Here is a 113,934-nt window from a genome sequence, read left to right as displayed (position 1 = left end):
CTACACCGCCCGCGGCTTCGACATCACCAACTTCCAGTACGACGGCATCTCCGTGCCCTTCGTCTACGGCAACGTCGAGGGCGATCTGGACACCGCCATGTACGAGCGCGTGGAAGTGATCCGGGGTGCCAACGGCCTGATTTCCGGCACCGGCAACCCGTCGGCAACGGTCAACTTCGTGCGCAAGCGACCAACCCTGGCACCGCAGGCGCGCGTGGACCTGACGGCTGGCTCCTGGGATAAGCGCCGCATCGACACCGACCTGTCCGGCGCGCTCAACGATGCCGGTACAGTGCGTGGGCGCGTGGTGTACGCCAACGAAAACAAGAACTCCTACCTCGACCGTTACTCGCGTGAGAAGAACGTGTTCCATGGCGTACTGGAGTTCGACCTGGACGACCGCACCGTCTTCACCCTCGGTCATACCCTACAGACCAGCGACGCCAACTCGCCGATGTGGGGGGCTTTGCCACTGGTCTATCAGGACGGCGGCAAGACCAACTATTCGCGCTCTACCAGTACCGCCACCGATTGGGCCTACTGGGACAACAAGGAAAATCGCACCTTCGCCGAGCTGGCGCACACCTTCGACAACGGCTGGCAGGCCAAGACCGTGCTCACCCGTGTGGAGAAGAAGAGCGACGGTTCGATGTTCTACGTCTACGGCACGCCCAATCGAGAAACCGGCGCCGGCCTGTATTCCTACCCATCCGAGTACAGCGAGGAGAACAAGCAGCTGATCGTCGATGTGCAGGTCAGTGGCCCGTTCAACCTTGCCGGGCGCCAGCATGAGGCGGCCCTCGGTGGCAGCTGGTCGCGCTCCGAGCTGGAGGATCTGTCCTGGTACGACTCCAGCACCGGCACCATGCTGCCACCGCTGGAGCAGTGGACCGGCAATTATCCGAAGCCCCGTAACGACAACGGTAGCGCCGGCAGTGACTTCACCGATCGCATGAAGAGCGTCTACGGTGCTGCGCGCTGGAGTCTGACCGATGACTTGAGCCTGATTACCGGCGCTCGTGTGATCGACGTGAAGAGCGACGGCACCAACTACGGTCTGGCCAAGTCGTCGAAGAACAGTGGCAAGGTCGTACCTTACGCTGGTGTCGTTTACGACATCACCGATCAGTACTCGGTCTACGCCAGCTACACCGAAATCTTCACGCCGCAGACCAAGAACGATGTGACGGGTTCGCGCCTTGCACCATTGGAAGGTGTGAACTACGAAGCCGGGATCAAGGGCGAATTGTTCGACGACAAGGTCAACGTTTCCCTGGCGGTGTTTCGTACCGAGCAGGACAACTTCGCCGAGCAGGCCGGCATGAGAGGTTCGGTGGCCTACTACCGCGCCATCGAAGGCCTGACCAGCGAAGGCTACGAGCTGGAGTTCTCCGGTGAACCGCTGGAAGGCCTGCAGCTCAGCGCTGGTTATACCTTCGTCGACATCACCAATGCCGACGGTTCGCATGCCGTGACCTACTCGCCCAAGCACATGATCAAGACAGCCGCGACCTACCGTATCCCGGGTATGGAGAAGCTCAAGGTCGGCGCCGCGGTGCGTTGGCAGGACGATATCAAGATCGCCGTGCCATTGACTGCCGACGACGGGTTCACCTCTATCGGTACTGCCGACGCCAAGCAGAAGGCCTACGCCGTGGTCGACCTCATGGCCAGCTACGACATTGACCCGAACTGGAGCGTGTCGGCCAACCTCAACAACCTCACTGACGAGAAGTACCTGAGCAGCCTGTACTGGACTCAGGCCTACTACGGCGCTCCGCGTAATGCCAGCGTGAGCGTCAGCTGGAAGTACTGAGCCGCCGCCACGCCACGGGTCGACTCACAGCCCGTGGCGACGGCGAATTTCTCTCACCAATTCGGCCCGTTCTTCGAGAAAACGGTTGAACGCCTCGATCAGTTGCGGGTGGTGGATGCTCGACAGGTAGTAGTGATCTTCCACGTGCGGCAGCTCTGGGTCGAACACCAGGCTGTCGGCCGCCATGCGCATCTGCCTGAGTTGGTGGGCTACTACCCTGGGGTTGAGGTAGACCGCGTCGACGCGGTCACTGCTTGCCATGCGCAGCAACGAGTCGATCTGGTTGGCCTGGATCAGGCGGATTTTTCCGGCGCGGATGTCCGGCAGGTAGGGCCAGGGCGTGAAGCCATTCTGCGTGCCGAGCAGTTCGATGCGCTGCTGGCCCTGACCGAGGTGCTGCGGCTTTACCAGAATGCCGTCGACATAAGGCGCTGCCGGGGCGCTGTAGTTGATGTCATGGCCGGCTTTCTGGTCGGCGTTCCATTGCGGGTGATCGGGGAACTTGAGGTCGACCCGGCCGGACAGAAAATCACCGAGCAGGCGCCTGACCGGCAGCGGCATGTAGACGAAGCGATAGCCATGCTCGGCGGCGAAGGCGTCCAGCAGATCGCGTGCATAGCCACGGTATTCGCCGTTCTCCACATCCGAGTAAGGCTGATAGGGCTGCAGTTCGACACCGACGTGAATCTCCTCCTGTGCCAGAGCGGGCAGGACGAACAGGCAGAGCAGCAGGGCAAAGCACTTGGTCATGGCAGGCGGGTTCTCGCTGACAGCTAACAGCGGCTGGCATCCTAACCATAGCCGCGGCTCAGAGAATCGGCGAGATCAGCCGCGCTACGCGCATGCCCAGTTGCTGCAGGCGGTGCAGGTTGCGCCGGTCGGCGTTGACCAGCTCGCGTGAGCGGCTGAAGTCTTCCTCCAGCATGTTCGCTACCTGGGCGTTGAAGCCCTCGTCGAAGGTCAGCAGGTTGACCTCGAAATTCAGGCGGAAGGAACGGTTGTCCAGGTTGGCGCTGCCCAGCATGCTGACATCGTGGTCGATCAGCAGCGCCTTCTGGTGCAGGAACCCCGGTTGGTAACGGAAGATGCGCACGCCGGCGCGCAGCGCCTCGAAGGCGTAGAGGCTGGAGGCGGCATAGACAATGCGGTGATCGGGGCGTGACGGCAGCAGCAGGCGCACGTCCACGCCGCGCATCACCGCCAGACGCAGCGCGGCGAACAGCGCCTCGTCGGGCACGAAATAGGGGCTGCTCAGCCACACCCGCTCGCGCGCTGCGTGAATCGCTTCGACGAACAGCAGCGAGCAGGTTTCCTGCGGGTCGGCCGGGCCGCTGGCGACCACCTGGCAGAGCAGGCCGGGGTCATCCTGCTTGCTCGGCATCAGTAGCGGCGGCAGCTTCTGGCAGGCCCAGTACCAGTCTTCGGCGAAGGCTTCCTGCAGGCTGGCCACCACGGGGCCGCGCACTTCGACGTGGGTGTCGCGCCAGGGCGCTAGCGGCGGCTTCTGCCCGAGGTATTCGATGCCGACGTTGAGCCCGCCGAGAAAGCCGATCTCGCCGTCGACCACGACGATCTTGCGGTGATTGCGGAAATTCAGCTGAAAGCGATTGAACAGCCCGGCGCGTGTGGGGAAGGCGTGTATCTGCACGCCGCCGCGGCGCAGGCGATCGATGAAGGCGGCGGATAGCGAATGGCTGCCGACGCCGTCATACAGCACATGCACCTGTACGCCCGCGGAGGCGCGCTCCAGCAGTACGTCTTGCAGGCGCCGGCCGAGGCGGTCATCACGGATGATGAAGAATTGCAGCAGGATCACCTGCTGGGCGCTGGCCAGGGCTGCGAAGATGGCGGCGAAGGTGGCTTCGCCGTCGATCAGCAGTTCGACGCGGTTGCCGATCAGGCCAGGCAGATGCGACAGGCGCGGCAGCGCGCGCAGGCGGTCGTAGGCCGGCGACAGGTGCGCCGCCTTGGCTTCCTCGACCCAGGGGCGCCAATCCTGTTCGGCCATGGCGTGGTGCATTTCCTTGTCGGCCTGGCGCCGCGCCTTGACGTAGGCATCGAAGCGGCTGCGGCCGAACACCAGGTACGGCAGCAGCGTCAGGTAGGGCATGAAGAACAGCGACAGGCCCCAGGCCAGCGCGCCCTGGGCGGTGCGCACGGTCAGCACGGCGTGGATCGCGGCCAGTACACCAAGGGCGTGGATGGTGGCGATCAGATACGCGAACAGATGGGGAATGCCGAAATCCGCAGGCATGCAGGGTCTTCCTTTGCACAGGCTGTGTGCAGCTGACCACGGGGGTTATGCAGCGTTCGCGAGCATCCTGCCATGGCTATCTGGCGAATGGCAGTGTCGGGCAAATTGCCACCTTTCGAGGAATTATTCAGGACTTTCATGTGTCTGTGAGTCTGAGTGAGCGGAATTCATGTGTTACCCTTTCCGGTTCGACCCGCTTGCAGGTCGTCTTTAATTCGAGGAGGGCATCCGTCCTGTTCACGTTCGGCTTAGCGAGCCCAAAACACATCAAGGAGTACGCCTCGTATGGGAAACGTCCCTTCGCATGACACGTCCCCGCCATCCGCAGCGGAAACCCACGAAGGCATCCCGGCACCGACCGGTGAAGCCAACCTGATCGACACCGATTACGTCATCGGTCAGGACAACATCAAAGGGCAGTTCGTCTTCGCCCTCGACATTCACGGCAAGGTCTTCACCATCTCCGCACTGGTCGCGGTGATCTTCGTGATCCTCGCCCTGGCCCTGCAGAATCAGATCGAACCGCTGTTCAGTGGTGTGCGCGACTGGCTCACTCACCACATGGCCTGGTTCTTCATCGGCGCCGCCAACATCTTCGTCCTGCTCTGCCTAGGGCTGATCGTCTCGCCGCTGGGCAAGGTGCGCCTCGGTGGCAAGGACGCGACCCCCGACTACACCTACATGGGCTGGTTCTCCATGCTCTTCGCCGCCGGTATGGGCATCGGTCTGATGTTCTACGGTGTGTCCGAACCCATGTCGCACTACAGCTCGGCGATGGGTGGGATCACCGTCGGTGAAGATGGCGTGCGCACCGACTGGGCTCCGCTTGGCGGTGCCGCCGGTAATGCCGAGGAAGCCGTGCGCCTGGGCATGGCCGCGACCATCTTCCATTGGGGCCTGCACCCCTGGGCGATCTACGCCATCGTCGCCCTTGCACTTGCGCTGTTCTCGTTCAACAAGGGCCTGCCGCTGTCGATCCGCTCGATCTTCTACCCGATCTTGGGTGAGCGCGTCTGGGCTGGCCGGGGCATATCGTCGACATTCTCGCGGTGTTCGCCACCCTGTTCGGTCTGGTCACTTCGCTGGGATTGGGCGCGGAGCAGGCGGCTGCGGGTGTGGAGTACCTGTTCGGCATCCCGGCCACGGACACCACCAAGGTACTGCTGATCGTCGCCATCACTCTGATCGCCCTGGCCTCGGTGGTCGCCGGCCTCGACAAGGGGGTCAAGCGCCTGTCGGAGATCAACATGGGCCTGGCCATGGCCCTGCTGCTGTTCATCATCATCGCCGGGCCGACCCTGGTGATCTTCACCGACTTCTTCAAGAACCTCGGCGCCTACCTGCAGTACCTGCCGGCGTTGTCCAACCCGGTCGGCCGTGAAGATGCCAACTTCAGCCAGGGCTGGACCGCCTTCTACTGGGCCTGGTGGATCAGCTGGTCGCCGTTTGTGGGCATGTTCATCGCCCGCGTCAGCCGTGGTCGCAGCGTGCGTGAGTTCCTCATCGCCGTGTTGCTGGTGCCGTCGCTGGTCTCGGTGCTGTGGATGACCGCCTTCGGTGGCACCGCCATCAACCAGCTGTTGGTCGATGGTTTCACCGGTGCGCAGGAAGCCGGCCTGGAGCTGAAGCTGTTCAGCATGCTCGGTGAAATGCCGCTGACCGGCATCACTTCGTTCATCGGCATCGTGCTGGTGGTGGTGTTCTTCATCACCTCGTCGGACTCGGGCTCCTTGGTGATCGACACCATCACCGCGGGCGGCAAGGTCAATGCACCGGTACCGCAGCGCGTGTTCTGGGCCAGCATCGAAGGCGTGATCGCCATCGCTCTGCTGCTCGGTGGCGGTCTGGTGGCGCTGCAGGCCATGGCCGTGTCGACGGGCCTGCCGTTCACCATCGTGCTGCTGGTGGGCTGTATTTCCATCGTCAAAGGCCTGATGAGCGAGCCGCGTTAGGGATGTTCTGAAAAAGCTATTTATCGTCACTCCCGCGCAGGCGGGAGCCCAGATGATTCGTAGGTTCTGGATGCCCGCCTGCGCGGGCATGACGGCTTTTTCAGTGTTTACGCAGCTCGTTCCCCTCTCCTATTGATTGATGGGGAGGGGCTGGGCGAGAGGGCGCTTTCAATGCCGCATCATCGCCAACGGCCACAAACAAAAACGCCGCGGATCTGTCAGGGTCCGCGGCGTTTTTGTATCTAGTGGTGGTGCATCAGCACTCGATGATGTTCACCGCCAGGCCGCCACGGGCGGTTTCCTTGTATTTGGTCAGCATGTCCGCGCCGGTCTCGCGCATGGTCTTGATCACCTTGTCCAGGCTCACGTAGTGCGAGCCGTCGCCGTACAGCGCCATGCGCGCGGCGTTGATGGCTTTGACCGAAGCGATGGCGTTGCGCTCGATACAGGGGATCTGCACCAGGCCGCCGACCGGGTCGCAGGTCAGGCCCAGGTGGTGCTCCATGCCGATTTCCGCCGCGTTCTCGACCTGCTCCGGAGTGCCGCCCAGAACAGCACACAACGCACCGGCCGCCATCGAACAGGCCACGCCGACTTCACCCTGGCAGCCGACTTCGGCGCCGCTGATCGAGGCGTTTTCCTTGTAGAGGATGCCGATGGCGCCGGCGGTCAGCAGAAAGTCGATGATGCCGCGCTCGCTGGCGCCGGAAATGGCGTTGGCGTAGTAATGCAGCACCGCCGGGATGATGCCGGCGGCGCCGTTGGTCGGCGCGGTGACCACGCGGCCACCGGCGGCGTTCTCCTCGTTCACCGCCAGGGCCCAGAGGTTGACCCAGTCGAGCATGCGCAGCGGGTCTTCCAGGTAGCTGCGCTGGAAGCCGCCCAGCTTGCGCGCCAGGATCGCCGCGCGGCGACGTACCTTGAAGCCGCCCGGCAGAATGCCCTCGGTGCGGCAGCCACGGTCGACGCAGGCCTGCATCACCTTCCAGATTTCCAGCAGGCCGGCGTCGGTTTCTTCGTCGCTGCGCCAGTGACGTTCATTGCGGCGCATCACCTCGGCAATGCCGATGCCGTTCTCGCGCGCCAGGCGCAGCAGGTCGGCGCCGCTGCTGAACGGCAGCGGCAGGCTGGTGGCATCCGGGGCGATGACCTTGTGCTTGGAACCGTCGGCGAGGATCGCCTCGCTGACCACGAAGCCGCCGCCCACCGAGTAGTAGGTGGCCTCGTGCACCTGAATGCCGGCGGCGTCGAAGGCGGCGAAACGCAGGCCGTTGGCATGCAGCGGCAGAGCCTTGCGGAACATCTTCAGGTCGGCCTTCTCGTCGAAGGCGACGGCGTGCTTGCCGGCCAGGACGATGCGCTTGTCGCGGCGGATGGCCTCGATGTAGCCGGGCACCTGATCCACGTCGACGGTGTCCGGCTCGTAGCCGCTGAGGCCGAGCAGCACCGCCTTGTCACTGCCGTGGCCCTTGCCGGTGGCGCCCAGCGAGCCATACAGCTCGGCGGCGACACGGGTCACCTGCGGCATGTGGCCGTGGTTTTCCAGGGCGTGGGTGAACAGCGCGGCCGCGCGCATCGGGCCGACGGTGTGGGAGCTGGAGGGGCCGATACCGACTTTGAACAGGTCGAAAACGCTGATAGCCATGGCGAGATTCTTCTTCTGTGGGCACGGCTGAAAACCGGGTTTTCAGCGATGCCTGTATGTGGGTGAACCACGCGCCCGGTTCAGCGCGTGTGGATATCTCTATCTAAGGCCGGCGATATCATTATGTATACTGATTTATTTTTAACCTATTCGTTAGCGACCCTTAACTATTGAGATCGCGCCATGGACATCACCCGTCTGCGCACCCTGCGTGAACTGGCCCGCTGCCGCACCATGGCGGCCGCCGCCGAGTCGCTGCACCTGACGCCTTCGGCGGTTTCGCAGCAAGTGTCCCAGCTCGAACGCGAGGTGGACATGGCGCTAATCGAACGGCGCGGGCGCGGCGTGGTGCTGACCCCGGCCGGCGAGCGCCTGGTGGCACATGCCGAACGCATTCTCATGGTGCTCGACGAAGCGCGCTCGGAGCTGGCGCTGCTGCGCGGCGAAATCGCCGGTGAATTGCGCGTGGCAGCCTTCCCCTCGATTGCCGTGGCGGTAATCGCGGAAACCGTGCGCGCGCTGCGTAGCGCCTACCCGCGGCTGAACGTGGTGGTGCTGGAGCTGGAGCCGCAGGAAAGCCTCAGCGCCCTCGGCGCCTGGCAGATCGACGTGGCGGTGATCGACGACCTGGCCGTGCAGCCCGACGAGAACCGCGAGAACTACGCGCTGATTCCCCTGACCCAGGACCAGTTGCACGTGTTGCTGCCCATCGACCATGCCCTGGCCAGACGCGACAGCCTGACCATCGCCGAGCTACGCGACGAAGCCTGGGCGCTGGACTCCACCGGCAGTTCGTTCGGCGAATTCATCACCAACCTGTGCCGCCGCTCGGGCTACGCGCCGCGCATCAACGCCCACTGCGCCGGCTTCGAGATGGTCGCGGCCATGGTCGCCTCGGGCAACTCCATCTCCATCGTCTCCGGCCTGCGCCTGGTGCGAACGCTACCCGGCGTCACCGCCGTGCCGCTGCTGCCGGCGATCCAACGCGGTGTGTTCCTCGCTTACCGCAAGGGCGAGCGTGATCACCCGGCGGTAAACGTGTTTCTTGATGAGGCGGTTTATACGGCGGACAAGGTGCTGGGTTAGCCCGTTCGTGTGGGAGAGGCTTTAGCCTCGATGCTCTTGGCTTTTCGATGGGGCCGACGCACATCGTGGGCATCATCCGTTTATCCGATTTTTACTCAGCGGGCGTGACAAGCTCTTGAGCAGCTTCAGCCTCCAACTTCGCCCTGTCAGCTTTGCTGATGTACTTGGGTTTATTGCTTTTAGGCGCGAGCTTGGCATTGGCCTTCTTGGCGTGGGCTTCGAGCAGTTGTTTGATCTTTTTGCGGCGATTCATGGGCGTGTCTGCGCTATCTTGATTCGAGAGTGCCCACGCATTGCGTGGGGGCTGGAGTTTAGCTCCAGAGTGCGCTGATCGGCGTAGGCGCCGGGTAATGCCTCGCCACCTGGGCCTGCAGCAGTTCGCCACAGGCCAGCGCGTCGGTCAGCGCATGGTGCGCCGAGTACAGCGGCAGGCCGTAGCGCAGGCGGCTGTCGGCCAGGCGGATGGAGGTGGGCTCACGACCGCGCAGGCGATCCCACCAGCTTACGGTGCGTTTGGGATGCAGACGGGCTTCCAGTTCCATGGTGTCGATGATGGGGAAGATCAGCCCTTCGCCCAGGTGCTGGCGCACGGCCTGGTCGAGGAAGCTGCGCTCGATATTACGGTAGTGCGCCACCACCACCTTGCCGGCCAGGGCTTCGAGCAGTTCGTCGAGCACACTGGCCAGGCGTGGGGCGTGGCGGATGTCGCTGTGGGTGATGTGGTGGAAGGTGACCGATTCGGCGTTCAACTCGCCGGTGGGCTTGACCACCCAATAGCGCGCCTCGCTGCAGCGTATGCGTTGCAGGCTCAGCGGTACCAGACCAAGGCTGACGATGGCGTGCTCACGCGGGTCGAGGCCGGTGGTTTCCACGTCCAGTGCCACCAGCGGGACATCCTGCAGCGGCGTATCGGCCGCGACGCAGCCGGCGCCGTAGTAGGCGCGCAGGCGCGGGTCGCGGCTGCTGTCGGCGAGGTTGGCGAACAGTTGCGGCCAGTCCTGGGCCGCGCGCTCACTCATCGCGGACGGCTCGCCGGTTGCGCCGGGTAGCGAAAACGCAGGAATTTCTGCGCGTTGCTGATCACCTGGAAGGCTTCCTTGAGGTGCTGGCGTTCGCTGGCGCTGAATTGTTCCGGCTCGATGTAGTTGCTCGGCGCGTTGCCGGCTTCGACTTCACGGGCCTGGTGACGCACGCGCACCAGGCTGAGGAACTCGAAGGCGTAACGCAGGTGCTCCAGCGCCTCCTTGGGCAGCAGCTTGGTGGCAGCGATGGCGTCGAGGCGATCCAGCGAGTTCTGCGCCTTGGAGCCACAGGCCAGGGCGTGCACGCGGATCAGGTCGGTGAGCGGGGCGGTGCCGCGGCCCTTGAGATTGATGATGTTGCGGTGGCGGCCGTCGGTTTCCATCACGAAGGTGCGGAAGAAGCCCAGCGGCGGCGTGCGGTTGAGCGCGTTACGCGCCAGCGCGGCGAGGAAGGCAGGGCTGGCGCTGGCTTTCTGTGCCAGCAGGTCCTTGAGGTTTTCCACCAGCTCGGTTTCGCCGTAGAGGCCGTCGAGGTCGAAGAAGATGCTGGCGTTGAGTAGGGTTTCCGGGTTGGGCCGCTCGATCCACTCGCTGAAGTACTGCCGCCATACCTTCAGCGGCTGCCGCCACTTGGGGTTGGTGGCCATGATGCCGCCCTTGCAGTAGCTGTAGCCGCAGGCGGCCAGGCCGTCGCTGACGAACTGCGCCAGTTCGGCGAAGTAGGCGTCGTGTTCGTCGGGGTCGAAGCTATCGTCGAGCACCAGGGCGTTGTCCTGGTCGGTGAGCAGCAGTTGCTCGTCGCGGGCCATGGAGCCGGCGACCATGAAGCAGTAGGGCACCGGCGGCGGGCCGAGCTTCTGTTCGGCCAACTCCAGCAGGCGCTGGCTGAAGGCGCGGCCGATGCCGCTCATGGCGCTGCCGACCATGTGTGCGCTGGCATCGTCGGCGACCATGCGCACGAAGGTGGCGCGCAGGTCCGGCAGCAGGCTCTTGAGCCCCTCCACCGAGGTCTTGTTGAAGATGCCGTTGACCAGATACAGGCTGCTGCGCGACTCGTAGCGGATGATGTCGGCCAGCGCCACCACGCCCACTGGGCGCCGGCGATGCAGCACCGGCAGGTGGTGGATGTTGTTGCGCAGCATGCACAGCATGGCCTCGAACACCGAGTCGTCGGCCTGCAGGGTGATGGGGTTGGGCGTCATGATCTGGCTGACCGGGGTATCGCTGGCCAGCCCGGCGGCGACCACGCGGGTGCGCAGGTCGCGGTCGGTGAGGATGCCGGCCATGACCTGGCTCTGCTGGTCGGCCACGTCCACCTGGCTCGGGTCGGGCCAGCGCGTGCCGGGGTCGACGACGATCACCGAGGACACGCTGTGTTCGGTCATCACCTGCGCCACCTGCTGGATCGGCGTATCCAGGGGCACGCTGATCGCACTGCGCGAGATCAGCTTGCGCACCTTGATCTTCATCAGCTCGCTGGCCTTGCCGTGGCTGTCTTCCAGGGCGGATTTCAGACGCGACTGGCCTTCGGCCTCGACGAAGTCGGCGAAGCTGTCGAACTGCTCGCAGAGCTGATGGAACAGCGCGCCGGGGATGAAGTAGATAAGGCTGTCTTCGATCGCGGTGGCACCCAGCCGTACCTTGTTGCCGCGCAGCAGGCCGGCCTGACCGAAGATGTCGCCCTCGGTGAGGCGGTTGTGCAGTTCGCCGCCACGCCGGTGGATTTCCACCGCGCCGCTGCGCACGTAATGCAGCTCGTGGATCGGCGCACCGACGGCGAGGATTTCGCTACCGGCCTTGAAGTAGCCCACCTGCACCTGGCGGGCGATCTCGTCGAGAGTTTGTTCCGGCAGGTTGTCGAAGGGGGCGTAGCGATTCAGGTGGTCGCGGATCTCGATCAGTTCGATCTGCATGCGGTGTCCTTTACAGCGTGAGCGTCTATCTAAGCACAGACGCCACAGGCTTTGCCCGGTTCCAGGCCGCTCAAGCAGCCGCTCCGGGAATGGCCGTTACCCGTTCAGGATAGCCACAGCGCCCACCGCATGCCTGTTCAACACCAATTCCAGCTGCTTTCGGCCACCGCGTCGTGGGCGTGCAGGCTTTCCGCGTGCACCACCCGCACGCGGAATGCGCTGGCTAGCGGCAACTGACGCAGGGCGCGGTGCAAACGGCGTGCGGCGTCCTCGCAGAACATCAGGTTCTGCCCGTTGGCGAGGGCGAAGGCCTGTTCGTCGGCGCGCTTCACTGCCGTCTGCACCGGTGTGCCGAGGGCCTGTTCGGCGCTGTCGATCAGTGCCAGCACGGGCAGGTCGATGCAGCCTGGCGCCAGGCGCAGTTGCAGGGTCGCCGTGCTGCGCTGGCTGTGCGGTGTGGCGAGGATGCCCTGGGTCGAGCCGAGCCAGTCGAGCACGCTCGAGTAATCCACCTGCTGGTCGGGAAAGTCCCAGGCGAAGCGTTGCTGGATCAGCTGCCGTGCCAGTGCGGCAGAGCAAGGGCAGGTGGACGAGTAGCTGACCTCGACCTGCAGCTCGATGTTCACGCCCCGGCCATTCTGCCGGGCGCGCAGTTCGAAGGGGTAGGTCTTCCAGCCGTGCAGCGGGCTGACCAGCGCCGGACGCTTGAGCGGCACTTCGCCGCGCAGAGTCAGGGTGGCGCTGTCGGACAGCTCCTGATGACTGCTCAGGCAGTCGTCCAGCACCTGCAACACCGCCGGCACGTTCAATGGCTGATGCACCAGGCGCTGCGCCGCCAGGTACAGGCGCGACATGTGGATGCCGCGCGCGCCGGCATCGTCGAGGCTCACGCCGATATCGACGCTGGCAGTCACGACGGCGTCCGCCAGACGAATGGGCAGGGCGATGCCGGCCATGCCGACCCAGTCCAGCGGCAGGTCATGGTGGGTGGCTTGGGCGGCTATGTCCGGCAGGGGCTGTTCGTTCATTGCAAATCCGTGGGTAGCTGTCAGAAATAAATGTTATGTTATAACAATTAAAACAAGCTAGCCGATTTGCCATGACCCTGACCGTGACTACCGAAGCCGAGCTGCTGGCTCAGCCAGCCGATGACTACATGAACGACGCCCAGCAGCAGTTCTTCCGCGAGCTGCTGCTGACTCAGCGTGCCGAGTTGCAGGCGCGTATCGAGGAGGAATTCACCGAGCTGCGCCAACCCGAGATCAGCAGCGATGTCGCCGACATCGGTGCCGCCGAGGAGCAACGCCAGTGGCAGCTGCGCCTGCTGGAGCGGGAAAAGAAGCTGCTGGACAAGATCGACCAGGCGCTCGAACGCCTGGCGCGTGGCGAATACGGCTGGTGCCCAGGGTCTGCCCCCCGTTTCGGCGCGAGCCGCGTTGCTGCGCCAAATGGCGCCAGGCAAGGCGCGGGACGCAGGGAATGGTGGTCCCTTGCCAAGTCCCGCAACGCCGCATGGCGCCATTTGCCGCGCAACCCGAAGGGCCGGGCCAGTTTTTGCGCGGTGCGTTGTTGCTCGACGGCTCATTTGGAGCACCAAACTTCGCGTCTCGCGCCTAGCCCCGCGCAAAAACTGGCGCCGGCGCGACCACGACGAAACGGGGGGCAGACCCTCAATCGGCGAACCCATCGGCCTCAAGCGCCTGCTGCTGCGCCCGACCGCGACCCTGTGCATCGAAGCCAAGGAGCGTCAGGAGCAGCGCGAAAAACATCAGCGTGACCGTGACTGAACGAGGAACACCCCATGAATCCGCGTCTACCCGTTACCGTGCTGTCCGGCTTTCTCGGCGCCGGCAAGAGCACCCTGCTCAACCATGTGCTGAAGAACCGCGAAGGCCGCAAGGTCGCGGTGATCGTCAACGACATGAGCGAGATCAACATTGACGGTGCCACCGTCCAGCAGGACGTCAGCCTCAACCGCGCCGAAGAGAAGCTGGTGGAGATGAGCAACGGCTGCATCTGCTGCACCCTGCGTGAAGACCTGCTGGAAGAGGTCGCCCGCCTGGCCAGCGACGGGCGCTTCGACTACCTGCTGATCGAGTCCACTGGGATCAGCGAGCCGCTGCCGGTGGCCGAAACCTTCACCTTCCGCGACGAGCAGGGCCGCAGCCTGTCCGACCTGGCGCGGCTCGACACCATGGTCACGGTGGTCGACGGGGTGAACTTCCTGCGCGATTTCCATGAGGCCGACAGTTTGGCCAGCCGTGGCGAAACCCTGGGCGAGGAGGACGAACGCTCGATCACCGACCTGCTGATCGAGCAGGTGGAGTTCGCTGATGTCATCCTCATCAGCAAGATCGACCTGATCAGCCAGGCCGAGCGCGAGGAGCTGATGGCCATCCTGCGCGGGCTCAACACCCACGCCGACATCCAGGCCATGAGCATGGGGCAGATCGCCCTGGACAAGATCCTCGACACCGGCCGCTTCGACTTCGACCGCGCCTCGCAGGCGCCGGGCTGGCTCAAGGAACTGCGCGGTGAGCACGTGCCGGAAACCGAGGAATACGGCATCGCCTCCAGCGCTTACCGCGCGCGCCGGCCGTTCCATCCGCAGCGCTTCTTCGACTTCCTCTCTCAGGAATGGCGCAATGGCCGCCTGCTGCGCTCCAAGGGCTTTTTCTGGCTGGCCAGCAAATATCAGGAGGCTGGCAGCTGGTCGCAGGCCGGCGGGCTGATGCGCCATGGTCTGGCCGGGCGCTGGTGGCGCTTCGTGCCCAAGCAGCACTGGCCGCAGGACGAGGAAGGCCTGCAGACGATCATGAAGCACTGGAGCGCCGAGGTTGGCGACTGCCGTCAGGAGCTGGTGTTCATTGGCCAGAACATCGACTTCGCGCGGCTGACCGCCGAGCTGGACGCCTGCCTGCTCAGCGACGAGGAAATGGCCGGTGGCCCGGAAGCCTGGCGCCTGCTCGCTGACCCCTTCGGGGCCTGGCAGCAGGAGGCCGCCTGATGTTCGCCCTGCAGTTGCCGAAAGTGTCCCGGCAGGTGCTGGACGGGGATATTCAGGTGCTCAGCGAGGTGCTGCATGACGGCGTCAATCTGGCCGTCTGGCAGCGCCGCCTGCCGGCGCAGATCGCCGACTTCGCCGACGGGCTACTGGCGCAAGGTGAACCGCTGGCGCAGTCCATGACCCTGGAGCTGCCGCGCGCGGACAGCGAGCCGAACCTCGATGGCCTGGTGGCGCAGTACGCCGATCTGCCGGGCCAGGCGGCCTTTCTCGCCGACGTGGCCTGGCTGGTGCGGGCCTACGCCTGTCTGCTCGATGCCGAGCGCATCGGCCTGCGCCTGCGTGCGCTGGACAAGGCCATGTGCCCGCGTTTTCACGTCGACCATGTGCCGCTGCGGCTGATCACCAGCTATGCCGGTGTCGGCAGCGACTGGCTGGAGGAGGGCGTGATGCCGCGCAGCAAGCTCGGTCAGCCGGATGAAGAGCCGCAGGACGAGGCGTTGATCCAGCGTCTCGACGCCGGCCATGTAGCGCTGGCCAAGGGCGAGAAGTGGCAGGGTAACGAGGGGCGTGGGTTGATTCACCGTTCGCCGCGACCGCCTGCCGGGCAGCGACGCTTGCTGTTAACCTTGGACTGGTTGGCCTGAGTCGAGCGAAGCCGCGTTGCGTAGGGTGCGCTGTGCGCACCGTGAATACCGAGGCGTTTGCTGGTGCGCACAGCGCACCCTACGGATAGCGGGGAACCACTAAAAAATAGGCCGGAGCGGCTGCCCCGGCCTTAAGCACCAAGAGATCATGTCGACGCGTGACTCGACATGAGGGTTACGTGAGGTACCCGCAGCCATTAGGCGCTCTTTGGATGACGCTTTGATGTCAGCAGTGGCCTGTTTTCTCGCTGGGCGAGCGTTCAGGGTTTGATCCATGTGCCCTGATACTGGCTGGTGCAGGCCGGCTCCAGGTACAACGCGTCGCTGGCCACGCCGTAGTAGTGGATGTCCTGCAGGTACATACCACTACCGGCGCGCGCGTTCTGGCAGACGCCGTGGGCACCCTTGGGGCACTGCTCGACGAATTCCACCTCGACCGTCTGGCCTTGCAACTGCGGCTGGCAGAAGCCCTCACGAAACAGCGTGGCGGGGATGTTGCGGTTCTCCTGGCAGACCTTCACATCCAGACGCTCGGCCTGACTATGCACCACGCAGGCTTCGGCCAGGGCCAGGCCCGGCAGCAGGGAAAACAGCAACAGCCATGCACGCATCGTTTCGACTCCCGAAAAACTGCCGGCGAATCTAACATGCCGTTTCTTTGCAGTCTGTGCTGGCACTTGTCTGGCGAACCACCGAACATACCTTCATGCTCAGTCAAATCCCTACCCACCTCATTGCCGGCCCGCTCGGTGCCGGCAAGACCACGTTGATCCGTCACCTGCTGGCGCAGAAAGCGGCGGGCGAGCGCTGGGCGGTGCTGATCAACGAATTCGGCCAGATAGGCCTGGACGCCGCCTTGCTCGAGCAGGGCGACGACGGCATTGCCATGGCCGAAGTGGCAGGTGGTTGCCTGTGCTGCATCAATGGCGCGCCGTTTCAGGTTGGCCTCGGGCGCCTGCTGCGCAAGGCCAGGCCCGACCGTCTGTTGATCGAGCCGTCCGGCTTGGGGCATCCGGCGCAGTTGCTGGCGCAATTGCGTCAGCCGCCCTGGCTCGGTGTGTTGGCCGTGCAACCGGCACTGATGGTGCTGGATGCTGCCGCGCTGGCTAGCGGTCAGCCGCTGCCGGACGTGCAGCGTCAGGCGCTGGATGAGACCGGCTTGCTGCTGTTGAACAAGAGCGAAGGCTTGGACGCCGAGGCGCGAGCGCGGATTGCTACCGATCTGCCATCCATGCCGCTGCACTGGACCGCGCAGGGTCGGCTCGACCTGGCCCTGTTGCCGGTACTGGCGGCGCAGGCCTCGCCCATCGAGGTGAGCGCCGAGTTACCCGCAGCTGCACCTGGCCTGGCGCAGATCTGGCGCAATGCCGCCGAGCCGATCTGCCTGGTGCAGGATCAGGTCGAGGGCTGGAGCATTGGCTGGCGCTGGCACCCCAGTCAACGTTTCGATCTCGCGCAGGTGAGCCAGTGGTTGCAGCATATGGATTGGCGCAGGGCCAAGGCCGTGCTGCATGGCGGCGAAGGCTGGCACTCGCTAAATGCCTTGCAGGGGCAAGGGCTACAGGCCTGGACCCCGAGCGAATGGCGCAAGGACTCGCGCCTGGAATTGATCTTCGATCAGGCGCAGGACGCCGAAACGCTAAGCGCCTCGTTCGCTGCGTGCCGAATCCCAGCGGTGGGCTGATAAACTCGCCGCGCTCTCGTCGCTGTGGATAACCTTCATGCAACTGCTGCCCTGGTCTCACGACACCTCTGCCGGCTTCACCCTGCGCGGCTGGCACACGCCGCCGTCGGGCAAGCCGTTGCTGCATTTCCTGCACGGCAATGGCTATTGCGGGCGCGTCTATACGCCGATGCTGGCCGCGTTGGCCGAGGACTTCGACCTCTGGCTGTGCGACGTGCAGGGCCACGGCGATAGCGACCATGGCGGTCGCTTCCATGGCTGGAACCGCAGCGCCGAGCTGGCGGTGGAGGCCTTCGAGACCTTGCGTGAACCATTCGGCGCGGTGCCGCGCTTCGCCCTGGGGCATAGTTTCGGCGGTGTGCTCACCAGTTTGATCCTGGCGCGTCATCCCGAGCTGTTCCGTCGCGCCGTACTGCTCGATCCGGTGTTGTTCAGCCCGGCGATGATCGGGGTGATGGCGTTGTCCGACGTAGTCGGCCTGGCGCAGCGCACCGGTTTGGCGAAGAAGGCGCAGAAGCGTCGCCGGCAATGGCCGGATCGTGCCAGCGCGCATGCCGCACTGCATGGCCGTGGCATGTTCCGTGGTTGGGACGAGGCAGCGTTCGACGCCTATATCGAGCATGCACTGAAGGATGTCGAGGGCGGTGTCGAGCTCAAGTGCCGGCCAAGCCGTGAGGCGGATATCTTCGGCTCCTTCCCGCGGCGCTTGTGGCCGTCGCTGGCCAAGGTGACGACGCCGACCGAGGTGATTCACGGTGTGCACACCTATCCCTTCGTTGCCAAGTCCGTGGCGCGCTGGTGCGCGAGCAACCCCCATGTGCGCAGTCAGGTGGTGCCGGGTGGGCACTGTTTCATGCAGGAGCAACCGGCAGACAGCGCCGAGCGCGTGGCCGCTTTCCTGCTGCAGCGCGGTTGAATCGGGCAGGCGCTATTGCGCCTTGCGCCGCCAGTCTTCCAGGCGGATGACATTGCCTGGCTGCTGCACCGCAACCGGTTCGGGCTGCGGCTCCAATATCGGGTGGGGCTGCAGTTCGATGCGGCCGAGGTGCGGGCCGAACATGCTGATATGCCCGCGCAGTCGTTGCTCGCCGGTGACGGTGAACTCGAAGTCATAGAGTCGCGCCAGGCGACGATGGCCTCTGGCATCACGCTGGATAGCCAGACGACGCAATGCCACGGCGCCATCGAGCAACTCCACGTCGAGCTTGGCGCAGTGCTGCTTGGCGAAGGCCAGCGCACGCTCACGAATACCGTGGCCGCGCCATAGCCAGGCGCAGGCAGCGGCGAACAGCATCAGCAGGAAGACATCGAACAGGTTGATCATGGCGACTCCAGCTTCGGGAGACAGAGCTTAGCTTATCTGCCACGTGCTTCTCAGCACAGTGGCTTGCCCATGCGTCGGCTCTGCATTAGCGTTCGCTCTCTTCAGATGAAAAGGACGTCACCATGCATTGCCCCGCCTGTCGTACCACCCGTCTGCAACCGGCAAAACTCGAAGATGGCCTGCTCGGCCATGGCTGCGCACAGTGCCAAGGCACGCTGGTCAGCCTGCTGCATTACCGTGACTGGGCCGAGCGTCAGCCAGCACAAGAGACATCAACCGAGCTGGCCGCCGAGGCCGAAGTGGGCGAAACCAGCCATGCCCTGAGCTGCCCCAAGTGCGCCAAGCTGATGAGCAAGTTTCAGATCAGCGGCACCCGCGCCAATCGTCTCGACCTGTGCGGCACGTGCGATGAAGCCTGGCTGGACAGCGGCGAATGGCAACTGCTCAAGGCCCTGGAGCTGAGCCAGCGCATGCCGGCGATCTTTACCGATGCCTGGCAGCGCCAGGTACGGCAGGAGGCCAGCGAACAGGCCCGGCGCGAGCGCTTTAGCCGCATCGCCGGCGAAGAAGCCATCGCTCGCGCCGACGAGATTCGTACTTGGCTCAAGGATCACCCGCAGCGCCGCGAGCTGTTGTTCTATATCGGTCACGATTGAGGCGCGAGGCGCCATCGGCGGCGGGTTGCACCCGTCCTACGCTTCGGCGTTCTTCTCTTCGCTCAACGCCTGGTAGCGCTGTTGCAACTCCTCGCGAATCTGCCGGCGCTGCTTGGCTTGGCGCTGTCGGCGCAGGCCGTCGGCGGTGTCCGGCTGCAGTTCCGGGATCGGCGCCGGGCGGCCATTGGCATCGACAGCGACCATGGTGAAGAAGCAGCTGTTGGTGTGGCGCACCGAGCGCTCGCGGATGTTCTCGGTGATCACCTTGATGCCGATTTCCATCGAAGTACGCCCGGTGTGGTTGACCGAGGCAAGGAAGGTGACCAGTTCGCCGACGTGCACCGGTTCACGGAACATCACCTGATCCACCGATAGGGTCACCACGTAGCAGCCGGCGTAGCGGCTGGCACAGGCGTAGGCGACTTCGTCGAGGTACTTGAGCAGCGTGCCACCGTGGACATTTCCGGAGAAATTGGCCATATCCGGTGTCATCAGTACGGTCATCGTCAGTTGCGCGGTTCCGGCTTCCATCGTCGCTCCGAGTACGTGTGGGGCTTATGAGAGTAAGGCCTGCTGGCTCTGGGGATGCAAGATACACACTCACTACTGCAAGGATGCCATCCATGCTGATTCGCTCGGAATTATTGCTCCTGCCGCTGCTGCTGGGGCTCGCGGGTGCCGTGCAGGCGACCGAAGAATGCGCCACAGCGGTGCAGTGCAACCAGGTCGGCAGCGCCGCCTATCAGGACGGCCGCTTCGAGCAGGCCATCGAAGCTTTCGAACGTCAGTTACGACGCGTCGAGGAGGGTGACACGGCACAGTTGGAGCTGGCGCTGAACAATCTCATCCTCGCCAATCTGCGCGCTGGCGATGCGGGCATGGCGCGTGCCTGGCTGGGCGTGGCGCTGGACAACAATCTCAGCGGCTCCTCGACCCGCCTGCACCTGCGCAAGGTGGCCGAGACACTTAATTATCCAGCGCTGAGCGCCAGCCCCGTCGGCCGCTACCTGCGCTACGGCGGCCAGGCGGTGTGGAGCGAGCTGCTGATCAGCGAGGACGGCAATGGCGGCTATCACGCCAGTTTCTCGCCCGTGCGTGCCGGTGCGCGGGTCGAGGAATATGGTCCAGCCGCCATCGGCGAGCTGGATGGCAAGCTGGTCGGCGACGGCGTGCAGATGCGCCTGGAGGATGCCAGCCTGGACAGCGGCTGTGCGGTGCAACTGCTGCGTGAGGGCATCGAGCTGCGCGTGCAGGAAGTGTTCGCCGAGGGTTGTCAGGACTATGGCGGCATGGGTATCAGTGTCGGTGGTCGTTACATCAAAGTGAGTCGATGATGCGCAGAGGGATCGTCGCGCTGCTCTTGGGCCTGCCAGTGCTGCTGGTCGCTGTCGGCTATGCCTGGATGCGGGATGAACCGCTGAGTGCCGACGCTCAAACCTGGCTGGAACAGGCTCAGGTCGATGAGGGGCAGAGTCGGGCCTATGTGTTTCTCAATGGACTGGATGCTGACCTTGAGCAGTCGCCAGAGGCACTGGGTGTCGAGCGGCTAAAGGCCTATCGTGCCTGGCGCAGCAGCCACGGCCCGATGGATGAGGGCTTTGCAGAGCCGGTGGTTGCCACGTTGGCTTTACCGCAGGGACCATTGTTCTGTGCGATAGAGAAAGATGGCTGTCTGACCACGCTGCTGAGTGGGGTGTCTGGCTGGGTCGAGACGGATGAGCAGCGTCTTCTGCGCGATCGCTACTGGCAGTTTCTCCAGCTCGATGACTACCGCAATCTTCTGGAGGCCAGCATCATTGCCCCGTTGCCGCCGCACCGTTACCTCGTGAGTGGCCAGCAGCTGCTGACTCTGCAACTGCTCAAGGCGGCTCAGGAGGGGGAAGGTGAGCAGGTTCGGGCGCGTCTCGATGAGGAGCTGCACCTGCTGCGAGGGCAACTGCGCCGCGCTGATACGCTGATCGCGAAGATGATTCTGGCGCGTATGGTCGAGCGCAACATGCGCTGGCAGGCCGTGCTCTATCGTGAGGGGTTGATGCCGGCGCCGAGCAGTGTGCCTGCCTTCGATGACGCTGAGCGCAGCCTACTGATGCCGCTGCAGCATGAGTTTCAGGGGATGGCGTTACTTTTCGAGGCGCTGCCCAAGGCGGAGAACAGCTTGGGCGAGTGGCTGATGCTGCGGTGGGGCCTGCGCCCACAGATGAGCACCAATGCCAGCTTGACGTTCTATCAGCCGATAGCCGAGCTGTCGCGGCGCCCGCCTGAATTGTTTGTCGGGGAGCTGCGGCAGTTGCCCGCAGCCCAATGGCAACGCAACTGGCGCAACCCAATGGGTAACGTGTTGCTTGAAATTGGGGCGCCTGACTATCGTCGTTATGCGGTAAGACTACAGGACCTTGAAGCTTATCGTCGCCTGCTGCAGGGGCTGTCCCAACTGCCTCAAGGTACGCCAAGTACCGAGCAGCTGCGCGCCTTCGATAACCCCTACTATCCGGGGCAGCCAGCACAGCTCGATGAGCAGGGCCGGCTGTGTTTTGCCGGTCCCATGCTGGAGGATGACGGCGCGCGCTGCCTGCTGCTGTGAGCTGAGCGTAGGGTGGATGACGCTTTTTCATCCACCTGTCCGACTCAGGCGTGACTCAGGTACCAGCGCCAATCCTGCTCACCCACTTCCCCCATGAATTGGCGGTACTCGGCCCATTTGATCGCCAGGAACACCTTGAGGAAGTCCTCGCCCAGCGCCTCGCGCGCCCAGTTCGAGCTTTGCAGATTGCGCAGGGCGGTGAGCCAGTCGGTGGGCAGGGTTTCGCGGGCCTGCTCGTAGCCGTTGCCAACAATGGCCGCGCCCGGGTCGATCTGCTCGCGGATGCCCTTGTGGATGCCGGCGAGGATCGCCGCCGCGGCCAGGTAGGGGTTGGCGTCGGCGCCGCAGATGCGGTGCTCGACGTGGCGGCTGTTGGCCGGCCCGCCCGGCACGCGGAAGGATACGGTGCGGTTGTTCACCCCCCAGCTCTTGGCCAGCGGCGCGTAGCTGTTGGCCTGGAAGCGGCGGAAGGAGTTGGCATTGGGGCAGAAGATCGCCAGGGCATCGTTGAGCGTGGCCATCATGCCGCCAATGGCATGGCGCAGCAGCGGCGTGCCGTACGGGTCTTCCGAGGCCATCAGGTTGTTGCCTTCGGCATCGGCCAGTGACACGTGCATATGCATGCCGCTGCCGGCCAGGTCGCCGAACGGCTTGGCCATGAAGCAGGCCTGCAGCCCGTGCTTGTTCGCCACGCCCTTGACCAGGCGCTTGTAGCGCACGCCTTCGTCCACCGCCTGCAGCGCATCGAAGCGGTGTTCCAGGGTCAGCTCGAGCTGGCCGGGGGCGTACTCGGAGATCGCCGTACGCACGGGCAAACCCTGTACTTCGCAGGCGGCGTAGAGGTCGTCGAGGAACGGCTGCATCTGCTCCAGCTCATACACGCCGTAGACCTGCGGCGCCTGCGGGCGCACACCGTTCATCTGCACGGCGGGCTGCGGGCGACCATTGGCGTCGCGCTGCTTGTCCAGCAGGTAGAACTCCAGCTCCACCGCCATTACCGGGTGATAGCCGTCGGCCTTGAGCGCGTCGATGGTGCGCGCCAGCACATGGCGTGGGTCGCCCGGCGTGGCCGGCAGGCCTTGAGTCGGATGCATGCTCACCTGCAGCTGGCCGGTGGGCACCGTGCGCCAGGGTTGCAGGGTCAGGCTGCCGGGTAGCGGGTAGGTCCAGCAGTCGGCGTCGGCCACTTCCCAGACCAGGCCGCTTTCCTCGACGTCCTCGCCCTGGATGGTCAGTGACAGGATCGAGCTGGGCAGCGGTCGGCCGTTCTCGTAGATGGCCAGCAGTTCGTCGCGGTGCAGCAGCTTGCCGCGCGGGATGCCGTTGGCGTCGATCAACATCAGCTCGATGCTGCGTACGTCGGGGTGGCGTTCGAGGAAGTCGCGGGCTTCCTGGGGATTGGCGAATTGCATGGCGGTTCTCGCAAAGGGTCGTGGGGCGCAGTTCATCCTGTGGGAGGGGCTTCAGCCGCGATTGTCGCCGCTGAAGCCCCTCCCACGGGTATCACTCACGGGCGCCGGGAATGGCCAGTAGCTCGGTGAGGGCCGTATCGAGCATGGCGATCAATTTGTCCACATCGGCCTCGGTGGTGCTTGGGCAGCACAGGGTCATGTTGTGGAACGGGGTGATCAGGATGCCGCGGTTGATCAGGTACAGGTGCAGGGCCATCTGCAGCTCGTCATGGAACGCCGCTTCGGCCTCGGCGCCGGTGCGCGGCGGGGTGGCGCAGAACTGGAATTCGCAGCGTGCGCCCAGCTCGGTCACCGACCAGTTCAGGTCGTGCTTGCCAATCAACTGGCGCAAGCCCTCGGCCAGGCGCGCCGCCAGCGGCAGCATGTGGTCATAGGCGGCCTGGGTCATCACCTGTTCCAGGTTGGCACGCATGCAGTGCATGGCCAGGGCGTTGGCCGACAGGGTGGTGCCCATGCCGCTGTGGCCGTGACCGTGGCTTTCTTCACTGGCGCGCTGACGCGCCTTAGTCATGGCGTCGGCCATCGCTGCGCTGCAACCGAAGATGCCGCAGGGCACGCCACCGGCGATGGGTTTACCGACCACGAAGAAGTCCGGGTCGAGGCCCCACAGCCGCGTGCAGCCGCCGATGTCGGTGGAGATGGTGTGGGTTTCGTCGATGATCAGCAGGCTGCCGTACTTGCGCGTCAGCTCGCGGCACTTCTGCATGAAGCCCGGATCGGGTAGGACCATGCCGATGTTGGTCATCGCCGGCTCGCAGAGCAGGGCGCAGACGTCGCCCTGAGCCAATGCGGCTTCCAGCGCTGCGACGTCGTTGAAGGGAATGGCGCGGCTGTGCTCGGTCAGGTCATAGGCCTGGCCGACCAAGCCGGAGCGGTGCACGGTCTGGCCATCGCGTTCGCGCACCATCACGTCGTCGACGGTGCCGTGGTAGCAGCCGTCGAACACCAGCAGGGTCTTGCGCTGAGTAATGGCACGCGCCCAGCGCAGCACGTAGCGGTTGGAATCGGTGGCGGTGGCGGTCACCTGCCAGTAGGGCAGGCCGAAGCGCTGGGCCAGCAGCTCGCCGCAAACCACAGCGTCCTCGCCCGGCAGCATGGTGGTCAGGCCATTGTTCGCTTGCTCGGCGAGGGCGCGCGCGACCGGGTCGGGCGAGTGGCCGAACATGGTGCCGGTGTCGCCCAGGCAGAAGTCGATGTGCTCGTGACCGTCCACATCGAAGAAACGTGCGCCCTTGGCACGTTCGACGAACAGTGGCACCGGCGTCGACCAATCGGCCATCCAGTGCATCGGTACGCCGCCGTACAGCGAGTGGCGGGCGCGTTCGGCCAGGGCCACGGACTTCGGATTGCGGGACAGGAACAGTTCGCGCTCGGCAGCGACGAAACGATCAACGGCGATTGGGCTGATACCACTGGCGGTGGTCATGGGTCTTACCTCGATTGGACGCTACAGGCATGATATTTTGTGATCACAAAATAGTAAATGGTCTTATAGAGCTCAGGATTTTTGCCATTAAAGATGTATTTGTGATCACGAAATATTTCATGTTCAGCCATTTTTCACACAAAATCAGTTCCTGACGTAGACTCGCCACATTTCTCACTGGAGCCTTTCATGCGTGACTGTAGCCTGACCCTTGCTCAACTGCCGGCGCCACCGAGGGAGGTAGCGCATGGCTGACAATCTGCAGGAACAGCTGTATCAGAACATCCGCTCGGGCCTGCTGGCAGGGCGCTTTCAACCTGGGGAGCGGTTGAAGATCCGTGACCTCGCGGCACAATGGGGCACCAGCCCGATGCCGGTTCGCGCGGCCCTGCAGCGGCTGGTGGCCGAGGGCGTGCTGGAGGGTGAGCAGCAGCGCTCCGTGCGGGTCCCGTCGATGACCCGCGAACGTTACGAGAACATCTTTCAGGTGCGCCTGGCGCTGGAAGGCCTGGCAGTGGAGTTGGCCACGCCAAGCCTGAGCCGCGACGACCTGGCCCTGCTGCGGGACTGCGTGCAACGCATGGATGTGGCCATCGAGACGCGCCAGGTGCAGGACTACCTCAACGCCAACAGCCAGTTTCACCTGCACCTGTACGGCGCCTGCGGCAACCCGGTGCTGATGCGTTCGATCGAGTCGCTATGGCTGCAGATCGGCCCCTTCTTCAACCGGCTTTTTACCGGCGCCGACCTGTCGCTACGGCTCAACGACTTTCATGAAGACGCCTTCGCCGCCATCGAGGCCGGCGACGCCAAGGGCGCACGTCAGGCCATGGAGCAGGATCTGCTGTATTTCGCGCGGTTTTTGCTCAACCTGCTGGCGTTGGAGCAGGGCGAGGTGTGAGCCGGGTTTGGCTGATGTGTTGTGCCGGTCGCGGCTGAAGTCCCTCCCACGGGGTCACGTGCGGCTGCCAACTGTGGGAGGCGCTTCAGCGGCGACAAGGCTTTGTCGTCAGCTCTCCAGCCAGACGTCGCGGCACCAGTGCCAGACCGAGTCCCAGCTTTCGTCGGTCAGCTCGCCTTCGTCGCCATCCCATAGCCAGACCTGCCCTTCCACATCCACGGCGTAGTAGTCGCGGCCGTCCTGGCACAGCGGCACCAGATCGCGTGGCAGGCCGAGGCTCCAGGCTTCGGCGGCGACTTCGGGCAGGTAGGTGTGCGATTGCGGATCACTGGCGGTCACTGGCTCCAGGCGGCCGTAGACCACATCACTGACCTTGAGCAGGTATTCGCGCAGCTCGAAGGGCAAGTGAATGAGGATCTGCTCCTGAATTTCCACCAGGGTCTCTTCTTCCGGCAGCTCCAGCGGTACCGGTACCGGCTCGTTGAGTTCGCGCAGCTGTTCGATGACTTCTTCCACGGCGTCGGCTCCTCATCAGGGGGGATCGGCTTTATACAGTAGCTGGCCGGCAGAATGAAAACATGTCGACGTCACGGCATACTGGCGCTTTTGCGGAGCCCTTTGATGTCACCTCTTGCCTGGTACTGCCTGCACCACAGCGAACTCGATACCGCCACCCTCTATGAGCTGCTGGCGCTGCGCACCCAGGTGTTCGTGGTCGAGCAGAACTGTCCCTATCTGGAAACCGATGGTCAGGACCTGGTCGGTGACACCTGCCACCTGCTGGCGCGTGACGAGTCGGGGCTGGTGGGCTATCTGCGCCTGCTCGATCCGCAGCGTATGGAAGGCGAGGTGGTGATCGGTCGGGTGGTGATCGCCGAGCGGGCGCGCGGCACCGGGCTGGGTCACCGGCTGATGGAGCAGGCGCTGCTCGAGTGTCACCAGCGTTGGCCGGGCGTGCCGGTGTATCTGTCGGCGCAGGCGCATCTGCAGGGTTACTACGGGCGTTACGGTTTCGCGGCGGTGAGCGAGGTGTACCTGGAGGATGACATCCCGCATATCGGCATGCGCCGGGCGGCTACCGATCCATCGTGATGGGCTGTAGGAGCGGCTTCAGCCGCGATAACCGGCAAATGCCGAAATAAAAAAACCCGGGCAAGCCCGGGTTTTCAGTGCGCCGTAGCGATCAGTTCTGGCGAATGCCGGCGATCAGCCAGGGCTGGTTGTCGCCCTGGGCGCGCTCCAGGCGCCAGCTTTCGCTGAACGGCTCGCCCTGGTCGAAGCGCGAAGTCTTCGACACACCGCTGAAGGTCAGGGTGGCGATGGTCTTCTCGGCGTTATCGTCGACACCATCGAGTTGCACGTCGAGGTTATCGACGTAAGTGGACTGGAAGCCGTCACCCAGTTCGGCGCGCTCGCGCTTGAGGAACTCCAGCAGTTGCGGGGTGACGAACTCGGAGATCTTGTCCATCTCGTCGGCGTCCCAGTGCTGCTGCAGGTTCATGAAGTGCTCGCGACCGGCGGCGATGAAGCTCTGCTCGTTGAACCAGGCCGGGGCGTTGATCACCGGAGCGGCCGAGGCCAGGCGACCACCGAAGATATTGCTGCCAGCGGCCGGCGCGTTGTCGGCGTTCGGCATTTCACGCTGGTACGGCGCACCGGCAGCAGCCATTTGTGGCTGTTGGCGGGCGCGACGAGCGGCGAGGAAACGGAACAGCAGGAAGGCGATCAGGCCGAAGATCAGCATGTCCATGATCTGCAGGCCTTCGAAACCATCACCCATGAACATCGAGGCCAGCAGGCCACCGGCGGCCAGACCGGCCAGCGGGCCGAGCCAGCGCGAAGCGCCGCTGGCGGCAGCGGCAGGCTGTTGACGACCGGGTGCCTGGGCAGCCGACTGCGCCGGCGGCGTGGCCTGGCGGGTCTGGTGGCTGGGCGCGGAGCCGAAGGATTTGCCACCGCCAAAACGTTTGGCGTGGGCTTCGAAGCTGAAGGTCAGTGCCAGGCACAGCACCATGGCGATACTGAGGAAACGCTGCATCACGGTTTTCTCTCTTGTGGAAAAGCTTGGTAGGCATCTTGCCCGTCATGGGTGGGCATGACCAGTGACAGAATGTTTCCGGCTTTTGCCTGTAGGGCGAGCACCCTGCGATTTGTCCGCGTAGCCCGGATGCAATCCGGGAAGGCCCGCAACCATGGCCCCGGATTTCATCCGTGCTACGGGCGTTGCAGCAGTAGAGGCAGCGGACCGCAGCGTAGTTGGCCACGCAGAAAGGCGCGGAAGGTTGCTGCGTCTTCTTCGGGATGGCGCAGCCAGTGCACGAAGCTGCGCAGGTAGGCGCCGGTGAGCAGGGTTTCCTCGGCGATGCGGCGCAGGTGCAGGCTTTGCCGGCCAGCGGCTTCGCGCCACCACTGCACGGTGCGGCTGATGCGCATCAGGCCGAGCACCTGCAGGTGGATATGCCCGGGTTCGAGCTTGTACAGCAGCATCTGTCCGGTGACGGCCCGGTGGGTAGCGAGGCTGTCGAGCCAGGCCAGCAGGCAGCTTTCCAGACGTTGTTCGGCGTTCAGACCTTGCAAATCGGGATTTCTGGCGTGGCCGAGCATGGCCAGGTCGGCGCGGTCGAACCAGGCCTCCACCAGATCGTCTTTGTCGCGGTAGTGACGGGCGATATCGTCCAGGCCGATGTCGAGCGCGGCGGCGACGTCGAACAGGTGCAGGCGCTCCCAGCCGCAGACGTCGGCCAGTTGCAGGGCGTTATCAAGAATGTGGGCGGGGTCGGTCGGCTTGTTTTTCATCCGTGAAGTATGGCCGCCAGGGCATGAGGCGCAGCCTGGAACGACAAACGGAGCCCGATAGGTCAGATGTGGCCGCGCCGAACGGGTAGGAGCGGCGCCCCGCCGCGAACCTGAGGTAATACAGCTTCGCCCCGGAGCGGGGCTCCCACAAGGGTAAGGGCTATAACCCTGAGCGGCTCAGCGCCAGTCGTACAGCTCCTTTTCCGACAGCGCCTGCATCGAGGTGGCCAGCGCCTGGAAGGCTTGCATCGAGGCCCAGATGCGGCCGTTGAGTTCGCTCTGCGCGGCTAGGTCGCCGAGCACCTGTTCGCTCTCGTTTTGCATGGCCCGCAGCACCTCGTCGGGGAATCGCTTGAGCAGCGTGCCGCTCTTCTTCAGTTCGTCCAGCGCCAGGGCGTTGTGGTAGACGTAGTCGTCCATCATGTCCTGGGTCGCTGCGCGTGCCGCTTCGGTGACGATGGCCTGCAGGTCGGCCGGCAGCGCATCGAATGCCTTCTGGTTGATCAAGAGTTCGAGCACCGATTGCGGCTCCTGCCAGCCGGGGTAGTAGTAATACTTGGCGGCCTTCTGCAGGCCGAAGGCCAGGTCGTTGTAGGGGCTGACCCAGTCGGTGGCGTCGATGGCGCCGGTCTGCAGTGCGGTGAAGATTTCGCCACCCGGCATCACCACGGTGGTCGCACCCAGGCGGCTCCAGACTTCGCCGCCGAGGCCCGGCATACGGATCTTCAGGCCTTTGATGTCAGCCAGGCTGTTGATTTCCTTGTTGAACCAGCCGCCCATCTGCATGGTGCTGTTGCCCGCCGTCAGCGGCTTGAGGCCGAACGGTGCATAGGCTTCGTCCCACAGCGCCTGGCCGCCGCCTTTGTTCAGCCAGGCGTTCATTTCCAGGGTGGACAGGCCGAAGGGCACCGCACCGAAGAACTGTGCGGCCGGCACCTTGCCCTTCCAGTAGTAGGGCGTGCCGTGGCCGAGTTCGGCCGTGCCGCGCGACACCGCGTCGAACACTTCCAGCGCCGGCACCAGCTCGCCAGCGGCATAGACCTTGATGGTCAGGCGCCCGGCGCTCATGGCGTTGACGCGCTCGGCCAGGCGTTCGGCTGCGGTGCCGGTGCCGGGTGCGTTCTTCGGCCAGGTGGTGACCATCTTCCAGTGGAAGGTCTGGGCGGGGGCTGCGGCCTGGTCGGCCGGCGCGGAGTCGTCCTTGCAGCCGATGAGGCCGAAGGCGAGCAGGGGCAGGAGGAGCAGCGAACGAAGATGCATCGGCAGTTATCCCTAAGAAAAACGGGGCTCTTGGCCCCGTTCAGTTGGCTCAACGCCAGTTGTACAGCTCTTTCTCGGTCAGCGCCTGCATGGCGCTGGCCTCTTCGAGGAAGGCTTTCTGCGAGGCCCAGATGCGGCCGTTGAGGTCGTTCTCGGCAGCCAGAGCTTCGAGCACCACGTTGGATTGCTCACGCATGGCTTGCAGCACCTCGTCCGGCAGACGCTTGAACTGCACGCCCTCGCTCTTCAGGCTTTGCAGCGCCTTGGCGTTGTTGAACACGTAGTCGTCCATCATATCCAGGGTCGCGGCGCGCGCGGCTTCGACGACGATGGCCTGCAGGTCGGCCGGCAGCGCGTCGAAGGCTTTCTGGTTGACCATGGATTCGACCACGGCCTGCGGCTCCTGCCAGCCCGGGAAGTAGTAGTACTTGGCCGCCTTGTGCAAGCCGAAGGCCAGGTCGTTGTACGGGCCGACCCAGTCGGTGGCATCGATGGCGCTGGTCTGCAGGGAGGTGAAGATTTCGCCTCCCGGCAGGTTGACGGTGATCGCGCCGAGCTTGCTCCAGACTTCGCCGCCGAGGCCCGGCATGCGGATCTTCAGGCCCTTGATGTCGTCCAGGCTGTTGATTTCCTTGTTGAACCAGCCGCCCATCTGCATGGTGGTGTTGCCGGCCGGCAGCGGCTTCACGCCGAAGGGTGCGTAGGTTTCGTCCCACAGCGCCTGGCCACCGCCGTGGCTGAGCCAGGCGTTCATTTCCAGAGTCGAAAGACCGAACGGCACGCTGCTGAAGAACTGCGCAGCCGGGACCTTGCCCTTCCAGTAGTACGGGGTGCCGTGGCCCATCTCGGCGGTGCCGCGGGAAACGGCATCGAATACTTCCAGCGCCGGCACCAGCTCACCGGCGGCGTAGACCTTGACGGTCAGGCGCCCGGCGCTCATGGCATTTATACGTTCGGCCAGACGTTCGGCAGAGGTGCCCAGGCCGGGGAAGTTCTTCGGCCAGGACGTGACCATCTTCCAGTGGATGATTTCTGCCGGCTTGGCAGCGGCTTGCTCGCTGGCAGCCTTGTCTTCTTTGCAGCCAACCAGGCCGATGGCGGCGATCAGCGCCAGAGCGGTGCCGAACAGATTGCGGCGATTCATCGATTATCTCCAGGTACGGTGTACTAACAGGCTTCGAGCTTGGCGTATGCCAGCATCAGCCACTTACTGCCTTCGTTTTCGAAATTCACTTGGACCCGCGCCTGGGCGCCAGCACCCTCGAAATTGAGGATGGTGCCCTCGCCGAACAGGCTGTGGTGTACGCGTTGGCCCAGACTGAAGGGCGTCTGCGGTACGGCGCTGCCGGCGAACAGACTGCCGCCACCCATCGAGCTGGTGCTCACCGGGCGGCTGACGCTGTTGCTCAGGCGCACTTCCTGAATCAGCGGTGCGGGGATTTCGCGGACGAAGCGCGACACCTTGTTGTAGGTCTCGCTACCGTAGAGACGCCGGGTTTCGGCGTAGCTGATCACCAGCTTCTGCATGGCACGGGTAATGCCGACATAGGCCAGGCGGCGTTCTTCTTCCAATCGGCCCGGTTCTTCCAGGCTCATCTTGTGCGGGAACAGACCCTCTTCCATGCCCACCAGGAACACCAGGGGGAATTCCAGGCCCTTGGCACTGTGCAGGGTCATCAGTTGAATGCTGTCTTCGTTCTCGGCGGCCTGGGTGTCGCCGGCCTCCAGCGAGGCGTGGGTGAGGAAGGCCTGCAGCGGGGTCAGCTCGTCGTCTTCGTCATTCTCGAAGGCGCGCGCGGCGCTGACCAGTTCCTCGAGGTTCTCTACCCGGGCCTGGCCCTTCTCGCCCTTTTCCGCCTCGTGATAGGCGAGCAGGCCACTCTTTTCGATGACCACCTGGGTCATCTGGTGCAGGGGCATGGCAGCGACTTTCTCGTCGAGGTTATTTATCAAATCGATGAATGCGGTCAGCGCCCCGGCGGCCTTACCGGACAATGTTTTTGTTGCGAGCATTCGGCGAATAGCCGCCCACATTGGTAGCTCATGCTCACGCGCAAATTGGCGAATGTTTTCTACCGTTTTTTCGCCGATACCACGTGCAGGCACGTTGATGATTCTTTCTAGCGCCGGATCGTTGTCTCGTGCGTCGAGCAGGCGCAGATAGGCCATGGCGTTCTTGATCTCCGCGCGCTCGAAGAAGCGCTGACCACCGTAGATGCGGTAGGGGATCTTCTCGCGCAGCAGCGCCTCTTCCAGCACGCGCGACTGGGCGTTGGAGCGATAGAGAATGGCGATCTCGCTGCGCTTGAGGCCGTCCTTGCGCAGGGCGTCCTCGATGCTCTCGACCACGTAGCGCGCTTCGTCGTGTTCGTTGAAGGCGGCGTACAGGGCCAGCGGCTCGCCGTCGCCGCCATCGGTCCACAGCTCCTTGCCGAGGCGCCCGTTGTTGTTGGCGATCAGCGCGTTGGCCGCCTTGAGGATGCCGGCGGTGGAGCGGTAGTTCTGCTCCAGGCGGATCAGCTGGGTGTCGGGGAAGTCGCTGGAGAACTGCTGGATGTTCTCGATGCGCGCGCCGCGCCAGCCGTAGATCGACTGGTCGTCGTCGCCCACCACCATCAGGCTGTCGCCGCCCTTGGCCAGCAGGCGCAGCCAGGCGTACTGCACGGCGTTGGTGTCCTGGAACTCGTCCACCAGGATATGGCGGAAACGCCGCTGGTAATGTTCGAGCAGGCCCGGCTTGTCGCGCCACAGGTCGAGGGCGCGCAGCAGCAGCTCGGAGAAGTCGATCACCCCGGTGCGTGCGCAGGCCGCTTCGTAGGCCTCGTAGATGCCGCGCATGGTGGCCAGGAACAGGTCGCCGCCGGCCTGGATGTGCTGGGGTCTGAACCCCTCATCTTTCTGCCCGTTGATGAACCACTGCGCCTGCTTGGCCGGCCAGCGCTGTTCGTCCAGGCCCAGTTCGCGGATCACCCGCTTGATCAGGCGCTGCTGATCGTCGGAGTCGAGAATCTGGAAGTTCTCGGCCAGCCCGGCTTCCTGCCAGTGCGCGCGCAGCAGGCGATGGGCCAGGCCGTGGAAGGTGCCGACCCACATGCCGGCCGGGTTGTGGCCGAGCATCTGCTCGATGCGGTGGCGCATCTCGGCGGCGGCCTTGTTGGTAAAGGTCACCGACAGGATCGAGTGAGGCGAGGCGCCCATCGCCTGGATCAGGAAGGCGATGCGGTGCACCAGCACGCGGGTCTTGCCCGAGCCGGCGCCGGCCAGCACCAGCTGGCGGCCGAGCGGGGCGGCCACGGCCTGGACCTGGGCGTCGTTGAGCGAAGCGAGGAGGAGTTCGGGGTCGTTTTGCATCGCGGCATTCTAGGGGGCGCGGCAGGGGAGGGCAAACCGTCGGCCAGGTGAGGCGAAACCGACCGGATCTAACCGACGACCGGCAGGTCAGCGCGCAGATGGGCGCAGGCAGGCGGCCAAGGGCCAGTACGATCTTGGGCGCTCGCCAAAAGTTGGCCATCACCCTGTGAAATGGTCCACATCTTTGTTGGGCGCAGCGTCTGTCTCGGGTATTCTCCCGCGACGTCAGGGCTGAGGGCGCCGATATTTACCCCGCAGACCCTTAGGCAACCATTACAAGAACATCGCCTATGACCGCCACGACTTGCGCCGTAATTCAAGAGGTGACGCTGGACCCGCATCAGGCTGAACGTCAGTTCGCCACGGATATTGCCGTCGAACGTACCCGTCTGCTGTTTCAGGGGTCGCGCTTGCCCACCTTGCTCATGCTGCTGGTCGGCCTGGCCTGCAGCCTGTTGCTATGGAGCCAGCAGAGCGCGCCGTTACTCGCGGCGTGGCTGGGTTGGGTGGTGTTGCTGGTGCTGCTGCGCCTGACTCAGGTGAATGCCTTCAACCAGGCGCTGCCCAGCCGTCAGGCCGAACCCTACTGGCGGCGCATCTTCCTGTTCGGTGCCGGAGCCTCCGGCCTGACCCTGGCCTTCGCCGTGATCGTCCTGGTGCCTACCGATGTGTTCTACCAGCAGGCGCTGGTCTACGGCCTGATCGCCGCAGCGATCCTCTCGGCCAGCGTGGCCTATGCCGTCAGCCTGCCCGCTTTCCTCACCTTCGCCTTGCCCTGCCTGCTGCCGTCGGCCGGCTTCCTGCTGCTCTCGGGCAGCGGCCTGCAACGTGGTTGGGGGTTGCTTAGCGTGATTCTGTTTCTTGCCCTGCTGGTGGTGGCCTGGCAGGTCAACCGCCTGGTGCAGCGCAGCCTGCAGCAGCGTTTCCACAACCTGGCGTTGATCAGTAACCTGGAGCGTGCCAAGCAGTGTGCCGAAGGGCTCAACGAAGAACTGGCGCGCGAAGTGGAACAGCGTCGTCGCGCCGAGCGCGAACTGCGCGGAGCTCATGGCGAACTGGAAATGCGTGTGGCCGAGCGCACCCTGGAGCTGGACGAAGCGACCCATGCCCTGGGCAAGAGCCAGGCGCGTCTTGCCCTGGCGCTGGAAGCCAGCGAGCTGGGGCTGTGGGACTGGGACCTGGACAGCGACCAGGTGCACCACTCGCACCTGCGCGAGCTGTTTGGCCTGGAGCCGGGCCAGGTACAAGTGATGCTGCGTGACCTGACGCCGCGCCTGCACCCGGATGACCTGCCGGGGCTGCGTCGGGCGCTGGTCCGGCACCTCAAGGGACGCAGCGAGGATTATCAGATCGAGTACCGCGTGCGCCATGTCGATGGTCACTGGGTCTGGGTCGAAGACCGAGGCCGTGCAGTCGAGCGCGACGCCGCCGGCCGTGTGCGGCGCATGCTCGGTACCCGACGCGATGTCAGCGCGCGACGTCAGCAGGAGCAGCAGCAGCGCCTGGCGGCGACCGTATTCGAGGCGGCCAGCGAAGGCATCTTCATTCTCGACCCCGACTACCGTGTGCTGGCAGTCAACCGCGCCTTCAGCTCGGTGACCGGCTACAGCAGTGAGGAAGTGGTCGGGCGCACGGTGACCAGCCTGATCGGCAGCCGTGAGATGCGCAGGCAGTACCAGATGATCCGTCAGGAGCTGGACAGTAGCGGCACCTGGCAGGGCGAACTGATCGAGACGCGCAAGAGCGGCGAACTCTACCCGCAATGGCTGCAGCTCAACCTGATACGCGACGCCAGCGGCCGGCCCAGCCAAATCGTCGGCTTCTTTGCCGACCTCAGCGCGCGACGCGAGGCCGAGGAGCGCCTGCGCTACCTGTCGCACTACGATGATCTGACCGGCCTGGCCAACCGCAGTCTGTTCAAGGAGCGTCTGCACGAGGCCAGCCAGCGTGCCCGCCAGAGCGGCCGCAGCATTGCCCTGGTGCACATCGACCTGGACCGTTTCAAACTGCTCAACGACCGCCTCGGCCATGAAGTGGCGGACCAGTTGCTGCGGCAGATGAGCCGTCGCCTGACCCAGGCCGTACCGGAAGCTGACTGCATTGCACGGCTGTCGGGTGATGAGTTCGCCATCATCCTTGATGCCTATGGCAGCCTTTCCAGCCTGGCACGGGTGGCCAGTCGGCTACTGGCCAAGTTGCGTGTGCCAATGACCGTTGGTGGCCACGAGCTGGTGGTCAGCGCCTCGCTGGGTATCAGCCTGATGCCGGACTATGCGCGCGAGATCAGCGCGCTGATCAGCCAGGCCAATATGGCCGTACAACATGCCAAACACCTGGGCGGCAACACCTTCCAGTTCTTCACCGATAACCTGCAGGCCTGCACCCTGGAGCGCCTGCAACTGGAGAACCAGCTGCGCAAGGCCATCGACGAAGGCCAGCTGGAGGTGTTCTACCAGCCCAAACTGAACCTCGCCGACGACCAGCTCAATGCTGCCGAGGCGCTGGTGCGCTGGCGCCATCCGCAACAGGGCATGGTGCCGCCGAGCGAGTTCATCGGTCTGGCCGAGGAAACCGGGCTGATCGCACCGATTGGCGAGTTCGTGCTGCGTCAGGCCTGCCAGCAGGCGTGTGAATGGCAGCGCCAGGGGCTGGCGCAGATACGAGTGTCAGTGAACATCTCGGTGTATCAGTTACGTCAGGGCAACCTCACCAGTCTGGTGCGCCAGGTGCTCGAAGAAACCGGCCTGGCGCCGCAGTACCTGGAGCTGGAACTGACCGAAAGCCAACTGCTGGATAACGTCGACAGCGTCATCGTCACCTTCCGCCAGTTACGGGAGCTGGGGGTCAAACTGGCCATCGACGACTTTGGCACCGGCTACTCCTCACTCAGCTACCTCAAGCGCTTCCCGGTGCATTACGTGAAGATCGACCAGACCTTCATCCGCGATCTCTCGCCCGGTGGCGAAGACGCGGCGATCACCCGTGCGATCATTGCCATGGCCCACAGCCTGGAGCTGAAAGTGGTGGCCGAGGGCGTGGAAACTCAGGCACAGATGGACTTTCTCAAGAGCCAGAACTGCGATGAGATCCAGGGTTTTCTGATCAGCCGCCCGGTGGAGGCAAGCGCCTTCGCCGAGCTGCTGCGTGCGCAGATCGATAATCCACTGGACTGAACAGCATTTGCTCGCTACCCAGGTAGCCTGCGTTCACTTGGCGAACAGCTGGCCGATGTCCTTGAACGCCTTGAACTCCAGCGCGTTGCCGCAGGGGTCGAGGAGGAACATGGTGGCCTGCTCGCCGACCTGGCCCTTGAAGCGTACATAGGGCTCGATGACGAACTTCGTCTCGCGGCTGCGCAGGCGCTCGGCCAACGCTTCCCAGTCGGCCCAGCCGAGCACCACGCCGAAGTGCGGCACCGGCACGTCGTGGCCGTCCACGGGGTTGCTGGCGGCCGACTCCTGGTAGGCCATCTTCGGCGCTTCATGGATCACCAACTGGTGGCCGAAGAAATCGAAGTCTATCCAGTGGTCGCTGCTGCGACCCTCGGCACAGCCGAATACCTCGCCGTAGAAATGTCGGGCTGCTGCCAGGTCATGAACGGGAATTGCCAGGTGGAAGGGCGCAAGGGACATCACGGAATACCTCTGGTTATTGTCTGTCGGGCTAGCCTAGCAACAGCCAAATCGATTGAAAGCGAATATCCTTACTCGCAAGCTCAAATACTTTTGATCAATCGAGGCGTCCATGCTGCGTGAGCTGAAAACCTTCGTCACCGTAGCCCGACATGGCACCTTCGCCGCTGCGGGGCAGCGCGTAGGGCTGACCCAGTCTGCCGTCAGCGCGCAGATGCGCGTGCTGGAGCAGAACCTTGGTGTGCGCCTGTTTGATCGCAGCGGTCGTAGCGCGGTGCTCAGTGCCGGTGGACGCCACGCCTTGCCGTTAGCAGAACAGATACTGGGTCTTTACGCGCAGATGGCGGTGCCGACGGCGCTGGCCGAATGGCAGGGCGAACTCAAAATTGGTGCCATCGCCAGTGTCCAGACAGGGCTGTTGCCCGAGGCCCTGGTGCGCTTTCGTACTCAGGCCGCACGGGTCGAGCTGAAGCTGGTGCCGGGTGTCTCGCTCGATCTGCTGGGGCAGGTGGATGCCGGTGAACTGGATCTGGCGGTACTGATCCGTCCGCCCTTCGAGTTGCCCAAGGAACTGATGCAGGTCCCCCTGGCTCGCGAACCCTTCGTGCTGATCGTACCGCCTGGCCTGCCGGGGGACGATCCGCTGCAACTGCTGCGCGAGCAGCCCTTCGTGCGTTATGACCGCCGTTCCTTCGGTGGTCGCCAGGTCGAGCGTTTCCTCCGCGAACAACGGCTGACGCCCCGCGAGGCGCTAGAGCTGGACGAGCTGGAGGCCATCGTGCGTATGGTCGAGTGTGGGCTGGGTGTATCGCTGATACCGCGTGCCGGCTTGTGGTGTAACCGGCCCCAGGCGCTACGCGTACTGGAACTGGGTGAGCTCACCTTCCACCGCGAGTTGGTCGCGACCCTGCGCCGCGCCCAGCGCCAGCCGGCGCTGGACTGGTTGCTGCAGTGCCTGGCTGATCCAACCTATGATGAGGTTTCCTGTCGAGCGGAGGTCTGACGGATGAACAAGGATATCGGCGAGATCAACGGCGCCTGCCATTGCGGCGGTGTGCGCTTTCACGTGACCTTGAGCGATGGCCTGCACAGCGCACGGCGCTGCAACTGCTCCTACTGCCGCATGCGCGGGGCGGTGGCGGTCTCGGCCGAGCTGGCCGGCTTTCGTCTTCTGCAGGGTGAAGACTTGCTCACCACCTATCGCTTCAACACCCAGAGCGCCGCGCATTTCTTCTGTTCACGCTGTGGCATCTACACCCACCACCAGCGCCGCTCCAACTCCCGCCAGTACGGTGTCAATGTCGCCTGCCTGGAGGGCATCAGCCCGTTCGACTTCGCTGAGGTGCCGGTCAGCGACGGCATCGCCCATCCCAGTGACGACCCTAGCGGCGCCGGGCCGCGGCAAGCCGGTGTACTGCGCTTTATCCCGTCGTGAGCACGCCGCTCATCGCGCAGACATGAAAATGCCGCGCGGCTTTGCAGCGGCGCGGCATCGGGTACAGCTCAGGGTGTCAGCGGCGATCAGAACGCCGGGACGACGGCGCCCTTGTACTTCTCTTCGATGAACTGCTTGACCTCGGCGCTGTGCAGGGCCTTGACCAGCTTCTGCACGGCGTCGCTGTCCTTGTTGTCGGCGCGGGTCACCAGGATGTTCACGTACGGCGAGTCGCTGCCTTCGATGGCCAGGGCGTCCTTGGTCGGGTTCAGCTTGGCTTCCAGGGCGTAGTTGGTATTGATCAGGGCGAGGTCGACCTGGCTCAGCACGCGCGGCAGGGTGGCCGCTTCCAGTTCACGCACCTTGATGCCTTTCGGGTTCTCGACGATGTCCTTCGGCGTGGCGAGGATGCCGGCTTCCGGCTTGAGCTTGATCACACCGGCCTTCTGCAGCAGCAGCAGGGCGCGGCCGCCGTTGGTGGCGTCGTTGGGGATGGCCACGGTGGCGCCTTGCGCCAGCTCGCTCAGGTTCTTGATCTTGCTGGAGTAGGCGCCGAAGGGCTCGACGTGCACGCCGGCAACGCTGACCAGTTCGGTCTTGCGGCTGGCGTTGAACTCGTCCAGGTACGGCTGGTGCTGGAAGAAGTTGGCGTCGAGGTTCTTCTGCTGCACCTGCAGGTTGGGCTGCACGTAGTCGGTGAATACACGCACCTTCAGCTCCACGCCTTCTTTGGCCAGGGCTGGTTTGACGAACTCGAGGATCTCCGCGTGCGGCACCGGGGTGGCGGCGACGTTGAGGGTTTCGGCCTGGGCCGAGAAGGCCGCGCAGGCGGCGATGGCAGTCAGCAGCTTCTTCATTTCAAGGTTCCTTTTGGGAAGGTTGGTGCGGGTCTCGCGGGTAGCGAGTCGCCGCTTTTCATCATTTACGGGAAAAATGCACCACCAGGCGATCCCCGACCATCTGCAGCACCTGCACCAGAATCAGCAGCAGGATCACGGTCACGGCCATCACGTCCGGTTGGTAGCGCTGGTAGCCGTAGCGCACGGCCAGGTCGCCGAGGCCGCCGCCGCCGATCAGGCCGCTCATGGCGGTGTACGACACCAGGGTAATCGCGGTGACGGTGGTGGCCGCTAGCAGGCCGGGCAACGCCTCGGGCAGCAGCGCGCGGGTGATGATCTGCCAGGTAGTGGCGCCCATGGCCTGGGTCGCCTCGATGATGCCGCGTTCCACCTCGCGCAGGGCGGTTTCCACCAGGCGCGCGAAGAACGGCGTGGCACCCACCACCAGCGGCGGAATGGCGCCAGCCACGCCCAGCGAGGTGCCGACCAGCAGCTCGGTGAAGGGGATCATCAGGATCAAGAGGATGACGAAGGGCACCGAGCGCAGGATGTTCACCACCAGCGACAGCGCGCCATACAGAGCCTTCTGCTCGAACAGCTGGCGCGGGCCGGTGAGGAACAGCAGCACGCCAAGTGGCAGGCCGAGCAGCACGGTGAACAGCATCGAGCCGAGCAGCATGTTCAGGGTGTCGAGGCTGGCCTGCCAGATTTCCGGCCAGAACACGTTGGGCAGCAGTTGTTCGAGCATCAGCGCAGTACCTCCAGATGCACGTCGGCGGCTTCGAAGCGCGCCAGCGCGGCGTCGATGTCGCCACCGGTCAGGGCCAGGGTGAGCTGGCCGTAGGGGGTGTCCTTGATGCGGTCGATGCGCCCGGCGAGGATGCTGTAGTCCACACCGGTCTCGCGGGCCACGGTGCCCAGCAGCGGTGCGTAGGTGGCTTCGCCCTGGAAGGTCAGGCGCAGGATGCGGCCTTCGACATGAGCGAAGTCATCGCGCTGTTCGGCTTCGTCGACATGCTCGGACTCCTGCACGAAACGCTTGGTGGTCGGGTGCTGCGGGTGCAGGAACACCTCGGCCACCGGGCCTTCTTCGACGATGACGCCGGCATCCATCACCGCCACGCGGTCGCAGACGCGGCGGATCACGTCCATCTCGTGGGTGATCAGCACGATGGTCAGGCCCAGTTCGCGGTTGATCTCGGCCAGCAGGTGCAGCACGGCGGTGGTGGTCTGCGGGTCGAGGGCGCTGGTGGCCTCGTCGCACAGCAAGATCTTCGGTCGCGTGCTCAGCGCACGGGCGATGCCGACGCGCTGCTTCTGCCCACCGGAGAGCTGCGCGGGGTATTTGTTGGCGTGATCCTGCAGGCCGACGCGGGCCAGCAGCTCGGCGACGCGGGCGTCGATCTCGGCGCGGCTCAGCTCGCCGGCCAGGCGCAGCGGCATGGCGATGTTGTCGGCGACGGTCTTCGACGACAGCAGGTTGAAGTGCTGGAAGATCATCCCGACCTGCTGGCGGAAGCGACGCAGGCCATTGGCATCGAGGGCGGTGACATCGACGCCGTCGATCTCGATGCGACCGCCGGAGGGTTCCTCCAGGCGGTTGATCAGGCGCAGCAGGGTGCTCTTGCCGGCGCCGGAATGGCCGATGATGCCGAACACCTGGCCGCTGCCGACCTGCAGCGTGGTGGGCTGCAGCGCCGGAATCTCGCGACCGGCGACGCGGTAGGCTTTGTGGACGGATTGAAACTGGATCACGCGAACGACCTTTTGGGTGTGTTCAAGGGCGGGCCCCCAGGTGGAAGGGGCCGGCCATCGGGCGCCGGGTGGGGCGCAAAAGGGCGCTAGTTTACCCGGCGGTGTTTAGGCCGAGAAAATCTTTGTTGGCCTATGGTTATTACAAAATTGCATTACCGATAAGCGAAGGCATCAGTTGCGCTTTGGGCTCAACAGCAGGCGTGGCACCTGTTGCGGAGCGATCTTCTGGCTCAACTGCGGACGAAAGCTTGGGTCGAGTTTCTTGATCCGCGCCGACAGCAGCGCCGCAACCCAGGGATAATCCTTGGCCTCGCGTACTTCGATGCGCACGGCGCAGCGAAAGGTCACGACATCCGCCGCCACGCTGTCGAGCAGGCGGCGCAGGTTTTCGTTGTCCTGGTTGTCCAGCATAGGCATGGCCACACTGCTGGTGATGGCGTTCGGATCGATCAGGCGCGCTGTGGGCTCGCTCTCGACCACTGGCGCTGGCTGGCTTGCGGCTACTGGCGCGGTTGCTGCCTTGGCCGCTGCCTGGCGCTCGCTGGCCAGACGCTGCTGACGCAGTTGCTCCTGGCGCTCGGCATCGAGCTTGGCTGCTGCATCGCGTGCCTGTTGCTCGGCAGCCGCCTGGCGTGCCGTACGGGCGCTGTCGATGGCCTGGTTGAGATCGTGACTCAGGGCCGGCGCCTGCGGCATCAGGCTGCGGGCCTGGCCCAGTGCCTGCGCGGCGCGATCCAGATCGCCCTGCTGCAGCGCTTCGCGGCCTTGCTCCATATAGGCCTCGGCCAGCTGGCGCTGGTACTGCTCCAGACGCGTGTCGCGGCTGGCGCGCTGCTGCAGTGTGCTGAGCTGGCTGCGCGCGTCGTCGAGGCGTTCTTCGGCCAGGCTCAGGTCGAGCTGACGGAAGGCGACGACCAGATCGTCGACCGGCGGGAGGCTGTGCTGCTGGCTGCTCTGGCAACCGGCCAGAAGTAGAACCAGAAAAAGCGGAAGACCACGAAAAGCGAACGACTTCATAACTACGCGTCTCGAATTGTGCAAAAAACGCGCAATCATACAGGTTTACGGCCTCGATTTCACGCTGTTCGGGGTCCCGGGCTCATTCATGGGAAAGGGCTGGGGGGAGGTTACAAGGATGAGCCGTAGCCCGGATGCAATCCGGGAACAACATGGCGCAGCTGTCCCGGATTGCATCCGGGCTACGCGCGATGCGCCGTCAACCGCTGCGCTTGGGCAGGGCGAAACTGGCCAGGAACAACGCAGCGGCACTGACCACGATGGATGGCCCGGCCGGCGTGTCCTGATACCAGGACAGCGCCAGGCCGCAGCACACCGCCAGCAGCCCGAGCAGACTGGCGCCCACGGCCATCTGCTCCGGCGTGCGCGCGTGGCGCTGGGCAGCGGCCGCGGGGATGATCAACAGCGAGGTGATCAGCAGTACGCCGACGATCTTCATCGCCACGGCGATCACCACGGCAATCAGCAGCATCAGCGCCAGGCGAATCGCCGCCACCGGCAGGCCTTCGACCCGTGCCAGTTCCTCGTGCACGGTGATCGCCAGCAGCGGTCGCCACAACCAAGCCAGCAGCGCCAGCACCAGCGCGCTGCCGCCGATGATCCAGGCCAGATCGCTGGGGCTGACGGCGAGCAGGTCGCCGAACAGGTAGCTCATCAGGTCGATGCGCACGTCATGCATGAAACTCAGCGCCACCAGACCCAGCGACAGGGTGCTGTGGGCGAGGATGCCCAGCAGGGTGTCGGAGGCCAGCGGCTGGCGCTGCTGCAGGGTCACCAGCAGTACGGCGAGCAGCACGCAGCCGACGGTCACCGTCAGGGTCGGGCTGACGTCGAGCATCAGCCCCAATGCCACGCCAAGCAGGGCAGCATGGGACAGGGTGTCGCCAAAATAGGCCATGCGCCGCCACACCACGAAGGAGCCGAGCGGGCCGGCCACCAGGGCCAGGGTAAGGCCGGCGAGCAGGGCGTTGAGGAGGAAATCGGGCATCAGTGTTTGCAACCAGGGCCATGAACGTGAGCCGGGCCGTGGATGGTCAGGCCGGGCTGAACCACGCCGCCATGCAGGTCGTGCGCGTGGTCATGATGGTGGTGGTAGACGGCGAGGCTCTTGGCGTCCTGACCGAACAGTTCGATGAACGCCGGGTCGCCGCTGACCTGCTCCGGGTGGCCGGAGCAGCAGACATGGCGGTTGAGACAGACCACCTGATCGGTGGCGCTCATCACCAGATGCAGGTCATGCGAGACCATCAGCACGCCACAGCCATGGCGCTCGCGCAGTCGCGAGATCAGTCGATACAGCTCGGCCTGGCCGGCGACATCGACGCCCTGCACCGGCTCGTCGAGCACCAGCAGTTGTGGCTCGCGCAGCAGCGCGCGGGCCAGCAGCACGCGCTGCATCTCGCCACCGGAAATGCTCTGCAGCGGGCTGTCGATCACCTGTTCCGCACCGACCTCGGCCAGTGCTGCCAGGACGCGTTTGCGATCCACCCCCGGTACCAGGCGCAGGAAACGCAGCACCGACAGCGGCAAGGTGGCGTCGACGTGGAGTTTTTGTGGCATGTAGCCGATGCGCAGGCGTGGCGCCCGACGCACGTTGCCACGCTCAGGCTGCAGCAGGCCGAGCACCACGCGCACCAGGGTGGTCTTGCCCGCACCGTTGGGCCCGATCAGGGTGACGATCTCGCCGGGTTGTACGCTCAGCTGCACGTCGTCCAGCACAGGCTGGCCGTTGAAGCTGACAGCGACCCCGTCGAGACGGATCAGCGCGTCGCTCATGCCGTGCCCTTGCAGCCTGCGCAGAGGCCGACCACTTCCACGGTCTGGCTTTCGACGACGAAACCGACGCCGGCCGCCCCGTCGACGATGGCCTGGCTGATCGCTGGTTGCTCCAGTTCGGTGGCGGCGTGGCAGCTACGGCAGATCAGAAACTGGCCCTGATGCGCGTGCTCAGGGTGGCTGCAGCCGACGAAGGCGTTGAGGGAGGCGATGCGGTGCACCAGGCCGTTTTCCAGCAGGAAATCCAGCGCGCGGTAAACCGTCGGTGGCGCCGCGCGGCGACCGTCTTCGTCGCTCAATACACCGAGGATGTCATAAGCGCCTAGCGGCTTGTGGCTGGCCCAGACCAGTTCCAGCACGCGCTTGCGCAGGGCAGTCAGGCGCAGGCCCTGGCGCGCGCAGATGGCCTCGGCCTCGGCCAGTGCATGGCTGACGCAACGGGAGTGGTCATGAGGGCGTGCAGCCAGGGGTGTGTCGGTCATGGGCAAGGACGGCGCTGGTGAGAGACGTTATTATATTACCCGTTCAATTCCATCCGAGTATGCCCCGTGTTGCGTCTTTTCTGTCTCTTTACCCTGTTTTTCGTCGCCAGTGCCCAGGCCGAGGTGCGTGTGCTGACCAGTATCAAACCGCTGCAACTGATCGCCGCGGCGGTGCAGGACGGCATCGGCGAACCCGAGGTGCTGCTGCCGCCCGGTGCCTCGCCGCACCACTATGCGCTGCGGCCGTCCGATGTACGGAGAGTGCGTGATGCCGACCTGCTGTACTGGATCGGTCCGGACATGGAGGGTTTTCTACCGCGTGTACTGAGCAGTCGCGACAAGCCCCAGGTGGCGGTGCAGGATCTGCCCGGCATGACCCTGCGCCATTTCGGCGATAGCCACGACGAACACGATCATGACCAAGACGAGCATGATCATGGTCACGAACATGCCAGCGATGAGCTTGGTCATGACCATGATCACCGTCCGGGCAGCCTGGATGCCCACCTGTGGTTGGCCGCCGACAACGCCAAGGTGATCGCCGCCCGCATGGCCGCCGACCTGGCCAAGCTGGATGCCGCCAACGCCGCGCGTTACGCCGCCAATCTGCAAGCCTTCGAAGCGCGCCTGGATGCGCTCGATGGCCGCATTCGCCCGCAACTGGCCGCTTTGCAGGGCAAGCCGTATTTCGTCTTCCACGAAGCATTCGACTATTTCGAGGCCGCCTACGGCCTCAAGCACGCCGGCGTGTTCAGCGTGCTGACCGAAGTACAGCCCGGTGCGCGCCATGTCGCTGCCATGCGCAAGACGCTGCAACAGACCGGCCCGAGCTGCGTGTTCAGCGAGCCGCCGCTGCGCCCGCGCCTGGCCGAAACCCTCAGTGCCGGCTTGCCGGTGAAACTGGCGGAACTCGATGCCCTCGGCGGCGCCCTGCCAGTCAGTGCCAACGGCTATGAACAACTGCTGGAAAACCTGGCAGGCGGCCTGACCGAGTGCCTGAATAGCCTGTAAGACCTTTGGCGTCGTGAACGTTTTTCACGTAGCCCGGATGCAATCCGGGAGCGATGGCAACGGCCCCGGATTGCACCGGGCTGCAACTAATCGAACGTCTTGCCCTGTGGGAGGGGCTTCAGCCGCGACGAGTCGAGCTACGAACTGTAACCACCGCCTCGTTGCCGCCCGCAGGCGCAAACCACTAGGCTTGCGCTTTTGCCGCGAGCGCCCGCCATGTCGCCCACCGCCTCTCGCCCGTCCAACGCCACGCTGGTGCTACTGGCCTCGCTGTACTGCGCGCAGGGCCTGCCTTCCGGGCTGATCGCCCACTCGCTGCCGGTGCTGCTGCGCCAGCATGGCGTCGACCTGGCGCTGATCGGCCTGCTCAAGCTGCTGGCGCTACCCTGGCTACTTAAAGTCTTGTGGGCGCCCTGGATCGACCGTCTGGCCTCGCCCCGCCTGGGCCATCACCGTGGCTGGATCCTGCCGCTGCAAAGTGGCGTGATTGTCTGTGTCGCGGCACTGGCGCTGCTCGCCCCGCAGACGCTGTTCGGCTCCGTCCTGTGGTTGTTGCTCGGCTTGCTGCTACTGATCAACCTGCTGGCCTCGACTCAGGACATCGCCACCGACGGCCTTACCGTGCGCCTGTTGCCTGAACGCTGGCGTGGTCTTGGCAACAGCCTGCAGGTCGGCGGCTACAAGGTCGGCATGATCGTCAGCGGCAGCGGCCTGTTGCTGGTGATCGACCCGCTGGGTTGGAACCTTGCGCTTGGCCTGCTGGCTGGCCTGATCCTACTGATGACCGTGCCGATCTGGCTGTTCCCCGAGCGCCGCGTCCTGCCCTTCCAGCCAGCCCTGGCCGAAACCGCCCTCGGCCCGCGCCTGCTGCTTAACCACTATCGCGGCCTGCTGGTGCAGCCCGGCATGCTGCTGTGGCTGGCGGTGGTGCTGACCTTCAAGCTCGGTGACTCGCTCGGCTCACCCATGATCAAGCCGATGCTGGTGGACCAGGGCTGGAGCACCGGGGAGCTTGGTCAACTGACCCTGATCAGCAGCCTGGCCGGCATCGGCGGCGCCCTGCTCGGCGGCCTGCTCTACGCCCGTATCGGTGTGCTACGCGCGCTGATCCTGTTCGGCGCCCTGCAGGCGATCGGCATCGCCGCCCTGGCGCTGCTAGTGGGGCAAGGCGCCAACACCGGCCTGGTCTATGCCGTGACCCTGTTCGAACAGGTGGCTGACGGCATGTCCACCGTCGCCCTGTTCGCCGCCATGATGCGCATGTGCCGCCCGGAACACGAAGGCGCCGACTTCACCCTGCAGGCCTCGGCGCAGTTGCTGCTGTCCGGCTTCGTCGGGGCCAGCAGCGGGGTGCTGGCCAAGGCGTTGGGGTATGAGGGGTTGTTCGTGGTTGCGGGTGGGGTGGGGATGTTGGTGCTGATGGTCGTCTTGAGGCATGGGCGCCGTGTTCAGGGCTGATAAGGGCCAGGAGAACAGGTGTTGCTGGTGCATTCAACAGCAATTAAGGAAGCACGGGGCGTGGTTGTCATTGATGCCCGTGCAGGTGGTGGATGTGTAGCGCGTAGCTTATGAGCCCTGAAGAGCCTCGTTGACCCCGCTACCCTTTGGTGGAACCTGGATGCCCCTGGCTTCCTGGCTGCGGTAGTAGGTCTCGATGTTCAGAGCCGGGTCGATTTTGTTCCGCAGGGTGCAAGGTTGCTGTTGCCAGGGGTGGCTGGTCAGCTTCTCCTTCAGATTCCGGGACGCGGAACTGCGCTTCCAGTCCTCGAAGGTGCGGTCGCGCCAGTAACGCTCGGGGCGACCGATGGCGGCATCATGGGCGGCGGTAACGGGGTCAAGGTGGCGACTCTGTTCCAGCACGGGCAGGTCGGGCAGCGGCTGCTCGACATCCATGTAACGCTGCAGGGTATCCCAGAAGGCGTAGAGGTTGGCCTTGTCGAGGCCCAGGCTGTGCATCTTCATGCCCAGGCAGACCTGGTTATCGGTGTAGCGATGATGCAGCCAGAGCACGTAGTCATGCCCGCCATGAGGCGTGACCTGCAGTTGCATGACCGGATCGAATTCGTAGAAGGGCGCGATGAAGGGAGAACGGAAGCGCCTGCCGATACGCACCATGCCGTCACGTCGGTTGAAGCCGCTGCCGTCGTGGTTATAGATCAGGGAATAAAGGCCGATCAGCAGGTCGACGCCGATGATGGCCATGAAAAGTAGAGCGGCACCAAACCAGAAGGCCGTTTGCTCACTCCAGTATCCCCAGAGCGCACCTTGATGCCAGGCAATGACACCGGCAGTTATTACGCCAAGTACACCACCCAATATATAGGTCAGCCAAGGTCTTGAAGTGGCATGCAAGCATAATGCTGATATGGATGCTATCACTCCGATGGGGATGATAATGCTGCCATGATCAGAGATCACGGCCAGCTCGATTGTCCATGGTAAACAGAACAGCGTTACGCTCAGAATTTTCAATATGAATAAGAAATGCAGTGTTTTGTCACTGTTTTCAAAGTTCCATCTCTGAGCATCACAATAGATCTGCTGTTTACGCCTCTCCTTGGTTTGCCTCTCATAGGTCAGTTGGGATTCGCTCATCAGCTGGCCTTCGATCTCGGATATCGAATCCAGGTTGGCGTAATGTCCCCATTTCAAGGCAGTGTCGAACAGCCCTTGTCTGTCGCGAATTGGTGGTGGCAGTGCGGGTAGTGCCTGGCCACGATAGGCAGCAGGGCCGTAAGTCTCGGTGGTCATACCTTGAATTCCTGGGTTTCAATCTGCCAGTAAGGTGCTTCGTCAGGCTGAGTGTTCGGCGCGGGTGGTCGAGAAAAGGCTGGCTGATAGGGGCGCCAGGTTTTCGGACTGGGCTGTGGCAGTACCAGTTCGTCGGAATGGCCCGCTTCCTTGGCGAGACGAAACTGGCCGAAGACCTTCAGGCGTTGAGTGACTTTCTGGGCGTGGCGTTGCAATGGCGTTTGTGTCATTACGGGAAACTGCTTCGGCAGGATATAGAGCACCGAAGCATTGTCCAGAGGGTGAGCCGTCAACTTGGCTTCTTCGATGGTGCGCTGATCCCGGCGCTCTACATTGAAGGCTCCCGTGAATGGGAGGACTGCCACTTCTTCCCTGGCATAGAACTGAAAATGTTGGGCATCGAACATGCCCAGTAGGGGCGAATGGACACGTACCGCCCAGTCGTCACGCTCGAAGGGTTGTGCCGATACCTTGCGGCATTCCAGTCCGTTGTTCAGAGGGGCTCGTTGTCTGTTGAGGGCGCCGAGGCCAGAGCGCACGCTGGGTGGCGTCTGGTCGAGCCAATCACCCAGGCGGCTGACCTGAATGACGGGCCTGCCGAGAATGCCGATCAGTTGCTGATAGGCAACTTTCGGATCGCTGAGATGAGCAAAGCGCTGGTCGTCACCGAATACCTTGTCGAGCATGCTGGTTTGGCCATGATCCTTGCCAAATGGCCCATTCTTCATCAGGGCTTCTATGTCGCTGTCGACCAGCCATCCAGCCACAATGTTGCCGCCGATGAACAGCACCGCTCCTGCCACCAACACTATGGGGTTGATGCACATGCCAAAGGCATAGGCCGTCCAGGCCGCTCCACCTGCAGCCGCTACACCATAGGCCAGGGCGGCATCGCGATCACCTTGGTGCCAGGCTCTCTTGGCATCCCAGGCAGTGACAACGCTGGATACAAACATGGCAGAGCCAGACAACGCGCGGAGTACTGGCAAGCGAGTGTTGCCAGTTTGTTCTGCCAGGTTCGCTGCCCATCGAGGGGAGAATTTGGAAATGTTCAGGCGTGGTTTATCAATCAAGCTTACGAGGCGATGTTCGCCACTAAGGATATATTTGGAGAGGTTGCCTGAGGCGGTCGCAAGATCCATATACGCTGAAAAGTTGCCCACTTCATAACGCCAGGCACCATCTCCTGCCTCCTTTCGCAGACTCTTCATCCCTTCTACCTGTGCGCTCAGGTTGTACATGGCGCAGGCTACTGCAATCAGCGGGATGGTGGGATATTTCGCTGTAGTGTCGAGTTTGCTGGCGACCGCATGTTTCCAGGCACTGTACTTGGCCACTTCCGGGTGGTCGGCAGGCGCGGCAATGATTACCCCAGAACCATGATTTGGCAGCCCCTGACCTACCTGGCGCGGACTGGTGGAGGCGACGATCTGTCCCTGAGGGTTGTTGATGTTCAGATATAGATAGTTCTTGCGTGTGATGGCCGCACGCTCGGAAACGGTCAGGCCATTTCTAAGGCCTTCTCCTTGAACACCCAGAATTCTCAGGTTTGAAGCCCGAGCCTGAGACTCGGTGACCAGTTGTATGCCGTGCCAGTTAGGCGAGAGCTTATCGAGCACGGCGAGTGTCGGCCCGAACAGGCGGTTGAACTGGATCGCGACTGTTACATTGGCTGCGTTCAGGCGTTGAACCTGGGTCAGCACAGCCAAGGCGAAGGTGGTCGTGAAATCGTCGATCAGCGCGTGCAGGTTCTTGTAGACCAGTCCCTTGTCCGTATCCTGCGGGTCGATGTTGGCAATATGCAGAAGGCTGCTCATGCCCAGGCGTTGCGGGTCGGGCTCACGCTTCTGCGTGGCCAGGGCGACAAGTCGTTTCACTGCCTCGGGCAGGGCACCATCTACCTTGGCCAGAAATGGCTGGGTAATGGGGTGATGTCCGCTCAGGAGTCGGTCACTCAGTTGGGCGATACGGCCTTGCAGAGGGTTGCTGGCACCCGCCTGGGACAGCGTATCAATGTGCTCCGGCAGTTTCCCCAGCGTGGTGAATATGTCGCTGAAAAGCAGATAGGGTTCCAGCAGGCGTTCATCGTGTGTGTATTGCCAATCCCACAAACTTGCCGCCAGCGGCACATCCGATAACAGATCGGTGAGACGTTGAAGTTGCGAGGCAAGATGGTTTCGGGCCACCTTGCGTTCCCCGTCGAACACGGTGTCCTGAAGTTGCTCAAGATGAAGGTGTTTCTTGAGTTTGCTCAGAGGGCTGCTAGGGCTCTGCAGAACCGAACTGTACAGCGCATGGGCGTATTGGCCATTCGGACGATGCGGAACCAGTGCGTTGAGGGTAAGCAGATAGGATTCCGCCAGGCGTGCTTGCGCGCAGGCGTGTCTGAGTGCGAACAGAGGGTCATCAAGCATAAGCCCGACCAGCCTGGGATAAGCACGCATGTTGCGCTCTGCAAGCACATCCTTGCCGGCTTCCAACGTTGGCAGCGGCTGTGGAGGTGGGTTCTGTGTCGCGGTAGCAAGCTCCTCAAGGCGCATCTGCATGCGGCTGCTCATTTCGTTTGACGGGAGACTGCCAAGGCTGGGCGTGAACAGGGAGGGGTCACCCAGCAAACTTTCGATACTGAAGTCCCGAGGTCTGTAACCCTCTGTCTGGGCACTGATCACGACTGCCGGCATCGCCTGCGTCGGTCGCCATTGTCCTTGGCCGACGACGGCTGCTGACCAAGCGAAGCCCACGTTTTGCGCGCGACTCTTGACTCTGTTCTGGTCAGCCTCCAGCCATTGGATGTATTCCCATGTCCAGGGTTTTTCGCTGTAGGCCATCAGGTAGTTATTGGCGACGGATTGGCCCTGAACCAGGATTGGAATCAACAGAATCTGCTGTTGTTTGCCAACTGAGCGACGATCATCGGCAGGTGCCTTGTTCTCGGCTTGCTTACGCCAATAGGCAAGGTCGACATCCTTCATGTTGCCTTGGCCGTCGCACAGCACCTCGCGCCAAAGCTTACCGTTCTGAAAGACGTAAATACGACCAGAGCGTGGCAGCGCGCCCTTGGGCGCTTCGTTATAGGCACTGTGACCAGGAAGCCGGGCCAGCGGCATTACGGCAAGAAGCGTGTTCTGCTGAATATTCTCTTCTTCATCGTGGCTGCGCATGTCCACGGCAATGGGTAAAGAAAGCTCGCCGCCGTCTTCCCGCTCAATGCTCAGTGCGAGTCTCTTGCGTTGAGAGTCTTCATACTGGGTTCGTTTGCGAACGCCCTGATCAATGGGTTGATCCTTCAACTCGCTCATGCGTCTTCCTCCGGGTCGAGCAATTTAACTTGCCCGCCTTGCTCCGGGTCGCCCCAGACGTCCACGATCAATTGCTGTGGCCCCTTGGCCCCCTTCTCGGTGGGCGGCGGTACGTTGATGTTGGCGGTGCCGGTTTTATCGCCTACTGGCGCGGTGTCTGCGGGTTTGGGCAATACCGGTGGGCTCGGTGCTGCACCCGAACCACTGCCCGGCGCACCGCCGGAGTTGATCTTGATCACCGGCCCGACCAGGGTGACGCCGCCGCTGTCGAGTTTGATGAAGCTGCCGCCGCCCTTGAGGGTCAGTTCGCTGCCGGCTTCGAGCACGACCTTGAGGCCGCTGGAGAGGTGGATTTCCTGGCCGGCCTGGATGAACTGGCCGTTGCCGAGCTTGATGTGCTGGCTGTCGCCAACGGTGAGGTGGTCGTTGGCCTTGATCTCGGTCTTGCGGTCGGCGTGGGTGGTGCGGTGTTCTTCGGCCTTGAAGTGGCTGTAGGCATTGGCCTCGACGGTGTCGTGGCGTTCATGGCCGACGCGGATCTTTTGGTCGTGTTCGATGTTCTCGTCCCAGTCGCGCTGGGCGTGGAGGTAGATCTGCTCGGCGCCCTTGCGATCCTCGATGCGCAGTTCGTTGTAGCCGCCACCGCCGGGGCTGCTGAGGGTCTTGAATACGCTGCGGGTCTTGTTCGCCGGCAGGTCGTAAGGCACCACGTGTTCGGCGTGATACAGGCAGCCGGTTACCAGGGGTTGGTCGGGGTCGCCTTCGAGGAAGGTGACCAGCACTTCCATGCCGATACGCGGGATGGTGATGGCGCCGTAGCGGTCACCGGCCCAGCTGGAGCTGACGCGTAACCAGCAACTGGTTTTTTCATCCGCCTGGCCCTCGCGATCCCAGAAGAACTGCACCTTCACCCGGCCATATTGGTCGCAGTGGATTTCCTCGCCAGCCGGGCCTGTGACCACGGCGCTCTGGCTGCCGAGGATACGCGGCTTGGGGTGGGCCAACTGGGGGCGGAAGGGCACGTTCCAGGGCGTGGCGGTGAAGCGGTTGCGGTAGCCTTGGTGGAAGTCGGTGTCGTCGGCTTTACCCTCGGCTTTGGCATCCTGCGTCGCTCTACCTCCTACATCCCTGTAGTCGTCTCCCGCGGCCCCTCTCCCATGAATGGGAGAGGGGAGATCAAGCACCGACTCTTCCAGCACCTGCGGCTGCTTGCCTTCGTGCAGCACTTCGGTGAGCAGCCAGAGCTGGTTCCAGGCCTCGCGCGGGTGCTCGGTCAGGTCGAGGAAGTGGCCGCTGACCAGGGTCGGCGAGTCGCCGTCGCCCCGGGCCAGTTCGAAGTCGTGGCGGTGACGTTCCAGCGCGCGCTTGGCCAGGTGCTTGCCACGCTCGCGGTCGGTGTAGCGGCCGGGGTAGTCGTAATCTTCCAGCTTGGGCTGGGCATCGCCCTCGGCCTTAGCTTCCAGTTGCAGGCGCGGCTTCTCGAAGTCGTAGTCGCGGCGCGTCACCTGGCTGGTGCGGGTTTCCACGCGCACGCCGAAATGCTTGATCACCGGGTCATCGGCCACCAGGCCGGTGTCCTGCTGGTAGGCCAGCGGCGCCAGACGCGGGAATACGGTCTGGTCGTCGCCGAAGGTCAGTACATGGCCTTCGCTACTGTGCTGGAAGTGGTAGTGGATGCCTTCTTCCTCGCACAGGCGCTGGACGAAGTGCAGGTCGCTCTCGTCGTACTGCACGCAGTATTCGCGCTCGGGGTAGAGCGAGCCGAGTTGGAATTGGTAAGCGTCGGCCTGGATGCCGTGCTCTTCGAGCACCTGGCCGATGATCTTCTCCACCGTCAGGTGCTGGAAGATGCGCTGGTTGGTGCGGTGTGTCAGGTAGGTCAGTTGCGGCACCAGCGTCAGGCGGTAGCGGGTGATGCGCTTACCGGATTCGCTCTGGGCGATGCGGTGGATCAGGCCGTGGATGCCGGCGCCGTTCTGGTCGAAGGCGAGAAAGGCGCGCTGATGCAGCAGGCTTTCCAGGTCGAGGTCGGGACGTTCGCTGATCAACTCCACATCGAAGGCGTAAGGCTGGCTGATGGCCTCGCGCCCTGTGAATTCCAGCACCTGCAGATCGTGTTCGATACCTTCGATGCTGAGGCTGAAATGGGTCTGGTTGGCCTGGGCGAACATTCGTTGTTCCTCTCGATCATTCCATGATGGGCGCGTGGCGCGCTCCAGGTTGTAACCGAATCGGCCGCCGCGCGCTGGCAACGGTCGAGTTTTTCGGCAGGCAGCCTGCCGAAACGCAGCGGCCAGGACGATGCCTGGCCGCTGCGGTGACGCGGACGCGATCCCGGCTTAGGCGGAGATCGGGGTACGCCAGTCGTCGGAGCCGGAAGTGCCGGAGACTTCGTGGGTCCAGACGATCTTGCGGTAGGTGAAGTAGACGTCTTCCAGGTGGGTGAAGTGCGCCATGTTCGGGTCCTGGCAGTTCGGCATGCGCGACTGCACGTCGACGATCACGGCGTCTTCCAGTTCGATGGTGAAGTAGTGCTCCTGGGTACCGGTGGAGGAGGTGCGGTACCACTCCAGGCGGCACTTGTTCAGACGCTCGCCGGAAGTCAGGGCGTTGAAGATCAGCGGCGAGGACTTGTCGAAGACCTTTGTGATCATCAGCGGCTTGTGCACGCGCTGGCCGGTCGGTTGGCCGGACTGCGGGTCGCGCGGGATGATGACCTGGTGGTTGTAGGCTTGCACCAGAATCTGGTCTTCATGACCTTCCTGGAAAATGTTGCCGACCGAGTCCTCGGTGAAGGTGCCAGCGGTGATCAGACCTTGTTTGGTGCCTTCGAGGGACAGATACGCGGGTGTTGGCATGAGTGCTCTCCTTGCCTGGGTCATGGATCGTGATCGATCCGGGAGCCATGGCTAAAGCGAGCGGCATGCCATAAATATAAAATCCTTTATAAACATATAGTTAGCATGACCTATTGGGCGTTATTGGTCACGATGAGTGTTTCGTCACGCTATATTGCGCAACAAGTTGCGCAGTGTTGTGCAGGTTATTGCGCAGTCTGCTGAACAGCCTGTATTCACTGGCCTGCGCCAGTTTCAGCGCAGAGTTATCCACAGCACGCTGCGCAAGAAGCTGCCAGGTAGGTCATTCGGCCCAATGGCGGCCGTGACGCTCCAGCAGGTGTTGCAGTTGCTCCGGGCCATCGCTGCCGGCCGGGTAGGGGCGCGGGCTCTGGTAGTGCTGGAGCCAGCCCTGCAGGATCGGGTCGACCCACTGCCAGGCCGCTTCCACTTCATCGCGGCGCATGAATAGGGTGGAGTCGCCCTCGATCACGTCGAGCAGCAGACGTTCGTAGGCGTCCCAGCGGCGCTGCTGGTTGAAGACATTGGCCAGGTTGAGGTCCAGCTCCACGGGTTTGAGATGCATGCCCTTGCCGGGGTTCTTGGCCATCAGTTGCAGGCTGATGCGCTCTTCCGGCTGCAGGCGGATCAGCAACTGGTTGGCTTCGCCCTCATGGAACAGACGGTGCGGCACCGGCTTGAACTGGATGAGGATTTCCGAGGTTTTCTTCGCCAGGCGCTTGCCGGTGCGCAGGTAGAAGGGCACGCCTGCCCAGCGCCAGTTGTCGATCTCCACCTGCACGGCGACGAAGGTTTCGGTGTCACTGTCGTTGTCGACGTTCTTCTCGAAGTAGTAGGCGGGCACGTCATGGCCGCCGATCTTGCCGGCGGTGTACTGGCCGCGCACGGTCTTGTCCTGCACGTCGAGCCCGGAGATGGGTTTCAGCGCTTCGAGGATCTTCACCTTCTCATTGCGCACCGCCTCGGCGTCGAAGCGCACCGGCGCCTCCATGGCCACCAGGCACAGCAACTGCAGCAGGTGGTTCTGGATCATGTCGCGCATGGCGCCGGCCTGGTCGTAATAGGCGCCGCGGTTCTCCACACCAAGGGTTTCGCAGACGCTGATCTGTACGTGATCGATATGCCCGGCACGCCACACCGGTTCGAACAAGGCGTTGGCGAAGCGCAGCGCCATGAGGTTCTGCACGGTTTCCTTGCCCAGATAATGGTCGATGCGAAACACCCGCGCCTCGTCGAACACGGCGCCGATGGCGGCGTTGATCGCGCGGGCCGATTCCAGCGAGTGGCCGATGGGTTTTTCCAGCACGATGCGCGCTGCAGGACCAGCCAGGCCGGCGTTGGCCAGGTGCGCTGCGATGGCTTCGAACAGACTCGGTGCGGTGGCCAGGTAATAGACCCGTACGCGCTCGTCATCACGCCCCAGGCGCTTGGCCAGGCGGCCGAAATCGGCGCTCTGCGCAGCGTCCATGGCGAAGTAGTCGAGGCGCGCGGCGAAGCTGGCCCAGGTCTCGTTGGCAAAATCGGCGCGCGCCACCTGAGCGCGGCAGTGACGCTCGGCCAGGGCCTGGTAGGCCTCGCGGGTGTGGCTGCTGCGGGCCAGGGCGAGGATGCGCACATCGGCGTGCAGGCGTCCTTCGCGGTGCAGGTGATAGAGCGCTGGCAGCAGTTTGTGCAGGGCCAGATCGCCCGTACCACCGAAGACCAGCATGTCGCAGGGGATGCTCAAGGGAAGACTCCGACTCGTTGTGGCAGGCCGTTGCAAGCTACCTGCGTTTGCAGCAAAGAGGCAGTGAAAAGATCGGCTGCGCCCCTCTGCCGGAAAGTTCGTTCAGCGAATTGGCAGCCGCTTGGCTGTGCGCGGGTGCGAGCTATGTAGTATAACTACAAGGTCACTACAACCGCCGGCCGCCGATCATAACCGAGCTATGACCCGCCGAGTGCCGCGGTAGACCCTTTTCTGCATAGAGCCTATCTCAGTGAATCTGTTGCAACACATCGCCCAGTCGCGTCACCTGCTGCGCAAGTCCGAGCTCAAGGTGGCCGATCACGTCTTGCTCGATCCTGCATCGGTGATGCACAGCTCCATGGCCGAGCTGGCGCATAGTGTTGGCATCAGCGAGCCGACCATCGTGCGTTTTTGCCGTGCCATCGGTTGCAGCGGCTTCCAGGATCTCAAGCTGAAGCTGGCGCAGAGCCTGGCTGCCGGGGCCAGTTTCGGTCAGTTCGCGATTCACGAGGACGACTCGGTCGCCGACTTCAGCCTGAAGATCTTCGACACCACCCTGCACACGTTGATGGAAGTGCGCGAGAAGCTCGACCCTGAGGCGCTGCAGCGCGCCATCGCCGCCTGCTCCAAGGCGCAGCGCGTGGAGTTCTATGGCTTCGGTGCGTCTGGTGCGGTGGCGGCCGATGCCCAGCACAAATTCTTCCGCCTGCTGCTCAACGCAGCCGCTTATTCCGACCCGCACATGCAGGCGATGAGTGCGGTGACCCTGCAGCCGGGCGACGTGGCGGTGTGCATCTCTCAGTCCGGCCGTTCCAAGGACTTGCTGATCACCGCCACCCTGGTGCGTGAGTCCGGCGCCAGCCTGATCACCCTGTGTCCGAGCCAGACGCCGCTGGCGGAGCTGTCGACCGTCAACCTGGCCATCGACGTGCAGGAAGATACCGAGATCTACACCCCGCTGACCTCGCGCATCGCCCACCTGGTGGTGATCGACGTGCTGGCCATGGGCGTGGCCATGGCGCGCGGGCCGAGCCTGGTCAATCACCTCAAGAGCGTCAAGCGCAGCCTGCGCAGCCTGCGCCTGTCACCGAAGTCGCTGCGTAACACCGAGGACTGAGATAACGGGTTCATCGCCTGTTCATCTTCACGCCGTCAAAGCGTCATCTACCCGGAGCAAGCTGAGACCTCCAGTCCTCGTTCCGGGAGAACCGAGATGCCTCGTATCTTCGATGACGCGCAACTGCACGACCAACCTGACGCCAAAACCCGGCGCAAACTGCAAGACCAGCGCCGCATGGCCTATCGACGAGCCATCGAGCACTATGCCGAGCAGTGCCAGCTGCAACGCGAGCTTGCCGATTTCCCCGAGCTGGTTTCCGCCAGCTACCTCCAGCACGCCGAACCTGATTCGCGCCGCGCCGCCTGACTTTCTTGTTGCCCTGCCTGCGGGCAGGGCAGTGAGCTTGCCCGATTCTACGAACTTATTGCCCGGTTCTGCTGATCTCTGTGGTCGGCAGCGACAGCAGGTTTTGCGCCCACTACAGTGATTATCTGGCCCCCTGTGTGCGGGGTTGACCGTGACCACCGGCAGTCATGCCGGAACCATCAGACACCATCAGAACAAGGTGGGCAGACCATGATTACCCTGAATCTCAATGGCCAGGACCATGAGCTGGACGTGGCCGACGACATGCCGCTGCTCTGGGCATTGCGCGACGTCGCCAATCTCACTGGCACCAAGTACGGCTGTGGCATGGCCTTGTGCGGCGCCTGCACGGTGAACGTCGAAGGCCAGCCGACCCGCTCTTGCGTCACCCCGGTATCGGCGGTGGTCGGCAAGCGCATCAGCACCATCGAGGCGGTCGGCGAAGACGCCGTGGGCAAGGTGGTTCAGGACGCCTGGCGCCAGCTCGACGTGGTGCAGTGTGGCTACTGCCAGTCCGGGCAGATCATGGCGGCGACGGCGCTGCTGAGCAGCAACAAGGCGCCGAGCGATGCCGATATCGACGCGGCCATGAGCAGCAACATCTGCCGCTGCGCCACCTATGTGCGGATTCGCGCCGCCATTCACGAAGCTGCCGGCAAACTGACCTGAGGAGGCGCATAGACATGGGCAAGATCGAAACCCCCGATAGCGCGACTCGCGGCATCCTCAATGTCAGCCGTCGCACCCTGCTCAAGGGCGCAGGTGGCCTGGCGCTGGGCATCTTCTTCGCGCCGCTGATGCGCGGTATGGATGCGCTGGCGGCAGGTGGCCCGCTGGAACCGAATGCCTTCGTGCGTATCGACCTCGACGGTACGGTGACTGTGCTGGCCAAACACCTGGAAATGGGCCAGGGCAGCTACACCGGCCTGGCCACCCTGCTCGCCGAAGAGCTGGATGCCGACTGGGACAAGGTACGCGTCGAAGGCGCGCCGGCCGATGTGAAACGCTACAACAATCTCGCCTTCGGCCCCATGCAGGGCACTGGCGGCAGCACCGCCATGGCCAACTCCTGGGAACAGATGCGCAACGCCGGCGCCACCGCCAAGGCCATGCTGGTGGCTGCGGCCGCGCAGCGTTGGGGCGTGCCGGCCGGTGAAATCAGCGTCAGCCAGGGCGTGGTCAGTCACGCCGGCTCCGGCCGTAGCGCCGGCTTCGGTGATCTGGTCGAGGCGGCGGCGTCACTGCCGGTGCCGGAGCAGGTGCAACTCAAGGACCCCAAGGACTTCAAGCTGATCGGCAAGCGCGAGCTGCGCCGCAAGGACAGCCCGAGCAAGACCGATGGCAGCGCCATCTTCACCCAGGACTTCAAGCTGCCCGGCATGCTGGTGGCCATGGTTGCTTATCCACCGCGCTTCGGCGGCGTGCCGCGCTCGGTCGACAGCAGCAAGGCCAAGGCCGTGCATGACGTGGTCGAGGTGGTGGAGTTTCGCGATCTGCCCCACGGTCGTTCGGGCGTCGCCGTGTTGGCGAAGAACACCTGGGCGGCGCGACAGGGCCGCGATGCGCTGGTGATCGAGTGGGACGAGAGCCAGGCCTTCACCCTGGGCAGCGAGGAAATTCTCGCGCAATACCGCGACGATGCGGGCAAGCCAGGCCTGCCGGCCACGAGCAAGGGCGATACCGATGCGGCGCTGGCCCAGGCGGCGAAAACCGTCGAGGCCGACTACGAGTTTCCTTATCTGGCGCACGCGGCGATGGAGCCGATGAACTGCCTGGTGAAACTCTCCAGCGACCGCTGCGAAATCTGGAACGGCGAGCAGTTTCAGACCGTCGACCAAGCCATCATCAGCGGCTACCTGGGCCTGACGCCCGAGCAGGTGTCGCTGACCCAGCTGTATGCCGGCGGCAGCTTTGGTCGCCGCGCCAGTTCGGTGTCGGACTACCTGCTGGAGGCGGTGGCGATCACCAAGGCTGCGCGTGACAAGGGCGTGGACGCGCCGGTGAAGATGGTCTGGACGCGCGAGGACGATACTCGTGGCGGTTATTTCCGGCCGCTGTACCTGCACCGCGTGCGCATCGGCCTGGACCAGGCCGGCAAGCTGCAGGCCTGGCACAACCGCATCGTCGGCCAGTCGATCATGGCCGGTACTTCGATGGAGCCCTTCATGATCAAGGACGGCATCGACCATACCTCGGTCGAGGGCCTCTCCAACCTGTCCTATGCGGTGCCCAACCTGCAGGTGGAGCTGAGCACGCCGAGCAATATCAAGGTGCCGGTGCTGTGGTGGCGTTCGGTCGGTCATACCCACACCGGTTACGTCGCCGAAACCATGATCGATGAGGCCGCCGTCGCTGCAGGGCAGGACCCTTACATCTTCCGTCATGCGTTGCTGGAAAGTCATCCGCGTCACCGCGGTGCGCTGGAGCTGGCCGCCAAGCAGGCCGGCTGGGACAAGCCGCTGGCGGCGGGGGCCGAGGGCGAGAAACGTGGCCGTGGCATTGCCGTGCACGAGTCGTTCGGCTCGTTCGTGGCGCAGGTCGCCGAAGTCACGGTGAAGGCCGATGGCAGCTACCGTCTGGATCGCGTGGTGTGCGCCGTGGACTGTGGCATCGCGATCAACCCGGATGTGATCAAGGCGCAGATGGAAGGCGGTATCGGCTTCGCCCTGGCGGCCGCCCGGCACAGCGCGATCACCTTGAAGGAAGGGCGGGTCGAGCAGTCGAACTTCCACGACTTCCAGGTGTTGCGCCTGAACGAGATGCCCAAGGTCGAGGTGCATATCGTACCGTCGGCGGCAAATCCGACCGGTGTCGGTGAGCCGGGTGTGCCGCCGCTGGCGCCAGCGTTGGCCAACGCCCTGTTTGCAGCGACCGGCGTGCGCTTGCGCAAGCTGCCGTTCCCGGCGCAGATCAAGGCCTGACGTCCGATACTGGAAACAGGAACGCCCGGGGTAATCCCGGGCGTTTACGTTTATGGGGGCTGGTTTTCCCGGATTGCATCCGAGCTGCGGTGGTGGCGCGAAACAAGCGGGGCGCTGCAGTTCGCTCCTGCAGGTGGATCAGACTCCGCTCGTGGGGGGCGATCCGCGTTGGCCCGCCAGCCGTGGTGGGCTGAAGCCCACCCTACCGGTCTGAGTTCGGCGGTGGAGTGGATGTAATTTGAGCACAAGGGATTGCAGGCCGTAGGGTGGGCTTTAGCCCACCAATCGTCGCCAGCGTGGGCTAAAACGGATCGCCGCCCGGCCCACCCCACAAGCCTGTAGCCCGGATGCAATCCGGGGCTTTGATCAGGAAGCGGTCAGTCTGGACGCCGGTTCGATCTCGCTGCAGTCCAGTGGCGTTGGCGTGTGGATCGCCGCCTGGCGATGCTTGAGCATGCCGCCTGCACGGAGGTTAATGGCGGCGGTCATCTCGGCGAGAATCGCCGTGGCCACGCTCTCCGGCGTATCGCCGCCGATGTCCAGGCCGATGGGGTAGTGCAGGCGCTCCAGCGCCGGCAAGTGCGGGCTGTGTGGGCGGATCTCGTCCAGCAGGCGTTCGGTGCGATCGCGTGGCCCCAGTTGGCCGATATAGGCCGGCGTGCCCTGCAGCACGCTGCCCAGCCAGTGGCGATCCTGGCTGTAGCTGTGGCTCATGATCGCCACCATGGCGCCGTCGGTGAGCCTGTGCAGGTCGTAGGGTGGGCGTGCATCGACCTGCAGCACCGTATCTGCGTCGGGAAAGCGCTCGGCGCGGGCGAAATGCGCGCGACCATCGACCACGGTGACGTGCCAGTCCAGCAGTTTGGCAATATGCGTCAGCGGCTGTGCATCATGCCCGGCGCCGAAGATCACCAGGCGCCGCTGCGGCGCCAGGTATTCGCAGAACACCTCGATCTCGCCACGCGCATCACGGTAGCTGCGCAGTGAGGAGCGGCCATCGGTCAGGGTTCGCTGCAGATCGGCGCGAACCTCGGCGTCGAGTGCGGAATCGAGCAGGCGGCCGTTGTCGCCCAGCGAGGGATGCAGGCACAGGCGATCGCCGACACGCACGCGGGCGTTGCGATAGCTACCTATCACCGTGGCGACCGCCCCGGCCTGGCCGCTTTCGCGCACCTGGCGCAGCAACTCGAGGACGGCCAGCGGCTTTTCCGCGCTGTGGCGCTCGAGCAGCACGTGCACGGTGCCGTTGCAGCCGAGGCCGAAGGTCAGTGCGGCGTCCTGATCGTCATCGTCGTCCTGGGTGGCGGTGCTGTAACGGCGGATCACGGCTTCGCCGCCATCAGTCAGCCACCAGGCCTTCTTCGCCACTTCGGACTCCAGGCAACCGCCACTGATGGTGCCCACGGTGCCGCCGTAGAGCGGGATCAGCATGCGCGCACCGGGGCGGCGGTAGGCCGAGCCTTCGACCTTGACCACGGTGGCGAGCACGGCCTGGCCGTTGTCGCGTTCGAGCGCGCGAAGGGCGCCGAGCAGGGCGCTGATTCCCGACAGCATAGGTTTCTCCCAGGCAGGTTTTGGTAGAGCGATCCCAGGATGCCAATGTCCCGTATATCAGTTAAGAAGGGTTAGGCCGATCCTGCGAGATTCTTGCCCGATCCTGTGTGGCTGGGCTGGAAGCGCTCGGCCAGTTTGACGATCTGCGCGCGCTCGGTGCGGATGAAGTCGACGAAGGCCTGCGCCACCGGCGACAGGCGCCGGCCACGGATATTCACCACGCACCAGCTGCGCTGCAAGGGCAGCTCTACCACCGGCAGCTCGCGCAGCAGGCCGTGTTGCAGTTCCAGACGCACGGCATGGCGTGGTAGCAAGGCAATGCCGAGGCCGGCAAGCACCGCCTCGCGCTGCGACTCCAGCGAGCCGATCTCCAGGGTGTTGGGGAAGTGCGCACGTTTCTGGTGGCAGTACTCTTCGCAGGCGCGACGAGTGCCTGAGCCGCTTTCGCGAATCAGCAGGGGATAGGCGGTGAGGTCCTGCAGCTGCAGGCTGTCCGCCTCGCACAGGGGGTGATCCGGCGGCGCCACGGCGATGATCGGATTCTCGAGAAAGGGCATGAAGTCCAGCGCCAGGTCCTGCGGCACCTGGCTCATGATCATCAGGTCGTCGCGGCTCTGGGTCAGGCGGCGCACCACCAGGGCGTGGTTGACCACCGTTAGGTTGAGGCTGACTTCCGGGTATTGGCGGCGAAATTCGGCGAACAGGTGGGGAATGAAATATTTCGCGCTGGATTCCACGCACAGGTTGAGCTGCCCCTGCAGTGAGCCCTGCAGGTCGGACAGCTGCATGTCGAGGCTCTCCAGGCGGCCGAAGATATCGCTGCTGGCGCGTTTGAGTGCCTCGGCGGCTTCGGTCAGGTAGAGCTTCTTGCCGACGTACTCGAACAGCGGCTGGCCGACCAGCTCCTCCAACTGACGAATCTGCAGGCTGACGGCGGGCTGGGTCAGCGCCATTTCCTCGGCCGCGCGGCTGTAGGAGCCGTGTTCGCACACGGCACGGAACACCTGGAGCTGGCGCAAGGTCATGCGCAGCAGGGTTTTACGCACGGTTTCGTCCTCGTTCGGTCAATGCATAAGTAATTACTTATGCACGATCAAATAATTATTCATTTTTGTTAATTCGTATAGCCGGATAGGGTTTCACCACGTTTGCAACCAACTGTTGCAGCGGCCCTTGCAGCTCTGCGCTGAGGATTGGATCGTGATAAGAAAAATACTGATCGCCAACCGTGGTGAGATTGCCGTCCGCATCGTGCGGGCCTGCGCCGAGATGGGCATCCGCTCGGTGGCGATCTACTCCGATGCGGACCGTCATGCGTTGCACGTCAAGCGTGCCGACGAAGCGCACAGCATTGGTGAAGACCCGCTGGCGGGCTATCTGAACCCGCGCAAGCTGGTCAATCTGGCCGTGGAAACCGGTTGCGATGCGCTGCACCCCGGCTATGGCTTTCTGTCCGAGAATGCCGAACTTGCAGAGATCTGCGCCGAACGTGGGATCAAATTCATAGGGCCGAGTGCAGAAGTCATCCGTCGCATGGGCGACAAGACCGAAGCGCGTCGCAGCATGATCAAGGCCGGTGTGCCGGTCACCCCCGGTACTGAAGGCAACGTCGCCGACCTGGGCGAAGCCCTGCGTGAAGCCGAGCGCATCGGTTATCCGGTGATGCTCAAGGCCACCTCCGGTGGTGGCGGTCGTGGCATTCGTCGCTGCAACAGCCGCGAGGAGCTGGAGCAGGCCTATCCGCGGGTCATTTCCGAGGCGACCAAGGCCTTCGGCAGCGCCGAAGTCTTCCTGGAAAAATGCATCGTCAACCCGAAGCACATCGAGGCGCAGATTCTCGCCGACAGCTTCGGCAACACCGTGCACCTGTACGAGCGCGATTGCTCGATCCAGCGCCGTAACCAGAAACTGATCGAAATCGCCCCCAGCCCGCAGCTCACCCCCGAGCAGCGCGCCTATATCGGTGACCTCGCCGTGCGCGCGGCGCAGGCCGTGGGCTACGAGAACGCCGGTACCGTGGAGTTCCTGCTCGCCGAAGGCGAGGTGTACTTCATGGAGATGAACACCCGGGTGCAGGTGGAGCACACCATCACCGAGGAAATTACCGGCATCGACATCGTTCGCGAGCAGATTCGCATCGCCAGCGGCCTGCCGCTGTCGGTCAAGCAGGAAGACATCATCCACCGCGGTTATGCCCTGCAGTTCCGTATCAACGCCGAGGACCCGAAGAACAACTTCCTGCCCTCGTTCGGCAAGATCACCCGTTACTACGCGCCCGGCGGGCCCGGCGTGCGCACTGACACGGCGATCTACACCGGCTACACCATTCCACCCTATTACGACTCGATGTGCCTGAAGCTGATCGTCTGGGCGCTGACCTGGGAAGAGGCCATGGACCGCGGCTTGCGCGCGCTGGACGACATGCGCGTGCAGGGCGTGCGCACCACCGCGCCCTACTACCAGGAAATCCTGCGTAATCCGGAATTCCGTAGCGGCCAGTTCAATACCAGCTTCGTCGAAAGCCACCCTGAACTGACCCAATACTCGATCAAGCGCAACCCGTCGCACCTGGCCATCGCCATCGCCACCGCCATCGCTGCCCACGCGGGCCTGTAGGGGACATCATGAGCAAGAAGATCACCGTTACCGATACCGTCCTGCGCGATGCCCACCAGTCGCTGCTGGCCACGCGCATGCGCACCGAGGACATGCTGCCGATCTGCGACAAGCTCGACCGCGTCGGCTACTGGTCGCTGGAAGTCTGGGGTGGCGCCACCTTCGACGCCTGCGTGCGCTTTCTCAAGGAAGACCCCTGGGAGCGCCTGCGCCAGCTCAAGGCCGCGCTGCCCAACACCCGCCTGCAGATGCTCCTGCGCGGGCAGAACCTGCTCGGCTACCGCCACTACAGCGATGACGTGGTCAAGGCCTTCGTGGCCAAGGCGGCGGTCAACGGCATCGACGTGTTCCGCATCTTCGACGCGATGAACGACGTGCGTAACCTGCGCGTGGCCATCGAGGCAGTGAAGGCTGCCGGCAAGCACGCCCAGGGCACCATCGCCTACACCACCAGCCCGGTGCACACCACCGAGGCGTTCGTTGCCCAGGCCAAGGCCATGCAGGCGATGGGTATCGACTCCATCGCCATCAAGGACATGGCTGGCCTGCTCACACCTTACGCCACCTTCGCGCTGGTCAAGGCACTGAAGAGCGAAGTCGATCTGCCGGTATTCATCCACAGTCACGACACGGCCGGTCTCGGCTCGATGTGCCAGCTCAAGGCCATTGAAGCCGGCGCCGACCATATCGACACCGCCATCTCCAGTCTGGCCTGGGGTACCAGCCATCCGGGCACCGAGTCGATGGTCGCCGCGCTCAAGGGCAGCGAGTTCGACACCGGCCTGGACCTGGAGCTGATCCAGGAAATCGGCATGTACTTCCACGCCGTGCGCAAGAAGTACCACCAGTTCGAGAGCGAGTTCACCGGCGTGGATACCCGCGTGCAGGTCAATCAGGTGCCAGGCGGGATGATTTCCAACCTGGCCAACCAGCTCAAGGAGCAGGGCGCGCTAAACCGCATGAATGAGGTGCTGGACGAGATTCCGCGCGTGCGTGCCGACCTCGGCTTTCCGCCGCTGGTGACGCCGACCTCGCAGATCGTCGGTACTCAGGCGTTCTTCAACGTGCTGGCCGGCGAGCGCTACAAGACCATCACCAACGAGGTGAAGCTGTACCTGCAAGGCCGCTACGGCAAGGCACCGGGCAAGGTCGACGAGCAACTGCGCAAGCAGGCCATCGGCAGCGAAGAAGTGATCGACGTACGCCCGGCCGACCTGCTCAAGCCCGAGCTGGCGCGCCTACGTGAAGAGATCGGCAGCCTGGCCAAGTCCGAAGAGGACGTGCTGACCTTCGCCATGTTCCCCGATATCGGGCGCAAGTTCCTCGAAGAGCGCGCGGCCGGCACCCTCAAGCCGGAAGAGCTGCTGCCCATGCCGAACGGTCAGGGCAAGGCCGCGCCGGTGGGTGGTGAAGGCGTGCCGACCGAGTTCGTGGTCGACGTGCACGGCGAAAGCTACCGCGTGGACATCACCGGTGTTGGCGTCAAGGGCGACGGCAAGCGCCACTTCTACCTGTCCATCGACGGCATGCCGGAAGAAGTGGTGTTCGAGGCGCTCAATGAATACGTCGCAGGCGCTGCTGGCAAGCGCAAGCAGGCCGGTGCACCGGGCGACGTGTCCACCACCATGCCGGGCAACATCGTCGATGTGCTGGTCAAGGAAGGTGACACGGTCAAGGCCGGTCAGGCGGTGCTGATCACCGAAGCGATGAAGATGGAAACCGAAGTGCAGGCGCCGATTGCCGGCACCGTCAAGGCCGTTCACGTGGCCAAGGGCGACCGCGTCAATCCGGGCGAAGTGCTGGTGGAAATCGAAGGTTAACCTCTATGGAGCCCGGCCTGTTGGATGGGCAAGTTTGACGGGGCGTAACCCGGGCTCCTTTTTTATTCAGCGCTACGGCGCAGGTTTGTCCCGGGGGCCGCAAGGCTCCCTTTTTTTGCACGGCACATCCATGTGCTTCACCCCTTCGGTCGCCTCGCGCAAAACGTTAACGGCGTTTTTGCGACTCGCCAGCGTGGGGGCCAAGCCTGGCGTGCCGGCTAAGCTTTCCGGTCATGCCCCGGCGCTTCGCCTTCGTGGCGAGGTAAAGCAGGGCGATCAGCACCGCCTTGTGCCGGGGCATGGCCCTTTCCTTTGGTTGGGTAGCCGTCCGCGTAGGGTGCGCCGTGCGCACCGGCGCGGGTGGTGAACAGTGGCAGGTGTGCACAGCGCACCCTGAGAAGCAGGGGAGGTGAACTGAGGTGGGTCTGGATCCGGTGGTGCTGTTTTTCGTCTTCGGCCTGGTCGCCGGCCTGCTCAAGAGCGAGCTGAAGCTACCGGCGGCGTTGTACGAGACGCTGTCGATCATCCTCCTGCTGGCCATCGGGCTGCACGGCGGCGTGGAGCTGGCGCAGCAGGCCAGCCTGCAGCTGCTCGGTCAGTCGGCGTTGGTACTGGCGCTCGGTGTGCTACTGCCGATCCTGGCGTTCGTCCTGCTGCGCGGCCTGCGTTTCGACCGCGTCAACGCCGCGGCGGTGGCGGCGCACTACGGTTCGGTCAGCGCCGGTACCTTCGCCGTGGTAGTGGCCTACATGCTGGCCAAGGGCATCGAGTTCGAGAGTTACATGCCGCTGTTCGTGGCCATCCTGGAGATTCCGGCGATTCTGGTCGGTATCGTTCTGGCCAAAGGCATTTCGCGTGAGACCCACTGGGGCGAACTGGGCCGCGAGATCTTCCTCGGCAAGAGCATCATGCTGCTGCTCGGCGGCCTGGTGATCGGCGCGATCGCCGGTAAGGAGGCAATCAAGCCGCTGGAGCCGCTGTACACCAGCATGTTCAAGCCGGTGCTGGCGTTCTTCCTGCTGGAGATGGGCCTGATCGCCTCCGGCCAGCTCGGTGCGCTGAAGCAGTTCGGTGTGCGCCTGGCGGCCTTCGCCCTGCTGATGCCGCTGCTCGGTGCGCTGATCGGTGCCTTGCTGGCGCGCTTCATGGGCCTGAGCCTGGGTGGCACGGCGATGCTGGCCACGCTCGCGGCCTCGGCGTCCTATATCGCCGTGCCGGCGGCGATGCGCCTGGCCTTGCCCGAGGCCAACCCGTCGCTGTCGCTGACCGCCTCGCTGGGCATCACCTTCCCATTCAATATCCTGATCGGCATTCCGCTGTACCTGGCGCTGGCCGAACGACTGATCGCTTGGGGGTTCTGAGATGAACGCACATAGCCGCACCCTGCTCACCGTGATCTGCGAGGCGGCGCTGGAGAAGCGCCTGCTGGCCGATCTGGAAGCGCTCGGCGCACCCGGCTGGACCATTTCCGACGCGCGTGGCCGTGGACACCGCGGCGTGCGCAGCGCCGGCTGGGACACCGAAGGCAACATCCGCCTGGAAATCATCTGCAACCGCGAATTGGCCGAGCGCATCGCCGAGCATCTGCAGGTGCGCTACTACGACCACTTCGCCATGGTCTGTTACCTGGCGCAGGTGGAAGTGCTGCGTGGGGAGAAGTTCTGACTGGTCCCTGGTAGGGTGCGCTATGCGCACCAGACCAGGTTAGCCGTGATCGGGGGGAGTCTGGTGCGCGCGGCGCACCCTACGGCCTAAAGTCCTTCCCACGTTCACGGTGCGTTTTGTGGGAGGGGCTTTAGCCGCGACCGGGTGAGGCTCGGTGCGCGGCCACCCTGCAAGGGCTTTCAGCTTTGTGGAAAACGCGCGCGTGGCGTCGCCATTGGAATCTTGTCGCCATCGAGCGGCAGGAAGCTGCCCAGCTCGGCGTCGTAGGCCTTGATCTGGCTGGTTTCGATGTCATACACCCAGCCATGGATGAACAGTTGGCCGCGCGCCAGCTTGGCTGCCACCGACGGATGGGTGCAGAGGTGGTTGAGCTGCGCCACCACGTTCTCTTCGGTCAGCACGGCAAGGGCTTCCTTGTCGTCGCTGCAGTTGCAGTTCTCTGCCACCACGCTGCGTGCTACCTCGGCATGACGCAGCCAGGCTTTCACCGTGGGCATGGTTTCCAGCGAGGCCGGGTTGAGCACCGCTTTCATCGCGCCGCAGTCGGAGTGGCCGCAGATGACGATGTGTTGCACGCCCAGGGCCATCACCGCGTACTCGATGGCGGTGGAGACGCCGCCCATCATCTGCCCGTAGGCCGGCACCACATTACCGACGTTGCGGTTGACGAACAGGTCGCCGGGCGAGCTCTGGGTGATCAGCTCCGGCACCACGCGCGAGTCGGCGCAGGTGATGAACATGGCGCGTGGGTTCTGGGCGGTGGCGAGCTTCTTGAACAGCTCTTCCTGCTGCGGGAAGACCTCGTTGCGAAAGCGCTTGAAGCCATCGACTATGCTGTGCAGCGCCTGCTCGGCGGTTTCGTTGCCCTCGTGGGCCTGAAGCGGAATCACCTGATGTTTGTAAGGCATGCCCTGAACCTCTGGGTTGTCTGAAAATACGCTGCTAGAACGACTGTCGCTGCGCTGTGCGAGTCACACGCCAAGTGTCGCCTCCAGCGAGCTGAGCGACAACCGGCGGTTTCGGGTAATTCGCCCAGGCGCACAGGGAGCCTGTGTCGCTGCCAGCTGGCACCGCGAGGGTGGGCCTGGTCAGCGCGCGCTCTGTCGTTCCAGTTCATGCAGGTAGGGCAGGTCGGGGCCGACCCGGGCGCAGGTCAGCGCGGCAGCCTCGATGGCCAGGCGCAGCATGGCGTCGATCTGCTCACGGCTCAGCGTCGCCAGCGCCTCGGGGCTGTCCAGATCGTGGCGGGCGAGGTAGCTGAGCAGCGCGGCCTGGAAGGTATCGCCAGCGCCAACGGTGTCACGGGTGTGCACCTCCACGGCTGGTACCGACCAGTGCCCGTAGTGGCTGTGGACGCTGGCGCCTTTGCTGCCGTGGGTGAGAAACACCAGTTGGCAGCGCTGGTTGAGCCAGCTCGATGCGACCTGCTGCGGGTCGCGTTCGGGGTACAACAGCTGCAGATCCTCTTCGCTGACCTTGATCAGATGCGCGTAGCCGGCGAAGGTCTCGACGCGCTCGCGCCAGTGGGCGATATCCGGCGCCGGGCCGAGGCGTACGTTGGGGTCGAGGCTGATCAGGCGCTGCTGATGTTCGCGTTGCACCAGCGTCAGCAGCGTCTCGGCCACTGGCTCCACCACCAAAGAGAAGGAACCGACATGCAGGCCGCGCACCTGCGCATCCAGTGCCGGCAGGTGCTCGGCGAGCAGCTGGCGGTCGGCACAGCCTTCGCCACGGAAGGAATACTGCGGCGAGCCGGCAGCGTCCAGGCCGACCATCGCCAGGGTGGTCGGCGCATCGCTGGCGATCAGGTAGGCATCGCTCACGCCTTCGTCACGCAGCACCTGGCGCAGGCGCTGGCCGAGGCTGTCCGAGGAAATCCCGGTGAACAGCGCCGAGTTGGCGCCCATACGGCGCAGGCCCAGCGCCACGTTGAACGGCGAGCCACCGGCGATGGCCTTGAAGGCCAACTCATTGCCACACCCACCGTCGCCCTGGATGAACACATCGAACAGCGCTTCGCCACAGACCAGGTACATGTTCTTCTCCGTATCGGTTAACGGGCACCTCTAAAAACCACCTGCTTCGCCTGATGCCAATCAGTTAAGCGCCAAGGCGGGGAATTCGTAGGAGCGGCGCCCCGCCGCGAAGCTGGGCGGCGCGGACTCGAGAGGCTTCGCCCCGGGGCGGGGCTCCTACGGACGCCGCTTTGATAGCCGTATCTCATCGGCACTATCTGCCTTGCCTAGGTTCTTGGAGGTGCCCTCAAGGCGTTCTCACGCCGGTGTGCTCTCGGCCAGCAGGCTTACCTGCTTGCGGTAGCGTTGATAGACCATTTCGTACTGCGCCGTGCGCGCCGGGTCCGGCTGGGTCTGCGTGCTGGCATCGAGGTGCACGCAACGCTCGCACAGTTCGGCCAGCTGCGCCTGGCGATCCGCTCCGGGCGTCAGGCACCAGGCGGCCTGGATCGCGGCGCCCAGCGCGGCGGCTTCGGTGTGCTGCGGGCAGACCAGTGGCGTGCCCATGATGTCGGCGATCACCTGGCGCCACACCGGGCTCTTCGCCGCGCCGCCGATCAGGCGGATGGTCTGGCTCTGCAGGCCGCTGGCGCGCAGCAGGTCGAGGCCGTAGCGCAGGCCGAAACTGCTGCCCTCGACCACCGCCCGGCACAGATTGGCGCGGGTCAGGTTGTCGCTGTCCATGCCCAGCAGGCTGGCGCGCGAGCTGGGCAGTGCCGGCACCCGTTCGCCATTGAAGAACGGCAGCATGAGCAGGCCCTCGGCGCCGATGGGCGATTGCTCGACCAGTTCGCCGAAGGTCTGGATGTCCAGTTCCAGCAGTTGCTGGATCAGCCCGGTGGCGCTGGTGAGGTTCATGGTGCAGATCAGCGGTAGCCAGCCGCCGCTCGATGAGCAGAAGGTCGCCACCTGAGCATGCGGGCTGATCATCGCTTGATCGCTGTAGGCGTAGAGCGTGCCGGAGGTGCCCAGACTCATGGTGATCGCGCCCGGACGGATATTGCCGGTGCCGATGGCGCCCATCATGTTGTCGCCACCGCCGCTGGCCACCACGGCATCCGGGTTCAGGCCCAACTGCCGGGCGATCTGCGGGCGGAGGCTACCCACTGGCTGATCTGCCTCGATCAGCTCTGGCAGCGCCTTGCAGAGGCGCCCGCTGGGGTCGATGACGTTCAGCAGCTCGCGGTCCCAGCTGCGCGTGCGCACGTTGAAATAACCCGTGCCGGAGGCGTCGCCGTACTCGCTGCAGGCACGGCCGGTGAGCCAGTGGTTGAGGTAATCGTGCGGCAGCAGAATATGCGCGATGCGGGTGAACAGATCCGGGTGCTGCTCCTGGGTCCAGAGCAGCTTGGACACCGTGTAGCCCGGCGCGATGGCCACGCCCAGGCGCTGCAGCGAGCCGGCCTCGCCGCCGAGATGATCGAGCAGGCGCTGGTTCTCCGGGGTCGACTCGGTGTCGCACCAGAGCTTGGCCGGGCGCAGCACCGCGCCCTGTTCATCGAGCAGCACCAGGCCATGCTGCTGGCCGGAGACGCCAATGCCGAGAATCCGCTCGCCGCTGATGCCCGCAGCCGTCAGCGCCTGTCGGGTTGCCTGCTCGAAAGCCTCCAGCCATTGCTGCGGCTGTTGCTCGCGGCGGCCATTGGCGCCGCTCTGCAGCGTGTGGCTGGCGCTGCCGGCGCCGAGCACCTGGCCGCTGTCAGCATCCAGCACCAGCGCCTTGGTGCCCTGGGTGCCGCAGTCGATACCGAGGTACATGGCTCAGTCGCCCAGCAGTGTCTGCAGGGTACGGGTCACGCCGAGCTTGCGCAGGCTGTCGTAACACAGCTCGAAGGCTTCGACGAACGCTGTCGACTGCGCGATGGCGTTGCCGAAGATCGCCTCGACGCCCAGTACCCGCTCGCGCACCTTGTCGTCATCGGCCACCAGCGCCTGGCAGAACTCGGCGCGCGGATCGGGGATGCGATAGCGCTTGCCGTTCTCGTCGACGCCCTTGAGGTACAGCGCCCAGGCTGCGACTACCAGGGCCGCGCGCTCCAGCGGCCGACCGTCTTCGATCAGACGGTTGAGGGTGGGCACGATGAACTTGGGAAACTTCGACGAGCCATCCGAGCAGACCCGCTCCAGCTGATCGGCGATGGCCTGGTTGGAGAAGCGCTCGATCAGCGTGTCCTTGTAGGTGCTCAGGTCGATGCCCGGAACCGGCGCCAGCTGCGGGGTCACGTCCAGATCCATGAAGGTGCGCACGTACTGGCGCAGCAGCGGGTCGTTCATGGTTTCGTGGACGAAGCGATAGCCCTTGAGAAAGCCCAGGTAGGTCAGCGCCAGGTGGCTGCCATTGAGCAGCTTGATCTTCATTTCCTCGTAGGGTGTGACGTCGTCGGTGAACTGCACGCCGACCTCTTCCCAGGCCGGCCGACCGCTGACGAACTTGTCCTCCAGCACCCATTGCACGAAGGGCTCGCAAACCACCGGCCAGGCGTCGTCGACGCCGTGCTGCTCGGCCAGTTGCTGACGATGGGCGGCGCTGGTCATCGGCGTGATGCGGTCGACCATGGCATTGGGAAAGCTCACATGATGGTCGATCCAGGTGGCCAGCTCGTGGTCGGCCAGGTGGGCGAAGGCCAGCAGTGCCTTGCGCGTGACGTCGCCGTTGTGTGGCAGGTTATCGCAGGACATCAGGGTGAAGGCCGGGATGCCGGCGGCGCGACGTTTGGCCAGGGCCGCGCAGAGAAAGCCGAACACGCTTTGCGGCGATTCGGGATGACGCAGGTCGTGGGCAATGGCTGGCAGTTCGGCGAGAAATTCGCCGCTGCTGTCGTCGATGCAGTAGCCACCCTCGGTGATGGTCAGCGAGACGATGCGAATCGTCGGGTCGGCCAGCTTGTCGATCAGCGCCTGCGGCGACTCCTCGGCCAGCAGCATGTCGGTGATCGCGCCGATCACCCGCACCGGCAGGTTCGGCTCGTCGCCCAGTTCGACCAGGGTGTAGAGGTAATCCTGGCTGGCCAGGGCATCGCGCATGGCGCGGTCCTCACTGCGCACGCCGACCCCGCAGATACCCCAGTCCAGTGCCAGGCCCTGGTTCATCAGGGCATCGGTGTAGACCGCCTGGTGGGCGCGGTGAAAGCCGCCGACGCCAAAATGGGCGATGCCGGTGCGGATCATCTCTGCGGTGTAGCTGGGCAGCGCGACGGCGCCGCCAAGCCGGGAAAGCTGCTGGCGATTGAGTTTCATCTGGAACATCCCGTGATGGAGCGGCGTCAGGCGGCCTGCTGCAGTGGTTTGGCGACGGCTTGGCCATCGGCGTCGAAGAGGTGGCAGTGCGCCGTGTCGAAATCCAGGGTCAGGGCTTCGCCATAACGCGGCGCGAAGTCGCCGCGTACGCGCACCGTGAGCATCTCGCCCGAGGTGCAGCGCACATGGCAGAAGGTGTCGCTGCCCAGGCGCTCGCTGACGTCGGCGGTCACCTGCATGCGGCCCGCGCTGGTGCTGACCACGTTGAGGTGTTCCGGGCGTACGCCCAGGGTCACCGTGCTGCCGACGCTGAGGCCGGTGGCGGACTGCGGCAGCGTCACGTGCGTGCCGCATTCCAGCTGCACGTCGCAGCTGCCGGCCTCGACCCTGTTCAGGGTGCCGCGCAGAAAGCCCATCTTCGGCGTGCCGAGAAAGCCGGCGACGAACAGGTTGGCCGGGTGGTGATACAGCTCCAGCGGTGAGCCGACCTGCTCGACGCGACCGCCATTGAGCACCACCACCTTGTCGGCCAGGGTCATGGCTTCGACCTGGTCGTGGGTCACGTAGATCATGGTCGCCTGCAGATCCTTGTGCAGCCGTGCCAGCTCCAGGCGGGTCTGCACGCGCAGGGCGGCGTCGAGGTTGGACAGCGGCTCGTCGAACAGAAAGATCTTCGGGTTGCGCACGATGGCGCGGCCGATGGCCACGCGCTGGCGCTGGCCACCGGAGAGCTGCTTGGGTTTGCGTTCGAGCAGCGCCTCGAGCTGCAGGATGCGCGCGGCATTGGCGACCTTGGCTTCTATCTCCTGCTTACCCACCCGGGCCAGGTCGAGGGCGAAGGACAGGTTCTTGCGCACGGTCATGTGCGGGTACAGCGCGTAGGTCTGGAACACCATAGCCAGGTCGCGTTTGGCCGGTGCAGTGTCGGTGATGTCCTGGCCATCGAGTTCGATATGGCCGCTGCTGACCTCTTCCAGCCCGGCGATCAGGCGCAGCAGGGTGGATTTGCCGCAGCCGGACGGGCCGACGAAGACCACGAACTCGCGGTCGCGGATGTCCAGGTCGACACCCTGGATGATCGCCGTGCCGTCGAAGCCTTTTTGCAGATTGCGGATCTTCAGATCAGCCATGTGGAAGGTCTCCCGTTATTTCACCGCGCCGAAGGACAGGCCGCGTACAAGTTGTTTTTGGCTGATCCAGCCGAAGATCAGGATAGGCGCGCAGGCCAGGGTCGAAACGGCGGAGAGCTTGGCCCAGAACAGGCCCTCGGGGCTGGAGTAGGAGGCCACCAGGGCAGTCAGCGGGGCGGCGGCGGAGCTGGTCAGGTTGAGCGACCAGAACGCCTCGTTCCAGCACAGGATCAGCGACAGCAACATGGTCGATGCCAGGCCGCCGCGAGCGATCGGCAGCAGTACGCGGACGATCTCCTGCCAGGTGGTGGCGCCATCCAGGCGCGCCGCTTCGAGGATGTCCACGGGGATGTCCTTGAAGTAGGTGTAAACCATCCACACGATGATCGGCAGGTTGATCAGGGTGTAGATGATGATCAGCGCCAGGCGTGAATCGAGCAGACCGAACTGCTTGGCCAGCAGGTAGATCGGTACCAGCACGCCCACCGGTGGCAGCATCTTGGTCGACAGCATCCACAGCAGCGTGCGCTTGGTGTGGCGCGTCTCGAAGAAGGCCATGGAGTAGGCGGCTGGCACGGCCAGGAGCATGCACAGCAGCGTCGCCGAGAGGGAGATCAGCACCGAGTTCCAGGCGAAGGCGAAGTAGTCGCTGCGCTCGTTGATGTGCAGGTAGTTCTCCAGCGTCGGGGTGAAGATGAACTGCGGCGGCGTGGCGAAGGCGTCGATCTCGGTCTTCAGGCTGGTCAGCACCATCCAGAAGATCGGGAAGAAGATCACCGCGGCGATCGCCCAGGCCAGGGCGCCGATGATCAGGCTCTGCAGGCGACGGGATTGTTTCAGCGTCAGCATCTCAGGGCCCTCACTGCTTGTCGGTCAGGTTCTTGCCGATCATGCGGATCAGCACGATGGCGGCGATGTTGGCGATCACCACCGCGATCAGTCCGCCCGCCGAGGCCATGCCGACGTCGAACTGCAGCAGGGCCTGGGTGTAGATCAGGTAGGCGAGGTTGGTCGACTCGTAGCCGGGGCCGCCGCTGGTGGTGGTGTAGATCTCGGCGAATACCGAGAGCAGGAAGATGGTCTCGATCATCACCACCACGGCAATTGGCCGCGCCAGGTGCGGCAGGGTTAGGTGCCAGAAGATGGCGATGGGGCCGGCGCCGTCGAGGCGCGCGGCTTCCTTCTGCTCCTGATCCAGCGATTGCATGGCGGTCATCAGGATCAGGATGGCGAACGGCAGCCATTGCCAGGACACGATCATGATGATCGAGAACAGCGGGTGGTGCGCCAGCCAGTCCACCGGCTGGGCGCCGAAGAACTGCCAGATGGCGGCGAGAATCCCCGATACCGGATGGAAGATCAGGTTCTTCCACAGCAGCGCGCTGACCGTGGGCATGATGAAGAACGGCGAGATCAGCAGCACCCGTACGATGCCACGGCCGAAGAACTCGCTGGCCTCCAGCAGCGCCGAGATCAGCACGCCGAACACCACGCTGATCAGCAGCACGCTGCCCACCAGCAATACGGTATTGCCGGCGCCGGAGAGGAAAGCGGCGTCGGTGACGAAGTATTCGAAGTTCTCCAGACCGACGAAATCGTTCTCGCCGGGGTACAGCAGGTTGTAGCGGATCAGCGAGAAATAGACGGTCATGCTCAGCGGCACGATCATCCAGATCAGCAGCAGGGCCACCGAGGGGCTGACCAGAAACCAGCCGGGCGCCAGGCGCCTGGGCTTGCGCGCCACCGGCGTAGTGGCCTGCGTGGCGGGGGTATCGATGGCCGGAGAATTCATCATGCCTCCGAGGGCGGAATTGGGGGGGGCGTAACGCAAGTGGGCGGCCGGTAGGGTGGGCCGGGCGGAGTTCCGTCCCGTAGGGTGGGCTTCAGCCCACCACGAACTCACGGTGAAACCCTGGTGGGCTAAAGCCCACCCTACAAAATGGCTACTTCGGGTAGCCAGCGCGCTTCATTTCCCGCTCGGTGCTCTGCTGTGCCGCTTGCAGGGCCTGCTGCGGTTGCATCTGCCCGGTGAGCGCGGCGGTGAACAGCTTGCCGACGCTGGTGCCGATGGCCTGGAACTCGGGAATGGTCACCAACTGGATGCCCACGTAAGGCACCGGCTTGGCGCTGGGGTCGGCCGGGTCGGCCTTCTGCAGCGAGTCCAGAGTGACCTTGGCGAACGGCGCGGCCTGCATGTAGGCGTCGCTGTAGGTCGAGGCGCGGGTGCCCGGCGGCACGTTGGCCACGCCATCCTTCTCGGCGACCAGTTCGGCATAGGCCTTGGAGGTGGCCCAGGCGCTGAAGGTCTTGGCGGCGTCCTTGGACTTGGAGCTGGTGGGAATCGCCAGGGCCCAGGAGTACAACCAGGAAGCGCCCTTGTCGGTGACCTGGGTCGGCGCGAAGGTGAAGCCGACGGCGTCGGCGACCTTGCTTTGCGAGGTATCGGTGACGAAGGAACCGGCCACGCTGGCATCGACCCACAGCGCGCACTTGCCGCTGTTGAACAGCGCCAGGTTCTCGTTGAAACCGTTGCTGGAGGCGCCGGGTGGGCCGTATTTCTTCATGTTGTCGACGTAGAAGTTCAGCGCGTTCTGCCATTCGCTGCCGGTGAATTCCGGCTGCCACTGCTCATCGAACCAGCGCGCACCGTGGGCGTTGGCCAGGGTGGTGATCAGCGCCATGTTTTCGCCCCAGCCGGCCTTGCCGCGCAGGCACAGGCCGTACTGGCCTTTGTCTGGCTGGTGCAGTTTGCCGGCGAATTCGGCCATCTGCTCCCAGGTCGGTTGCTCGGGCATTTCCAGACCGGCCTGCTCGAACAGGTCCTTGCGGTAATAGGTGATCGAGGCTTCGGCATAGAACGGCAGGGCGTACAGCGTGCCCTTGGCGGACAGGCCTTCGCGCACCGAGGGGAAGACGTCGTCTAGGTCGTAGTCGGCCGGCAGTTCGGTCATCGGCTCCAGCCAGCCTTTCTCGCCCCACAGCGCCGCTTCGTACATGCCAATGGTGAGCACGTCGAACTGGCCACCCTGGGTGGCGATATCTGTGGTCAGGCGCTGGCGCAGCACGTTCTCCTCGAGCACCACCCACTTCAGACGGATGTCGGGATTCTGTTCTTCGAAAGTCTTGGCGAGCCGCTGCATGCGGATCATGTCGCTGTTGTTGACCGTGGCGATGGTCAGGGTTTCGGCGCCCTGAGCAACCAGGGTGAGGGACAGGCAAGAGGCTGCAACGAGGGCTTTGATCGAGTTGTTCATGCTTGTGAACTCCTCTCCCGCGCCTGTATGGCTGCGGAAGATCGTTATTGTTTTTGTTTGGCTCGGGCCGGATTACACCCCCGCAGGCCTGCACGAACAAATCCTTGAGTGCACAGTGATCGATACTTTTTTGCACTGATCGGGCAGCGCCAAACCGCCACGGTAAGGGGTGTAACTCTCTGGCATGAGGGGTGTAGAGGAGGTCGGAGCAGGGGAGGACTACCGATTCAGTACAGGTTTTGCTCGGTCAGGCGCTGCACCGCCAGCTTGCGATAACCGGAGGGGGTCATGCCCTTGAGCTGCTGGAAACGGCGGTTGAAGTTGGAAATATTGCTGAAGCCGGACTCGAAGCACACGTCGGTCACCGGCTTGTCGCTTTTGCTCAGCAGCTCGCAGGATTTGCTCACCCGCAGGCGATTGACGAATTCGACGAAACCACGCCCGGTGGCCTGCTTGAAGAAGCGCGAAAAGTAGGTGGTGGTCATGCCCAGGTGCTCGGCGACTTCCTCCTGGCTGATGCCCTGCGCGTAGTGCTGGAAGATGTAGTCCACCGCCCGGTTGATGCGCTCGACATGCTGCTCGTCGCCCAGCTCCGAAGAGGTCACGGCCGAGAGCAACTGGTAATCCTCGCTGCCGGCGAGCAGCTCCATGAGGATGAAGAAATGGCCCAGGCGGGTGATGCCGCGGCTGTTGGCGATCTTGCCCATCAGTACGCCGGCTTCGCGAATCAGCAGCGGGTCGCGGAACTCGATGCCGAACTGCGCACGGGCCAGCAAGGGTTGCAGGGTCTTCAACTCGGCGAACACCGCCGTACCGCTCTCCAGCACTTCATCGGTGAAGTTGACCAGCATGTCGCGGGTTTCCACCACCTCGCCTTCCTCGACCTGGCTGATCCAGTTGTGCGGCAGGCCAGGGCCGGTGAGGAACAGGGTATAGGGGGAGAAATTGCCGATGTAGTCGCCGATGAACACCTTGCCGGAGCTGGCGACGATCAGGTGCAGCTCGTATTCCTTGTGAAAGTGCCAGCGCACCAGCGGCGAGGGAAAGCCGTGCTGGCGGTAGATCAGCGAATGGCCTTCATGGTCGTCCATCAGTTCGTAGGACGGGTCGGCTACGCGGGATGTGCGGGTCATGGTCGTCGTCGGTCAATGCCTCAAGAAGGATCTGTACGAAAAATACCTGCGCTCGGTGATGCTTCGTTAAAAAACGGTTCGCCTGACCTTCGCTCGGAAACTTTTCGTACGGATCCTGCCACGTTTTAACATATCGAGACGGGCTGCCAAGTCAGAGCAGGCTCAATTGCGCACCCGGCGGGCAGAACTGCGAACAGTCCAGCACCACGCTGCCTCGCTGATCCAGGCCGAGCCTGCGCCGCGCCAGGCGAAAACGCTGCTCCAGCAGATCGGCGAACAGGCCCTCGCCACGCATGCGGCTGCCGAAGCGGCTGTCGTAGTTCTTGCCGCCACGGCTCTGGCGAATCAGGCTCATCACGTGGGCGGCGCGATCCGGAAAGTGCACCTGCAGCCACTCCTCGAACAACCCGGCGATCTCCAGCGGCAGGCGCAGCAGTACGTAACCGGCCGAACGAGCGCCGGCGTCACGGGCGGCTTCCAGGAGTGCTTCCAGCTCCATGTCGTTGATCTGCGGAATCATCGGCGCGCAGATTGCGCTGACCGGGACACCCGTTTCATGCAGCGTGCGCATGGCACGCAGGCGCGCCGCTGGGGCGGCAGTGCGCGGCTCCATGATGCGTTTGAGTTCGTCATCCAGGGTGGTCAGGCTGAAGGCCACGCTGACCAGGTTGTGCCTGGCAAGCTCGCTGAGCAGGTCGAGGTCGCGCAGGATCAGTGAGCCCTTGGTGATGATGTGCAACGGGTGCTTGTAGCGCAGCAGGATTTCCAAGGCCTGGCGGGTCAGGCGCTGTTCGCGCTCGATGGGCTGGTAGGCGTCGGTGTTGATGCCCAGGGCGATGGGTTGCGGCACGTAGCCGGGTTTTTGCAGTTGCTCTTCGAGGCGTTCGGCCAGGTTGGTCTTGGCGATCAGGCGGGTTTCGAAGTCGATGCCCGGCGACATGTCCCAGTAAGCGTGAGTCGGCCTGGCAAAACAGTAGATGCAGCCATGCTCACAGCCACGGTAGGGGTTCACCGAGCGGTCGAAGCCTACATCCGGCGAGTTGTTGCGGGTGATCGCCGTCTTCGCCTGCTCCTTGCGCACTTCGGTGGCGCGACTTGGCGGGGTCTCGTCCTGATACCAGCCGTCGTCTTCCTGCTCCGAACGGGTCGGTGCATAGCGGTTGTGCGGATTGCTGGCGGTACCACGGCCACGTGGCGGCAGGCTGACGGACATGTTCGGACTCCAAAATATACTGTATAAAAATACAGTTATTTGAGACCCGGGCAAGTCCCTTCTGTCGCGGCGTCGATCAAACGGCCGCGATCTGCGGCGCTTCCTCACGCTTGGCATAACGCTGCGCCAGCACCGCGCAGACCATCAGCTGGATCTGGTGGAACAGCATCAGCGGCAGGATCAGTACGCCGATGGCGCCGCCGGCGAACAGCACCTGGGCCATGGGTACGCCGGTGGCCAGGCTCTTCTTCGAGCCACAGAATAGGATGGTGATGCGGTCTTCCAGGCTGAAACCCAGCCATTTGCCCAGCAGGTGGGTCAGCACCAGGGCCAGTGCCAACAACACGCAGCAGGCGGCAATCACCAGCAGCAGGGTGGTCAGCGGTACCTGCTGCCACAGGCCGCCAATCACCGCGGCGCTGAAGGCGGTGTAGACCACCAGCAGGATCGAGCTCTGGTCGACGTATTTCAGCCAGCTCTTGTTCTGGTTGACCCAGCCGCCGATCCAGCGCTGGGCGATCTGGCCGAGAACGAATGGCAGCAGCAACTGCAGGCTGATCTTGCCGATGGCATCGAGGGTCGAGCCGTTGTCGCCCTGCACGCCCATCAGCAAGGCCACCAGCAGCGGGGTGACGAAGATACCGAGCAGGCTGGAGGCCGCCGCGCTGCAGATCGCCGCCGGGATGTTGCCGCGCGCCAGCGAGGTGAAGGCGATGGCCGATTGCACGGTGGCCGGCAGCGCACACAGGTAGAGCATGCCCAGGTACAACTCCTTACCCAGCAGCGGCTCCAGTGCCGGCCTGAGCGCCAGGCCGAGCAGCGGAAAGAGGATGAAGGTGCAGGCGAATACCAGCAGGTGCAGACGCCAGTGCCCGGCACCAGCGAGAATCGCCTGACGCGACAGTTTGGCGCCGTGCATGAAGAACAGCAGGGCGATGGCCAGGTTGGTGATCCATTCGAAGATCGTGGCGACCTGGCCGCTGGCGGGTAGCAGTGTGGCGGCGAGCACAACGGCGAGCAGAGTCAGGGTGAAATTGTCGGGCAGCAGGCGGCGCAGGAACATGGCGAATCTCGGACTTGCGATACAGGAGGGCGCCAGACTATCGTCGTCGAAAATTTCCGGCTAACGCTAAAGAGCCAGCAAGTGTCGCCAAACAGACATCCCGCCACCCTGCATCGCAGCCTGCCCGAGCTGCCCAGCCTGCCTCGGCCGCTGTATGGCCGCACCGAATCGCTGACCAATCGCGCCCTGACCTTCCGCCATACCCACCCCTGGGTGCAGCTGTCTTACGCCATCGCCGGGGTGCTCGAGGTGCAGACCGCTGGGGCTCGCTTCGTCGCCCCTCCGCAGCGCGCGGTGTGGGTGCCGGCGGGGGTCGAACATCAGGTCTTCAGCTCGCCACGCACCGAGATGCGCAGCCTGTACATCGACGGCAGCGCGGTGCCCTGGGGGCCGGCCGAGTGCCGAGTGTTGGCGGTCAGCCCGCTGCTGCGCGAGCTGATTCGCGGTTTCAGTGCGTTGCCGGCCGAATACGACGAGCAGGGCGCGCCGGGTAGATTGGCGGCAGTGTTGCTGGACGAACTGCGCGCTGCGCCAGAGGTGGCGTTGATGCTGCCGCTGCCACAAGACGCGCGGCTGCGCGAGGTCTGTCAGGGGTTGGAGGATGCGATGCTGCGCCAGCTCGGTCTGGGCGAATGGGGCGAGCGCCTGGGGGTTTCGGAAAAGACCCTGAGCCGGCTGTTCCTGCGTGAGACGGGTCTGAGTTTTCGCGTCTGGCGCCAGCGACAGCGCCTGCTCGATGCGCTGAGCCCGTTGGAGCAGGGCGAGCGCGTCACCGATGTGGCGCTGGCCTGCGGCTATGACTCGCTATCGGCCTTTATCGCCGCCTTTCGCCGCCAGTTCGGCGCAACGCCGGGGGAGTTTTTCCGCGAGTAGGGCTATAGAGGCTCAGCGTAGCTGCACTGGCAGTGTCTTGCCGCCCTGCTGTTGCCAAATGCCCGTCAGCTCGCCACTTTTATCCACCCTAAGCTCGAAGTGCGCAGGTGGATAGCTGGACTCGTACAACTGCCGATACTCAGGAACGCTAGCGTCTCCTTCCAAGGGCGTATATTCAACTTTCGCATCGCGATACAAGGCACTCGATAGGCGATTGCGGCTCTTATGACTCAGGACAAGAGTTATCGGAATAGAGCCATCGAGGCTACCTTGATAGACACCGCCTGCCCGAATGTCGGGTGGACGCTTACAGTTGGCACCGTCTTTGATAAGTAGGCAGTGTCCATACGGAGTGAGATCATCTTCCAGCGCCCTGTAGCTGATGAGATTCTCGAAGTCGCCAAGCGCGTCCAAGTCTCGTATGTAGGGGAGCATACAGCCTGTTATGCTCATGGTCAGATGCTGACTGCCCAAGTGGACGTGCTCTTCGTCAATGCTCCTGCCCAAGCGAGTTTGTCTGCATTGCTCGTAGGTAATGCGTTGCAATGCGGCTCTCTCGGGGTTGGAGCTATCCAGTGATACCGCTCGACCGTCTCTGCCATTAGTGATGATCTCACCGCTAAGGAAGTCCGTAATACGTTGACTGCGCTGTTGGCGAAGCTGCGCGTGCAGATTCCGCAGCCCACTTTCACTCAGCAATTGTTCGAGAATGATCGGTTGGCCGCTGGCTAGATCGAACAGATAGTTGATGGATTGCCTGGACGTGAACGCTCCGCCCGTATCACTCTCGATGGTTACCGCCAAAAAGCCCGGCCCGTACCTATCCACGTGATAATCCAGGCGTGTCACACCCCAGATTTCGCCCTCCTTCGGCCAGATATTTTCGAACGGGGAGCTTTCGAAGCTATCTGGAAGGAGCTTCAATTCAATGGCATGCAGGTAGGTGTTGATGCGTTTTACCGCATCGCCGGTTCCCAACAGTTTCGGGAAGCGGTATGTGCCGTTGCCATGCTCTGTTTGCAACGACTCTATCTGGACTTCCGCGGCTAGAGGCAAAGCGAATGTCAGAAGTATCAACGAAAGAATGCGCATAGGCCCTCCATGGCCAGAAGTGGGATTACTCGCTCGGTTTTTTCAGCTTGGGATTGGGGAAGAACTGCACGGCCTGCACATTGGGGTCGGCTGCCTTGGGCTTCAGGCCGCTGACGTTGACCCGCGTGGGGATCTCCTTGGGCACCGAATTACCGCGTGCGTCGAGGGTGTCGGCGTAGCCGCACTTGACGCATTCGCGGTGCGGCACGCCGTCGACGTTCCACATCTTGATGCTGTCGGTCTCGCTGCACGCCGGGCACACGGCGCCGGCGATAAAGCGTTTCGGGGTGCTGTTCACAGGCGCATCGCTCATGCGGCCTCCTGGCTCAGGCCGAGGTGGCGCAGCAGGGCATCGATGCTCGGCTCTCGACCGCGGAAGTCGACGAACAGCACCATCGGTTCCTGCGAGCCGCCGCGGGCGAGGATCGCTTCGCGGAAAGCGCGGCCGGTCTCGGCGTTGAACACGCCTTCTTCCTCGAACTTGGAGAAGGCGTCGGCACTGAGCACCTCGGCCCACTTGTAGCTGTAGTAACCGGCCGCATAGCCACCGGCGAAGATGTGCGCAAAGCCGTTGGCGAAACGGTTGTAGGCCGGCGGGCGCAGTACCGAGACTTCGCTGCGGATCGCCTCAATCACGTCCAGCACGCTGCGGCCATCGCCGTGGCTGGCGTGCAGCTCGAAGTCGAACAGCGAGAACTCCAGCTGGCGCACCATCATCAGCCCGGACTGGAAGTTCTTCGCCGCCAGCATCTTGTCCAGCATGGCCTGCGGCAGCGCCTCGCCGGTCTCGAAATGGCCGGAGATCAGCGCCAGGCCTTCGGGCTCCCAGCACCAGTTCTCCATGAACTGGCTCGGCAGCTCCACCGCGTCCCAGGCCACGCCGTTGATGCCCGAGGCACCGGCGTGCTCGACGCGGGTCAGCAGGTGATGCAGGCCATGGCCGAATTCGTGGAACAGGGTGGTGACCTCATCGTGGGTCAGCAGCGCCGGTTTGCCGCCGACCGGCGGGGTGAAGTTGCACACCAGGTTGGCCACCGGGGCGATCAGCTTGCCCTGAGCGTCGCGGCGCTTGTCGCGGGCGCCGTCCATCCAGGCGCCGCCGCGCTTGTTGGCGCGGGCGTAGAGGTCGAAGAAGAGGCGGCCGACGTGTTGGCCGTTCTCGCTGATCTCGAACAGGCGCACATCCGGGTGCCAGGTGTCGAAGCCCTTCAGCTCGCGAATTTCGATGCCGTAGAGCTTCTGCACGATGGCAAACAGGCCGGTGAGCACCTTGTCCACGGGGAACCAGGCGCGCACTTCTTCCTGGGAAATGCTGTAGCGCTGCTGGCGCAGGCGCTCGCTGTAGTAGCCGACGTCCCAGCTCTGCAGGTCATCCAGGCCCTGCTCGGCGGCGAAGGCCTTGAGCTCGGCGAGATCCTGCTCGGCGAAAGGCTTGCTGCGCACGGCCAAGTCGCGTAGGAAGCTCAGCACCTGGTCGGTGTTCTCGGCCATCTTGCTGGCCAGGCTCAGTTCGCTGTAGTTGGCGAAGCCGAGCAGGCGCGCCAGTTCCTGGCGCAGGTCGAGAATCTCGCTCATCAGCGGGCCGTTGTCGTTCTGCCCGGCGTTCGGCCCCTGGTCGGAGGCGCGGGTGCAGTAGGCGGCATAGACCTCTTCGCGCAGGGCGCGGTCATCGGCGTAGGTCATCACCGCGTAGTAGCTGGGGAATTCCAGGGTGATCAGCCAGCCGTCCAGGCCTTTGGCCTCTGCGGCCTGTTTCATCTGCGCCTTGGCCGAGTCGGTCAGGCCGCTCAGCAGGGTTTCGTCGGTGACGTGCTTGGTCCAGGCCTGGGTGGCGTCGAGCAACTGGTTGGAGAACTTGCTGGTCAGCTCGGACAGGCGCATCTGGATTTCGCCATAGCGCTTCTGCTGCTCGGCCGGCAGGTCGATGCCGGACAGACGGAAGTCACGCAGGGCGTGTTCGAGAATGGTCTTCTGCGCCACGTCGAAATTGGCCGCAGCCGGGCTCTTGGCCAGTGCGTCATAGGCCTCGAACAGCGGCTTGTTCTGGCCCATCTCCGTCCAGTATTCCGACAGCTTGGGCAGGCAGGCCTCGTAGGCCGCGCGCAGCTCTGGGCTGTTGCATACGGCGTTGAGGTGGCTCACCGGGCTCCAGGCCCGGCCCAGGCGCGCGCCCAGCTCGTCCAGAGCCAGCACCAGGCCGTCCCAGCTCGGATTGGCCTGCTGTTGTTCGAGCAGTTTGGCGATGGCAGCGCGGCTGTCTGCCAGGATCTGGTCGACGGCGGGCTCGACGTGTTCCGGTTTGATCTGCGAATAGGGCGGCAGGTCGAAGTCTTGCAGCAGGGGGTTGTTCGCGGTCACGACGAGGCACCTGTGGCGAATGAATGTGGGGTTGCGGCGCAGAGCGGTAATAATTCTGGCGCGATAGAAACCGACATGGGGGCCATCTTAATTAGAATCAAGCTTTCCCGCAGCTCAGGAGCTTCTATCGTGGCGATTCGCAAATACCAGCAGCACGTTCCACAACTGGGCGAACGTGCCTTCGTCGACGCTTCTGCCGTGGTCATCGGCGACGTCGAACTGGGCGAGGACAGCTCAGTCTGGCCGCTGACCGTGATCCGCGGCGACATGCACCGCATCCGTATCGGCGCGCGCACCAGCGTGCAGGACGGCAGCGTGCTGCACATCACCCACGCCGGGCCGTTCAACCCTGATGGCTACCCGCTGATCATCGGTGACGAGGTGACCGTCGGGCACAAGGTCACCCTGCACGGCTGCACCCTGGGCAACCGGATTCTGGTCGGCATGGGCAGCATCGTCATGGACGGTGCGGTGGTCGAGGATGAGGTGATCATCGGCGCCGGCTCGCTGGTGCCGCCTGGCAAGCGTTTGGAAAGCGGCTATCTGTATGTCGGCAGCCCGGTGAAACAGGCGCGCCCGCTGACCGACAAGGAGCGCAACTTCTTCAGCTACACGGCGGGCAACTACGTGAAGCTCAAGGAGCTGCACCTGGCCGAAGGCTACGACCAGTGAGCGACGAACTGATCATTCGGCCCATCGAGGCGGCCGATTTCGACCAGGTCTGGCCGATCATTCGTGACGTGGTGCAGGCGCAGGAAACCTACGCCTTCGACCCGAACATGGATCGTGAAACGGCCTGGAAAACCTGGGTCGAACTGCCGCGCGCGACCTTCGTTGCCGAGCAGGGCGGGCAGATTCTCGGCACCTACTACGTCAAGGCCAACGGCGCTGGCCCTGGCGATCACGTGTGCAACTGCGGTTACATGACCGCTCCTGCTGCACGCGGCCGCGGCGTCGCCGGCCAGCTCTGCGCTCACTCGCTGGAGGTGGCACGCGAATTGGGTTTCAGCGCCATGCAATTCAACAGTGTGGTGGCGACCAATACGGTGGCCGTGGCGCTATGGCAGAAACACGGTTTCGCGATTGTCGGCACCTTGCCCAAGGCCTACCGCCACGCCCAGCATGGGTTGGTGGATTGCCATGTGATGTTTCGCGCGCTGGGTGAGTGAGCCTGGAACCGCCTATCCTGCCGTGGGAATCTTGTATCCTTGGCCACCGTTCCGATCCTGAACAGGCCCCGCCATGCATCACTCCATCATCTTCTTCGACCTCGACGGCACTCTGACCGACCCGCGCGAGGGCATCACCCGCTCGGTGCAGTACGCCCTGGCCAAGCTGGGTATCGATGAGCCGGACCTGGCCGCGCTGGAGCACTTCATTGGCCCGCCGCTGTTGCAGTGTTTCATGAGTACCTATGCGCTGGACGAGGCCACTGGATGGCAAGCGGTCAATCATTATCGTGAGCGCTTTCGGGTTACCGGGCTGTACGAAAATCGTGTGTTCGATGGGGTGGAGACGCTGCTCGAGGCGCTGGTGGCGCAGGGCCGCACGCTCTATATCGCGACCAGTAAACCGACAGTGTTCGCCGAGGAAATTGCCCGGCACTTCGGCTTCGACCGCTACTTCAAGCGCATCTACGGCAGCGAGCTGGATGGCACCCGCACCAACAAGGTGGAGCTGTTGGCGCATCTGCTGGACTCGGAGCGACTGGCGCCCGGTTCGGCGCTGATGATCGGCGACCGCAAGCATGACCTGATCGGCGCCCGCAGCAATGGTTTGCAAGCGGTGGCGGTCGGTTACGGCTTCGGTAGTCGTGAGGAGTTGCTCGGCGAGACGCCGGACTTTCATTTCGAGACGCTGGAGCAGATGCACCGGGCGTTTGGCTGCTGAGGGCATAGGAGCGGGCTCGCTTGCGAAAGATTCGCGAGCAGAGCTCGCTCCTACAAAAAGCAGCTGTAGATAGATCAGCCGTTGCGCTGATAGACGATCTTCTTGGTGCCGCCGTCGCAACTGCCGACGACCATGCTCTGATCCTGAACTTCGTCGTTGGGCACGATTTCCAGGGTGTAGCTGGGCACGTTGTTGGCCTGAATCTTCACTTCGATTTCCTGCTTGAGTTCTTCGCAGGGCTTGGGCGCGGCCAGCGCGCCGCCAGCAAGGAGCATCAGGGCCAGGGCGGGAATCAGTCGTTGCATCGCTTGTACCTCCGGTGTTGGGCGAAACCTGAGTAGGTTGGACTGGCAATCTGCCCCGCAGTTCTAGTCGTTTTGCATCAGGCTTTCCAACGCGGCCCGACGATCCGCTTCCGGCAGCCGACCGAGCGCGGCCACGGCGGCGTAGAACGCGCGCCAATCCCGGCCCTCACGCGTGAACAGTGCCGCGAAAGCCGGCACCCATTGGTCGTAGAGGCCGAAGGGCAGCAGCTTGGCGTTGTTCAGCGGGCTTTCGATCCAGGCGTCATAACGCCCCAGGCCACCCCAGTCGCGCTGGCGCAAGGCGCGGTAGTCGCGGCGCAGGCGCTCGAACTCGGTTTGCTTGGCGGCGCGCATGGCTTCTTCTGACAGATTGCTGGCATAGAGCTGACGCAAACGCTCGCGGCTGGCCAGCACCAGTTCGATGAACTGCTGGCGCTGGCGGTCGTCGCTGGCCGGCGGCGTTTCACCACGGGCCGCGTGCCACTGACGCAGCCCCTCGCGTTCGACGAAGGTGGCGAAGGACTCGTTGAAGGCCGTATCGCCCGGCAGGTAGTACTGCTGGTGCGCCAGCTCGTGGAAGATCACCGCGATGAAACGCTCGTCGCTCCAGCGCAGCATGGTGTTGAGCAGCGGGTCATCGAACCAGCCCAGGGTGGAGTAGGCCTCGACACCGCCGATGTAGGTATCCAGCCCCTGCTGGCGCAGCAGCGCGGCAGCACCGCGGGCTCGGCCCTGTTGATAGTAGCCGCGGTAGGCGACGCAACCGGCGATGGGGAAACAGTGCAGCTCGGGGTCTAGCGAGAACTCCGGCGTGGCGAAGACATTCCACACCACGAAGGGGCGCTCCAGGTCGGCGTAGAGGCGATAGCTGCGGTTCTCTGGCAACTGCAGACTGGCGCTGGCGAAGTCCCGCGCCTGCTGGCTCAGCGTCAGGCGCCTGGCCAGATCGGGGTCGGTGGCCGAGTCATGCAGCAGACGCTCGATCGGCTGGCGTGCCTGCAACAGTTGCCATTGGCCCTGACCGAGATGGGCGTAATAGTCGAGGGTCGAACAGCCGCCCAGCAGCAGGGCGAGCAGGGGAACCGCGCAGCGGCGCAGCAGGTCTTTAGAAGAGGCGTTGGGCATGCCGTCACGCTAGCTGATCGCGTTGCTTGTCTCCAGCCCCGTGCGTGTGAATAGGCTCGTTTCGCCTCGGTTTTGCCCGCCTCCCGATGTAGGCTGGTGTCTGAACCCTATCGTGGAGGTCGCCATGCGCGCCCTGTTTCTCGCCCCCGCCCTGATGATGCTCGGGGCCTGTGCTTCACCCCTGCCCAAGCCCGACCCGCAGCAGGCCTGGGTCGAGTTGTATTCCACCGCCGATACTTTGCTGATGGCTGACCGCCTGGACGGCAAGCGCTGGCCGGATGGCCGCTACTTTCAGGTGACGCCCGGCCAGCATGAGCTGGAAACACGCTTCCAGTTCGAGGTGCGTAGCGGTGGGTCGATAGGGATGCAGAGCGAGCCATTGCGCATGACCTGCGAGATTCGCCTGCGCTACGAAGACTTTGCGGCTGGCCAGCGCTACCGCGTCGAGGCACGTCAACAGCTGATGAAAGCGCAGGCCTGGCTGTATGACGAGCAACGCAACGTGTTGGCGCGTGGCGAGGTGCTGCGTTGCGGGACGGCCATCTAGGCCAGGGCTGATCCGCACGGCGCGCCCCGCTGATCAATGGGGGCGCCGCGGGTGCAAGGTCAGGCTTCGAGTATGCCTTCCAGGGTGATCGTGGCGTTCAGTACCTTGGATACCGGGCAGCCGGTCTTGGCAGCTTCCACGGCTTTCTCGAAGGCGGCGCGTTCGGCGCCTGGGATCTTCGCGCGCAGCGTCAGATGCACGGCGCTGATTTCGAAGCCGCCCTCGACCTTTTCCAGGGTCACTTGCGCCTTGGTGTCAATGCTCTCGGCGGTCATGCCGGCGTCGCCCAACTCCTTGGACAGCGCCATGGAGAAGCAGCCCGCATGAGCGGCGCCGATCAGCTCTTCGGGGTTGGTGCCGGGCTTGTCCTCGAAGCGGGTGTTGAAACCGTAGGGCGAGTCCTTGAGGACGCCACTTTCGGTAGAGATGGTGCCTTTGCCGTCCTTGATACCACCTTGCCAGTGGGCCGAAGCTGTCTTCTTCATATGCGTCTCCCATCGTATGAACGGGGCCACCGATCTGGCGGCCTGTTCTGATTCAGAGGGCTGTCACGCGTACAAGTTCGCACTTAGCAGGCTGTTGAAAAACTACCTGCGTTGCCATTGCTACGTTAAAAGCAGGCTCAAAATGCTCATTTACAGCTCGTAAACTCCGCTTTTTCGCCTGCTTTTGCCTTGCACTGGCTGCCTCGCCTACGTTTTTCAACGGCCTGCTAGCCGTGTTGCAGCTCGGCGAGGATGTCGAAGGCGTGCAGGCGGTCGGCGAAGTCGTACATGTCGCAGGTGAAGATCAGCTCGTCCGCTTCGGTTTGCTCCAGCAACTGTTCCAGGCGCTGACGCACGGTCTGCGGCCCGCCGATGGTAGCCAGGCCGAAGAACTCGCCCACGGCCTGGCGCTCGTGCGGCAGCCACAGGCCGTCCATGCTCGGTACGGGCTTGCGTTGCACCAGGCTCTGGCCGCGGATCAGCGCCAGGATGCGCTGGAACGCGGAGGTGGCCAGGTACTGCGCCTGCTCATCGCTGTCGGCTGCCAGCAGCGGTACGCCAAGCATCACATAAGGCTTGTCCAGCACCGCCGAGGGGCGGAAGTGGTTGCGGTAGATGCGGATCGCCTCGTGCATGTAGCGCGGTGCGAAGTGCGAGGCGAAGGCGTAAGGCAGGCCCTTCATGCCGGCCAGCTGGGCGCTGAACAGGCTGGAGCCGAGCAGCCAGATCGGCACATTGGTGCCCGCCCCGGGCATGGCGATCACCCGTTGCCCTTCCTGGCGCGGGCCGAGGTAGGCCTGCAGTTCCTCGACGTCATTGGGGAAGTCGTCGGCGCTACCATCGCGGCTGCGGCGCAGGGCATGGGCGGTGTACTGATCGGCGCCGGGCGCGCGGCCCAGGCCCAGTTCGATACGCCCGGGATAGAGCGTGGCGAGGGTGCCGAACTGTTCGGCAATCACCAGCGGCGCATGGTTGGGCAGCATCACGCCGCCAGCGCCCAGGCGGATTTTCGAGGTGCCGGCGGCCAGATAGCCGATCAGCACTGAGGTGGCGGAGCTGGCGATGCCGTCCATGTTGTGGTGCTCGGCCACCCAGAATCGCTCGAAGCCGAGGCTCTCGACATGTCGGGCCAGCGCCAGCGAATTGTGCAGGGCCTGAGCGGCATCGCCATCGTCGCGAATCGGCGCCAGGTCGAGGGTGGAGAGCTTGATGGAGGCCAGTCGGCTCATTGGGGAATTCTCCTCGTTGCATGGCCGGCCACTCTAACCCCTCGGGTCCAGGCAGCGCACGCCAGGCACAGGCATAGTCATCATCGATACGGGTGATGCGCTGATGCCGTCGCGGCTGTTTTGCGCCGCGGGATGCTCGGTGATGAGCGTGGCGAATGGTGCCCAGGACCGCCGTGTTGGCGAGCGAACCTGTGCCTCAGGCAGTGCCGTGCTGGGCGCGGTATTCGCCAGGGGTCAGGCCGGTCCACTGGCGGAAGGCGCGGAAGAATACGCTGGGTTCGGAGTAGCCCAGCAGCAGGGCGATTTCCGCCGCAGGTAGGCGTCCGTCGCGCAGGTGTTGTTCGGCCAGCTGGCGGCGCGTGTCGGCCAGCAGGTGCTGATAGCTGCAGCCCTCTTCGGCCAGCCTGCGCTGCAGGGTGCGTTCGCTCAGGTTCAGCGTACGGGCCAGCTCGGCGCGGTCGGGTTCGCCGTGTGCCAGTTGCTCGCCGAGCAGGCCGATGACCCGCGCACTGAGGCTGGCGCTGGGCAGGCGGGCGAGCAGGGTTTCGGCATGCTGGCGCAGCAGTTGCTGCAGCGGCGGGTTGGCCTGGATCAGGGGCGCCTGGCCCAGGGTCCGGGGCAGGGCGATGGCGTAGTCGTCGCTGGCGAACTGCAGTGGGCAGGCGAACACGTCCTGATAGGGCGCAAGGTCGGCTGGTTCAGCGTGACGAAATTGCGCGCCGAGCAGGCGGAAGTCGTCGAGCAGCGGCATGGTCATCTGCACCCAGCAGGCCATCATCGCCAGGACGCGGATGCGGGTTGCCGGATGCTGCGGATGCAATGGGCGGTACAGCAGCAACAGGCTGTCGTCGCGAGTATCGATATGCAGTTCGCCGCCCTCGCCAGCGAGGCGCTGATAGCGTAGTGCGGCGTTCAGCGCATCGCTCAGGGTGGCGCTGCTCTGCAGCAGATAACTGAGGACGCTGAATGGGCCTGGGGTGAGGTTGCGACCGAGCAGCAGGCCGGGTTCCGGGTGCTGCAGGCGTGAATCCAGCTCATGCCAGAGGGTCTGCTGGACGCTGAAGGGGATGCGCGCGTCGGGATCAGCCAGTTGCTGGTCAGTCAGGTTACAGACGCTGAGCAGCGCCTGACGGTCGAGGCCGAGGCGACTGGCTGCGTGCAGCACAGCCTGGGTCAGACTGGCGCTGACCGAGGCCTGCGATGATTCATGAGGGACGTTCGACATTGGTCGATTCTGCCCAATGCCGGGGTTGGACGATAGCCTGCGCCCCACACAATGAGTTACGACCGGTTGGTCAACAAGGCGTGCATATTCGTCGCAAGCAGTTAGACTTCCCACCCGGACGTCGCTCACAAGGCACGCTCGCTCAAAACAACAGAAAAAGGAGATATCCCATGAAAGGCAAATCCTTGGCATGGGTCCTGTCCGCCGCGCTCGCGGGTACTGCCCTGAGTGGTATGGCACAGGCCGAAGAGAAATTCGTCACCATCGGCACCGGCGGCCAGACCGGCGTCTATTACGTGGCCGGTCAGTCCATCTGCCGCTTCCTCAACCGTGGCTCGGCTGAGCACGGCATCAAGTGCAACGCGCCGGCCAGCGGCGGCGGTGTGGCCAACGTGAATGGCATTCGCAGCGGCGAATTCAACTTCGGCATCATGCAGTCCGACCACCAGTTCAAGGCTCTCAACGGCGCTGCACCGTTCGAAGCCGAAGGTGCGATGAGCGATATCCGTGCGGTGTTCTCGCTGCAGAGCGAAGTGTTCACTGTCCTCGCCCGTCGTAGCGCCAACATCGCCAGTTTCGATGATCTCAAGGGCAAGCGCGTTAACGTCGGCAACCCGGGTTCCGGTCAGCGTGACACCCTGGAAGAGATCATGGCTGTCAAAGGCTGGGATCGCTCTGCCTTCGCCCTGGCTGCCGAGCTGAAGCCGGCCGAACAGGCCAGCGCTCTGGGCGACAACAACATCGATGCCATGACCTACTTCGTCGGTCATCCGAATGGCGCGATCCAGGAAGCTACCACCACCACCGACGCCGTTCTGGTTCCGGTGACCGGCGCCGAGATCGACAAGCTGCTGGCCGAGAAGACCTACTACACCAAGGCCGACATCCCTGGCGGTCTGTATAAGGGCAACGATCAGCCGACGCCGTCCATCGGCGGCAAGGCCGTGCTGTCCACCAGCGCCAAGGCCGATCCGGAAGTGGTCTACCAACTGGTCAAATCGGTGTTCGACAACATCGACCGCTTCAAGCGTCTGCACCCGGCCTTCGCTGACCTGAAGGAAGAAGACATGATCAAGGTCGGTCTGACTGCCCCGCTGCATGAGGGTGCAGAGCGTTACTACAAAGAACGCGGCTGGCTGTAAGCCTTCGAGGGTGTCTACAAATTGCTGCGCTCGGCCATGCTGCTTTGTAAACACCCTCTTTGGGCCCTGTCGGCCAGCCGGTCAGGGCCGTTCGTGATGCGTCGCCAGGCGCGTCACTCGATTCGCTTCTAGTGTTAAACAAACCCGCAGGCTCAGGCCCGCGGGTTTTGCCGTTTTCCGTTTACTCAAATGCAGGTTCGCCCCATGCATGACAAGCAACTTTCCACCGAGGAACTGATCGCCCAGGATGTCGGCGCGCGCACGCCCGTCGGCTCGATGGCCCAGGTGATCACCGGCCTGGCCCTGCTCTGGTCGCTGTTCCAGCTGTGGATCGCCTCGCCACTGCCGTTCATCTTCGGTGTCGGCGTGCTCAACGATACCCAGACCCGTGCCATTCACCTGGCATTTGCCCTGCTGCTGGCGTTTCTCGCCTACCCGGCGTTCAAACGCTCGCCGCGTGATCGCGTGCCGCTGCTGGATATCGCTCTAGGCCTGGTCGCCGCGGCCAGTGCTGCCTATCTGTTCATTTTCTATCAGCAGTTGGCCCTGCGCCCCGGCAGCCTGACCACAGGTGACCTGGTTACGGCCTGCATCGGTATCCCCCTGCTGCTGGAAGCCACGCGCCGTGCTCTTGGCCCACCCCTGGCGATCATCGCCCTGGTGTTTCTCGTTTACAGCCTGGCCGGCCCCTATATGCCGGGGATATTGGCGCACCGTGGGGTCAGCTTCAACGCGTTGGCCAACCACCAGTGGATCACCACCGAAGGCGTGTTCGGCATCGCTCTGGGTGTATCCACCAGCTTCGTGTTCCTCTTCGTGCTGTTCGGCGCGCTGCTCGAGCGCGCCGGTGCTGGCCATTACTTCATCCAGCTGGCGTTCAGCCTGCTCGGCCACTTCCGTGGTGGCCCGGCCAAGGCGGCGGTGCTGGCTTCCGGCCTGACCGGGATGATTTCCGGCTCGTCGATCGCCAACGTGGTGACCACCGGTACCTTCACCATTCCGATGATGAAACGCACCGGCTTCTCTTCGGAGAAGGCTGGTGCGGTGGAGGTGGCCTCCTCGGTCAACGGCCAGATCATGCCGCCGGTGATGGGGGCTGCAGCCTTCCTGATGGTCGAGTACATCGGCATGCCCTATGTCGAGATCATCAAGCACGCCTTCCTGCCTGCCGCGATTTCCTACATCGCGCTGCTCTACATCGTTCATCTTGAGGCGCTCAAGCTCGGCCTGCAGCCCATTGGCGGTCATCAGCCCAAGCCCTGGCTGCGTCGCCTGACCGGTTTCGCCTTCGGTGCAGCGCTGATCAGTGGCCTGTCGCTGGCGGTCTACTACGGCCTGGGTTGGCTCAAGCCGGCGCTCGGTGAATATGCCCTGCCGGTGATCGGTGTTCTGCTCGCAGTGGTCTACCTGGCGCTGCTGAAAGTCGCCGCTAGCGTGCCGGTACTGCCGCCGGAAGACCCCAACGCGCCGCTGGAAGAGCTGCCGCAGACCCGCGCGGTGCTGCTGTCCGGCCTGCACTTCCTGCTGCCGGTGGTGGTGCTGGTCTGGTGCCTGATGATCGAGCGCCTGTCTCCCGGTCTGTCGGCCTTCTGGGGCAGCGTGATGCTGATCATCATCCTGCTCACCCAGCGCCCGCTGCTGAGCTGGATGCGCCGCGATGGCAGCCATGACCACGGCAGCTTCATCGATGGCGTGATTGATCTGCGCGAAGGCCTGATCGCTGGCGCCCGCAACATGATCGGTATCGGTATCGCCACGGCGGCGGCGGGCATCATCGTCGGTGCGGTGTCGCAGACCGGCGTTGGCCTGGTGCTGGCCGATCTGGTCGAGCTGCTGTCGATGGGCAACCTGCTGCTGATGCTGATCCTGGTGGCGGTGTTCAGCCTGATCCTCGGTATGGGCTTGCCGACTACCGCCAACTACATCGTGGTGTCCAGCCTGCTGGCGCCGGTGGTGGTGGCGCTGGGGCAGCAGAACGGCTTGATCGTGCCGCTGATCGCGGTGCACCTGTTCGTCTTCTACTTCGGCATCATGGCCGACGTAACGCCACCGGTGGGGCTGGCCTCGTTCGCCGCGGCGGCGGTGTCCAAGGGCGATCCGATCAAGACCGGTATCGTGGCGTTCTTCTACAGCCTGCGTACCGCTGCGCTGCCGTTCCTGTTCATCTTCAACACTGACCTGCTGCTGATCGACGTCGACTTCTGGCACGGCGTGATCATCTTCATCGTGGCGACCATCGCCATGCTGATATTCGCTGCCGGCACCCAGGGTTTCTTCCTGGTGCGCAGCCGCCTGTACGAGAGCGTGTTGCTGCTGCTGGTGGCCTTCACCCTGTTCCGCCCCGGCTTCTGGATGGACATGCTGCACGACCCCTATCAGGAGGTGCCGCCGGCCGAGCTGGCGCAAGCGCTCGATGGGGTAGAGGACGGCAGCTCGCTGCGCCTGCGCATTCTCGGCGAGAACGCCGTGGGCGACCCGCGTGAGTTCACCGTGCTGCTGCCGGTGCCGGATGGCGCGTCGGGCCAGGCGCGCCTGGAGAAGCTCGGCCTGAACCTCTATGAGGAAGGCGACAAGGTGCTGGTGGACAGCGTCACCTTCGGCAGCCTGGCCGCTGATGCGGGTCTGGAGTTCGATCAGCAGATCCTCAGCGTGCGGGCACCGACCGACCGCTGGATCAAGGAGCTGATGTGGATTCCGGGCTTCCTGCTGTTCGGTCTCGTTGTGCTGCTGCAGCGTCGCCGTCAGGTCGCGCAGACCGCATAACCTAGCCTGGCAACTGACAACAAGGCAGCTTCGGCTGCCTTGTTCGTTTATTGACCATGCCCCCATTTGTGTAGGAGCGGCGCCCCGCCGCGAACCCGGGCGGCGCCGACCCAAAAGCTTCGCCCCGGGGCGGGGCCCCTACGCAAGAGGGGATTTGCGAAGCCTATCTGACAGGCATTGAGCTTCGGCTGCCTTGTTCGTTTATGCCCTCGCGGCGGATTGCTAGACTCGCCGGCCTGACCACTCAGACAACAAGGACGCAGCCAGCATGTCGAAGCCGCGCGTGCATTACCCCTGGTACAAGAAGGAAGATACCGACGCCTTCTTCGCCCTGTTCCAGAACAACATCGCCAATTTCGTGATCATCGCCATCAGCATGCTGGGCATGGGTTTCCCTGCCGAAATCGTGTTCGGCCAAGTGCTGCCGGGGGCGGCGGTGGCGGTGATGGCCGGCAACTTCTACTACGCCTGGAGCGCCGCGCGCCTGGCGCGCAAGGAGAACCGCGCCGATGTCACCGCGCTGTCCTACGGCATCAGCACGCCGGTGATGTTCGTCTTCCTGTTCGGCGTGCTGCTGCCGGCAAAGAACCTTACCGGCGACGCCGAGCTGGCGTGGAAGGTGGCGGTGGCCGCGTGTTTCATCAGTGGTCTGATCGAGGCCGCCATCAGCCTGATCGGTGGCTGGGTGCAGCGCCGCCTGCCGCGCGCCGCCATGCTCGGCGCGGTGGCCGGTGTGGCACTGACCTTCATTGCTGGCGAGATGCTGTTCAAGACCCTGGAAATCCCGGTGATCGGTCTGCTGGTGCTGGCCATCACCATCGTCGGCCTGGTGGCGCGGGTAAGCATGCCGTTTCGCCTGCCGGCTTCGCTGTTCGCCATCGTCGTGGGCACGGCGCTGGCCTACCTGATCGGCGCCGCCGATAGCGGCAAGTTCAGTGATGCCTTCACCCACCTGGGTTTCTACCCGCTGTTGCCCAATCTGGCCTGGTACGAGGGCCTGGGCCTGCTGTTCACCAGCATGCTGGCGCTGATGACGGTGATCCTGCCGATCACCCTGTACAACGCCATCGAGACCATGAACAACGTCGAGGCCATGAGCGCCGCCGGTGACAGCTACAGCGTGCGCGAATGCCAGGCCGTGGATGGGCTCGGTACCTCGCTCGGGGCGCTGTTCGGCGGCGTGTTCCCGACCACCGTTTACATCGCCACCGTGGGTTCGAAGTGGATGGGCGCCAGGCGTGGTTATAGCCTGCTCAATGGCGCGGTGTACGGATTGGCGACCATGTTCGGTCTGATCGCCTTCATCGCCGCGCTGATTCCGGTATCGGTGGTGGCGCCGATCCTGGTGTTCGTCGGCATGTCGATGATCGCCACCGCGTTCAATAGCAACCACGCCCGTTACTACCCGGCCGTGGCGCTGGCGATGCTGCCGTACTTCGCCAACTACCTGGCGACCCGCTTCAACCGTGGCGCACCCGAAGTGGTCGAGGGCATTTCCAGCGCCATTGGCGCGCTGGGGCAGGGCGCCATGTTCAGCGCCATCCTGCTGGGCGCGATGTGCGTGGCGGTGATCGATCGCCAGTTCCGCCAGGCCACCACCTTCGCCCTGGTGGCGGCGGCCATGGCCTTCGTTGGCCTGATGCACGCGCCGAAGCTGGCGTGGTATGCCGCGCCGGACTTCGTCCACGGTTATCTGCTGATGGCGCTGTTCTTCGCCTGGTACGCCTGGCGCGGCGTCGAGCCGGCCGAGCCCGAGCGCGTGACCGGCGCCGACTGAGTCACTCGCCGCCTTCGAGCTTGAGGGCGCCGGTTTCGCCGCCCTCGAGCACCACGTAGGCGCTGGCGCAGAACAGCGAGTTGAGTCGCTTCATGTCGGCGATCAGCTCCAGGTGCAGGGAGCTGGTTTCGATGCTCTGCACCACTTGACGCTGCAGACGGCCGATATGGGCGTGGGCCAGGCGTCGCTCCTGCGCGCGGAAGCGGCGCTTCTCGCGCAGCAGCTGGCTGGCGCTGGCGTGGTCGGCGCTGAGGAAAACGTTCAGCCCCAGGCGCAGGTTGGCCATCAGTTGTCCGTGCAGGCTGGTGAGCTCCTCCAGCCCCTTTTCGGAGAAGGCCCGGCGTTGCGCGGTCTTCTCGTTCTGGATCTTGCCGAGCATGCGCTCGATCAGATCGCCAGCCTGCTCGAGGTTGACTGCCAGCTCGAGAATCTCTGCCCAGCGCCGGCTTTCGTGCTCGCTCAGGGCCTCACGGGGGATTTGCGCGAGGTACAGCTTGACCGCCCGGCACAGGCTGGCGACATCGTCATTGAGGCTGCGCAGCTCCTTGTCCAGTGCTGGCTGGTTCTGCTCCAGCACCGGTAGCAGACGGCTGAGCATGGCCTCGATCTTGTCGCCCACGCGCAGGGTTTCGCGCACGGCGTTGGCCAACGCCAGGCTCGGTGTGGTCAGCGCCGTCGGGTCGAGGTGGCGTGGGCGGGCGATGCCGCTGTCATCGGCACGGTCCGGTAGCAACCAGTTGCAGAAGCGCGCCATCAGCCCGACGCTGGGCAACATCAGCACGGCGCGCAGGCTGTTGTAGAGCAGGTGGAAAAAGATCACCAGCTCCGCCGGGCGCCAATTCAGGCTGTCCAGCCAGTCGGCCAATGGCTGCAGCACCGGCAGCACCAGCAACAGTCCGATCAGCTTGTAGATCAGGCTGCCCAGCGCCACACGACGCCCGGCAGGGTTCTGCAGGCTGCTGGTGAGAAAGGCCAGCAGACCGCTGCCGATGTTGGCACCGATCACCAGGCCGATGGCCACCGGCAGGCTGATCAGCCCGGCACCGGCCAGGGTTGCGGTGAGCAGCACGGCGGCCAGGCTGGAATAGGTGAGCAGGGCGAACAACGCACCGACCAGCGCGTCGAGTAGCAGATCGCCAGTCAATGACGCGAACAGCACGCGAATGCCACGCGCCTCGGTGATCGGCGTGGCGGCGGCAACGATCAACTCCAACGCCAGCAGCATCAGCCCGAGGCCGATGGCCACGCGGCCGAGTTGTCCTGCTCGGGTCTGCCGCCGCGAGAGAAAGAAGATCACCCCGAGAAAGATCAGCAGCGGGCTGAGCCAACTGAGGTTGAGCGTCAGCACGCGTGCCATCAGCGCCGTGCCGACGTCGGCGCCGAGCATGATCGCCAGGCCCGGCGCCAACGCCATCAAGCCCTGGGCAACGAAGGAGGTGACCAGCAAGGCCGTGGCGTTGCTGCTCTGCACCAGCGCCGTGACGCCGATGCCGGCGACGAACGCCAGCGGTCGGCGGCCGATGTTGTGGCTGAGCACCTTGCGCAACTGCGAGCCGAACACGCGCAGGATGCCGGTACGTACGATGTGTGTGCCCCAGACCAACAGGGCAATAGCTGACAGCAAATGCAGCAGGGTCAGCATGAATCGGCCCCCCTGAAAGACGGCCGATGAGGAATTATGGTTTCGGCCTGTATAGATGAGCATCGGCCGAAATCGCTGATAAAGCCAGTCAACCGTCGCGCAGCACCTTGAGTTCGGCGTCGTCGGCGGAGAAACCGCGCTCGAGTTTGAACTTGAGGCTGAGATCGGTCCGCGAGTCGGCGAACTTGAGCGCTTCGGTCAGACTGATACGGCCGGCTTCGAGCAGGGCGAACAGGTGCTGGTCGAAGGTCTGCAGGCCCTGTTCGGAAGCCCGCGCAGTGGCCTCGCGCAGCTCCTCCAGTTCATCTCGCTGGATCAGGTCGCGGATATAGGGCGTGCCCAGCATCAGCTCCACCGCCGCCACGCGCTTCTGTTCGATGCCGGGCACCAGGCGCTGGCCGACCACCGCGAGCAGGTTGTGCGCGACGTCGGCCAGTACCTGCTTGCGAGCGTCGTCGGGGAAGAAGCGAGCGATACGTTCGATGGCGTGGCTGCTGCTGGTGGCATGCAGGGTGGCGACGCACAGGTGGCCGGTTTCGGCATAGTGCAGGGCGTGCTGCATGGTGGCGGCGTCGCGGATCTCGCCGAGCATGATCACGTCCGGCGCCTCGCGCAGCACGTTGCGCAGGGCATCAGCGAAGCTGTGGGTATCCAGGCCGACTTCACGCTGGTCGATGATCGAGCGCTGATGTCTGTGGAGAAACTCGATAGGGTCTTCGATGCAGACGATATGCCCGCTCTTGTGGCGGTTGCGAAAATCCAGCATCGCCGCCAGGGTGGTGGACTTGCCCGAGCCGGCCGCGCCGGTGACCAGGATCAGCCCGCGGTCCTGCATGGCCAGTTTCTCCAGCAGCCTGGGCAGGCCAAGTGCCTCGAAGCTGGGGATCTCGCTCTTGATCAGGCGCACCACCATGGCCACTTCGCCGCGCTGGTAATAGACGTTGACCCGATAACGCCCGGCGCCCTGCAGGCCGACGGCCAGGTTCATCTCCAGGTCGCGTTCGAACTCGGCGATCTGCTTCTGCGTCATCAGTTGATAGGCCAGCTGCTGCACCTCACCGGCCTTCATGATGCGCTGGCCGACGGGCTGGCTATGCCCTTCGACCTTCATGTGCGGCGGCGCGCCGACGCTGAAGAACAGGTCCGAGCCGCCGTGCTGGTGGATCAGCTGCAGATAGGGGAAAACGTCAGGCTGATCGTTGGCGTTGGTGTCATTCATCGGCTTGCCGCATCTCGTTCGTGTTGCGACAAGAATAGACGGCGCCCTGCCCAGCCCGTTGCTTCGTATCAAGAGAACAGCATGAATTGTCGCCCTATAGCCTGGTTGCACTGGACAGCCGTGCTTGTGAGAGCAAGAGTCAATGATCGGAGCAGCAAGGCGATTGCGCGCCAGTGACTGGAGATTGATGGTGGGATTATGGGGGGCGGCTCTGCTGAGTCTGCTGTTGTGCGTATCGGCGCGAGCGGAGGTGCTGCACCTGGCTACGGGCGATGACTATGCGCCGTTCACCGGCAAGGCATTGCCTGGTCAGGGCATGCTCACCCAGGTGGTGCGGGCTGCGCTGGCCGAGCAGGGGGCGGCAATCACACTCGACTGGCTGCCCTGGAACCGCGGTTACCTGAAAGCCAAGCGCGTTGAGTACGACGCCACCTTTCCCTACATCCGTTCTGCCGAGCGCGAGGCGGAGTTTTTCTACTCGGCGCCCATTTATGTGGCCGAACCATACATCTTCAGCCGGGCCGGTGATCACATCGAGCTCGATGATCTGCCCGCCATGATCGGCCGGCGACTCTGCTATCCGCTGGGCTGGCAGCCACCGGCGGCGATCCAGCAAATGGTCGAGCAGGGTGTGCTGCGCCGTCATTCTCCACTGGGTCTGCAGGAATGCGCACGGCTGCTGCTGCTCGAACGTGACGACCTGTTCATTGCCGACCGTAACCTGGGGGGCAGTGCTTTGCACAGTGCTGGCGCTGAACTGGCGCAGTTTCACCGGTCACGGGTGCCGTTTCAGAGCAGTACGCTGCACTTCATCGTCTCGCGGCAGCACCCGCGTGCTACCGAGTTGATCGAGCGCTTCAATCGTGGGCTCGAGGCGCTCAAGGTACGCGGAGAGTATCAGCGGCTGATCGAGAGTTACGCGCAGTAGCCGTTCACGCCAGCATCATCATGATCGCCACCAGACTTCCTGCTGCCAGCAACGTCTGCAGGGTGATTATGCCGGCCATCAACTGGCTGTCGCCGCCAAGTTGGCGAGTCAGCACATAGGCCGTGGGGGCGGTGGGCAGAGCAAAGAACAGCACCAGCACTGCGCTCTCCATGGCCGGCAGGGCCAGTGCCCAGGCCACGCACCAGGCCAGCAGCGGCATCGCCAGCAGGCGCAGGGCGCTGTTCCAGGTCAACGCCGGGATTTCTCCGCCCAGTTGCTCTGGCTTGAGTGCGGCACCCACACAGAGCAGGCCCAGCGGCAGGCTAGCAGCAGCCAGCAGGTTGAGTAGACGGTCGCTGCCACCCGGCAGGCCGATACCCGTGAGGTTGAACAGCGCTCCGCCGACGCAGGCGAGGATCAGTGGGTTCTTGATGATCGGCAGCAGCAGGCTGCGCGCGCTGACGCCACGTTCGGCGGTCAGCGACCACACCGACAGCACGTTCACCGTCGGCACCATCAGGGCCAGCATCAGTGCGGCGAGGGTCAGCCCCTCCTGACCGAACAGGCTGCCGACCGCGGCCAGGCCCAGGTAGGTGTTGAAGCGCAGGATGCCCTGAGTGAAGGCGCCAAAACGCCCCGCCGGCCAGCCACGCAGGCGCCGCACCAGCAGCAGCGCCAGCCAGGCGATGCCCAGGCCGAGCAGCACCGCCAATGCCAGACGCGGCAAGGCCGGATTGTTCAGCGGCGCACGGGCCAGGCTGGAGAACAGCAGGGCAGGGAACAGAATGAAGTAATTGAGGCGCTCGGCACCCGGCCAGAAAGCCTCGCTGGGGAACTCGCGCAGGCGCAGCCAGTAGCCGGCGACTATCATGGCGAACAGCGGCCACAAGGCCAGCAACAGGTCTATCACGGGAACCCCCGGTGGTGGTGAGCGCCCATCTTGGTCAGCGGCGCGGGGCAATGCAAGGCGGAGGCAAGATGAAGGTCGAACATCAGGGCGGCTGCCAGTGTGGTGCACTGCGCTATCGGATCAATGCGCCGCTGACGGATATCGCGCACTGCCATTGCTCGGTCTGCCGGCGCAGCAGTGGCGGCATTCTCACTACCTGGGCCACGGTACCGCGCCAGGCATTTCACTGGCTGCGCGGCACGCCGAAGGCGTTCGCCTCATCAGCCAGCTGTACACGCTATTTCTGTGCGGACTGCGGTGCACATCTGGCGCTGCTCACTTCGCTCAGCCCGGATACGCTGGATGTAACCGTCGCCACGCTGGACAAGCCGGAGCAAGCCCCGGCGGATCGGCATATCTGGGTGAGCAGCCGGCTGTCCTGGTTGACGGTCGATCCGCAATTGCCGGAAGAGTGGCAAGAAGAGATAGATTAGGTAGCTCAACATAAACGCATAAGGGATCGATTCAGAGTTAATCGCAGATTGATTTTTGCGCCGAAAAGCATTCCCATGAAGCGATGTCTATGTCACATTTCGAAAAATTAAGTACAGCTAACGTTTGAATACAAAAGGCTTTTTAGCCTTGCTGACTGACGCGATCTTCCAACGTCATTTGGAATGATTGTGCCGTAATTTCTATTTTCAGATGGCCAGGGAAAGGATGACCGCACATGTCAGGCGCATTGCTCCGCACGGGTAACCTTCAGGAATTCAAGGCGCTGGGTGTCGATGGTCAGCCGGTGTACAGCGCCGCGCTGCAACTGCGCGAGGCCATTCGCCTGAAGATGGGGCGCGAAGCCTCCAGCTGCCTAGCCATTCCGCAGCCCAACGAAACCGGTGACCGCATCGATTGGTACGCGCCTGCAGAGGGCGACGTGATCCCCTGGTCGGCGGCCACGGTTGAGGAGCGCGCGAATGCCTATGCTCAGCTTGAGGTGATGCACGCCAAACTGGGTGCTACCAGCGAAAGCATGCGTGCTGACGCGCAGAACCGGGAAAAGCAGATATTCGGTCGCCTGCTGGAAAAAACCATTCACTTTCCCGACAGCGACCATGTCTACCTGGTCGATGGCAAGCCCGTCATCACCTTCTGGGGGTTCACCGATCACGCGGGAACCTATGATCACGACCCGCTGTTGTGTCTGCGTCCGCCTGTGCCCAGCGCTGCGCCAGTAGCACCGCTCGCGCCGCCCCCGCTGGCCGCCGCCGTGCCGGTTGAGGTGGTGAAGAAGTCGCGTTGGTGGCGCTGGCTGTGGCTGTTGCTCCTGCCACTGCTCCTGCTGTTGCTGTTGTTCTTGCTGCGCGCCTGTGCGCCAACGGTCGAGTTGCCACTCGGCCTCGATCGCATCGATCTGCCGGGATTGCCGGTGTATGAGCGTGATATCGGCGTGTTCGGTCGTGGTGGGTCGGTCGATGGTGCCGGGTCGGGTGCTGCTATCGATGGTCAACTGCCGGACGGACAGGAGTCTCCCGCTGCCGAGCAGGAGGAGGGCGCTGCTGCACACGACGAGCCCGATGCACCGGGCGAAGAACCGCCGCCGTCCGCGCCTGAGGATGCAGCCGCTGAGGAGCCATCTGCCGAGCCGCCACAGGAGCAGCAGGAACCTCGCAAGCAACCGGCGGGACGGGACGTACCACAAGACCTGAGCATTCCCCCGCAGGCACTGGAAACCGGCTCCACTGAGTTCCTCAACGGTAACTGGAAAGCGGGTGCCGGTATTCAGGATGCGCAGACCGGCAAGCCCATGCAACTCGACTATGACTTCAAGGATGGCAAGGGGCAGGTCAAGGTGCGACGTGGTGATGGTGTCGAGTGCTCGGGTGCGGTGAATGCCGCGATGCAGGGCGGCAAGCTGGCGATCAGCAACCAGGGGCAGGCTGCCTGCAACGATGGCAGCAGCTACAAGCTGCCGGAAGTCGTGTGCAGCCCGGATAGCCGTAGCGCTGCTGACTGCACGGGTAGTTATGAGAACAAGCAATTCCCCATGTCCATGAGGCAGGGCGTCGAGTAACAGGCCCTTGAAATTCCAGGCAGTTCCAACGGCCTGCCACGACCCGAGAACAGGGCGGAAAAACGCATCATGTTTCCAGAAAAGACCGACTACGAAGATAAGATCACCCTGATCATGGGCAGCGGTGTCCAGTTCCTGGATTTCGCCGTGACCCTTGAACTGCGCCGCGAACTACCTGGCGAGTTCGTGCGCCAGCGCAACGATGGCCCGTTGGCGCGGCTGATGTTCGATGAACGCAGCAACAGCTTTTTCCATCCGGCAGCCCCGGGCAGTCCTGTGAGCCCGGCCTACAGCGTAGCGGTCGACCAGTCGGTGCGTCTGCTCAAAGGGCTCTGGCTACCCTTGCCATTCTTTCGCTTCAGCCCACCTCGGCGTTTCGACGATGGCCCGTCGAACTGGGCGCGTATGCGTATCATCGAGCTCAAGGAGGGTGAGGATCCAGATGGTCATACTCACCGGGTGACCCTGGCCTTCGATACCAAAGTATTCGCCAGCCGCAGCGATACCGCCTATCTGGCGCCGACCAGTGATGATGTGCGAGCCGGCGCGGCATTTGCCCTGGCACATCAGGCCGACGAGATGGGCTGGTTCCTCGACCTGGCCTGGGTCGATGGCTGGCTACGCGAAGTGTTCACCGAGCAGGCGCAACTGCCGCCGATACGCATGCAGCTCGATGACATCGAGCACGAGTGTCAGGAGCTCTATCATCAGGCGCATTACCTCAACGTGCTGCACCTGCTCGGTACGGCGTTGCCGGTGCCGGAGCTCAAGGTGGTGTCCAACCGCGATAGCGACCTGCACAAGGCGATTCCGGTGGACATGGTGCTCGATGTCGGCAACTCGCGCACCTGCGGCATCCTGATCGAGGATCACCCGCAGGAGAACGATGGCCTGAGCAAGCGCTATGAGCTGGAACTGCGTGACCTGACCCAGCCCGAGCACGTTTATCCAGAACCTTTCGAAAGCCGTATCGAGTTCGCTCAGGCGGTATTCGGCAAGGATCACTTTTCGGTGCAAAGTGGCCGTCGCGAGGCCTTCCAGTGGCCGACCATCGCCCGCATTGGTCGCGAGGCCGGACGTCTGGCCAGTCGTCGGCGTGGAACCGAAGGCTCGACCGGCCTGTCCAGCCCGAAGCGTTACCTGTGGGACGAGGACAACTATGAGCCGGGCTGGCGCTTCAACTGCGCCTACGTCAAATCCGAAAGCGAGCCGCACGCCACTGCTGCGCCAGTCGCCGGGTTGATCAACGAGAAAGGTCAGGCGCTCTACAGCCTGCCCTTCGACGAACGCATGCCGGTGTTCCACCCGCACTATTCGCGCAGCTCGTTGATGACCTTCATGCTCTGCGAAGTGCTCGGCCAGGCATTGATGCAGATAAACAGCCCGTCGCAGCGTCTGCGCATGAGCCATTCGCGCGTGCCGCGCCACTTGCGCTCGATCATCCTCACCGTGCCGCCGTCGATGCCCAAGCCCGAGCGCGAAATCTTCGCCAAGTGCATGGAGCAGGCCATCGGCCTGGTGTGGAAGAGCCTTGGCTGGCACCCTGAGGACGATCCGATCAATATCAAGGACGCCAAGAGCCGCGAGACCGCTTGGCCATTCCTACCGGAAGTGCATGTGCAGTGGGACGAGGCCACCTGCGGCCAGGTCGTCTACCTGTTCAACGAAACGCAGAATAACTTCGCCGGTCGTCCGGAGGAGTTCTTTGCCACCATGGCGCGTCCGGATCAGCCGCACAAGGATCGTCTGACCATCGCTTCGATCGATATCGGTGGTGGCACCACCGACCTGGTGATCACCGAATATCGGCTCGATGATGGCGTGGGTAGCAACGTCTATATCACCCCCTCGCAGCGTTTTCGCGATGGTTTCAAGGTCGCCGGTGACGACATCCTGCTCGACGTGATCCGCCAGTTCGTCCTACCGGCATTGGGCTCGGCGCTGCGTGATGCGGGTGTCGACAACCCTGATGCGCTGCTGTCCAAGCTGATTGGCAGCGAGCCGCTGGCCGTGCAGGACGCCGTGCTGCGCCAGCAACTGACTCTGCAGTTGTTCAGCCCTATCGGTCTGCGCTTGCTCAAGGCCTACGAACAATATGACCCGCTGGATGCCGGCACCCTGGTCAGAGGCACTTTCGGCGAACTGCTTGGCGACGAGCGCCCCACCGACGATGTGCTTGACTATTTCAGCAGTGCCGTACGCCGCCAACTGGGTAACGGCAGCGAGCCGTTCGATTTGCTGGCGACAACGCTCAACGTCAGTCTGCGGCGCATTCACGAGGCGTTCATCGGCGATCGCATGAACATCGGCAAGACCATTCAGGCGCTGTGCGAAGTTGTCCACAGCTACCCCTGCGATGTGCTCCTGCTCACTGGGCGTCCGTCGCGTCTGCCCGGTGTGCAGGCGCTGTTTCGCAAGCTGCTGCCGTTGCCGCCGGGACGCATCCTGCCGCTCAACCAGTACCGCACCGGTGGCTGGTACCCGTTCAACAAGCTCGACCGTATCGAGGACCCGAAGACCACGGCTGCAGTCGGCGCCATGCTCTGTCTGCTCAGCCGCAGCCTGCGGCTGCCCAACTTCTTCTTCCGTTCGGCGGCGTTCAAACCCTACTCGACGTTGAAGTTCCTCGGTCTGATCGACAATAACAACGTGATCAAGGACGGTAACGTCTACTTCCGCGATATCGATCTCGACGACCCCGAGTACGAGCTGCCCGAGTTGACCTTCGATATGCGCGGCACCATGCGCCTGGGCTTCCGCCAACTGGCCAACGAACGCTGGTCGGCAGCGCCGCTGTACATCCTCAGCATCGAGAACCAGAAGCTGCGCGAGCAGGTCGCTTCCCAGGGGCTGGTGCTCAAGGTGCGCCTGGGCATCAAGCCTTCGCGCAATCCGGCTGAAGGCAGCGAAAGCTTCGAATTTCTTGGTGCCGAATCCAACAGTGGTTCGGTCAGCCGCTCGCACATTCGCCTGCGCCTCAACACCCTGTCCGACGCCGGGCTGGGTGAATCCCAATATTGGCTCGACAGCGGGAGCGTGTTTCGCAAATGAGTAACTCGCCTGAGCAACTGACCCGACACTGGGCCGCCATCCATACCGGTGCCGGCGAGGCGATCCGCTGGATCGGCGACGTGCGCCGCAGCGCGCCACGCCTGGATAACGAAGCGGACGACCTGATCCTCAGCCTGCGTCGCGTGCGCAATACCGCCCGACGCCTGGGCGGCGTTTCCGGCCTGCCCATGACCGTGGGTTTCTTCGGCCTGTCCCAGGCCGGCAAGTCGTACCTGATCTCGACCCTGGCTGCCGGTGCCAACGGCAAGCTGGAGACTGATTTCGGTGGCAGTCGTCTGGACTTCCTCACCCATGTCAATCCGCCGGGTGGAGGCAAAGAGGCCACCGGCCTGGTCACCCGTTTCAGCCGTACTGCGCGCCCCGGCCCGGACGATTTCCCGCTGGAGCTGAAGCTGTTCGGCGAAGTGGAAGTGGCCAAAGTGCTGGCCAACTCCTTTTTCAACGACTTCAACACCGAGAAGGTGTCCTATCGCTTCGACGAAGCGGCCATCCGCCAACTGCTCAAGGAACTCGGCCAGCGCCGCCAGCTCAAGCCGGTGCCCGGAGTCAGCGAGGACGACGTGGTGGCCCTGTGGGACTACCTGCAAGGCAGTTTCCCGGCGTCGCTGAGTGGTCTGGCTGGGTACTACTGGCCCGTGGCCGTGGAGCTGGCGCCCTGGCTGGCGGTGGAGGATCGCACCCGGCTGTTCTCGATCTTCTGGGGTGAGATCAACGAGTTGAGCGAGGCCTACCAGAGCTTCGCCAGAACCCTGGGCAGCTTGGGTAACGCCGATCGCGTATTCGCTCCGCTCGATGCCCTGGTGCGGCAGACCGACAAGGGCCTGTCGCAGGCCGACAGCATCATGAACGTCGACATGCTCGAGCGCTTGGGCAAGGACAGCGACAAGCGCATCGGCGTGCGCCCATTCATCGACGGCGAGCTGCGTGCGTCGGTCGAGCTGTCCCTGGCGCAACTAGCGGCACTCACCGTCGAGTTGGTGTTCCCGTTGGTTGAGCCTACTAGCGAGCCGCTGTTCGAGCAGGTCGACCTGCTCGATTTTCCCGGCTATCGCGGCCGCTTGTCGGTCGAGTCGTTGGATGACGTGCGTCGCGCGGTGAGCAGCGACGAAGCCAGCCCGGTGGCGCAACTGATCCTGCGCGGCAAGGTTGCCTATTTGTTCGAGCGCTACACCGACAGCCAGGAAATGAACGTGCTGATCGTCTGTACGCCATCGAACAAGCAGTCCGACGTCACCGCTGTCGGTCCGGTACTGACCCGCTGGATCGACAAGACCCAGGGCGCCAAGCCCGAAGAGCGTGCTCTGCGTAAGCCGGGCCTGCTGTGGGCCATCACCATGTTCGACATGCGCATTGGTAGCGACTTGGACAAGGGCGAAGACTTGCTGCGCCTCGGTTGGGGTAGCGGCGGCATGATGAAGATGACCATGCTCGAACGCTTCGGCCAGTACACCTGGCTGCAGGAGTGGACGGCCGGTCAGCCCTTCGATAACACCTTCCTGGTGCGCAAACCGCGCATGAAGGTGACCTTCCTCGACGTGCAGGCTGGTGAAGAGATCGGTATCAACGCCGCTGCCGAGGATTCGTTGGGGCTGATGCGCAGTACCTTCGTCGAAGACGAAACTGTACAGCGCCACGTCAACCAGCCGCAGCAGGCCTGGGACGCGATGCTGGAGCTGAACGATGGCGGCATGGGCCGTATCAGCCAGTACCTGCGTGGCGTGGCGCTGCGCGAGGTCAAGCTGGGGCGTATTCGTGAACAGCTCGATGATGTACTGCATCTGCTGGAAAACCGGCTTGGCCACTGGTATCAGGCAGAAGGCGCCGGCGAGCTGGAGAAGAAGCGCAAGATCGCCAAGCAGATCTTCGACGCGGTCTGGCCGCGGCGCATTCTGCTGGGTGAACTGTTGCAGAGAATGCAATTGCCTGACGATCTGGTTCGGGGTCTGTACCTGCGCGCCGATGACGAAGAACCTACTGCTCTGGTGAGCGATAGTGGAAGCAGCGGTGTTGTGAGCGGGGGGGCGCTCAACCTGGGTGATGACCTGGGACACGACGATGGTTTTGATCTGTTCGGCGACAGCGAGTCGGCGCCTCGCTCGTCGAGCAATGCCTTACCGCTGCGCTCCAGCGGTAGCGATGCACGTTTCGCCCAGGCCGTACTGCGTGAGTGGATAAGCCACCTGCGCCACCTGCCTGAAGACATGCGTCTGATGACCTATCTGGGCTTCTCCAAGCCAGCGGTCGAGGCTCTGGTTGATGAGCTCATCACCGGCGCTAGTCGCCTCGACCTACAAACACGCCTGCTGCAGGCCATCGTCAGTACCGAGCAGATTGGCACCAAACGCGAGCAGCTGGCCGGACGTCAGGTGCTCACCGCGAAAACCGTGCTGGGCGATTTCATCGGCTGGCTAGGGTTCATCGAGTCACCGCAGGAGCAGCGTCCCGACAGCCGCATCGAGCGTGGCGCCAAGCTATTCCAGGCGCCGCCGGTTATCTTCCCCGGCAAGTTGCCGGAACTGCCGGCGCAACCCCTGGAACACACGCGCAACTATGTCGGCGACTGGCTGGTGGCGTTGGCCAAGATCGCTGAAGACAATGCCGGTCACAGTGCCGGCCGAGAAATCACACCGGAGCAGAACGAGGCGCTGGGCAAGGTGCTCGCCACTCTGCATGCGGATCGGACGGAATAAGTCATGCTGAGAATCGAACTGAAGGCTGCGCAGAGCGGCCAACCGGGTCATGGAGAGCTGACCGTACATGGTTGGCAGGAGGGCAGTGACGCCCTCGAACTGACCGTGCAGCGCAATCAGGATGGCCGCTACCTCGGTGAAAACGGCGAATGGGATACGAGCCCATCCTGGCACGCGCTCGGTGGCTTGCATCTGGTCGATGAAAAACTCAGTGGCGAGGTCGGCCCCTGGCTGATCGACCCACTGATGCTTGATCCTCAGATGGCCTACATGCTGCAACTGCGTAACGAGGACGGCAGCGACAAAGGGGTGCTGCGCATCCTTGGCACCATTCTGTCCTCCAAGGCCGCGGGCAACTCGACGCATGACGAGAAGAAGGTTGAGCGCAAGGCCGAGCCCGAGCAGGACATCGTACCGGTTGTTCCAGAAGTACTGCCCGAGCCACCTGCGCCTGCGTCTGAGGTGATTTCAGCACCCGTGTCCGAGCCCTTGGTTGTCGAAGCGCCGTCTGCTCCACCACCTCAGATCCCGGTGGCAAAGAAAGGCAGCAAGCTGCCACTGATCTTGGTCACCGTACTGCTCATCCTGGCCCTGGCAGTTGCGGCCTGGTGGTTCCTGCTGCGTGCGCCGTCGACCGATATCACCCCAAGCGACACGCCGGCTCCAGTGGTAGGGGCGATGGCCGGGTGCAGTGCGCAAGCCCTGTCTGATGCCAGGGAGGATTTATCTTTCATCCAGGCCTGCCTGAAGTCCAATCCATCCAGCGAACAGGTGCTGGAGGTGATTGCCGTTGCCAAGGATGCCAAGCGCTGTGGCGTGGTGCAGCGTCTGTATGCGCACAAGGCGCAGTCGGGCGATGCCGCCATTGCCTATGCCTATGCCCGCGAGTACGACCCGGCGCATTACTCCAGCGGTGGTTGCATCGAGGCGGCTGACGCTGAAACCGCGATGTATTGGTACGAGATTGCTGTGAACAACGATCCGGACAATCAGGATGCCAGCCAGCGGCTGGAGGAGCTGAAGAAATGACCATGCTCACCGCCCCAGGCGCCAAGCTGTTGTTTGCCGGCCTGCTGCTGAGCGCAGCAGCGCCACTGATGGCGGCAGACAAACCGCTGCTGCAGGAAGGCAAGAAGACCCTCTACCAGCGCGTGCTGACCACGCCGACCTGCCAGCTTGGCGATAGTGCTGGCGCTAGTGGCGGTAAGATGCAGCCAGCATTCACCCGCTTTTACGTATACCAGCGTGAGCAGGCCGGCAACGCCGAGTGGCTGAAGGTCGGCCCTGACAGCTATGGCAAGACCGTCGGCTGGATCAAGGGCGACTGCGCCGTACCGTGGAAGATGCAGATGACCCTGGCCCTGACCAACCCGGCTGGTCGTGATCCGCTGCTGTTCTTCCGTGACAAGGACAGCCTCGAACAGCTCTTCGCCAAGGACGACCCGGCGCCACTGCTCAAGCCGATTCTGGCCAACATGAAGGCCAAGGGCCGTGATCCGGCTGTGGTTGCCCGCGAGCCGGATTACGCGGTGGATCTGGCGAAGAACTTCTATCTGTTGCCGGTGCTGGAAGCAGAGGAAACCTTCACCGAGAAGGGTTTCCAGGTGCGCCTGCTCAACGTCGCTTCGGTGAGTGAGGCGGAGTCGGCCGACAAGCAGAGCGCGGACAAAAACGCCAAGGCCGATGCCAATACGCTCAAGGGGTTCAGCGCCGCCGTGGTGTTCGTCATCGACTCGACCATTTCCATGGGGCCGTACATCGACCGTACCCGTGAGGCGGTAAAGCGTATCTACGACCACGTCGAGCAGGAAAACCTGCTGGATCAGGTCAAGTTCGGTTTAGTCGCCTACCGCTCCAGCACCAAGGAAGTGCCCAAGCTTGAATACGTCAGCAAGATGTACGTCGACCCGAGCACGGTCAAGGACGGTAAAGACTTCCTGGCCAAGGTCGCCGAGCTCAAACCGGCTACTGCGTCCAGCAGCAGTTACGACGAAGACACCTACGCCGGCGTGATGCAGGCGCTGGATCAGGTCAAATGGAATGAGTTCGGTGCACGCTACATCGTACTGGTTACCGATGCGGGCGCAGTCGATGGTGACAGCAAGCTGTCGTCCACTGGCCTGAACGCCGACCAGGTGCGTCTGGAGGCCAAGTACCGTGGCGTGGCGATCTACAGCCTGCACTTGAAGACCCCGAGCGGTTCGAAGAACCATGCTTCGGCCGAGGCGCAGTACACGGATTTGTCGACCAACGCTTTCCTCAATAAGCCGTTGTACTACCCGGTGGATGCCGGAAACGTCGAGAGCTTCGGCAAAATGGTCGACAGCCTTGGTGATGCCATCACTGCACAGGTCAAGGCGGCCTATCGCGGCGACATGGCGGCTGGTAGCGCGTTGGGTGCCGATGCGGAGTACGCCAAGGCGAAATCCGGCAAAGGTGGCGATGCCGCTTTGGCCGAGGATGCCGAGTTGCTCGGACACGCCATGCGTCTGGCCTACCTCGGCGAAAAGACCGGCGCCAGTGCGCCGCCGGTGTTTCAGGCGTGGATCAGTGACCGTGACTTCGTGCGTCAGGATGTACCCACTACCGACGTGCGTGTGCTGATGACCAAGAGTCAGCTCAGCGACCTTAGCGATGTGGTCAAGCAGATCGCCGATGCTGCTAACGAAGGCCTGATCTCGCCCAGCGACATGTTCGAGCGCCTGCGTTCGGTGGCCGCGACCATGGGCAAGGATCCCAACCAGCTCAAGGACAAGACCATCAAGGTCGCCGACATGGGCCTGATGGCTGAATACCTTGATGGCCTGCCTTATCTCAGCGAGGTGCTCAGCCTCGACGAGGAAACCTGGAAAGGCATGGAAGGGCTTGAGCAGGAGAAATTCATTCGGCGCCTGAACACCAAGCTCAAGTACTACCAACGCTACAACGCCGATGCCGACCGCTGGGTATCCCTGGCGCCGGGCAGTGACCCACGCGAGCACGTTTACCCGGTGCCGCTGGAGGCTTTGCCTTAGGACTTGGGTCATGTTGCATATCGAGGACATGCGCATTCGCCGGGGTAGCGACTACCAGATCGTCTTGCCGCGCCTGATTCTTGGCCGTGGCGAGGTGGCGGCAATCACCGGCGCCAGCGGTTGTGGCAAGAGCACGCTGCTGGAAATGATTGGTCTGATCCTGCGTCCCGATGGGCTCGGCCAGTTCCGTCTGGGAGATGCCGATGGGCTGGATGTTGCCGCGCTGCTGCGCGATGACCGCCAGGCGCAATTGGCTGATATTCGCGCTCAGCGTTTGGGCTTCGTGTTGCAGAGTGGCGGTCTGCTGCCGTTTCTCAGTGTGCGGCAGAATATCGAGTTGCCCCGGCGCATGCTCGGTCTACCTGGCAAGAGCGAGTTGGTCGACGAGGCCATCTCTCGTCTGTGCCTGCAACCCTTGCTGGGCAAGCTGCCGGCGCAACTGTCGATCGGCGAGCGCCAGCGCGTATCTTTCGTCCGCGCGATCGCCCATGAGCCCGACCTGCTGCTGGCCGACGAGCCGACCGCAGCGCTCGATCCTCTGCAGGCGCAACGCTTGTTCGAGCTGATCATCGAAATCGTCCAGCGTTTCCAGATCGCCGCGTTGTTGGTTACCCACGACTGGGATCTGGTGCGCGATTGTGCGATCCGCAACATCGTCGGCACGCTGCAGGGTAGCGCCGTCGATGCCAGCGCCGACGGCACGGTGTTCCATGACGCGGCCTGAGACTCGCCCCCGTCTGCGTTTGCTGATCGAATTGGCAGCGCGTGACCTGTGGCACGACCGCAAGGTGTCGCTGTGCATCGTCGCCTCGCTGGTGGCGGTGATCGCGCCCCTGCTGCTGTTGTTTGGCCTCAAGCATGGCGTGGTCTCGCAGCTCAATGATGAGCTGCTCAGCGACCCGCGCAACCTCGAAGTGCGCATGCTCGGCAACTATGACTTGGCCGGCGGCTGGTTCGAGCGTTTGCGTGCCCAGCCCGGCGTAGGCTTCGTCATCCCGCTGACCCGTTCGCTGAACACCCAGGCCGACCTGCAGCGCGACAGTCAGCATTTTGTCGCTAATGCCGAAGTCATCCCGACAGCCAGTGGCGATCCGTTGATCGCCGCTTTGCCGTCGCCCGCGACGTTGGAGCAGGTACTGCTCAGCGCCAGTGCGGCGAGCCGACTCGGCGTGCAGGTCGG

Annotated in this window: 97 protein-coding genes and 3 pseudogenes (2 of these 100 only partly in view); 44 read left to right on the top strand and 56 right to left on the bottom strand. The window is 63.8% G+C overall.

Annotated elements, in window-relative coordinates:
* Positions 1–1,816, top strand: partial view of a TonB-dependent siderophore receptor gene (locus BLT86_RS18885; RefSeq protein ID WP_092378921.1) — the 3' portion only. The gene continues 317 nt to the left of window position 1, outside the view; 1,816 of the gene's 2,133 nt are visible here — the last part of the coding sequence; the start codon falls outside the window, past its left edge; its stop codon occupies positions 1,814–1,816.
* Between the two features lie 24 nt (positions 1,817–1,840).
* Here the strand turns inward: BLT86_RS18885 and BLT86_RS18880 are convergent, their stop codons facing one another.
* Positions 1,841–2,566 (bottom strand): substrate-binding periplasmic protein, encoded by a 726-nt coding sequence (locus tag BLT86_RS18880; protein WP_055986160.1) that lies wholly within the window; start codon positions 2,564–2,566, stop codon positions 1,841–1,843.
* Positions 2,567–2,624: 58 nt separating this feature from the next.
* A complete protein-coding gene (gene cls, locus BLT86_RS18875; RefSeq protein WP_021487393.1) occupies positions 2,625–4,070 on the bottom strand; it encodes a cardiolipin synthase in 1,446 nt (481 codons plus the stop codon).
* A gap of 285 nt (positions 4,071–4,355) precedes the next feature.
* On the opposite strand from cls, the pseudogene BLT86_RS18870 reads away from it, so the two are divergent.
* Positions 4,356–6,022: pseudogene (locus tag BLT86_RS18870) on the top strand (BCCT family transporter).
* Positions 6,023–6,278: 256 nt separating this feature from the next.
* On the opposite strand, the gene BLT86_RS18865 reads toward BLT86_RS18870, so the two are convergent.
* Complete coding sequence (locus BLT86_RS18865; protein ID WP_003464812.1) at positions 6,279–7,667, bottom strand: L-serine ammonia-lyase; 1,389 nt, start codon at positions 7,665–7,667, stop codon at positions 6,279–6,281.
* Between the two features lie 183 nt (positions 7,668–7,850).
* Here BLT86_RS18865 and BLT86_RS18860 point away from each other — a divergent pair, with 183 nt between their 5' ends.
* Positions 7,851–8,753 (top strand): LysR family transcriptional regulator, encoded by a 903-nt coding sequence (locus tag BLT86_RS18860; protein WP_092378918.1) that lies wholly within the window; start codon positions 7,851–7,853, stop codon positions 8,751–8,753.
* Between the two features lie 91 nt (positions 8,754–8,844).
* On the opposite strand, the gene BLT86_RS18855 is transcribed toward BLT86_RS18860, so the two are convergent.
* The 4 genes from BLT86_RS18855 to folE2 all read right to left on the bottom strand — a co-directional run bounded on the left by BLT86_RS18855 (position 8,845) and on the right by folE2 (position 12,716).
* Positions 8,845–9,006 carry a DUF2986 domain-containing protein gene (locus BLT86_RS18855; RefSeq protein ID WP_003464802.1) on the bottom strand — a complete coding sequence of 54 codons (162 nt, stop codon included), beginning with the start codon at positions 9,004–9,006 and terminating at the stop codon, positions 8,845–8,847.
* Positions 9,007–9,064: 58 nt separating this feature from the next.
* Positions 9,065–9,772, bottom strand: a complete 708-nt coding sequence (locus BLT86_RS18850) for a 3'-5' exonuclease (RefSeq protein ID WP_092378915.1) — start codon at positions 9,770–9,772, stop codon at positions 9,065–9,067.
* Positions 9,769–11,688: a DUF294 nucleotidyltransferase-like domain-containing protein gene (locus BLT86_RS18845; protein WP_092378912.1), complete on the bottom strand. Its 1,920-nt coding sequence runs from the start codon at positions 11,686–11,688 to the stop codon at positions 9,769–9,771. The genes BLT86_RS18850 and BLT86_RS18845 overlap by 4 nt, the downstream gene beginning before the upstream one ends.
* A 137-nt stretch (positions 11,689–11,825) precedes the next feature.
* Positions 11,826–12,716 carry a GTP cyclohydrolase FolE2 gene (gene folE2 / locus BLT86_RS18840; RefSeq protein WP_092378909.1) on the bottom strand — a complete coding sequence of 297 codons (891 nt, stop codon included), beginning with the start codon at positions 12,714–12,716 and terminating at the stop codon, positions 11,826–11,828.
* Positions 12,717–12,787: 71 nt separating this feature from the next.
* Between folE2 and BLT86_RS18835 the strand changes: the two are divergent.
* The 4 genes and pseudogenes from BLT86_RS18835 to BLT86_RS18815 all read left to right on the top strand — a co-directional run.
* A pseudogene (locus tag BLT86_RS18835) lies at positions 12,788–13,126 on the top strand (RNA polymerase-binding protein DksA); the annotation flags it as partial.
* A 235-nt stretch (positions 13,127–13,361) separates the two neighbouring features.
* Positions 13,362–13,475, top strand: a pseudogene (locus tag BLT86_RS18825) (TraR/DksA C4-type zinc finger protein); the annotation flags it as partial.
* Positions 13,476–13,489: 14 nt separating this feature from the next.
* Positions 13,490–14,695 (top strand): zinc metallochaperone GTPase ZigA, encoded by a 1,206-nt coding sequence (zigA, locus tag BLT86_RS18820; RefSeq protein ID WP_092378904.1) that lies wholly within the window; start codon positions 13,490–13,492, stop codon positions 14,693–14,695.
* Positions 14,695–15,339 carry a DUF1826 domain-containing protein gene (locus BLT86_RS18815; protein WP_092378901.1) on the top strand — a complete coding sequence of 215 codons (645 nt, stop codon included), beginning with the start codon at positions 14,695–14,697 and terminating at the stop codon, positions 15,337–15,339. The genes zigA and BLT86_RS18815 overlap by 1 nt, the downstream gene beginning before the upstream one ends.
* A 260-nt stretch (positions 15,340–15,599) precedes the next feature.
* Here the strand turns inward: BLT86_RS18815 and BLT86_RS18810 are convergent, their stop codons facing one another.
* Positions 15,600–15,950 carry a hypothetical protein gene (locus tag BLT86_RS18810; protein WP_017676203.1) on the bottom strand — a complete coding sequence of 117 codons (351 nt, stop codon included), beginning with the start codon at positions 15,948–15,950 and terminating at the stop codon, positions 15,600–15,602.
* Between the two features lie 95 nt (positions 15,951–16,045).
* On the opposite strand from BLT86_RS18810, the gene BLT86_RS18805 reads away from it, so the two are divergent.
* Both BLT86_RS18805 and BLT86_RS18800 read left to right on the top strand, forming a co-directional pair.
* Positions 16,046–17,023 carry a CobW family GTP-binding protein gene (locus BLT86_RS18805; RefSeq protein ID WP_092378898.1) on the top strand — a complete coding sequence of 326 codons (978 nt, stop codon included), beginning with the start codon at positions 16,046–16,048 and terminating at the stop codon, positions 17,021–17,023.
* Positions 17,024–17,060: 37 nt separating this feature from the next.
* Positions 17,061–17,939: an alpha/beta fold hydrolase gene (locus tag BLT86_RS18800; protein WP_092378895.1), complete on the top strand. Its 879-nt coding sequence runs from the start codon at positions 17,061–17,063 to the stop codon at positions 17,937–17,939.
* Between the two features lie 12 nt (positions 17,940–17,951).
* Here the strand turns inward: BLT86_RS18800 and BLT86_RS18795 are convergent, their stop codons facing one another.
* Positions 17,952–18,347, bottom strand: coding sequence for a DUF3301 domain-containing protein (locus BLT86_RS18795; protein WP_092378892.1), 396 nt, complete (start codon positions 18,345–18,347; stop codon positions 17,952–17,954).
* Between the two features lie 122 nt (positions 18,348–18,469).
* On the opposite strand from BLT86_RS18795, the gene BLT86_RS18790 reads away from it, so the two are divergent.
* The gene (locus BLT86_RS18790) at positions 18,470–19,003 is read left to right on the top strand and encodes a TFIIB-type zinc ribbon-containing protein (protein WP_092378890.1); all 534 of its coding nucleotides are present in this window, start codon (positions 18,470–18,472) and stop codon (positions 19,001–19,003) included.
* A gap of 36 nt (positions 19,004–19,039) precedes the next feature.
* Here the strand turns inward: BLT86_RS18790 and BLT86_RS18785 are convergent, their stop codons facing one another.
* Positions 19,040–19,534, bottom strand: coding sequence for an acyl-CoA thioesterase (locus tag BLT86_RS18785; RefSeq protein WP_092378887.1), 495 nt, complete (start codon positions 19,532–19,534; stop codon positions 19,040–19,042).
* Positions 19,535–19,626: 92 nt separating this feature from the next.
* Here BLT86_RS18785 and BLT86_RS18780 point away from each other — a divergent pair, with 92 nt between their 5' ends.
* Both BLT86_RS18780 and BLT86_RS18775 read left to right on the top strand, forming a co-directional pair.
* Entirely contained in the window at positions 19,627–20,337 is a 711-nt protein-coding gene (locus tag BLT86_RS18780) for a tetratricopeptide repeat protein (RefSeq protein WP_092378884.1), read from the top strand.
* Positions 20,334–21,584 (top strand): hypothetical protein, encoded by a 1,251-nt coding sequence (locus BLT86_RS18775; protein ID WP_092378881.1) that lies wholly within the window; start codon positions 20,334–20,336, stop codon positions 21,582–21,584. The genes BLT86_RS18780 and BLT86_RS18775 overlap by 4 nt, the downstream gene beginning before the upstream one ends.
* 44 nt (positions 21,585–21,628) lie before the next feature.
* Here BLT86_RS18775 and BLT86_RS18770 read toward each other — a convergent pair whose 3' ends face one another.
* Both BLT86_RS18770 and BLT86_RS18765 read right to left on the bottom strand, forming a co-directional pair.
* Positions 21,629–22,996 (bottom strand): glutamine synthetase family protein, encoded by a 1,368-nt coding sequence (locus BLT86_RS18770; protein ID WP_092378876.1) that lies wholly within the window; start codon positions 22,994–22,996, stop codon positions 21,629–21,631.
* A 91-nt stretch (positions 22,997–23,087) separates the two neighbouring features.
* Positions 23,088–24,482 (bottom strand): aspartate aminotransferase family protein, encoded by a 1,395-nt coding sequence (locus BLT86_RS18765; RefSeq protein ID WP_092378873.1) that lies wholly within the window; start codon positions 24,480–24,482, stop codon positions 23,088–23,090.
* 247 nt (positions 24,483–24,729) lie between these two features.
* Between BLT86_RS18765 and BLT86_RS18760 the strand changes: the two genes are divergently transcribed.
* On the top strand, positions 24,730–25,383 hold the full coding sequence (locus tag BLT86_RS18760; RefSeq protein ID WP_017676193.1) for a GntR family transcriptional regulator: 654 nt from the start codon (positions 24,730–24,732) through the stop codon (positions 25,381–25,383).
* Positions 25,384–25,491: 108 nt separating this feature from the next.
* On the opposite strand, the gene BLT86_RS18755 is transcribed toward BLT86_RS18760, so the two are convergent.
* Positions 25,492–25,899, bottom strand: a complete 408-nt coding sequence (locus BLT86_RS18755) for an SMI1/KNR4 family protein (protein WP_017676192.1) — start codon at positions 25,897–25,899, stop codon at positions 25,492–25,494.
* A gap of 105 nt (positions 25,900–26,004) precedes the next feature.
* Between BLT86_RS18755 and BLT86_RS18750 the strand changes: the two genes are divergently transcribed.
* Positions 26,005–26,475, top strand: a complete 471-nt coding sequence (locus BLT86_RS18750) for a GNAT family N-acetyltransferase (protein ID WP_045733501.1) — start codon at positions 26,005–26,007, stop codon at positions 26,473–26,475.
* A gap of 91 nt (positions 26,476–26,566) precedes the next feature.
* Here BLT86_RS18750 and BLT86_RS18745 read toward each other — a convergent pair whose 3' ends face one another.
* From BLT86_RS18745 to uvrD, 5 genes are all read right to left on the bottom strand, one after another.
* Positions 26,567–27,421, bottom strand: a complete 855-nt coding sequence (locus BLT86_RS18745) for a Tim44 domain-containing protein (protein WP_017676190.1) — start codon at positions 27,419–27,421, stop codon at positions 26,567–26,569.
* A 176-nt stretch (positions 27,422–27,597) separates the two neighbouring features.
* Complete coding sequence (locus tag BLT86_RS18740) at positions 27,598–28,179, bottom strand: TetR/AcrR family transcriptional regulator (protein WP_017676189.1); 582 nt, start codon at positions 28,177–28,179, stop codon at positions 27,598–27,600.
* Positions 28,180–28,356: 177 nt separating this feature from the next.
* Complete coding sequence (locus BLT86_RS18735; protein WP_092378870.1) at positions 28,357–29,439, bottom strand: TRAP transporter substrate-binding protein; 1,083 nt, start codon at positions 29,437–29,439, stop codon at positions 28,357–28,359.
* 49 nt (positions 29,440–29,488) lie between these two features.
* Positions 29,489–30,583: a TRAP transporter substrate-binding protein gene (locus BLT86_RS18730; RefSeq protein WP_092378867.1), complete on the bottom strand. Its 1,095-nt coding sequence runs from the start codon at positions 30,581–30,583 to the stop codon at positions 29,489–29,491.
* 23 nt (positions 30,584–30,606) lie between these two features.
* On the bottom strand, positions 30,607–32,790 hold the full coding sequence (gene uvrD, locus BLT86_RS18725) for a DNA helicase II (RefSeq protein WP_092378861.1): 2,184 nt from the start codon (positions 32,788–32,790) through the stop codon (positions 30,607–30,609).
* 290 nt (positions 32,791–33,080) lie between these two features.
* On the opposite strand from uvrD, the gene BLT86_RS18720 reads away from it, so the two are divergent.
* Complete coding sequence (locus BLT86_RS18720) at positions 33,081–35,963, top strand: EAL domain-containing protein (RefSeq protein WP_092378858.1); 2,883 nt, start codon at positions 33,081–33,083, stop codon at positions 35,961–35,963.
* Positions 35,964–35,996: 33 nt separating this feature from the next.
* On the opposite strand, the gene BLT86_RS18715 is transcribed toward BLT86_RS18720, so the two are convergent.
* Positions 35,997–36,422, bottom strand: coding sequence for a VOC family protein (locus BLT86_RS18715; RefSeq protein WP_092378853.1), 426 nt, complete (start codon positions 36,420–36,422; stop codon positions 35,997–35,999).
* Between the two features lie 112 nt (positions 36,423–36,534).
* Between BLT86_RS18715 and BLT86_RS18710 the strand changes: the two genes are divergently transcribed.
* Together BLT86_RS18710 and BLT86_RS18705 are read left to right on the top strand one after the other, a co-directional pair.
* Complete coding sequence (locus tag BLT86_RS18710; RefSeq protein ID WP_092378850.1) at positions 36,535–37,425, top strand: LysR family transcriptional regulator; 891 nt, start codon at positions 36,535–36,537, stop codon at positions 37,423–37,425.
* Between the two features lie 3 nt (positions 37,426–37,428).
* Positions 37,429–37,857, top strand: a complete 429-nt coding sequence (locus BLT86_RS18705; protein WP_092378847.1) for a GFA family protein — start codon at positions 37,429–37,431, stop codon at positions 37,855–37,857.
* An 86-nt stretch (positions 37,858–37,943) separates the two neighbouring features.
* On the opposite strand, the gene BLT86_RS18700 is transcribed toward BLT86_RS18705, so the two are convergent.
* The 7 genes from BLT86_RS18700 to zur all read right to left on the bottom strand — a co-directional run bounded on the left by BLT86_RS18700 (position 37,944) and on the right by zur (position 43,726).
* Entirely contained in the window at positions 37,944–38,714 is a 771-nt protein-coding gene (locus BLT86_RS18700; protein WP_092378844.1) for a MetQ/NlpA family ABC transporter substrate-binding protein, read from the bottom strand.
* Positions 38,715–38,775: 61 nt separating this feature from the next.
* A complete protein-coding gene (locus BLT86_RS18695) occupies positions 38,776–39,444 on the bottom strand; it encodes a methionine ABC transporter permease (protein ID WP_012020239.1) in 669 nt (222 codons plus the stop codon).
* Positions 39,444–40,451: a methionine ABC transporter ATP-binding protein gene (locus BLT86_RS18690; protein ID WP_092378841.1), complete on the bottom strand. Its 1,008-nt coding sequence runs from the start codon at positions 40,449–40,451 to the stop codon at positions 39,444–39,446. The genes BLT86_RS18695 and BLT86_RS18690 overlap by 1 nt, the downstream gene beginning before the upstream one ends.
* A gap of 171 nt (positions 40,452–40,622) precedes the next feature.
* Positions 40,623–41,468 (bottom strand): PA5502 family lipoprotein, encoded by an 846-nt coding sequence (locus tag BLT86_RS18685; RefSeq protein WP_092378838.1) that lies wholly within the window; start codon positions 41,466–41,468, stop codon positions 40,623–40,625.
* A 199-nt stretch (positions 41,469–41,667) separates the two neighbouring features.
* Entirely contained in the window at positions 41,668–42,456 is a 789-nt protein-coding gene (gene znuB, locus BLT86_RS18680; RefSeq protein ID WP_017676174.1) for a zinc ABC transporter permease subunit ZnuB, read from the bottom strand.
* On the bottom strand, positions 42,456–43,244 hold the full coding sequence (gene znuC, locus BLT86_RS18675; RefSeq protein ID WP_017676173.1) for a zinc ABC transporter ATP-binding protein ZnuC: 789 nt from the start codon (positions 43,242–43,244) through the stop codon (positions 42,456–42,458). The genes znuB and znuC overlap by 1 nt, the downstream gene beginning before the upstream one ends.
* Complete coding sequence (gene zur, locus BLT86_RS18670) at positions 43,241–43,726, bottom strand: zinc uptake transcriptional repressor Zur (protein ID WP_017676172.1); 486 nt, start codon at positions 43,724–43,726, stop codon at positions 43,241–43,243. Before zur ends, znuC begins: the two co-directional genes overlap by 4 nt.
* Before the next feature lie 66 nt (positions 43,727–43,792).
* Between zur and znuA the strand changes: the two genes are divergently transcribed.
* Positions 43,793–44,737, top strand: coding sequence for a zinc ABC transporter substrate-binding protein ZnuA (gene znuA / locus BLT86_RS18665; RefSeq protein ID WP_092378835.1), 945 nt, complete (start codon positions 43,793–43,795; stop codon positions 44,735–44,737).
* Positions 44,738–44,953: 216 nt separating this feature from the next.
* Positions 44,954–46,195 (top strand): MFS transporter, encoded by a 1,242-nt coding sequence (locus tag BLT86_RS18660; RefSeq protein ID WP_092378832.1) that lies wholly within the window; start codon positions 44,954–44,956, stop codon positions 46,193–46,195.
* Positions 46,196–46,303: 108 nt separating this feature from the next.
* Here the strand turns inward: BLT86_RS18660 and BLT86_RS26480 are convergent, their stop codons facing one another.
* The 5 genes from BLT86_RS26480 to zwf all read right to left on the bottom strand — a co-directional run bounded on the left by BLT86_RS26480 (position 46,304) and on the right by zwf (position 55,353).
* Complete coding sequence (locus BLT86_RS26480) at positions 46,304–46,939, bottom strand: hypothetical protein (RefSeq protein ID WP_017676169.1); 636 nt, start codon at positions 46,937–46,939, stop codon at positions 46,304–46,306.
* 545 nt (positions 46,940–47,484) lie between these two features.
* The gene (locus BLT86_RS18650; protein ID WP_064493583.1) at positions 47,485–50,787 is read right to left on the bottom strand and encodes a hypothetical protein; all 3,303 of its coding nucleotides are present in this window, start codon (positions 50,785–50,787) and stop codon (positions 47,485–47,487) included.
* A complete protein-coding gene (gene tssI / locus BLT86_RS18645) occupies positions 50,784–52,958 on the bottom strand; it encodes a type VI secretion system Vgr family protein (RefSeq protein WP_092378829.1) in 2,175 nt (724 codons plus the stop codon). Before tssI ends, BLT86_RS18650 begins: the two co-directional genes overlap by 4 nt.
* A gap of 168 nt (positions 52,959–53,126) precedes the next feature.
* A complete protein-coding gene (locus tag BLT86_RS18640) occupies positions 53,127–53,645 on the bottom strand; it encodes an Hcp family type VI secretion system effector (RefSeq protein WP_003241180.1) in 519 nt (172 codons plus the stop codon).
* A gap of 283 nt (positions 53,646–53,928) precedes the next feature.
* Positions 53,929–55,353, bottom strand: coding sequence for a glucose-6-phosphate dehydrogenase (gene zwf, locus BLT86_RS18635; protein ID WP_218574168.1), 1,425 nt, complete (start codon positions 55,351–55,353; stop codon positions 53,929–53,931).
* 268 nt (positions 55,354–55,621) lie between these two features.
* Here zwf and hexR point away from each other — a divergent pair, with 268 nt between their 5' ends.
* The 4 genes from hexR (at position 55,622) to BLT86_RS18615 (ending at position 59,718) form a co-directional block, all read left to right on the top strand.
* Positions 55,622–56,488, top strand: coding sequence for a transcriptional regulator HexR (gene hexR / locus BLT86_RS18630; RefSeq protein ID WP_092378823.1), 867 nt, complete (start codon positions 55,622–55,624; stop codon positions 56,486–56,488).
* 96 nt (positions 56,489–56,584) lie between these two features.
* The gene (locus tag BLT86_RS18625) at positions 56,585–56,797 is read left to right on the top strand and encodes a PA3496 family putative envelope integrity protein (protein ID WP_045733480.1); all 213 of its coding nucleotides are present in this window, start codon (positions 56,585–56,587) and stop codon (positions 56,795–56,797) included.
* A 210-nt stretch (positions 56,798–57,007) separates the two neighbouring features.
* A complete protein-coding gene (locus BLT86_RS18620) occupies positions 57,008–57,466 on the top strand; it encodes a (2Fe-2S)-binding protein (RefSeq protein ID WP_092378820.1) in 459 nt (152 codons plus the stop codon).
* 14 nt (positions 57,467–57,480) lie between these two features.
* Positions 57,481–59,718: a xanthine dehydrogenase family protein molybdopterin-binding subunit gene (locus BLT86_RS18615; RefSeq protein ID WP_092378817.1), complete on the top strand. Its 2,238-nt coding sequence runs from the start codon at positions 57,481–57,483 to the stop codon at positions 59,716–59,718.
* A 366-nt stretch (positions 59,719–60,084) separates the two neighbouring features.
* Here the strand turns inward: BLT86_RS18615 and BLT86_RS18610 are convergent, their stop codons facing one another.
* Together BLT86_RS18610 and BLT86_RS18605 are read right to left on the bottom strand one after the other, a co-directional pair.
* Positions 60,085–61,272: an XdhC family protein gene (locus tag BLT86_RS18610; RefSeq protein ID WP_017676161.1), complete on the bottom strand. Its 1,188-nt coding sequence runs from the start codon at positions 61,270–61,272 to the stop codon at positions 60,085–60,087.
* 71 nt (positions 61,273–61,343) lie between these two features.
* Positions 61,344–62,318 carry a LysR family transcriptional regulator gene (locus tag BLT86_RS18605; protein ID WP_017676160.1) on the bottom strand — a complete coding sequence of 325 codons (975 nt, stop codon included), beginning with the start codon at positions 62,316–62,318 and terminating at the stop codon, positions 61,344–61,346.
* 154 nt (positions 62,319–62,472) lie between these two features.
* On the opposite strand from BLT86_RS18605, the gene BLT86_RS18600 reads away from it, so the two are divergent.
* Both BLT86_RS18600 and oadA read left to right on the top strand, forming a co-directional pair.
* Complete coding sequence (locus BLT86_RS18600; protein ID WP_017676159.1) at positions 62,473–63,888, top strand: acetyl-CoA carboxylase biotin carboxylase subunit; 1,416 nt, start codon at positions 62,473–62,475, stop codon at positions 63,886–63,888.
* 8 nt (positions 63,889–63,896) lie between these two features.
* Positions 63,897–65,708, top strand: coding sequence for a sodium-extruding oxaloacetate decarboxylase subunit alpha (gene oadA, locus BLT86_RS18595; RefSeq protein WP_092378815.1), 1,812 nt, complete (start codon positions 63,897–63,899; stop codon positions 65,706–65,708).
* 166 nt (positions 65,709–65,874) lie between these two features.
* Here the strand turns inward: oadA and BLT86_RS26255 are convergent, their stop codons facing one another.
* Positions 65,875–66,009, bottom strand: coding sequence for a hypothetical protein (locus tag BLT86_RS26255; RefSeq protein ID WP_017676157.1), 135 nt, complete (start codon positions 66,007–66,009; stop codon positions 65,875–65,877).
* A gap of 118 nt (positions 66,010–66,127) precedes the next feature.
* Here BLT86_RS26255 and BLT86_RS18590 point away from each other — a divergent pair, with 118 nt between their 5' ends.
* Complete coding sequence (locus BLT86_RS18590; RefSeq protein WP_017676156.1) at positions 66,128–67,069, top strand: sodium-dependent bicarbonate transport family permease; 942 nt, start codon at positions 66,128–66,130, stop codon at positions 67,067–67,069.
* Between the two features lies 1 nt (position 67,070).
* A complete protein-coding gene (locus tag BLT86_RS18585) occupies positions 67,071–67,373 on the top strand; it encodes a P-II family nitrogen regulator (RefSeq protein WP_017676155.1) in 303 nt (100 codons plus the stop codon).
* Positions 67,374–67,552: 179 nt separating this feature from the next.
* On the opposite strand, the gene BLT86_RS18580 is transcribed toward BLT86_RS18585, so the two are convergent.
* The 11 genes from BLT86_RS18580 to BLT86_RS18530 form a co-directional block, all read right to left on the bottom strand.
* Complete coding sequence (locus BLT86_RS18580; RefSeq protein WP_003464702.1) at positions 67,553–68,281, bottom strand: carbonic anhydrase; 729 nt, start codon at positions 68,279–68,281, stop codon at positions 67,553–67,555.
* Between the two features lie 180 nt (positions 68,282–68,461).
* Positions 68,462–69,409, bottom strand: coding sequence for a carbohydrate kinase family protein (locus BLT86_RS18575; protein ID WP_017676154.1), 948 nt, complete (start codon positions 69,407–69,409; stop codon positions 68,462–68,464).
* Positions 69,410–69,646: 237 nt separating this feature from the next.
* Positions 69,647–71,146 (bottom strand): xylulokinase, encoded by a 1,500-nt coding sequence (gene xylB, locus BLT86_RS18570; protein ID WP_017676153.1) that lies wholly within the window; start codon positions 71,144–71,146, stop codon positions 69,647–69,649.
* 3 nt (positions 71,147–71,149) lie between these two features.
* Positions 71,150–72,625 carry a mannitol dehydrogenase family protein gene (locus BLT86_RS18565; protein ID WP_017676152.1) on the bottom strand — a complete coding sequence of 492 codons (1,476 nt, stop codon included), beginning with the start codon at positions 72,623–72,625 and terminating at the stop codon, positions 71,150–71,152.
* A gap of 26 nt (positions 72,626–72,651) precedes the next feature.
* On the bottom strand, positions 72,652–73,755 hold the full coding sequence (locus BLT86_RS18560) for an ABC transporter ATP-binding protein (RefSeq protein ID WP_017676151.1): 1,104 nt from the start codon (positions 73,753–73,755) through the stop codon (positions 72,652–72,654).
* A 15-nt stretch (positions 73,756–73,770) separates the two neighbouring features.
* Positions 73,771–74,604: a carbohydrate ABC transporter permease gene (locus tag BLT86_RS18555; protein ID WP_017676150.1), complete on the bottom strand. Its 834-nt coding sequence runs from the start codon at positions 74,602–74,604 to the stop codon at positions 73,771–73,773.
* 10 nt (positions 74,605–74,614) lie between these two features.
* The gene (locus BLT86_RS18550) at positions 74,615–75,547 is read right to left on the bottom strand and encodes a carbohydrate ABC transporter permease (RefSeq protein ID WP_017676149.1); all 933 of its coding nucleotides are present in this window, start codon (positions 75,545–75,547) and stop codon (positions 74,615–74,617) included.
* A 151-nt stretch (positions 75,548–75,698) separates the two neighbouring features.
* Positions 75,699–77,009: an ABC transporter substrate-binding protein gene (locus BLT86_RS18545; RefSeq protein ID WP_017676148.1), complete on the bottom strand. Its 1,311-nt coding sequence runs from the start codon at positions 77,007–77,009 to the stop codon at positions 75,699–75,701.
* A gap of 227 nt (positions 77,010–77,236) precedes the next feature.
* Positions 77,237–78,142 carry an AraC family transcriptional regulator gene (locus BLT86_RS18540; protein ID WP_017676146.1) on the bottom strand — a complete coding sequence of 302 codons (906 nt, stop codon included), beginning with the start codon at positions 78,140–78,142 and terminating at the stop codon, positions 77,237–77,239.
* A gap of 151 nt (positions 78,143–78,293) precedes the next feature.
* Positions 78,294–79,355: a PA0069 family radical SAM protein gene (locus tag BLT86_RS18535; protein WP_017676145.1), complete on the bottom strand. Its 1,062-nt coding sequence runs from the start codon at positions 79,353–79,355 to the stop codon at positions 78,294–78,296.
* Between the two features lie 76 nt (positions 79,356–79,431).
* Complete coding sequence (locus BLT86_RS18530; RefSeq protein ID WP_017676144.1) at positions 79,432–80,418, bottom strand: bile acid:sodium symporter family protein; 987 nt, start codon at positions 80,416–80,418, stop codon at positions 79,432–79,434.
* 81 nt (positions 80,419–80,499) lie between these two features.
* On the opposite strand from BLT86_RS18530, the gene BLT86_RS18525 reads away from it, so the two are divergent.
* On the top strand, positions 80,500–81,291 hold the full coding sequence (locus BLT86_RS18525) for an AraC family transcriptional regulator (protein WP_017676143.1): 792 nt from the start codon (positions 80,500–80,502) through the stop codon (positions 81,289–81,291).
* A 12-nt stretch (positions 81,292–81,303) separates the two neighbouring features.
* Here BLT86_RS18525 and BLT86_RS18520 read toward each other — a convergent pair whose 3' ends face one another.
* The 3 genes from BLT86_RS18520 to prlC are packed head-to-tail and all read right to left on the bottom strand — an operon-like array spanning position 81,304 to position 84,741.
* Positions 81,304–82,383: a hypothetical protein gene (locus BLT86_RS18520; RefSeq protein ID WP_017676142.1), complete on the bottom strand. Its 1,080-nt coding sequence runs from the start codon at positions 82,381–82,383 to the stop codon at positions 81,304–81,306.
* Positions 82,384–82,408: 25 nt separating this feature from the next.
* Complete coding sequence (locus BLT86_RS18515; RefSeq protein ID WP_017676141.1) at positions 82,409–82,696, bottom strand: YheV family putative zinc ribbon protein; 288 nt, start codon at positions 82,694–82,696, stop codon at positions 82,409–82,411.
* Positions 82,693–84,741: an oligopeptidase A gene (gene prlC / locus BLT86_RS18510; RefSeq protein ID WP_017676140.1), complete on the bottom strand. Its 2,049-nt coding sequence runs from the start codon at positions 84,739–84,741 to the stop codon at positions 82,693–82,695. Before prlC ends, BLT86_RS18515 begins: the two co-directional genes overlap by 4 nt.
* Positions 84,742–84,870: 129 nt before the next feature.
* Here prlC and BLT86_RS18505 point away from each other — a divergent pair, with 129 nt between their 5' ends.
* From BLT86_RS18505 to BLT86_RS18495, 3 genes are all read left to right on the top strand, one after another.
* Positions 84,871–85,413 (top strand): gamma carbonic anhydrase family protein, encoded by a 543-nt coding sequence (locus tag BLT86_RS18505; RefSeq protein WP_017676139.1) that lies wholly within the window; start codon positions 84,871–84,873, stop codon positions 85,411–85,413.
* Complete coding sequence (locus BLT86_RS18500; protein ID WP_197676073.1) at positions 85,410–85,910, top strand: GNAT family N-acetyltransferase; 501 nt, start codon at positions 85,410–85,412, stop codon at positions 85,908–85,910. Before BLT86_RS18505 ends, BLT86_RS18500 begins: the two co-directional genes overlap by 4 nt.
* A 73-nt stretch (positions 85,911–85,983) precedes the next feature.
* The gene (locus BLT86_RS18495; protein ID WP_017676137.1) at positions 85,984–86,631 is read left to right on the top strand and encodes an HAD family hydrolase; all 648 of its coding nucleotides are present in this window, start codon (positions 85,984–85,986) and stop codon (positions 86,629–86,631) included.
* Between the two features lie 74 nt (positions 86,632–86,705).
* On the opposite strand, the gene BLT86_RS18490 is transcribed toward BLT86_RS18495, so the two are convergent.
* Both BLT86_RS18490 and BLT86_RS18485 read right to left on the bottom strand, forming a co-directional pair.
* Positions 86,706–86,936 carry a DUF1161 domain-containing protein gene (locus tag BLT86_RS18490; RefSeq protein ID WP_013717841.1) on the bottom strand — a complete coding sequence of 77 codons (231 nt, stop codon included), beginning with the start codon at positions 86,934–86,936 and terminating at the stop codon, positions 86,706–86,708.
* Between the two features lie 63 nt (positions 86,937–86,999).
* Positions 87,000–88,061, bottom strand: coding sequence for an aminopeptidase (locus BLT86_RS18485; protein WP_017676136.1), 1,062 nt, complete (start codon positions 88,059–88,061; stop codon positions 87,000–87,002).
* Between the two features lie 124 nt (positions 88,062–88,185).
* Between BLT86_RS18485 and BLT86_RS18480 the strand changes: the two genes are divergently transcribed.
* Positions 88,186–88,608, top strand: a complete 423-nt coding sequence (locus BLT86_RS18480) for a PA0061/PA0062 family lipoprotein (RefSeq protein WP_017676135.1) — start codon at positions 88,186–88,188, stop codon at positions 88,606–88,608.
* Positions 88,609–88,667: 59 nt separating this feature from the next.
* Here BLT86_RS18480 and BLT86_RS18475 read toward each other — a convergent pair whose 3' ends face one another.
* From BLT86_RS18475 to BLT86_RS18465, 3 genes are all read right to left on the bottom strand, one after another.
* Positions 88,668–89,093 (bottom strand): OsmC family protein, encoded by a 426-nt coding sequence (locus BLT86_RS18475; RefSeq protein ID WP_017676134.1) that lies wholly within the window; start codon positions 89,091–89,093, stop codon positions 88,668–88,670.
* Positions 89,094–89,320: 227 nt separating this feature from the next.
* Positions 89,321–90,322, bottom strand: coding sequence for an LLM class flavin-dependent oxidoreductase (locus BLT86_RS18470; protein WP_017676133.1), 1,002 nt, complete (start codon positions 90,320–90,322; stop codon positions 89,321–89,323).
* A gap of 196 nt (positions 90,323–90,518) precedes the next feature.
* Complete coding sequence (locus BLT86_RS18465; protein WP_017676132.1) at positions 90,519–91,547, bottom strand: AraC family transcriptional regulator; 1,029 nt, start codon at positions 91,545–91,547, stop codon at positions 90,519–90,521.
* Positions 91,548–91,717: 170 nt separating this feature from the next.
* On the opposite strand from BLT86_RS18465, the gene BLT86_RS18460 reads away from it, so the two are divergent.
* The 3 genes from BLT86_RS18460 to BLT86_RS18450 all read left to right on the top strand — a co-directional run bounded on the left by BLT86_RS18460 (position 91,718) and on the right by BLT86_RS18450 (position 97,229).
* Positions 91,718–92,689: a TAXI family TRAP transporter solute-binding subunit gene (locus BLT86_RS18460; RefSeq protein WP_017676131.1), complete on the top strand. Its 972-nt coding sequence runs from the start codon at positions 91,718–91,720 to the stop codon at positions 92,687–92,689.
* Positions 92,690–92,893: 204 nt separating this feature from the next.
* Positions 92,894–95,452: a TRAP transporter permease gene (locus BLT86_RS18455; protein ID WP_017676130.1), complete on the top strand. Its 2,559-nt coding sequence runs from the start codon at positions 92,894–92,896 to the stop codon at positions 95,450–95,452.
* Positions 95,453–95,720: 268 nt separating this feature from the next.
* The gene (locus tag BLT86_RS18450) at positions 95,721–97,229 is read left to right on the top strand and encodes a uracil permease (protein ID WP_092378812.1); all 1,509 of its coding nucleotides are present in this window, start codon (positions 95,721–95,723) and stop codon (positions 97,227–97,229) included.
* Position 97,230: 1 nt separating this feature from the next.
* Here BLT86_RS18450 and BLT86_RS18445 read toward each other — a convergent pair whose 3' ends face one another.
* Positions 97,231–98,871, bottom strand: coding sequence for a Na/Pi cotransporter family protein (locus tag BLT86_RS18445; RefSeq protein WP_092378809.1), 1,641 nt, complete (start codon positions 98,869–98,871; stop codon positions 97,231–97,233).
* 88 nt (positions 98,872–98,959) lie between these two features.
* A complete protein-coding gene (locus BLT86_RS18440) occupies positions 98,960–100,090 on the bottom strand; it encodes a PilT/PilU family type 4a pilus ATPase (RefSeq protein ID WP_092378806.1) in 1,131 nt (376 codons plus the stop codon).
* Positions 100,091–100,277: 187 nt separating this feature from the next.
* On the opposite strand from BLT86_RS18440, the gene BLT86_RS18435 reads away from it, so the two are divergent.
* Entirely contained in the window at positions 100,278–101,018 is a 741-nt protein-coding gene (locus tag BLT86_RS18435; RefSeq protein WP_092378803.1) for a substrate-binding periplasmic protein, read from the top strand.
* 4 nt (positions 101,019–101,022) lie between these two features.
* Here BLT86_RS18435 and BLT86_RS18430 read toward each other — a convergent pair whose 3' ends face one another.
* A complete protein-coding gene (locus tag BLT86_RS18430) occupies positions 101,023–101,889 on the bottom strand; it encodes an AEC family transporter (RefSeq protein ID WP_231976619.1) in 867 nt (288 codons plus the stop codon).
* 107 nt (positions 101,890–101,996) lie between these two features.
* Here BLT86_RS18430 and BLT86_RS18425 point away from each other — a divergent pair, with 107 nt between their 5' ends.
* The 8 genes from BLT86_RS18425 to BLT86_RS18390 all read left to right on the top strand — a co-directional run.
* A complete protein-coding gene (locus tag BLT86_RS18425) occupies positions 101,997–102,401 on the top strand; it encodes a GFA family protein (RefSeq protein ID WP_004425315.1) in 405 nt (134 codons plus the stop codon).
* Positions 102,402–102,637: 236 nt separating this feature from the next.
* Entirely contained in the window at positions 102,638–103,978 is a 1,341-nt protein-coding gene (locus tag BLT86_RS18420) for an SrfA family protein (protein WP_092378797.1), read from the top strand.
* 69 nt (positions 103,979–104,047) lie between these two features.
* A complete protein-coding gene (locus tag BLT86_RS18415; protein ID WP_004425308.1) occupies positions 104,048–107,029 on the top strand; it encodes a virulence factor SrfB in 2,982 nt (993 codons plus the stop codon).
* Positions 107,026–109,740, top strand: a complete 2,715-nt coding sequence (locus BLT86_RS18410) for a putative virulence factor (RefSeq protein ID WP_092378794.1) — start codon at positions 107,026–107,028, stop codon at positions 109,738–109,740. Before BLT86_RS18415 ends, BLT86_RS18410 begins: the two co-directional genes overlap by 4 nt.
* Positions 109,741–109,743: 3 nt before the next feature.
* A complete protein-coding gene (locus BLT86_RS18405; protein WP_092378791.1) occupies positions 109,744–110,769 on the top strand; it encodes a hypothetical protein in 1,026 nt (341 codons plus the stop codon).
* Positions 110,766–112,754 carry a vWA domain-containing protein gene (locus tag BLT86_RS18400; RefSeq protein WP_092378788.1) on the top strand — a complete coding sequence of 663 codons (1,989 nt, stop codon included), beginning with the start codon at positions 110,766–110,768 and terminating at the stop codon, positions 112,752–112,754. The genes BLT86_RS18405 and BLT86_RS18400 overlap by 4 nt, the downstream gene beginning before the upstream one ends.
* Positions 112,755–112,764: 10 nt before the next feature.
* Entirely contained in the window at positions 112,765–113,478 is a 714-nt protein-coding gene (locus tag BLT86_RS18395) for an ABC transporter ATP-binding protein (protein WP_075750776.1), read from the top strand.
* Positions 113,465–113,934: the 5' portion of an ABC transporter permease gene (locus tag BLT86_RS18390; protein ID WP_039965414.1), read on the top strand. It continues 757 nt past the right edge of the window; only the first 470 of its 1,227 coding nucleotides appear in the window; its start codon is at positions 113,465–113,467; its stop codon lies off the right edge, out of view. Before BLT86_RS18395 ends, BLT86_RS18390 begins: the two co-directional genes overlap by 14 nt.

The sequence above is a fragment of the Pseudomonas sihuiensis genome (genome assembly GCF_900106015.1).
Taxonomy (GTDB): Bacteria; Pseudomonadota; Gammaproteobacteria; order Pseudomonadales; family Pseudomonadaceae; genus Aquipseudomonas; species Aquipseudomonas sihuiensis.
The sequence above is the reverse complement of the archived record's forward strand: the minus strand, read 5'-3'. Positions and strand labels throughout refer to the sequence as shown.

Bases quoted from the DNA above. Each gene is read 5' to 3' on its own strand.
- BLT86_RS18490 (WP_013717841.1), bottom strand. From the start codon at position 86,936: ATGCAACGACTGATTCCCGCCCTGGCCCTGATGCTCCTTGCTGGCGGC.
- BLT86_RS18790 (WP_092378890.1), top strand. From the start codon at position 18,470: ATGCATTGCCCCGCCTGTCGTACCACCCGTCTGCAACCGGCAAAACTC.
- BLT86_RS18810 (WP_017676203.1), bottom strand. From the start codon at position 15,950: ATGCGTGCATGGCTGTTGCTGTTTTCCCTGCTGCCGGGCCTGGCCCTG.
- BLT86_RS18745 (WP_017676190.1), bottom strand. From the start codon at position 27,421: ATGCAGCGTTTCCTCAGTATCGCCATGGTGCTGTGCCTGGCACTGACC.
- BLT86_RS18775 (WP_092378881.1), top strand. From the start codon at position 20,334: ATGATGCGCAGAGGGATCGTCGCGCTGCTCTTGGGCCTGCCAGTGCTG.
- BLT86_RS18660 (WP_092378832.1), top strand. From the start codon at position 44,954: ATGTCGCCCACCGCCTCTCGCCCGTCCAACGCCACGCTGGTGCTACTG.
- BLT86_RS18845 (WP_092378912.1), bottom strand. From the start codon at position 11,688: ATGCAGATCGAACTGATCGAGATCCGCGACCACCTGAATCGCTACGCC.
- uvrD (WP_092378861.1), bottom strand. From the start codon at position 32,790: ATGCAAAACGACCCCGAACTCCTCCTCGCTTCGCTCAACGACGCCCAG.
- zur (WP_017676172.1), bottom strand. From the start codon at position 43,726: ATGACCGACACACCCCTGGCTGCACGCCCTCATGACCACTCCCGTTGC.
- BLT86_RS18475 (WP_017676134.1), bottom strand. From the start codon at position 89,093: ATGAAGAAGACAGCTTCGGCCCACTGGCAAGGTGGTATCAAGGACGGC.
- BLT86_RS18400 (WP_092378788.1), top strand. From the start codon at position 110,766: ATGACCATGCTCACCGCCCCAGGCGCCAAGCTGTTGTTTGCCGGCCTG.
- BLT86_RS18880 (WP_055986160.1), bottom strand. From the start codon at position 2,566: ATGACCAAGTGCTTTGCCCTGCTGCTCTGCCTGTTCGTCCTGCCCGCT.
- BLT86_RS18615 (WP_092378817.1), top strand. From the start codon at position 57,481: ATGGGCAAGATCGAAACCCCCGATAGCGCGACTCGCGGCATCCTCAAT.
- BLT86_RS18515 (WP_017676141.1), bottom strand. From the start codon at position 82,696: ATGAGCGATGCGCCTGTGAACAGCACCCCGAAACGCTTTATCGCCGGC.
- BLT86_RS18405 (WP_092378791.1), top strand. From the start codon at position 109,744: ATGCTGAGAATCGAACTGAAGGCTGCGCAGAGCGGCCAACCGGGTCAT.
- BLT86_RS18430 (WP_231976619.1), bottom strand. From the start codon at position 101,889: ATGATAGTCGCCGGCTACTGGCTGCGCCTGCGCGAGTTCCCCAGCGAG.
- tssI (WP_092378829.1), bottom strand. From the start codon at position 52,958: ATGTTCGCCCAGGCCAACCAGACCCATTTCAGCCTCAGCATCGAAGGT.
- BLT86_RS18860 (WP_092378918.1), top strand. From the start codon at position 7,851: ATGGACATCACCCGTCTGCGCACCCTGCGTGAACTGGCCCGCTGCCGC.
- BLT86_RS18445 (WP_092378809.1), bottom strand. From the start codon at position 98,871: ATGCTGACCCTGCTGCATTTGCTGTCAGCTATTGCCCTGTTGGTCTGG.
- BLT86_RS18735 (WP_092378870.1), bottom strand. From the start codon at position 29,439: ATGCATCTTCGTTCGCTGCTCCTCCTGCCCCTGCTCGCCTTCGGCCTC.
- zigA (WP_092378904.1), top strand. From the start codon at position 13,490: ATGAATCCGCGTCTACCCGTTACCGTGCTGTCCGGCTTTCTCGGCGCC.
- BLT86_RS18625 (WP_045733480.1), top strand. From the start codon at position 56,585: ATGCCTCGTATCTTCGATGACGCGCAACTGCACGACCAACCTGACGCC.
- BLT86_RS18435 (WP_092378803.1), top strand. From the start codon at position 100,278: ATGGTGGGATTATGGGGGGCGGCTCTGCTGAGTCTGCTGTTGTGCGTA.
- BLT86_RS18710 (WP_092378850.1), top strand. From the start codon at position 36,535: ATGCTGCGTGAGCTGAAAACCTTCGTCACCGTAGCCCGACATGGCACC.
- BLT86_RS18480 (WP_017676135.1), top strand. From the start codon at position 88,186: ATGCGCGCCCTGTTTCTCGCCCCCGCCCTGATGATGCTCGGGGCCTGT.
- BLT86_RS18610 (WP_017676161.1), bottom strand. From the start codon at position 61,272: ATGCTGTCGGGAATCAGCGCCCTGCTCGGCGCCCTTCGCGCGCTCGAA.
- BLT86_RS26255 (WP_017676157.1), bottom strand. From the start codon at position 66,009: ATGCCCCGGCACAAGGCGGTGCTGATCGCCCTGCTTTACCTCGCCACG.
- BLT86_RS18785 (WP_092378887.1), bottom strand. From the start codon at position 19,534: ATGGAAGCCGGAACCGCGCAACTGACGATGACCGTACTGATGACACCG.
- BLT86_RS18585 (WP_017676155.1), top strand. From the start codon at position 67,071: ATGAACGCACATAGCCGCACCCTGCTCACCGTGATCTGCGAGGCGGCG.
- BLT86_RS18715 (WP_092378853.1), bottom strand. From the start codon at position 36,422: ATGTCCCTTGCGCCCTTCCACCTGGCAATTCCCGTTCATGACCTGGCA.
- BLT86_RS18640 (WP_003241180.1), bottom strand. From the start codon at position 53,645: ATGCCAACACCCGCGTATCTGTCCCTCGAAGGCACCAAACAAGGTCTG.
- BLT86_RS18530 (WP_017676144.1), bottom strand. From the start codon at position 80,418: ATGTTCCTGCGCCGCCTGCTGCCCGACAATTTCACCCTGACTCTGCTC.
- BLT86_RS18565 (WP_017676152.1), bottom strand. From the start codon at position 72,625: ATGAAACTCAATCGCCAGCAGCTTTCCCGGCTTGGCGGCGCCGTCGCG.
- BLT86_RS18770 (WP_092378876.1), bottom strand. From the start codon at position 22,996: ATGCAATTCGCCAATCCCCAGGAAGCCCGCGACTTCCTCGAACGCCAC.
- BLT86_RS18550 (WP_017676149.1), bottom strand. From the start codon at position 75,547: ATGAATTCTCCGGCCATCGATACCCCCGCCACGCAGGCCACTACGCCG.
- BLT86_RS18750 (WP_045733501.1), top strand. From the start codon at position 26,005: ATGTCACCTCTTGCCTGGTACTGCCTGCACCACAGCGAACTCGATACC.
- BLT86_RS18440 (WP_092378806.1), bottom strand. From the start codon at position 100,090: ATGAATGACACCAACGCCAACGATCAGCCTGACGTTTTCCCCTATCTG.
- BLT86_RS18795 (WP_092378892.1), bottom strand. From the start codon at position 18,347: ATGATCAACCTGTTCGATGTCTTCCTGCTGATGCTGTTCGCCGCTGCC.
- BLT86_RS18780 (WP_092378884.1), top strand. From the start codon at position 19,627: ATGCTGATTCGCTCGGAATTATTGCTCCTGCCGCTGCTGCTGGGGCTC.
- BLT86_RS18730 (WP_092378867.1), bottom strand. From the start codon at position 30,583: ATGAATCGCCGCAATCTGTTCGGCACCGCTCTGGCGCTGATCGCCGCC.
- BLT86_RS18395 (WP_075750776.1), top strand. From the start codon at position 112,765: ATGTTGCATATCGAGGACATGCGCATTCGCCGGGGTAGCGACTACCAG.
- BLT86_RS18465 (WP_017676132.1), bottom strand. From the start codon at position 91,547: ATGTCGAACGTCCCTCATGAATCATCGCAGGCCTCGGTCAGCGCCAGT.
- BLT86_RS18425 (WP_004425315.1), top strand. From the start codon at position 101,997: ATGAAGGTCGAACATCAGGGCGGCTGCCAGTGTGGTGCACTGCGCTAT.
- BLT86_RS26480 (WP_017676169.1), bottom strand. From the start codon at position 46,939: ATGGCCATCATCGGCGTCGACCTGCTGATCGGCCTTTATTCCCTGATC.
- xylB (WP_017676153.1), bottom strand. From the start codon at position 71,146: ATGTACCTCGGTATCGACTGCGGCACCCAGGGCACCAAGGCGCTGGTG.
- BLT86_RS18760 (WP_017676193.1), top strand. From the start codon at position 24,730: ATGGCTGACAATCTGCAGGAACAGCTGTATCAGAACATCCGCTCGGGC.
- BLT86_RS18740 (WP_017676189.1), bottom strand. From the start codon at position 28,179: ATGAAAAACAAGCCGACCGACCCCGCCCACATTCTTGATAACGCCCTG.
- BLT86_RS18685 (WP_092378838.1), bottom strand. From the start codon at position 41,468: ATGAAGTCGTTCGCTTTTCGTGGTCTTCCGCTTTTTCTGGTTCTACTT.
- BLT86_RS18695 (WP_012020239.1), bottom strand. From the start codon at position 39,444: ATGCTCGAACAACTGCTGCCCAACGTGTTCTGGCCGGAAATCTGGCAG.
- zwf (WP_218574168.1), bottom strand. From the start codon at position 55,353: ATGCTGGTCTTCGGTGGTACGGGCGATCTGGCCCTGCACAAACTGCTG.
- BLT86_RS18520 (WP_017676142.1), bottom strand. From the start codon at position 82,383: ATGCGCATTCTTTCGTTGATACTTCTGACATTCGCTTTGCCTCTAGCC.
- znuB (WP_017676174.1), bottom strand. From the start codon at position 42,456: ATGCCCGATTTCCTCCTCAACGCCCTGCTCGCCGGCCTTACCCTGGCC.
- BLT86_RS18470 (WP_017676133.1), bottom strand. From the start codon at position 90,322: ATGAGCCGACTGGCCTCCATCAAGCTCTCCACCCTCGACCTGGCGCCG.
- BLT86_RS18855 (WP_003464802.1), bottom strand. From the start codon at position 9,006: ATGAATCGCCGCAAAAAGATCAAACAACTGCTCGAAGCCCACGCCAAG.
- BLT86_RS18705 (WP_092378847.1), top strand. From the start codon at position 37,429: ATGAACAAGGATATCGGCGAGATCAACGGCGCCTGCCATTGCGGCGGT.
- BLT86_RS18560 (WP_017676151.1), bottom strand. From the start codon at position 73,755: ATGGCTGATCTGAAGATCCGCAATCTGCAAAAAGGCTTCGACGGCACG.
- cls (WP_021487393.1), bottom strand. From the start codon at position 4,070: ATGCCTGCGGATTTCGGCATTCCCCATCTGTTCGCGTATCTGATCGCC.
- BLT86_RS18865 (WP_003464812.1), bottom strand. From the start codon at position 7,667: ATGGCTATCAGCGTTTTCGACCTGTTCAAAGTCGGTATCGGCCCCTCC.
- folE2 (WP_092378909.1), bottom strand. From the start codon at position 12,716: ATGAACGAACAGCCCCTGCCGGACATAGCCGCCCAAGCCACCCACCAT.
- BLT86_RS18850 (WP_092378915.1), bottom strand. From the start codon at position 9,772: ATGAGTGAGCGCGCGGCCCAGGACTGGCCGCAACTGTTCGCCAACCTC.
- BLT86_RS18535 (WP_017676145.1), bottom strand. From the start codon at position 79,355: ATGTCCGTCAGCCTGCCGCCACGTGGCCGTGGTACCGCCAGCAATCCG.
- BLT86_RS18580 (WP_003464702.1), bottom strand. From the start codon at position 68,281: ATGCCTTACAAACATCAGGTGATTCCGCTTCAGGCCCACGAGGGCAAC.
- oadA (WP_092378815.1), top strand. From the start codon at position 63,897: ATGAGCAAGAAGATCACCGTTACCGATACCGTCCTGCGCGATGCCCAC.
- BLT86_RS18415 (WP_004425308.1), top strand. From the start codon at position 104,048: ATGTTTCCAGAAAAGACCGACTACGAAGATAAGATCACCCTGATCATG.
- BLT86_RS18700 (WP_092378844.1), bottom strand. From the start codon at position 38,714: ATGAAGAAGCTGCTGACTGCCATCGCCGCCTGCGCGGCCTTCTCGGCC.
- BLT86_RS18815 (WP_092378901.1), top strand. From the start codon at position 14,695: ATGTTCGCCCTGCAGTTGCCGAAAGTGTCCCGGCAGGTGCTGGACGGG.
- BLT86_RS18540 (WP_017676146.1), bottom strand. From the start codon at position 78,142: ATGACCCGCACATCCCGCGTAGCCGACCCGTCCTACGAACTGATGGAC.
- znuC (WP_017676173.1), bottom strand. From the start codon at position 43,244: ATGAGCGACGCGCTGATCCGTCTCGACGGGGTCGCTGTCAGCTTCAAC.
- BLT86_RS18575 (WP_017676154.1), bottom strand. From the start codon at position 69,409: ATGTACCTGGTCTGTGGCGAAGCGCTGTTCGATGTGTTCATCCAGGGC.
- BLT86_RS18765 (WP_092378873.1), bottom strand. From the start codon at position 24,482: ATGACCACCGCCAGTGGTATCAGCCCAATCGCCGTTGATCGTTTCGTC.
- BLT86_RS18460 (WP_017676131.1), top strand. From the start codon at position 91,718: ATGAAAGGCAAATCCTTGGCATGGGTCCTGTCCGCCGCGCTCGCGGGT.
- BLT86_RS18450 (WP_092378812.1), top strand. From the start codon at position 95,721: ATGTCGAAGCCGCGCGTGCATTACCCCTGGTACAAGAAGGAAGATACC.
- BLT86_RS18620 (WP_092378820.1), top strand. From the start codon at position 57,008: ATGATTACCCTGAATCTCAATGGCCAGGACCATGAGCTGGACGTGGCC.
- BLT86_RS18720 (WP_092378858.1), top strand. From the start codon at position 33,081: ATGACCGCCACGACTTGCGCCGTAATTCAAGAGGTGACGCTGGACCCG.
- BLT86_RS18455 (WP_017676130.1), top strand. From the start codon at position 92,894: ATGCATGACAAGCAACTTTCCACCGAGGAACTGATCGCCCAGGATGTC.
- BLT86_RS18555 (WP_017676150.1), bottom strand. From the start codon at position 74,604: ATGCTGACGCTGAAACAATCCCGTCGCCTGCAGAGCCTGATCATCGGC.
- BLT86_RS18420 (WP_092378797.1), top strand. From the start codon at position 102,638: ATGTCAGGCGCATTGCTCCGCACGGGTAACCTTCAGGAATTCAAGGCG.
- BLT86_RS18545 (WP_017676148.1), bottom strand. From the start codon at position 77,009: ATGAACAACTCGATCAAAGCCCTCGTTGCAGCCTCTTGCCTGTCCCTC.
- BLT86_RS18485 (WP_017676136.1), bottom strand. From the start codon at position 88,061: ATGCCCAACGCCTCTTCTAAAGACCTGCTGCGCCGCTGCGCGGTTCCC.
- BLT86_RS18410 (WP_092378794.1), top strand. From the start codon at position 107,026: ATGAGTAACTCGCCTGAGCAACTGACCCGACACTGGGCCGCCATCCAT.
- BLT86_RS18495 (WP_017676137.1), top strand. From the start codon at position 85,984: ATGCATCACTCCATCATCTTCTTCGACCTCGACGGCACTCTGACCGAC.
- BLT86_RS18800 (WP_092378895.1), top strand. From the start codon at position 17,061: ATGCAACTGCTGCCCTGGTCTCACGACACCTCTGCCGGCTTCACCCTG.
- BLT86_RS18650 (WP_064493583.1), bottom strand. From the start codon at position 50,787: ATGAGCGAGTTGAAGGATCAACCCATTGATCAGGGCGTTCGCAAACGA.
- BLT86_RS18805 (WP_092378898.1), top strand. From the start codon at position 16,046: ATGCTCAGTCAAATCCCTACCCACCTCATTGCCGGCCCGCTCGGTGCC.